Consider the following 88,743-nt stretch of genomic DNA (forward strand, 5'->3'; position numbering starts at 1 on the left):
TCCGGGCAACCGGGAGCCCGCGAGATTCGTCTTGACGGATGAGAGACGGGCGGGAGAGCCGTAGGAGACGGCGGCACAGGGGGTCTGACCTGCGCTTCCCGGCCGCTTCGGCAGTGCGCTGAGCCCCGTGTGGGTGGACAGGGTACTGCATGATCGTAAAAAGGTGGGGGCCTGATGGGAATTCTGTCCTGATTCCAGTCGTTGTTTCCTTCGGACGGGGCACCCGACACCGGAGAGCCCGTCCATAGTCCGCGCCCGATCCATCTGTAAGGGAGCACGCATGGCAACCCGTGCCGTCGCCCGTAATCAGTCCGCCGCCGCCGGTGGCGCTGATGGGGCCAACAGCGTTCGCGCCTCAGGCGGGGAGATCGCCGATCGCGACCTGGTCGGCATGTATCTCGACGAGATCGCTCGTACCCCGCTGCTGGACGCGGCGAAGGAGGTCGAGCTGTCCCAGTCCATCGAAGCGGGGGTGTATGCCCAGCAGATCCTGGACGGCGAGGTTGAGGAGGCCCCTGCCGCAGGTGCGAGCCGCGAGGAGCTGGAGGCGATAGCCACCGAAGGTGCCCGGGCCAAGGACATCTTCATCCGCTCCAACCTGCGCCTCGTCGTGGCTGTGGCGCGCCGCTATCCGCGCAGTGGGCTGCCCCTGCTCGACCTGATCCAGGAGGGCAACGCGGGCCTGGTGCGCGCGGTGGAGAAGTTCGACTACACCAAGGGGTTCAAGTTCTCGACCTATGCCACGTGGTGGATCCGTCAGGCCATCACGCGCTCGATCGCGGACCAGTCCCGTACGATCCGGCTGCCCGTCCACCTGGTCGAGGAGCTCGGTCGGATCCGCCGGGTGCAGCGGGAGTTCAACCGTGAGCACGGCCGCGAGCCGGAGCACGCCGAGATCGCCGAGGAGCTCGGCTCCACGATGGAGCGGGTCTCGGATGTGCTCGACTGGGCCCGCGACCCGGTCAGTCTGAACATGTCGGTCGACGACGAAGGGGAGACCCAGTTCGGCGATCTGCTGGAGGACACCTCGGCCGTTTCGCCCGAGCAGTCGGTGATGACGCTGCTGCGCAGCGAGGAGCTGGAGGACCTGATCGGCCGCCTCGACGACCGCACCGCCTCCATCATCAAGGCGCGGTACGGCATCGACGACGGCCGGGAGCGCACCCTGACCGAGGTCGGCAAGCAGCATGGCCTCACGCGTGAGCGCATCCGCCAGATCGAGAAGCATGCCTTGCTTGAGCTGAAGAAGATGGCCCGCCAGACCGGTTTCGACGCAGCGGCTTGAGTTCTCGGGACAGCAGACTCCAGCCGCCACCAGACCCCCTCCAACCCATGGACCGAGCCCCGGCGCCTCCCCCCTGGCGCCGGGGCTCGCTTGTGTCCGGGTGGTGCTTGCTGCCTGGGTGGTGCGGTATGGCTGGAGGTGTGGTCGGGGTGGCTGCAGGTGTGGTCGGGGTCGGCCGCGGGCCGGGGCCGGTCGGTCAGACGGCGAAGCCGCCGTCCACGGCGATCGACGCCCCGGTGATGTAGCGGCCGCTGTCGTCCGCGAGATGGGATACGGTCGCCGCGATCTCCGGGGGACGGCCGTAGCGGCCGAGTGCGGTGAAGCCGCTCTGGAGTGCGGCGCTCTCGCCGTCCGCCGGGTTCATATCGGTGTCCACCGGACCGGGGTGGACCAGGTTGGCCGTGATCCCGCGCGGGCCGAGCTCACGGGCCAGGGCCTTGGTGAGGCCGGTGAGCGCGGTCTTGCTGGTCGCGTAGAGGCTGCCGCCGGGGAAGGCGACGCGCTCGGCCATACAGCTCCCGATGTTGATGATCCGCCCGCCGTCGGTCATCTGTGCCGCGGCCGCCTGCGCCATGAGGAACGGCGCCCGGACGTTCACGGCGAGGATCCGGTCCACATCGTCCAGCGACAGCTCGGCGAGGGGGCCGAGGACACCGACGCCCGCGTTGTTGACCAGGATGTCCAGTCGGCCGAACTCGGCGGCGGCCCCGTCCACGGCGGCGCGCACCTCCTGCGCGTCGGCGCCGTCGACCCGCACCGCCCAGGCGCGACGGCCGAGCGCCTTGATCCGGTCGACGACGTCCGCCGCGCGGTCGGCCTGGCTGTGGTAGGTCAGGGCGACATCGGCGCCGTCCTCGGCGAGCCGGATCGCCACGGCCTCGCCGATGCCCCGGCTGCCACCGGTGACCAGGGCCGTCTTGCCGTCGAGTGTCATGTCTTCTCCTTGTATGCGATGAAAATTCCGCTGTGCGGTGGTCCCTCCTGGTGAGGGGGACGTGACTCGATCCTGGTCGGGCGGGTGGTGGAAGTCCGGCGGGAATCGGACGGTGCGCTGTGGCGACGCGCGGGGCGGGCATTCGGAGAAGGCGGTCCGCAGTGGGCAGCCGAGAGAGGTCGCTGAGTGATCGCGACCCGTCCATGCCCGGTCGAGTTCGTTTCGTGCCCGAGTCTGTTTACTTTCCGGCATCACCCACGTAATCTGGCCGCGAAATCACAGGTTCGGGCATGGAAGGGACGTAAACCCACATGTACGCACCGGAGCGTCAGCAGGAGATTCTCCGGCTCGCCCGTGAAAGCGGGCGGGTGGATGTCCTGTCCCTCGCCGAGGAGTTCCAGGTCACCGCCGAGACCGTGCGGCGTGATCTGCGCACCCTCGACCGGGCGGGGCTCGTCCGCCGTGTGCACGGGGGCGCCATCCCGGCCGGTCGTCTGGACTTCGAGCCCGATCTCGCCGAGCGCGAGTCCACCGCCGCCGATGAGAAGGACCGCATCGCGCGGGCCGCCATCGCCGAGCTGCCGTCCGACGGCAGCGTGATCATCGACGCGGGCTCGACGGCGGCCCGGTTCGCAGCCGCCCTCCCACTGGAGGCCAAGCTCACCGTCGTCACCCACGCCCTGCCGGTCGCCGCCCGCCTCGCCGACCACCCCGGTATCGCGCTGCACCTCGTCGGCGGACGGGTCCGCCACCGCACCCGGGCCGCCGTGGACGCATGGGCGCTGCGCGGCTACGGCGAAATCAAGGCCGACGTGGTCTTCCTCGCCACCAACGGCTTCTCGCTGGACGGCGGGCTCACCACACCCGATCTCGCGGAGGGCGCCGTCAAGGGCGCCATGATCGCGGCGGCGCGGCGGGTGGTGCTGCTCGCGGACTCCGCCAAATTCGGCCGGGAGCACTTCGCCCGGTTCGGTGGCCTGGACGATGTCGATCTGCTCATCACGGACACCGGGCTCAGCCCGCAGGACGCCCTGGCCATCGAGCGTCGGGGCACGGAAGTGGCACGCGCATGATTCTCACCGTCACCCCCAACCCCAGCCTGGACCGTACGTACGAGATCCCCGCGCTGGAGCGCGGCACCGTGCTGCGGGCCACGGCCGACCGGGTCGACCCCGGCGGCAAGGGCGTCAATGTCTCGCGCGCCGTGGCCGCCGCGGGGCATCGCACGGTGGCCGTGCTGCCGCTCGGCGGACCGGAGGGCGCGCTGCTCGCACGGCTGCTGGGAGAGCTGGGCATCGAGGCTGCGGGCGTGCCCGTGGCGGGCTCGACCCGGGTCAACATCTCGGTGGCCGAACCGGACGGCACCCTCACCAAGCTCAACGCGGGCGGGCCCGAACTGAGCGACGCCGAGGCCGAGGCGGTGCTGGAGGCCGTTCGGACGAGCGCCGAGAGCGCCGACTGGATCGCCTGCTGCGGCAGCCTGCCCCGGGGACTCGCGCCCGAGTGGTACGCCGAGCTGGTGGCGCGGGCCCACCGGGCGGGCGCCCGGATCGCTCTGGACACCTCCGGCCCCTCGCTGACCGCCGCCCTGCGCGAGCGTCCCGATGTGGTGAAGCCCAACGCCGAGGAACTCGCCCAGGCCGTGGGCCGTCCGCTGGCAACGGTGGGCGAGGCGGTCAAGGCGGCCGAGGAACTGCGGGGGCTCGGTGCCCGCGCCGTGCTGGCCAGCCTGGGCGCCGACGGTCAGCTGCTGGTCGATGAGACGGGCGCCTACTTCGGCACCGCGCGGGTCGCCGCCGTGCGCAGCAACGTCGGCGCGGGCGACGCCTCGCTCGCCGGATTCCTCGCGGCGGGCGGCGCCGGGCCCGCCGCACTCGCCTCGGCCGTCGCCCACGGGGCGGCCGCGGTGCAGCTGCCGGGCAGCGCCATGCCGACCCCGGCCGACCTCGATCCGTCCGCCGTCGTCACGACGGCGGATATCCCGCTGGACCGTGTGCTCAAGGAGCCCGCGTGACCGGCCGACCCCACTCCCACCCCCCAATCCCCACTCCGTCCGCCCGCCTCCCCCAGGGCGGCACCGCACACAAGGGAGCCGCGAGATGAGTGAGCTGATCACCGCGGATCTGGTCGACCTTGACCTGTCCGCCGACACCAAGGAAGCCGCCGCCCGGTCGCTCGCCGAACGCATGGTCGCGGCCGGCCGGGTCACCGACCTCGACGGCTTTCTCGCCGATGTGGTGGCGCGCGAGGAGCAGATGCCGACCGGCCTGGACGGCGGCATCGGCATACCCCACTGCCGCAGCGCGCATGTCACCGAGCCGACCCTGGCCTTCGGGCGCAGCGTGGCCCGGATCGACTTCGGCGCGGCGGACGGGCCGGCCGATCTGATCTTCCTGATCGCGGCCCCGGCGGGCGCGGACAGCGACCATCTGACGATCCTGTCGAGCCTGGCGCGCCAGCTGATGAACGCCGACTTCACCGATGCGCTGCGCTCGGCCGACCGGCCCGAACGGGTGGCCGCCCTGATCCGCGGCGAGGAGCAGAGCGCACCCGCCGCCGAGGGGACGGGAGCCGGGCGAACGGAGGCCGAGGAGCCCGCGGCGGCAGGTGAGCCCGCCGCAGCTGAGCCCGCCGCTACTGAACCCGCCGCTGCTCAGGCCACCGACTCGGAGCCGGTTGCCCCCTTCCGGATCGTCGCCGTCACGTCCTGCCCGACCGGTATCGCCCACACCTATATGGCCGCCGAGGCGCTGGAGAACGCCGGTCGCGAGGCCGGGGTCGAGCTGGTGGTCGAGACCCAGGGGTCGGCCGGGTTCGACAAGCTCCCCGCGGCCACCATCGCCGCCGCCGACGCGGTGGTCTTCGCACACGATGTGGAGGTCCGGGACAAGGCCCGCTTCGCGGGTAAGCCGACGGTGGACGTCGGAGTGAAGGCGGGCATCAGCCGCCCTGCCGAACTCATCGCCGAGGCGCGTGCAAAGGCCGCACGCGGCGAGATCGGCGCACCGGCCGACGGCGCGGCGGGGCGCTCCGCGCCGATGGACGAGGACGGTCCCGCCGGTGACGGCTTCGGCACCCGGCTGCGCAAGTGGCTGATGACGGGCGTCAGTTACATGGTCCCGTTCGTCGCCGCGGGTGGTCTGCTGATCGCGCTCGCCTTCGCGATCGGCGGTTACGAGATCGCGAGTGCCAAGTCCGTGGCGGACCACTTCGTCTGGGCCGAGACCAGCAGCTGGGCTGCGCTGCTCTTCCAGATCGGCAGTGCGGCGTTCACCTTCCTGGTGCCGGTCCTGGCGGGCTATATCGCCTACGGCATGGCCGACCGGCCCGGTCTGGTCCCCGGTTTCGTGGGCGGCTACATCGCGACCACCATCAAGGCCGGATTCCTCGGCGGTCTGGTCGCGGGTCTGATCGCGGGCGCGGTCGTCATGGGCATCCAGCGGTTCAAGGTCCCGGCGGCGCTGCGCGGCATCATGCCGGTGGTGGTGATCCCGCTGATCTCCTCGGCGATCGTCGGCGTCCTGATGTTCGTGGTGATCGGCAAGCCCATCGCCTCCGCGCAGGAGGCGATGACCGACTGGCTCAACGGCCTCTCCGGCGCCAACGCCATCGGTCTCGGCGTCCTCCTCGGCCTGATGATGTGCTTCGATCTCGGCGGCCCGGTCAACAAGGTGGCATACGCCTTCGCGACCGGCGGTATCGCGGTGTCGGACCCCTCCACCGGAAGCCTCAAGATCATGGCCGCGGTGATGGCCGCGGGTATGGTCCCGCCGCTGGCGCTGGCCCTCGCCACCACCGTGCGTGGACGGCTGTTCACCAAGACCGAGCGGGAGAACGGCAAGGCCGCCTGGGTGCTGGGTGCCTCCTTCATCACTGAGGGCGCCATTCCGTTCGCCGCGGCGGATCCGCTGCGGGTGATCCCCTCGTCGATGGTGGGCGGTGCCGTCACCGGTGCGCTGTCGATGGCCTTCGACTGCACGCTGCGCGCCCCGCACGGTGGCATCTTCGTGGTGCCGCTGATCGGCCAGCCGTTCCTCTACCTGCTGGCCATCGTGGCGGGCACGGTGGTCTCGGCCGGTCTGGTGGTCTTCCTCAAGGGGCTGCGGAAGACGGCGGAGGCGGAGGCCACCGGCCAGGTGGGCGGCAAGACCGCCCCGGGCGGTACCACCGAGGACGAGTCGAAGGTGGCGGTCGCGGTCTGACCGCATCTCAGCCACCCCCTGCCGGGTCCGGCGGCCCGCCCACGTCCATGGGCGGGCCGCCGGTCGCTGTGGGCGGGCCGCCGATCTCCGTGGGCGGGCCGCCGGACTCCGTGGCCAGGCCGCGCGAGGCGTAGTAGGCACCGAGCGCGGCCTCGCCACCCGACCCCATGGCGGTCGCGATCCGCTGGAAGCGAACCGACCGCAGATCACCGGCGGTGAAGACCCTGGGACGCTGGCTCCCGGGAGGGCAGTACCCGGACCGGTCGGTGGCCACGGCCCCGGCCGGGGGCGCCGGGGCGCTGCCCAGATTGAGGAAGGCGAGATCGGCCGTGAGGACCCGCCGCTCACCCTCCACCGTCCGGACCTCGGCGGTGACCGGTGCCGAGGAGGGCCCGAACTCCAGCCGCCGCACGGCTACCAGCTCCACCCGCGAGTCCCGCCGGATCTCCTCGGTCTTGTAAGCGTCCTCGGACGGATACGCCACCACAAAGCGGGTCCTCAGCTCCGGATGAGCCCGTGCCACGGTGCCCAGGGGCCGGTCCGCGCCCAGGACCAGCACCGTCCGGTCGTCGATCGCCGCCGGATCCGCCTTCCACAGCGGCGGCAGCGCCCGGCCCGCCACGCCCCCGAGCCATCCCGCGCCCTCAGGACCCAGCGGCCCGACCCCCGTGGCGACGACCACATACGGGGCGGTCAGCCGCGCTCCACGCCCCCACGCGGGCCCCACCGGCGCCGTGGGCTCGACCGCGACCTCGACGCGGTCGTCGAAGGCGTCGATCAGCGTGGCGCGGCTGCCCAGCTCCACCCGGCACAGATCACATCGCGCCAGATCGGCCTCGATCGCCGCCGCCAGATCCGGGCCGTTGGTGACTCCGAGGACATTGCTCACCACCGGGATGCGCCGCAGCGCCCCGCACACCGCGTCGCCCGACTCGATCAGCACCGAGCGCATCCCCACGCTCGCCGCCATCACGGCGGCGGCGCAGCCCGCCGGACCACCCCCGACGATCAGCAGATCGGTGTCCATATGAAGCCCCCTTCTCTCCGTCTCTCCGGCCCGTTTCTCTCCAGGCCGGACGCTTCCTTCTCTCCGGTCGGGAGGACAACGGGCCGGATCAGCGGCTGTAAAGATCCCGGTATGCGGGGAAGACACCGCCCGGGCCGTCCACGGTCTCCGCCGCGAGCACCGCCTTGACCACTGCCCGGGTCAGCACATCCGCCCCGGCAGCCAGCACTTCGTTCAGCGCGCCGCTCTCCCGGTGCACCCCGAACGCCGGATCGTCGGCGCCCTCGGGGCCGCCCTCCGGTATCAGCGGCCGCCCGCAGGTGGCCAGGGCGAAGACCGTGTCGCCGTCGGAGAGCAGATGCACCGGCCGGACGGCCCGCGCCAGACCGTCATGCGCCGTACCCGCCAGCTTGTGCGCCTGGGCCCGGGTGAGCACGGCATCGGTGGCGACCACGGCCAGCGTGGTGTTCAGCGGAGGCCGCACCGACGCGGCCTGCCGCCGCTGCGACTCGGCCCGCGCGGCGGTCAGCCGGCGCATCGCCTCCGCGTGCTCGGCCGCATCGGGCCTGCGGGGCCCGCCCTCGTCCGACGGCCCGTAGTGCTCCCCGTAGAGCACACCCGTACCGGGATCGACGACCGATCCCACGGCGTTGACCACCGCCAGCGCGGCCACCGTGACACCGGACGGCAGCACCGTGGAGGCCGAACCGGTGCCGCCCTTGAGCCCACCGGCCACCGCGCCCGTGCCCGCCCCCACATTGCCCTGCGCGACCGGCGCCCCCGTCTCCGAAGCGGCCGCCGCATCGATCGCCTCGCGCCCCAGCACGGCGTCCGGGCGGGCCCGCCAGTCGCCGCCCCGGCCCAGGTCGAAGAGGGCGGCGGCCGGGACCACCGGAACGACCTGCGCCGGATCGGGACCGACGCGGAAGCCCCGGCCGTGCTCCTCCAGCCAGGAGGCCACCCCCGAGGCGCTGTCGAGCCCGAACGCGCTGCCACCGGTCAGCACGATGGCATCGACGCGCTGGACAAGATTCCGCGAATCGAGGGCATCGGTCTCCCGGGTGCCGGGACCACCGCCGCGCACATCGACCGCGGCGACCGCACCGCCCTCGGGGGCCAGCACCACGGTCGTCCCGGTCAGCCGGCCGCCGCCGGACCGCTGGGCATGGCCCACCCGCAGTCCACGGACATCCGTGAGGCCGTCGGCCGGACCGGTGGGGGTTGATTCGGAGTTTGTCCGCTCGGCATCCATGGAAGCTATGCGTAGCACGGGAAGCCATGGCATGGTCGGGTACCGAGACGTGAACCACTCCCTCTTCCGCCCGCCCGCGATCGCCGGCGAAGGCCACAGGACAGGATGAGGACCTCTCATATAGAGGGCGTTCATCAGACGTTGATGGCGTGACAGCAGTCTGGGCTGTATGCCGTTCGCCCCCGTCCGAAAGAAGACCGCCGTGCCCCGTAGCTCTCGGACGGAGGAGCTCCCGACACTGGCCGCCGACACTCGGCGGGCCGCCCGGGTCGCCCTCCGCTGGATCAGCGAGCCGGACTGCACCGAGGAGCTCACCCATGCCGAGCTGCTCGACCAGGCGGCCCGGGCCGCCGCCGCACTCACCCGACTCGGCGTCCGCACCGGGGACCGGGTGGCGGTCCATCTGCCGCTGGTGCCCGAGTCCGTGATCGCCACGCTCGCCTGCGGCCGGCTCGACGTCGTCCGCGCCAGCCTCCCCGTGGGGCTGCGCCCCCATGAGCTGCGCGAGCGGATCAGGGAGGTCGACGCGAAGGTCGTCATCACCGCGGACGCCGGGCAGCACCGCGGCGAGCTGCAGCCGCTCAAGCGGCAGGTCGACCGGGCGCTGACCGGCTGCCCCGGGGTGCGGTCCGTGCTGGTCGTCCACCGGCTCGCCTGCCCGGTGTCCTGGACGCCCGGGCGTGACCTGTGGTGGCACGACGAGCTCGGCCGATACACCGAGCCGCTGCCCGGGCCGTACTCTTGAGGCATGAACACCGCCCCTGCCCCTGGACCGCGCGATCCGGCCGCCGCGCTGATCTTCGACGATCCACTGGCGCAGCGGTCATCGGACGATACGGACCACGGGTGGGGTGAGCGGGTTCCCGGCGGCGACAGCGCCGACGATGCCGCTGGTCTGGCCCGGTTCCTCGACGAGAAGCCGCCCCACCACCTCTGACGGGTCCCTAGGCGCTGGAGCCGCTGCCGCCACCCTCGACGACGGCGCCGCGCTGTGCCACCAGCTCGTCGCGGATCTGGCGCAACAGAAGGATTTCCTCGGCCTCCGCGACGGCCTGCTCCTGCTCCGCCTTCTCCTCCTTGGCGGCCTTGCGCGCCAGATAGCGCGACATCGGCAGCACCATCAGGAAGTACACCACCGCCGCGGTGATCAGGAAGGTCAGCACGGCCGAGAGCACGCTTCCCCAGAGGATCGGAATGCCGTGGATGACATCGCCCGCGGCGTTGGTCTCGCAGGGCGCCTCGAGGCAGGAGCGGTACTTCTCGAGATCCTTCGTGCCGAAGGCTCCGACTATGGGGTTGATGAGGCCCTTCACTATCGAGTTCACGACGGCGGTGAAGGCGGCTCCGATGACGACCGCGACGGCCAGATCGATCACATTGCCGCGCATCAGGAAGGCTTTGAACCCTTCCATGACGCTCTTCTTCTCCTCGGTTACCTTCTCCTGGCTCAACCCACTGCCTCTCTCTCGCCGCGTCGGTGCTGGAGCGGACGGTTCCGCAACCTACACCCGCAGGTGAGAGGGGCATCAGGGGAGTCGGGAGAGTCAGCAGCGGCATAGCGTCACCGTCAGTCGGGAGCCGGCCGCGGCCCCGGCCAGGGCGCCGGCGTCCGCTCGCGGCACCGTCAGCACCACCAGCGCCCCGCCGCCGTCCATCCCCCCGTCCAGCACGCCGCCGCCGTCCAGCGCGGCGTCATCGTTCCCCGCGCCTTTGCCGCTCGCATCCGCCTCCGCACCGGCCTCCGGCGCGCCGCCGTCGGCCCCACCGTCCGCCGAGCGGCCGCCCGACGCGTGGCCGCTCCGGGATCCCGGCACCTCGGCCACTCGGACCCCACGTGCGACCACCCGTGCCGTGGCACCGGACGACCCGGCCCGTGCGGCGTCCGGGAGCGGGGTGGCCAGCACATCCACCCGGTCACCGGGGTGCAGCAGCCCCACCGCCGCCGCGTCGGCGATCCGGACCGGCGCCGACACCATGGCGGGGCGCGGGCCGCCTTGCCGCTCCTCGCCCGCCGGAGCGGGCGCCCGCGAGGACTCCGCATGCGTGTGGCCCCGGCCGGGCGGTGCCGCGGCCGCGAGTGCGGCGGCCGTCAGCGCCAGCCCGGCCGCCATCGCACGGCGCCGCCGCCGCATGGCCCGCCGCAGCCGGAATCCGCCGGAGCGCTCGGTGCGCACCGGATCGAAGCGTGGCACCGCGCGGGCCGGGGGAGCGGAGCGGGGTAACGCGAGGGTGGGGGACGGATGGGACATGGCACATCACCGCCTGCCGTGAGGGACCGAGTGCTTCTGGCCCCCTCACCATGCCCGCCCCCGCCCGATCCCGCTCGGGCCTGTGGACGGCCACCGGGCTGTGGACAACTCGGTCACCCGGGCGAGCGACAGCGACCCCGAGGTGGCCGCCGCGGCAGTGTCGTCCGGCTGCCCCGCACCGCCCCTACGGAAGCTCGATCCCCAGATCCCAGCCGTCGTGGGCATGGGCGCACAGGCAGTCCCGCGCGGAGCTTTCCGGCAGCTTGCCTACCGCGTCGAAGAGCACCTCACGCAGTCGGCCCACGTTCTCCCCGAAGACCTTCAGCACCTCGGTGTGGGTGACGCCCTCACCGGTCTCCACCCCCGCGTCCAGATCGGTGACCAGCGTCAACGACGTGTAGCAGAGCCCCAGTTCACGGGCGAGCACCGCCTCCGGGTGGCCCGTCATGCCGACCACCGACCAGCCCTGCGCCGCATGCCAGCGCGATTCGGCCCGGGTGGAGAAGCGCGGCCCCTCGATCACGCACATCGTCCCGCCGTCCACCGGCTCCCAGCCGCGTCCGCGTGCCGCGTCCACGGCGGCGTTCCGCCCCACCGGGCAGTACGGGTCGGCGAAGGTGGTGTGCACGACGTTCGGAATCCGGCCGTCCGGCAACGGCTCGCCGTCGAAGTAGGTCTGCGTACGCGCCTTCGTGCGGTCCACCAGCTGGTCGGGGACGAGCAGCGTTCCAGGTCCGTACTCCGGCTGCAGCCCGCCCACCGCACACGGGCCGAAGACCTGCCGAACCCCGAGCGAGCGCAGGGCCCAGAGGTTGGCGCGGTAGTTGATGCGGTGCGGCGGCAGATGGTGCTTGCGGCCGTGCCGCGGGAGGAAGGCGACCCGTCGCCCCTCGATGTCGCCGAGAACGAGCGAGTCGCTCGGCGCCCCATAGGGAGTCTCCACAGTGATCTCGGTCACGTCGTCGAGGAACGTGTAGAACCCCGATCCCCCGATGACCCCTATGTCTGCTTGCCTGCTGGTCTCGACCATGCGATCACCCTAGCCACCCGCATCCGCACGAACGACACCCCGCCTCCTCCCAGGTGGAGGTGGCGGGGTGCCGATGAAGCCGAAGAGGGGGTGGCCCGGTCAGGCGGCCGAACTCGACGACGAAGAGGAGGAGGACGCCGAGGACGACGAGGAAGACGCCGACGACGAAGACGTCGAGGAGGAGGACGAGGAGGAAGAGTCCGAGGACGAGGACGAAGACGAGGAAGACGACGAGTCGGAGCTCTCGCTCTTCGCCGCCGGCTTGCTGGAACCGCCGCTCGTGCTGCTCGAAGAGGAGCGGCTGTCGTTCCGGTAGAACCCGGAGCCCTTGAACACGATGCCGACCGCGGAGAACACCTTCTTCAGGCGTCCCTTGCAGTTGGGGCACTCGGTGAGCGCGTCGTCGGTGAACTTCTGCACCGCCTCGAGGCCCTCGCCGCACTCGGTGCACTGGTACTGGTAGGTCGGCACGTTCTTCCTCCTGGCACTCTCACTCAATGAGTGCTAACGACGCTCCATAGTGCAGTATTCCTGCGCGTCAGTCCACTGGGACGGGATATACGGTGATCGAACCCACCGTCCGAGGCCCACTCCCGGCTCCCGATCGGGGGCCTTCGCGGGCCCCGGCTCCCGCCCCCTCAGCCCGCTCCTGTGCCCAGCCAGCCCGCCAGCTTGCCGCCCCGGCCCACCGCCCGCAGCCGCCGCTCCGCCGCGTCGCGCACCGGGTCCGTGGCCACCACCAGCAGCTCGTCGCCGCGCCGCAGCATCGTCGAGGGCAGCGGTACGAAGCTGGTCCCGCCCCGGACCACCAAGGTGACGGCGGCCCCCGTGGGCAGCCGCAGCTCGCCGACCTCGACACCGTGCATCTTGGACGCCTGGGGGATCGACACCGACAGCAGATGGCCGCGCAGTCGCTCCAGGGGCGCCGACTCGATGCCCAGGTCGGCCGGCTCGGGTTCCTCGAGCCGCAGCCGGGTGGCGAGCCAGGGCAGCGTCGGCCCCTGGACCAGGGTGTAGACGATCACGAGCACGAAGACGATGTTGAAGATCCGGTTGCTGCCGGGCACATCGCTGACCACTGGGATGGTCGCCAGGACGATCGGTACCGCCCCGCGCAGCCCGGCCCAGGACAGCAGTGCTTTCTCCCGCCAGAGCAGCCGGAACGGCGCCGTGCTGACCAGGACCGACACCGGCCGGGCCACCACGGTCAGCACCAGCCCGACCGCGAGGGCGGGCAGGATGTCATCGCCCAGCTCATGTGGGGTGACCAGCAGTCCCAGCAGGACGAACATCCCGATCTGGGCGAGCCAGCCCAGCCCCTCGGCGAAGCCGCGCGTCGCCGGCCAGTGCGGCAGCCGTGCGTTGCCCAGGACGAGCGCGGCGAGGTAGACGGCGAGGAAGCCGGACCCGTGCGCCAGCGCACCGCCCGCGTAGGCGGTCACCGCGATGGCGATCACCGCGATCGGGTACAGACCCGAGGCGGGCAGCGCCACATGCCGCAGGCCGTACGCGCCCAGCCAGCCGATCGCGAGGCCGATCACCGCGCCGATCGCCAGCTCCAGGGCGATCGTGCCGATCAGGGTGTACCAGGGCTCCATGGGGCCCTGGGTGGAGAAGGCGACCACCAGGATCACCACGGGGGCGTCGTTGAAACCCGACTCGGCCTCCAGGACGCCCGTGAGCCGCTTGGGCAGCGGCACCGTGCGCAGCACCGAGAAGACCGCCGCCGCGTCCGTGGACGACACCACCGCGCCGATGATCAGCGCTTGCCGCCAGTCCAGTCCCACCACATAGTGCCCTGCGGTCGCGGTGAGCCCCACGCTCACCGCGACACCCAGGGTGGACAGGACGGCGGCCGCCGGCAGCGCGGGTTTGATCTCGCCCCACTTCGTGCCCAGACCGCCTTCGGCCAGGATGACGACCAGCGCGGCGTAGCCGAGGACCTGCGTCAGCTCGGCGTCGTTGAAGGTGACGCCGATCCCGTCCGTGCCGATGGCGACGCCGATCCCGAGATAGATCAGCAGCGTGGGCAGCCCGCTGTGCGAGGAGATCCTTACGGCCACCACCGCGAAGAGCAGGACGAGCGAGCAGATCAACAGCAGTTCATTGAGGTGGTGAACAGTCAGGGGCCGACCCTTTCTCACGGGAGCGGAGGGAACGCTGCGAACAGGTCCCCACCGACCGGAACTTCATTGCCTTACCTAACATTTTACGGGATCTTGACGCGAGCCTCCCACGAGGAGCCTTCGCCGAGGTGTACGAGCCCGGCCGGTGGCCGGTGCAATGCGTCAGTCATGACTCCGCGTAGGGGCGGCGACAGCGCTGCGCCTATGGTTGCTCCAGCACTCCAGGTTCACCCTGCCCCTCGAAGGACAGCGATGCCCGCCAACACAACCGGCTCTTCTCCCAAAAAGAAGAAGAGCCGACGTCTCCGCCTGATCGTGATCGCAGTCGTGCTGCTGCTCGTCGGGGGCGTCGGCTACGGCGCGTACTGGAGCATCAGTACAGTTCGTGCCTCATTCCCGGAGACCACGGGATCGCTGCAGCTGAAGGGGTTGTCCGGCCCCGTTCAGGTCAAACGTGACGGCTATGGGATACCTCAGATCTACGCCGGCACCTCCGAGGATCTCTTCCGGGCCCAGGGGTTCGTCCAGGCCCAGGACCGCTTCTGGGAGATGGACGTCCGCCGTCATATGACGGCCGGGCGGCTCTCGGAGATGTTCGGTTCCGGCCAGGTGGAGACCGACGCGTTCCTGCGCACCATGGGGTGGCACCGGGTGGCCAAGCAGGAGTACGACACCAAGGTGTCGCCCGCCACCAAGAAGTATCTGCGGGCCTACTCCGACGGCGTCAACGCCTACCTCAAGGACCACCAGGGCGATGCGCTGTCCGTCGAGTACGCGGCCCTGGACTTCAAGAACGACAGCTACAAGCCCGAGAAGTGGACTCCGGTCGACTCGTTGGCCTGGCTCAAGGCGATGGCCTGGGACCTGCGCGGCAATATGCAGGACGAGGTGGACCGCGCCCTGGCCTCCAGCAGGCTCAGCGCCAAGCAGATAGATGAGCTCTACCCGTCCTACCCGTACAGCCGGAACAAGCCGATCGTCCAGGGCGGCGGCGTCAACGAGCTGACGGACGAGTTCGACCCCAAGGCCACCCCGGCGGGCTCCGCGAGCGGTACGGGCGGCACGGCGGACGGAGGGGCCGCCGGAGCCGCCCAGGGGCTGCAGAGCCAGCTCTCCTCGCTCTCCAAGACCCTGGACGACGTCCCGGCGCTGCTCGGCCCGAACGGGACCGGTATCGGCTCCAACTCGTGGGTCGTCTCCGGCAAGTACACGACCACCGGCAAGCCGTTGCTCGCCAACGACCCGCACCTGGCGCCCCAGCTGCCGTCCGTCTGGTACCAGATGGGGCTGCACTGCAAGCAGGTCACCAGCGCCTGTCCGTACGACGCGGCGGGCTTCACCTTCGCCGGTCTGCCCGGCGTGGTCATAGGCCACAACCAGGACATCAGCTGGGGCATGACCAATCTGGGTGCCGACGTCAGCGACCTGTACCTGGAGAAGGTCACCGACAACGGCTATCTCTACGACGGCAAACAGCTCCCGTTCACCACCCGCGAGGAGACCATCAAGGTCGCGGGCGGCAAGAGCCGGACGATCACCGTCCGCACCACCAACAACGGCCCGATCGTCTCCGACCGCGATGACGAGCTCACCTCCGTCGGCAAGAACGCCCCGGTGGGCAGCGGCGCCGATGACGTGGCCCCCGACCGCGGCGACGGCTACGCGGTGGCGCTGAAGTGGACCGCGCTCACCCCGTCCAACACGATGGACGCGGTCTTCAAGCTGAACACCGCCAAGAACTTCAGCGATTTCCGTAAGGCGGCCCGCGACTTCGCGGTCCCCTCCCAGAACCTCATCTACGCCGACACCAAGGGCAACATCGGCTATCAGGCGCCCGGCCAGATCCCGGTGCGCTCCAGGGGCGACGGCCGCTATCCGGCGCCCGGCTGGGACTCGCGCTACAAGTGGAGCAAGTACATCCCGCAGTCGGCGCTGCCCTGGGAGCTCAACCCCGATCGCGGCTATATCGTCACCGCAAACCAGGCCGTCGTGGACAAGAAGGACTACCCGTACCTGCTGACCGACGACTGGGGGTACGGCGCGCGAAGCCAGCGCATCACCGACCTCATCGAGTCGAAGACCAAGGACGGCGGGAAGATCTCCACGGACGACATGCAGTCCCTGCAGATGGACAACAGCAGCGAGATCGCCAAGGTGCTGACGCCCTATCTGCTGAAGATCGACGTCAAGGACGACTACGTACGGCAGGCGCAGAAGCTGCTGGAGAGCTGGGACTACACCCAGGACTCGGACTCGGCGGCCGCCGCTTACTTCAACGCCGTCTGGCGCAACACCCTCAAGCTGGCCTTCGGCGACAAGCTCCCCAAGGAGCTGCGGGTCAAGGGGGAGTGCCTGCGGGTGCGCCCGGCCGACGACTCGGGTCCGCTGGAGGATCTGAACGGCAACGCCCGGCTGGTGCGTGAATGCGGTAAGCGCGATGCCGACATGGCCCAGCCGGACGGCGGCGACCGCTGGTACGAGGTCGTGCGCGACATCATCAAGGATCCGAAGAACAACTGGTGGAAGACGGCGGGCACCCGCAACAAGCCCGGCGCCACCAACCGTGACGAGCTGCTCGGGCAGGCCATGCGGGCCGCGCGCTCCGAGCTCACCGCCAAGCTGGGCAAGGACATCAACAGCTGGAGCTGGGGCCGGCTGCACCGGCTGACGCTGAAGAACCAGACCCTGGGCACCGATGGCCCCGGCGTGGTGCAGTGGCTCCTCAACCGCGGCCCCTGGAACCTCTCCGGCGGCGAGGCGGCGGTCAACGCCACGGGCTGGAACGCGGCGGGCGGCTACGACGTGACCTGGGTCCCGTCGATGCGGATGGTCGTCAACCTCGACAACCTCGACAAATCGCGCTGGATCAACCTCACCGGCGCCTCCGGCCACGCCTACAACGCGCACTACACGGACCAGACCGAGAAGTGGGCGAAGGGCGAGCTGCTGCCCTGGGCGTTCAACAAGAGCGCCGTGGACAAGTCGACGGAGGACGAGCTGGCGCTCACCCCGTAGTGACCCCGGGGCCCCGCACAGGGCTCCGAAGGCCCGGTGGCCGTCTGAGGGGCGTTTGCGCCCCCGGCCGGTCCCGGGCCCGCCGACCCTCGCGGCCTCGCCGGGAGGCGCCTCCGGGCGCCTTCAGCGGGGCCGCGGCGTGAAGCGGTGGAGGCCCGACGGGGTCACCGCCGCGTGCACCGGGCGGTCGTGGCCCTCCTCGGGTACCTCGTCCAGCAGTTCGCCGTCGTACAGCAGCACCACCAGCGCCGGATCGGCCCCCGCGCCCGCCAGCCGGGCCAGCACCCGGTCGTACGAGCCGCCGCCGCGGCCCAGCCGCGTTCCGCGCCGGTCCACCGCGAGCCCGGGCAGCAGCACCACGTCCGCCCGGGTCACCGCCTCGGGGCCGAGCCGCGGCCCCTCGGGCTCCAGCAGGCCGCGCCGGGCGGGCGCGAGCCGCTCAGGCCCCTCGTCCTCGCCCCAGTCGAGATCGTCGTCCTCGAGCAGCACCGGAAGCAGCACCCGCACCCCGCGGGCGCGCAGGGCCTCCCTCAGGGGGTGCGTACCGGGCTCGCTCCCCACGGACACATAGGCCGCCACCGTGGCCGCCCCGGCGATCTCGGGAAGCTCCAGGGCACGACACGCCAGAGCGGCGCCGGCCTTCTCGATGTCATCCGCCGTCAACCTGGACCTCATCGCCAGGTGACGCGTCCGCAACGCACGCTTACTACCGTCAAAGTTGATCACTGGGCGCGCAATCTTCCTGTCTCATGCCATATTCACCGAATACTCATCATTCGTCCCAAAGGGACCGGATAGGGTTCGGAACATGACTCAATCGCGTACTCGGATCAGCAAGGCTGTCATCCCTGCCGCGGGGCTCGGAACCCGCTTTCTTCCGGCCACCAAGGCCACCCCCAAGGAGATGCTGCCGGTCGTCGACAAGCCGGCGATCCAGTACGTCGTCGAGGAAGCCGTCACCGCCGGACTGTCCGACGTCCTCATGGTCACCGGTCGTAACAAGCGCCCCCTGGAAGACCACTTCGACCGCAACTACGAGCTCGAAGAGACACTGACCCGCAAGGGCGACGAGACCCGACTCGCCCGCGTCCAGGAGTCCAGCGACCTTGCGACCATGCACTACGTCCGCCAGGGAGACCCCAAGGGTCTCGGCCACGCCGTGCTCTGTGCCGCCCCGCACGTAGGTGACCAGCCTTTTGCCGTCCTCCTCGGCGACGACCTCATCGATGCCCGCGACCCGCTCCTGGCCCACATGGTCGACATCCAGGAGCGGCACGGCGGCAGCGTCATCGCCCTGATGGAGGTGGACCCGGCACAGATCCACCTCTACGGCTGCGCGGCGGTCAAGCCAACCGTGGACGACGACGTCGTCCAGGTCACCGGCCTGGTCGAGAAGCCCGACCCCGCGGACGCGCCCAGCAACTACGCCGTCATCGGCCGCTATGTGCTCGACCCGGCCGTCTTCGGGGTGCTGCGCAGGACCGAGCCGGGGCGCGGTGGCGAGATCCAGCTCACCGACGCCCTGCAGGCGCTAGCCTCCAGTCCGGACCTCGGCGGCCCGGTGCATGGCGTCGTCTTCAAGGGACGCCGCTACGACACAGGCGACCGTGGCGACTATCTGCGTGCCATTGTCAGACTCGCGTGCGAACGTGAAGACCTGGGCCCGGAGTTCCGGGAATGGCTTCGCAGTTACGTCACCGAGGAGATGTAGCACCTTGAGCAGCACCGCAGAACGGGCCGCCGATCACGGCCCGGACCAGGACCGGGTCTGGACGGTGGCCGAGCACCTCGACGACATCCTCGGGCACGTCCACCCGCTGGAGCCCATCGAGCTGCAGTTGCTCGAAGCCCAGGGCTGCGTCCTGGTGGAGGACGTCACCGTCCCCGGCGCGCTTCCGCCGTTCGACAACAGCTCCATGGACGGCTATGCCGTCCGTACGGCTGACGTCGCGGCCGCCACCAAGGACCATCCCGCGGTGCTGACCGTCGTCGGCGACATCGCAGCGGGCAGCGGTGACCTGCCCGCCGTGGGCCCCGGCGAGGCGGCCCGGATCATGACCGGCGCCCCGACTCCGCCCGGCGGCCAAGCCGTCGTCCCCGTCGAGTGGACCGACGGCGGCCTCGACAGCGGGCCGGTCACCCATATGCCCGCCCGCGGCACGGACCCCCACGGCGGAAGCGGCAGGGTGCGCGTCTTCCGCCCGGTGCAGGAGGGCCAGCACGTGCGCCCCCGGGGCAGCGACGCGGACGCGGGCGAGCTCGCGCTGCGCGCCGGCACGCTCCTGGGCGCCCCGCAGATCGGGCTGCTGGCCGCGCTCGGCCGCGCCACCGTGAAGGTGCGGCCCCGGCCGCGGGTGGTCGTGCTCTCCACCGGCAGCGAGCTGGTCCAGCCCGGTGAGGACGTGGGCCCCGGCCGGATCCACGACTCCAACAGCTTCCAGCTCACCGCCGCCGCCCGGGAGGCCGGCGCGATCGCCTACCGGGTGGGCGCGGTGGCCGACGACGCCGCGACGCTGCGTGCCGCCGTCGAGGACCAGCTCGTCCGCGCCGATGTCGTCGTGACCAGCGGCGGGGTCAGCGTCGGCGCGTACGACGTGGTCAAGGAGGCGATGCACGAGGTGCACTTCCGCAAGCTGGCCATGCAGCCCGGCAAGCCCCAGGGCTTCGGCCGCGTCGGCCCGGAGGACACCCCGCTGATCGCCCTGCCCGGCAACCCGGTGAGTTCGTACGTCTCCTTCGAGCTGTTCGTGCGCCCCGTCATCCGCACCATGCTCGGCGGCACCGACATCCACCGCACCATCGAGCGGGCGGTCTGCCCCGAGGGCGTCGCCTCCTCACCCAGGGACAGACGCCAGTTCCTGCGCGGCTGGTACGAGCCCGCCACGATCGACGGCCCGGCCACCGTCAGCCCGGTGGGCGGCGCCGGATCGCACCTGATCAAGGCCATGGCACACGCCAACGCGCTGATCGTCGTCCCCGAGGACGTCACCGAGGTCGCCCCCGGCGCCGAAGTGGACGTCGTCCTGCTGGCCTAGCCGCCATCAGCGGCGGGTACGGTGTCGTCCCACACAGGAGCCACCTGGCCCGGACCGGGAGAACGATGAGCAGCGCCCAGGACCATCTCACCCACCTCGACCCGTCGGGCGCCGCCCGCATGGTCGACGTCTCGGCCAAGGACGTCACCGCGCGCACCGCCCGGGCGAGCGGCCGCGTACGCGTCGCGCCGCGCGTCGTGGAACTGCTGCGCGGCGAGGGCCTCCCCAAGGGCGACGCCCTCGCCACCGCCCGGATCGCGGGCATCATGGGCGCCAAGCGGACCCCTGACCTGATCCCGCTGTGTCATCCGCTCGCGGTGTCGGGCGTCACGGTGGACCTCACGGTCGCCGACGACGCCGTCGAGATCACCGCCACCGTGAAGACCACGGACCGCACGGGCGTGGAGATGGAGGCCCTGACGGCGGTCTCGGTCGCCGCCCTGACGGTGATCGACATGGTCAAGGCCGTCGACAAGGGCGCCGTCATCACCGACGTCCGGGTGGAGGAGAAGACGGGCGGTAAGTCCGGCGACTGGAGCCGGGCATGAGCGGGTCAGCGGCGCCACACCGCCGCGCCCTGGTCGTCACCGCCTCCAACCGCGCCGCCGCCGGGGTCTACGCCGACACCGGGGGCCCGCTGATCGCCGAGGGCCTGGCGGACCTCGGCTTCGCCGTGGACGGCCCGCGCGTGGTGCCCGACGGCGATCCGGTGGAGGCCGCCCTGCGGGACGCCGTGGCCGCCTCGTACGACGTCGTGGTGACCACCGGCGGCACCGGTCTCACCCCCACCGACCGCACCCCCGAGGCCACCCGCGCCGTCCTGGACTACGAGATCCCCGGCATCGCGGAGGCCATCCGCGCCGAGGGGCTCGCCAAGGTGCCCACTGCCGCGCTCTCCAGAGGGCTCGCCGGGGTCGCCGGCACCACCCTGGTCGTCAATCTGCCCGGCTCCACCGGAGGGGTGCGTGACGGCCTTAAGGTGCTCGGCCGCCTCCTGGCCCACGCGGTCGACCAGATCCACGGCGGGGACCACCGCAGACCCGCCGACCCCGCTGCTCCCGCCGATTCCGCGGGGCCGGACGGGAGCGCGAGCTGAACGCCCCCTGGCCGGTCGTACTGGCGGACGGCGACACCGTCCTCCGCCCCATAAAGCTGCGCGACCAGCGCGCCTGGCGCGAGGTCAATCAGCGCAACCGGGAGTGGCTGCGGCGCTGGGAGGCGACCATCCCGCCGCCCCCGCCCGGCGGCCCCGTCACCCACCGGCCCACCTACCGGCAGATGGTCCGCCATCTGCGGGCGGAGGCACACGCCGGGCGGATGCTGCCGTTCATCATCGAGTACCAGGGGCGGCTGGCCGGGCAGTTGACGGTCGCCGGAATCACCTGGGGGTCGATGTGCTCGGGCCATGTCGGCTATTGGATCGACCAGGCGGTGGCCGGGCGCGGAGTGATGCCGACCGCAGTTGCGCTCGCCGTCGACCATTGCTTCCGCGACGTCGGACTGCACCGCGTCGAGGTGTGCATCCGGCCCGAGAACCTGCCCAGCCGCCGGGTGGTGGAGAAACTCGGATTCCGCCAGGAGGGACTGCGGCCGCGCTATCTCCACATCGACGGCGCATGGCGGGATCATCTGGTCTACGCCCTCACGGTGGAGGAACTGTCCGAGGGACTGCTGAGCCGGTGGCACCGGACCCGACCAGGCGCGTCGCAGAAATAAAATACCTGTTCGAATAACGGGAGAACATTTCCAGCCTGGTCATCCCATCAATCACAAAAAACTTTCGAGATATCAGCCAGATCGTGCGACACACCGCGCCAATTGGCAGATGGCCTCATGCGGACCCCTCTACCGTGTGAGCGTGAGCAGCAGTGGCCTCATCTACGCAGTCATCGTCGGGGCCTGGGCCGCCTATTTGGTGCCGATGTGGCTTCGTAGGCAGGACGAGCTCAATGAGGCCCGTCCGACGGAACGCTTCAGCACCGCCATCCGGCTGCTGTCCGGACGGGCGGGCATGGAGCGTCGTTACGCCAAGAGCCGAGCGGACCTCGAGCGCCCCGGGGACCCGGCGGACGACCCCGCGGAGCGCACCGCCGAGGGCGCGGACGCCCCCGCCACGGGAGGCGCCCCCGCCGGGCCGGGGCGCTACGCGGCCGACCCGGACGCGGTGACCGACGCGGTCGACGTCCGGGCCTTCGCCGACCCCGTAACCCTGCGCGCCCCCGCTCCCGCGGCCGCCGAAGCCCCCGCCGAGGCCGCGCCGGCACCGGCGGCCGGGGGAGCGAGTGGCGCACGCGGCGCAGGCGGCGTGGGAGGCGCGGGCGGCGTGGGAGGCGCGGGCGGCAGCGGAGGCTGGAGCGCGCTGGACCGTGGACGGCGCGCGCGAGTGCTCGCGCGCCGCCGCCGCACCACCGTGATGCTCTTCCTCACCTTCACCCTCGGCGCGATCGTCGCCGCCGTCGGTGGCCTGGCCTTCCTGTGGGCCCCGGGCATCCCGGCCATACTGCTCAGCGCCTATATCGGCTACCTCCGCGCCCAGGAGCGCCGCCGCTTCGCGTTCACCATGGACCAGCGCCACGCCGAGCAGGCCGCACAGCGGCTACGGGAGCGCCGCCCCCGGGCCCATCCGCCCGCCGAGGGCCGGACCGCCGATGACGGCCCCGCAGGCCCGCCCGCCCCCGCCGAGACCGAGCCCGCCCCCGCGCCGGTGCCCTCCCGGCACGCGGCCGGGCGCCGCGCGCTGGTCGAGCAGACCGATCACGCCGAGTGGGTGGACCAGGAGCGCGAGCGCGAGCGGGGCCCGGCCGCCGGGGCGGGCTGGGAGCCGGTGCCCGTCCCGCTGCCCACCTACGTCACCGCCCCCGTCGCCCCGCGCGCCACCGGCAGCGTCGACCTGGCCGCCCCCGACGCCTGGAGCTCCGCGCGCTCCAGCACCGTCGACCCCACCGCCGCCCAGAGCCCCGCCCCGGCCCCGGACCCGGCCGCCACCCCGCCCCGCGGCGCCCGCGAACGCGGCCGCACTCCCCTCTTCGACCAGTACGCCGACGAGGACCGGCCGCGTGCTGCCAACGAGTGACGGGCCCTTCACTGACCAGCGAGGAACGGATTACCAAGCACCCCGGAGGGGATGCTAGAGTTTCACTCGTTGCAAGGGCCTGTGGCGCAGACTGGTAGCGCACCTCGTTCGCATCGAGGGGGTCAGGGGTTCAAATCCCCTCAGGTCCACAGCAGCTCAAAGCCCCCGCCGGGGATATTCGGCGGGGGCTTTTTGGTGTCGTACGGCGGCGGGTGGTGACGTGGTTCTCGGTTCCCCGGCTCTGCCTTTCGGCGATGCGGGGAGTGGTGTCAGACGGATCGGTTTTCCGCGCTGACCATCCAGGCGTGCTTCTCCAGGCAGTCGATGATCCCGTGCAGCAGGTCGGCCGTGGGGGGGTCCTCGTTGTCGATCTGGTCGTGGTGGGTGCGCAGGGTGTCGACGGTGGTGCGCAGGCGTGTGGTGACGAGGTCGACAACGGCGCTCACATTCACCTCTCCCGCCGGGAAGGCGGGGAGTGTGGTGGTCGCCGCGACGGTGTCGGAGCGGCCGTCGGGCACGGTCGCGAGAGCGCGCATGCGCTCGGCGATGGTGTCGGCCGACTCCCGGGCGTCGTCGACGATCTGATCCAGCTGCAGATGCAGGTCCCGGAAGTTGTGGCCGACCAGGTTCCAGTGGGCCTGCTTCCCCTGAAGATGCAGTTCGACGAGATCCACCACGATCTGCTGCAACGCCTGAGCGAACTGCGGCGAGGCCGTGAACGCGGCGGCGTCGGTCTCCGAGCGTCGGGAACCCCCGGCAGAAGCGGGCATGGAGTGTCTCCTTCGCAAGCGTCACGGCACGGCAGACCCCTGGAACCGAAGGCCCGACTTCCTATGCGATCCAGCCTATGGAGGTCTGTCTCCGCCGCCACTGCGACTGATCCAGTCGGGTGGACACCCGAGATCAGCGATGTCATGGAATCGTGCTGACCGCGTTCGTGTTTGGTGCGGGCCGGGGGACAGGTGATGGCGCAGGCCAGGGGCGCGGGCATAGTAGGTGCCCTGTCCAGTGGCTTCGTGGCGTGAAAACGCCGTAGGGCAGAACGCACCACAGCACAGCACAACAACTGCACCACAACAGGGGGATAAGGCTCCATGCCACTCATACGCCGTTCCACCGTGGCGGCCGCGGCCATGACCGCGCTGCTGGTGGTCTCCGCTTCCGCCTGCGGGCCCGGTGACGACGAGGCGGCTTCCACGTCGAACTCCTCGGCCGCGTCCGCCGGGCAGCAGGCCAAGGACGGGATCCAGCTGCCGGAAGGCGTCCCGACGAGTCTGGACGACCTGAAGAAGTGGAAGGAGGGCGGCTGGAAGGACTGGGACAAGTGGGCCCGCAAGGCATCGGAATTCGCCAATCCGATCATCAAGAACTTCTGGCAGCCGTCCAGGATGGCCAAGGCGAAGGACTCGTCGAAGACCGTCTCCACGCAGAGCGCCGGCCAGAATCAGGCGGCCACCGACCCCGAGCCGCCCGCCGTGCCGGCCAAGCAGGTCTCACGGCCGTACCACCAGAACATGGCGCCGGTCGGGAAGGTGTTCTTCGACAGCCCCGAGGGGCCGATGGTGTGCTCGGGCACGGTCGTCGACGACCCGGCGCATCCGGGGAAGTCCAACCTGGTGTGGACCGCGGGCCACTGTGTGCACTCCGGCGAGCAGGGCGGCTGGATGCGCAACATCGTCTTCGTGCCCTCGTACAACGACAACGGACTGGGGGCCGAGCAGACCCAGACGGCGGCCCAGAACGAGGTCAGCCCCTACGGCGTGTGGTGGGCGGACTGGTCGCAGACCTCGTCCGAGTGGATCGCGAACGGCGGTAAGACGGGCGGTGTGGGGTCGGCGTACGACTTCGCGGTGCTGCATGTGAAGCCCGAGGGCGGCGGTGGCAAGTCGCTGCAGGAGACGGTCGGGGCCTCGGTGCCGGTGTGGTTCGGGGCGCCGTCGGCGGACCGGGTGAGCTCGATCGGCGCGTACGGCTATCCGCAGGCCCCGCCCTACGACGGGGCGAAGATGTTCAACTGCACCAGCAGGCCGGGCCGGCTGTCGTTCTCGCCCACCTCGCCGACGATGTACCGGATCGGCTGCTCGATGACCGGCGGTACCTCGGGCGGCGGCTGGTTCGTCAACAACGACGGCAAGACGGTGCTGGTGTCCAACAGTTCGATCGGCTCTTACGGACACACCTGGCTCGCCGGTCCGCATCTGGGGGCCGAGGCGAAGGGCGTGTTCGAGGCCATCAGCAAGAAGTACGCCGGTCAGGGCTGACCGGCCGGCGGCCGCACGGCAGACGCAAGGGGCCCGCTCCGGATCCGGAGCGGGCCCCTCGTCATGGCCTTACGGACGGCTTTGCGGATGGCTCTACGGATGGGCTTACGGAGGGCTCCACGGGGGCGTCCGTAAGGAGCTTGGCGTAGCAGCGGCTGCTCTCCTCGAAGCGGTAGAGACCGAACTTCGTCACCGGTGCGTAGCCGGAGGAGGTGTACAGCTCTATGGCCTCGGGCTGCTCGGTGCCGGTCTCCAGGACCATCCGCACCCGCCCCGCCTCCCGCGCGCTGTCCTCCAGCGCGGCGAGGATCCGCCGGGCCAGCCCGCGCCCGCGCGCCGCGCGCACCACGAACATCCGCTTGATCTCGGCGTCCCCGTCCTCGTAGCCCTCGTCGCTCCGGTCCTGGCTGCGCCAGCCGCCGGTCGCGACCGGGGTGCCGTCCGGGTCGTAGGCCATGAGGTAGAGGCCGTGTGGCGGGTCGAAATGGGCCGCGTCCATGGGCGTCAGATCGCCCTCGCCGTAGCGCACGGCGTATTCCGCCTGCACTTCCTCGTCGAGTTTGCGGGCGTCGGGGTGGTCGTAGCGGATCGGTTGAATATTCATGCGTCGAATCGTACTTCTATGCAGTGGATGGGGGCGTGGTTTTTGTCGCGTATCGTGCCGGAGGTGCTCACCGTGACGACCGTGAATGTAAACGGGCTGCGCGCCGCCGCCAAGAAGGGCTTCGGCCCTTGGCTGGACGCTACCGCGGCCGATGTGGTGTGCCTCCAGGAGGTACGCGCCGAACCCAAGGAGCTGCCGGAGGCGGTCCGCGAGCCCGACGGCTGGCATGTGGTGCACGCCCCCGCGGCGGCCAAGGGCCGGGCCGGGGTGTCGGTGTACGCCCGGCGCGAGCTGGAGGGCGTCCGGGTCGGCTTCGGGTCGTCCGAGTTCGACGGCAGCGGCCGCTATGTGGAGGTCGACCTGCCCGGCGTGACCGTCGGCAGCCTGTACCTCCCCTCGGGTGAGGTCGGCACGGACCGCCAGGACGAGAAGGAGCGCTTCATGGCGGAGTTCCTTCCGTATCTGAAGGAGCTGCGCGAACGGGCGGCGGCCGATGGGCGCGAGGCGCTGGTGGCCGGCGACTGGAACATCGCCCACCAGGAGGCCGACCTCAAGAACTGGAAGGCCAATCAGAAGAAGTCCGGGTTCCTGCCGGAGGAGCGCGCCTGGCTGACCAGCGTCTTCGAGGAGGCGGGGTACGTGGACGTGGTGCGCGCCCTGCATCCGGACGTCGCCGGTCCGTACTCATGGTGGTCCTACCGCGGCCGGGCCTTCGACAACGACGCGGGCTGGCGCATCGACTACCAGATCGCGACCCCCGGGCTTGCCGGGCGCGCGGTCAAGGCGGTCGTGGAGCGGGCGCCCGCCTACGACCAGCGGTGGAGCGACCACGCCCCGGTGACGGTGGCCTACGGCTCGGCTCACTGATTTCCGGAGGGGCCGCCGGGTGGCGTCTCGTCCATCTCCGCCCGCATGCGGCGGTTCATGGCCATCGTCAGCTCGGCGTCCACCACGCTCGTGGCCAGCGGCCGCAGCCGCTCCACGGTCTCGCCGACGTCCTCGCCGCGCTCCAGGGCGTCCGCCGCCGCATGGGTGCGCAGCAGTGTGACGAAGGTCTCGGCGATCGCGTCCACATGCTCACGCACCTCGCGCGCCGCGGCGAGCACCGCGGCCAGCGGGACGCCCTGTTCGACCAGGGTGTGTGAGACGTCCAGCAGGCGCCGGCTGAGGTGGACGATCTCGTCGCCGTCGACGGCCAGATAGCCGAGGTCGAGCGAGGTGGTGAGGTTCTCCGCGGTGACCTCGCCGTGGAAGTAGTCCGCGAGCGCCTCGGGGGTGAGCCGGACCGGGGTCTCCGAGGGCCAGGAGGCGACCGCGCCGGGCAGCCCGAGCAGCTCGCCGACGTCCCGGCGGCCGCTTTCGAAGGCGGCGATCAACTCGGCGATTCCGCCAAGGGTGTGGCCGCGCTCCAGCAGCCCCGCGATCGTCCGCAGCCGGGCCAGATGGTGGTCGTTGTACCAGGCGATCCGGCCGTCGCGGCGCGGCGGCGGGATCAGCTTGCGCTCCCGGTAGAAGCGCAGGGTGCGCACGGTGATCCCGGCCTTCTCGGCCAGTTCCGGCATGCGGTACTCGCGTACCTCGTCCGCTTCGCTCGTCGCCACAACTGAAGCCTATGCCGCGGCCGATCGGGTGCGACCGGCGGTAACTTCGTTGTCCACAGCCCCTACCGCTCGGTAGATCTCTGTCCTACGCTCCCATCGTGCCAGTGATTGCTGGCACGGTCGTATTCGCGTTCGTGGGAGGCGGCGGCATGGCTGGGCTGACGCATGAGCATGTGCGGGTGGCGGTGATCGGGGCCGGATTCGGCGGTCTGGGAGCGGCGGTGCGGCTGCGCCGCGCGGGCATCACGGACTTCGTGGTCCTGGAGCGGGCGGAGGCGGTCGGCGGGGCCTGGCGGGACAACACCTATCCGGGGTGTGCCTGCGATGTCCCGTCTCATCTTTATTCGTTCTCCTTCGCGCCCAACCCCGACTGGCCCCGGAACTTCTCCGGCCAGCCGCATATCCGCGCGTATCTGGAGCGGGTCGCCGACACCTTCGGGCTGCGGCCGCACCTGCGCTTCGGCGCCGAAGTGCGGTCCCTGCGCTGGGACTCCGCGGCGGTGCACTGGGAGGTGGAGACGGCGCGGGGCTCGCTGACCGCCGATGTCGTGGTCAGCGCCACCGGTCCGCTCGCCGACCCCCGGATCCCGGACATTCCCGGGCTCGACGGCTTCCCCGGCGCCGTCTTCCACTCCGCGCGCTGGGACCACACCGCCGATCTGCGCGGCAAGCGCGTGGCGATGATCGGCACCGGCGCCTCGGCCATACAGATCGTCCCCGCCATCCAGCACGAGGTCGGCCGGCTCACCCTCTTCCAGCGCACCCCGCCCTGGGTGCTGCCGCGGATGGACCGCCGGATCAGCGGCCTCGAGCGATGGCTGCACAAGAGGATCCCGGCCACCCGGGCGCTGCGCCGCGGGGTGCTGTGGGGCATCCGGGAGCTGCAGGTCGGCGCCTTCACCAAGCGGCCGGGCGAGATGCGGTTCGTCGAGCGGCTGGCCGGTGCGCATATGCGACGGGCCATCAAGGACCCCGCGCGGCGGGCGGCGTTGACGCCGGACTACCGCATCGGCTGTAAGCGCATCCTGCTCTCCAACGACTACTATCCGGCGCTCGCCCAGCCGCATGTGGACGTGGTCCCGGCCGGGCTGAAGGAGGTGCGCGGCGCCACCCTCGTCGGTGCCGACGGCACCGAGACCGAGGCCGACGCGATCATCTTCGGCACCGGCTTCCATGTGACCGACGTCCCCATAGCGCAGCGGGTGACCGGGGCGCGCGGGACGACGCTCGCGGAGGAGTGGAAGGGCGGGATGGAGGCGCTGCGCGGCACCAGCCCTGCGGGCTTCCCCAACTTCCTGACCATCATCGGGCCCAACACCGGCCTCGGGAACAGCTCGATGATCCTGGTCATAGAGGCGCAGCTGGCCTATATGGCCGACTATCTGCGCCAGTTGGACACCCTGGGCGGCAAGGTCGCGCTGGACGCCCGGCCGTCCGCGGTGCGCGCCTACACGGACATGATCCAGGAACGGATGCGGCGCACGGTGTGGAACACCGGCGGTTGCGACAGCTGGTACCTCGACAACGGCCGCAACACCACCCTGTGGCCCGGGACCACCAGCGAGCTGCGGAAGGTCACCCGGCGCGTGGACCTCAACGAGTACACGGTGCTGCGGCCGCACACCGGGCCCGCCAAGGCCACGGTGTCCACGGCGGGTGCGGGGAGGGGATCGCGGTGAGGCGGCTTCCTTCCCCGCCCGTCGGGCCGTACGCCCCGCCCGTTCCGGAGCGCGAACTGACGGTCGTCTCGGCCGACGGGAGCCGGCTCCACACGGAGCTGCACGGCCCCGAGGACGCCCCGGCGGTCCTGCTCGCGCATGGCTGGGTCTGCTCCACGGCCTTCTGGGCGCCGGTGGTGCGCGCCCTCGCGGCCGACCACCGGGTGATCGTCTACGACCAGCGCGGCCATGGCCGCAGCCCGGCCCCGGGGCCCGGCGGCTACAGCACCCACGCCCTGGCCGACGACCTGGTGGCGGTGCTGGAAGCAGCCCTTCCGCCCGGTCGGCGGGCCGTGCTGGCGGGCCACTCCATGGGCGGGATGACGCTGATGGCCGCGGCCGACCGCCCCGTGCTGCGTGAGCGCGCGGCCGCCGCGGTGCTGTGCAGCACGGGCGCCTCACGGCTGGTGGACCGGTCGCGGGTGGTGCCGCTGCGCTCCCCGCGGGCACGGGCGCGGGTGCACCGCGTGCTCCTCGGCTCACGCGCCCCCCTGGGCCCGGTCACCCCGTTCGCCAAGCGGCTGGTGCGCTACGCCACGATGGGCCCCGGCGCCGCCCCGGCCGCGGTGGACGCGTGCGCGCGGATCCTGCACGCCTGCCCCCGCGCCGTACGCGCCGGATGGGGCCGGGTCCTGCTCGACCTCGAACTGGAGGCGAGCATCGGCGAACTGACCATGCCCACGGCCGTCATCGTCGGCACCGCCGACCGGCTCACCCCGACCGAGCACGCCGCCGCCCTGGCCGCCGCGCTGCCGCACTGCACCGGCCTCATCGAGCTTCCGGGGCTCGGCCATATGACCCCGGTGGAGGACCCCGAGGCGGTCACCGGAGTGATCCGAGGCCTGGTCGAGGAGTTCGGGACGTCCCGCCCCACAGCAACCGCCGAAGCGAAGGAGCAGACGACATGAGTGCGCGCAGGAGCCTTGAGGGCCAGGTCGCGGTGGTGACGGGCGCGGCGAGGGGGGTCGGCGAGCTGCTCGCGCGCAAGCTCTCCGCACGCGGCGCGAAGGTCGCGCTGGTGGGCCTGGAGCCCGAGGAGCTGAAGCGGGTCTCGAAGCGGCTGCCGACCGACTCCGCCCACTGGCACGCCGATGTCACCGACGCCGAGGCGATGGCGCGGGTGGCGGGGGAGGTCGTGGAGCGGTTCGGCGCGGTGGACATCGTCTGTGCCAACGCGGGGGTGGCCCAGGCCGGTCCGTTCCTCGACTCCGACGAGACGGCCTGGCGGCGGGTGATCGAGGTCAATCTGCTGGGCAGCGTCACCACGGCCCGCGCCTTCCTGCCCGCGCTGACCGCCAGCCGCGGCTATCTGCTGCAGATCGCCTCGCTCGCCGCGCTCGCGCCCGCGCCCATGATGACGGCGTACTGCGCGTCCAAGTCCGGGGTCGAGGCGTTCGCCCACAGTCTGCGGGCCGAGGTGGGCCACCGTGGGGTGCGCGTCGGCGTGGGCTATCTGAGCTGGACGGACACCGATATGGTGCGCGGCGCCGACCAGGACGAGGTGATGCGCGAGCTGCGGCAGCGGCTGCCCTGGCCCGCGGGCCGCACCTATCCGCTGGGCCCGGCGGTGGACCGGCTGGTGGCAGGCATCGAGCGTCGGTCGGCGCATGTGTACGCGCAGTGGTGGCTGCGCGGTATGCAGTCGGTGCGCGGCTATCTGCCCGCCTTCATCCACGCCGTGGGGCGGCGCGAGATGCGCCGCGCCGAACCACGGCTGGCGGCGACCCGGGAGGGGCGGGGCGGTCTGGTCGGCGAGGGCGGCGCCGCGGACGAGAAGGCGCGCACGGCGGGCACACAGCGTCACCAGTAACGCTCCGTCAACCGTGCTGACCTGCGCTTTCTTCGACTCTCCCGATCCGGAATGCGGAGAAAGTCAGCACATGTAACTCTTGTCGGGCCCGACGCCATTCACCCGATGAGGAGTGACACATGGGCCCCAAGGACCAGCCGAACGACAAGGGCCAGCAGGCCAAGCGGAAGCCGCAGGGCGGGCGGAGCCAGGAGCCGCGGCGCGGCCAGCAGCCCGGCGAGCGGATGCAGCCCGGCGACCGCATGCAGTCCGGCGAGCGGATGCAGTCCGGTGAGCGGATGGAGGAGCGCTCCCGCCGGGAGCCGGGGCAGGAGCAGCGCCGTGGCCGGCAGGACCGGCCGGAGGCCCGCGGGCAGTCCCAGCGGATGAGCAGTGAGCGCCGTCAGCCGGGCATGGGCGACGAGACGATGGACCAGGAGCCCTTCGAAGAGATGTGACGCGCCAGAGCGGGAGGGGCGCATCCCCATGGGTGACCATGGGAATGCGCCCCTGCGTCTGCCTGTGCCCGGCGCCGCTCCTGCCCCGGCCTCCCGGCGGGAGCGCTCACTTCCCCTTGCGCGGCGGCTTACTTCCCTTGCGCGAGGACTTCTTTCCCTTGCGCGGCGGCGCACTTCCCCCGCGCGGCGGCAGTTGAGGACGCCGCAGATCGGGCACGTCCGAGTAGTCCGGCGGGGTCGCGGCCGGATGCCGCTCCAGCAGATCGAGCGCCGTACGGACGGCGACCCCCAGCTGCGGAGCGCGGCCCTCCGCCCAGTCCACGGGGGAGCGCGGCGCCTCGATGTCCGGCTCCACACCGTGGTTCTCCACGCCCCAGCCGTAGGCGTCGAACCACGCGGCGTTCATCGGCACCGTGATCGAGGTTCCGTCGCCGAGGCGGTGACGGCCGGTCATCCCGACCACCCCGCCCCAGGTGCGCAGACCCACCACCGGTCCGATGCCCTGGATCCTGAAGGCCGCGGTGATCATGTCGCCGTCGGAGGAGGTCGCCTCGTCGGCGACCGCGACGATCGGCCCGCGCGGCGCGTTGCTGGAGTACGACACGGGCTGGGCGTTGCGGGTGAGGTCCCAGCCCATGACCTTGCGGGTGAGCTTCTCCACCACCAGCTCGCTGATATTGCCGCCCGCGTTGCCCCGGACGTCCACGATCAGCGCGGGCAGCGACATCTCGCGGCGCAGATCGCGGTTGAACTGCGCCCACCCGGAGCCGCCCATGTCGGGGATATGGAGATAGCCACACCGCCCACCGCTCAACTCCCGCACCACGGCCCGGCGCTGGGCCACCCAGTCCTGGTAGCGCAGCGGCCGGTCGTCGATCAGCGGGCAGACCGCGACCCGGCGGGCCGGCCCCTCGCCGTCCGGCGGCTCGAAGGTCAGCTCCACCGTCGTGCCGCCCCCGGCCGTCAGCAGCGGGAAGGGGCCCGCCACCGGGTCCACCGGGCGCCCGTCGACATGAGTGAGGACGGCGCCGTCCCGGATGCCCAGACCGGCCAGCGGCGAGCGGGCCCGGGAGTCGGAGGACTCACCGGGCAGGATGCGGGCCACCGCCCACCGGCCGTCCTTGGTGCGGGTGAGGTTGGCGCCGAGCAGTCCGATGGGGCGCTGGTAGTGGGGCGGGCCCTCGTTGCGGCGTGCGGCGGCGACGTAGGCGTGCGAGGTGCCCAGCTCGCCGAGGGTCTCGCGGAGCAGATCGGCGAACTCGTCGGGCGAGGCGACCCGTTCGACCAGCGGACGGTACTGGTCGAGCACCCCGTCCCAGTCGACCCCGCACATCCCCGGGTCCCAGAAGTAGTGCCGGGTGATCCGCCCGGCCTCGTCGTACGCCTGCCGCCACTCGGCCGCCGGATCGACGGTGTGCTGGATCCGCCGCATGTCGAGATGGACCGTGGAGTCACTGTCGCCGGTCTCGGTGGCGGGCATCGCGCGCAGATCGCCGTCGTCGTAGGCCACCAGCCGGGTGCCGTCGCCGCTGACCGCGAACCAGTCCAGCTCACTGGTGAGTTCGGTCCGCTTGGCCTTCGCCAGGTCGAAGTGTTCCAGGGTGGGGCGGCTCGAGGTCTCGGCCGGGTTGGCGAACGTCTCGCCGAGCGCCCCCGAGATCGGCCAGCGCAGCCACACCAGCCCGCCGCCGCTGACCGGGTGCAGCGAGGAGTACTTGGACGCGGACACCGGGAAGACCGTGACCCGGCTGGCCAGCCCCTCCACCTCGACCGTCACCGTGCCGTCGCCGTCGTCCCCGCTGTCGTCCGGATCCAGTCCGCCCGCCGCCGGGCGCCCCTCGGGGGAGAGCGCGAAGGGCGAGGGGGTGGCGGAGGACAGCGGTACGAGATAGGGGCGGCAGCCCAGCGGGAAGGAGAGGTCGCCGGTGTGCACGTCGTAGACCGGGTCGAAGCCGCGCCAGGAGAGGAAGGCGAGGTAGCGGCCGTCGCTGGTGAAGACCGGCTCCTCGTCCTCGAACCGCCCATTGGTCACGTCCACTATTGTCCGGTCGGCCAGCCGCGCGATCTTGATCGAGCGCAGGGTGCGGCCTATCCCGGGGTGGGACCAGGCGAGCCATGCCGAGTCGGGGGAGAAGGCCAGGTCGCCCACCGGGCCGTTGTCCGACCGGATCAGCTCGGTGACCTCGCCGTCCCCGTCGGGGGAGGTGTCCACCAGCAGCAGTCGCCCGTCGCCCGCGGCAACCGCGAGCAGGTCGCCGTCCGGCGAGGACTCCAGCTCATGCACCCGGCCCAGCAGCCCGGCGGCCAGCCGGCGCGGCTCACCGGGGCCGCTGGCCCGGGGCAGCTGCGCGATCTCGATGGCGTCCTCGCCCTCCGCGTCCGTGAGGAACGCGACCCGGCCGGTCGAGCCCAGCATCACGGGCAGCCGCACCCGGACGCCCGGGGTGTCGGCGAGGGTGCGGGCGGGGCCGTCGCGGTGGGTGAGCCAGTACAGGCTGCCGCGGACGCACACCGCGCTGGCCCGGCCCGTGGTGTCCACCGACAGCGAGTCGATGTGCGAGGCGGCCGGCACCTGGTAGGGCCGCCGCCCGGTCCGCGCCCCGCCCAGCCGGACGTCCAGCTTGCGCGGCACACCGTCCGGGCCCAGGTCGTCCACCAGCCACAGCTCGCCCGCGCACTGGTAGACGACGCGGGAGCCGTCGGTGGAGGCGTGGCGCGCGTAGAAGTCGGCGTGGTCGGTGTGGCGGCGCAGATCGGTGCCGTCTGGCAGACAGGAGTAGAGATTGCCGATGCCCTCGTGGTCGGAGAGGAAGGCGATCCGGCCGGCGACGAACATCGCCGCGTCCAGATGGCCGTTCAGCTCCTCCGCGAGCCGGGTGCCGTGCAGCCACAGCCGCCCCGTCGCACCGCCCCGGTAGCGCTTCCAGGTGGCGGGCTCATGCGGCGGCTTGCCGGTCAGCAGCAGGGTGCGGCGCTCGCCGTCGAGGTCGGCCACCGCGATGTCGGCCACCGGGCCCCAGGGCAGCCGTCCGCCGGGGCTGCCGTCGGTGGGCAGCGTGTAGGCCCAGGAGAAGTGGGAGAACGGCTGCTCATGGGAGGAGACCGCGAGGATCTGGGAGACGCCGTCCTGGTCCGGCGGGGTCCAGCCGCAGACCTGGGCGTCCGTACTGCCCCAGTAGGTCAGCCGGCGGGCCGGGCCGCCGGCCGCGGGCACGAGATAGATCTCCGGGTCGAGGCTGCGCCAGGTGGTGAACGCGATCTGGGAGCCGTCGGGGGAGAAGCGGGCGGGCCCCACCCGCGTACGGTCCACGGTCAGCCGCCAGGCCCGCCCGGGGGGCTCGCCGGGGGCGGTCAGCGGGGCGACCCACAGGTCGTCCTCGGCCGCGAAGCACAGCAAGTCGCCGTGCAGATGGGGAAATCGCAGGTACGCCAGGTCGTCGTCGCTTCCGTAAGGCTCCACCCCACCCATGTTTTCGAGCTACGCCATTTGGAGCAACTCGGTTCTGTGACCTAGACCACGAACGAAACGGTGCTGTTTCGATAGTGGCGCGCTTATGCTGGAGGAGTACGAAACCGTTTCGTTCGGAGGGAGGCGACACGCCATGCGGGCCATGGACCAGGCAACGGAGGACCGGGACACCGCCCGGGTGCGTCGCAGCCGACTCTCCCCCGAGCGCGAGCGGGAGTTGTACGAGGCGGTGGTGGAGCTGCTCGGCGAGGTCGGGTACGACGGTCTGACGATGGACGCCGTCGCGGCCCGTACGCACTCCAGCAAGGCCACGCTCTACCGCCAGTGGAAAGGCAAGCCGCAGCTGGTCGCGACCGCGCTGCGGCACACCAAGCCCGTTCTGCTCGAGGGTGTCGACACCGGAACGCTCCGCGGGGACCTGCGGGAGATCGTGCGGTGCTCGGAGAGCGCCCGGGAGCGGGACGCCGCGCTGATGAGGGGACTCGCCCACGCAAGCCACGACAATCCGGACCTTCATGAGGCCCTGCGAGAGTTGTTGATCTATCCCGAGATCGACGCGCTCAACGCGCTGCTGAGGCGCGCCGTCGACCGCGGCGAAATCGCCCCGGACCGGCCCGCCTTGAACTTCGTCGTGCACATGGTGTGCGGCGCGTTCATCGCCCGACCGCTCGTCGACGGTCAGCAACCGGACCAGACGTATCTCCTGGACTACATCGACGCCGTGATCCTCCCCGCGCTCGGCGCCGCGTAGCCCTTCCCGCGCTTTCTCTCTCCCCCTCCCCGCACAACCACATAAGGCCCCGACCGGCGCGCCGCTCTCGTCGCCGGCTCGGTTACCCATCCCTGCCCAGTGCCATCCAACCGACGGGAGCACCTCTTCTCGTGGCCACCTTCCTTTATAAACTCGGCCGGTTCGCCTTCCGGCGACGCGGCTTCGTCGCCCTGATATGGGTGGCGCTGCTCGCGGTCGCGGGCGTCGGCGCCGCCACCGCCTCACAGCCCGCCAACGACAGCTTCTCCATTCCCGGCACCGAGGCCCAGAAGGCATTCGACCTGCTGGAACAGCGGTTTCCCGGAGGTAACGCGGACGGCGCCACCGCCCGTGTGGTCTTCCGCGCCCCGAGCGGCGAGAAGATGACCGACCCGGACAACAAGGCGGTGGTCACCAAGACCGTCGCCGACCTCAAGGCGAGCTCGCCTCAGGTCGCCTCGGTCGCCGACCCCTACCAGGCCCGGGCCGTCAGCAAGGACGGCTCCACGGCCTACATCCTGACCAGCTACAAGGTCAACTCCATGGAGCTGAAGGACCCCGCCAAGGACGGTCTGAAGGAGGTGGGGGAGAAGGCCGAGAAGTCGGGCCTGAAGGTGCAGATCGGCGGTGACGCGCTCCAGGAGATGCCGGAGACCGGATCGACCGAGATCATCGGCATCGCGATCTCCGCGGTCGTCCTCGCCATCACCTTCGGCTCGCTGGTGGCTGCCGGACTGCCGCTGATGACCGCGCTCATCGGCGTCGGCATCGGCATCTCGTCGATCACCGCGCTCGCCACCACGCTGGGGCTGTCCACCACCACCTCGACACTGGCGATGATGATCGGCCTCGCGGTCGGCATCGACTACGCGCTGTTCATCGTCTCCCGCTACCGCGCGGAGCTGGCCGAGGGGCGGGACCGGGAGGAAGCCGCCGGACGTGCCGTGGGCACCGCGGGCTCCGCGGTCGTTTTCGCCGGCCTTACGGTGGTCATCGCGCTGGTCGGCCTCGCCGTCGTCAACATCCCGATGCTGACCAAGATGGGCTTCGCCGCGGCCGGTACGGTCGTCATCGCCGTTCTCATCGCGATCAGCCTCATCCCGGCGGTGCTGGGCTTCGCGGGCAAGCGGGTGTTCGGGCGCAAGGCGCGCCGGCGGCTGGAGGAGCGCCTTGCGGCGGGTCCGGACGCCTCCGCCGAGGAGAAGCCCAACATGGGCACCCGCTGGGCGCGCTTCGTGCTGCGCCGCCCGCTGATGGTGCTCCTGGTGGCCGTGCTCGGCCTCGGTGCGGCCGCCGTGCCCGCCGTCAGCCTGGAGCTCGGCCTGCCGGACGACGGCTCGCAGCCGGTCAGCAGCCAGAAGCGCCAGGCGTACGACGCGATCTCCGATGGCTTCGGCCCCGGCTACAACGGTCCGCTGATGGTGGTCGTCGACGCCAAGGGCAGCGATGACGCCAAGGGCGCGGCCGAGCGGGTCCGTAAGACCATCACCGGCCTGGACGGCGTGGCCGGGGTCAGCCCGGCCACGTTCAACAAGGCCGGTGACACCGCGACGCTCACCGTCATCTCCAAGTACAAGCCGAGCAGCATCGACACCGAGAACCTGGTCGGCGACATCCGGGACGAGGCGAGCGGCTTCAAGGCCGACACGGGCGCCGAGGTGCTGGTGACCGGCCAGACGGGGATGAACATCGACATCTCGCAGAAGCTCAACGACGCGCTGGTGCCCTATCTGGTGCTCGTCGTCGGACTGGCCTTCCTGCTGCTGATGGTCGTCTTCCGGTCCGTCCTGGTGCCGCTCAAGGCTGCGCTCGGCTTCCTGCTCTCCGTCGTCGCGGCGCTCGGCGCGGTGGTCGCGGTCTTCCAGTGGGGCTGGCTGGGGGATCTGTTCGGCGTCGAGGAGACCGGTCCGATCATGAGCATGATGCCGATCTTCATGATCGGTGTGGTGTTCGGTCTGGCGATGGACTACGAGGTCTTCCTGGTGACCCGGATGCGGGAGGCGTACGTCCACGGCGAGCGCCCCGGCCAGGCCGTCGTCACCGGCTTCCGGCACGGCGCCCGGGTGGTCACCGCGGCCGCGGTCATCATGATCAGTGTCTTCGCCGGGTTCATCGGCTCGTCCGAGTCGATGATCAAGATGATCGGCTTCGGTCTCGCCACCGCCGTCCTCTTCGACGCCTTCGTGGTCCGGATGGCCATCGTCCCGGCGGTCCTGGCGCTGCTCGGCAAGGCGGCCTGGTGGCTCCCGCGCTGGCTGGACCGGGCGCTGCCCAACGTGGATGTGGAGGGCGAGGGCCTGCGCAAGCAACTCGAGGCGACCCCCGCGGCCCAGCAGCACGACTCCGACCCGGACGCCGAGCTGACCCGCGTGTGATCTGCGTCTGAACCGCGTCTGACACCGGCGTTGCGTTCCGGCCCGACGGCGGCCTTCCGATCCCGGAAGGCCGCCGTCGGCATGTGGACCGGCGCGCTTCCGCTTGATTCCGCGATGACCGCGCTCTTGCGAACGACTTGCAGGTACGGGCTACCATCGGGCCGATAGCAGCAGCTCAGGAGCAGCTCAGGAGCGGAGTCCCGCCATGCATGTGCCCGACGGATTCATCGACGCGCCGGTGTCGGCGGTGACCGGTGTGGTCGCCGCCGGGGCCGTCGCGGTCAGTTTGCGCGGTGCCCGGCGGGAGCTCGACGAGCGGACCGCGCCGCTGGCCGGGCTGGTGGCGGCGTTCATCTTCGCCGTGCAGATGCTGAACTTCCCCGTCGCCGCCGGGACCAGCGGGCATCTGCTGGGCGGGGCGCTGGCCGCGATACTCGTGGGGCCGTATACGGGGGTGTTGTGCGTCTCCGTGGTGCTGCTGATGCAGGGCGTCCTGTTCGCGGACGGCGGCCTTACGGCGCTCGGCGTCAACATCACGGACATGGCTCTGGTCACCACGGTCGTGGCGTACGCGATCTTCCGCGCGATCGTGAAGCTGGCCCCGCGTCGCCGCCGTACGGTCACCGTCGCGTCCTTTGTGGCGGCCCTGGTCTCCGTACCGGCCGCGGCGGTGGCCTTCACGGCGATCTACGCGCTCGGCGGCACGGCCGATGTGGCGATCGGCAAGGTCTTCGCGGCGATGGTCGGGGTGCATGTGCTGATCGGCATCGGCGAGGCGGCGATCACCGCGCTGACGGTCGGTGCCGTCGTGGCCGTACGGCCGGATCTGGTCTACGGGGCGCGGGGCGTGACCGCGCGTCCGCTGGAGATCCGCAACAGCCCGCTGGCTCCGGCCGCTCCGGGAGCGGTGGCCCGGGCCGGGGCGCCGGCGGCCGAGCCCTCGACGGCGGCCTCCGAGGCCCCCAAGACCCCCGAGCCCGCCGCGACCCGTGAGCCCGCCGCCGTGCCGCAGCGGTCGGCGCGGCGCGTGTGGCTGGCCGGGCTCGCGGCCGCGCTGCTGTGCGCCGGGGTCGTGAGCTTCTACGCCTCCGCCAGCCCCGACGGGCTGGAGAAGGTCGCCCATGACAAGGGGATCGACGCGAAGGAAGAGGACCACGCGGCCAAGGACTCCCCGCTCGCCGACTACGGCGTCAAGGACATCTCCGACGCCCGGCTCTCCGGCGGGCTCGCCGGGGTGATCGGGGTGGGCGCCACGCTCGCCGTCGGGTCCGGCGTCTTCATCGTCGTACGGCGGCGCCGGGCGACGGCCGAGAGCGAGCGGGGCTGACGATGGGCGCGGGATACGCGCACAAGCTCTACCGGGAGGGCCGGTCGGCCGTCCACGCCCTCCCCCCGCACTGCAAGATCGCAGCTGTCTTCTGCTTCGTCCTGGTCGTCGTCTCCACGCCCCGCGAGGCCGTCTGGGCCTTCGGGGCGTACGCACTGCTGCTGGCCGGGGTGGCGGCGGCGGCCCGGATACCGGCCGGGTATCTGCTGCGGCGGCTGCTGATCGAGATCCCGTTCGTGGCCTTCGCCGTGCTGATGCCGTTCATCGCGGAGGGCCCGCGGGTGGAGGTGCTGGGGATGTCGCTCAGCGAGTCCGGGCTGTGGAGTGCCTGGAACATCCTCGCCAAGGGCACCCTCGGCGTCGCCGCCTCCGTCCTCCTGGCCTCCACGACCGAGCTGCGCGCCCTGCTGCTGGGGCTGCAGCGGCTGCGGATGCCCTCGCTGCTGGTGCAGATCGCCTCGTTCATGATCCGCTACGGGGACGTCATCTCCGATGAGATGCGCCGGATGCGGATCGCCCGCCAGTCACGCGGTTTCGAGGCGCGCGGGGTGCGTCACTGGGGGGTGCTCGCCTCGTCGGCCGGGGCGCTGTTCATCCGCTCGTACGAACGGGGCGAACGGGTCCACCTGGCGATGGTCAGCCGGGGCTATACGGGCACCATGCCGGTGATCGACGATGTGACGGCGTCCCGCGCCCAGTGGATGCACGCCGCCGCCCTCCCGCTGACCGCGCTGGCGGTCTGCCTGACCGGATGGATGCTCCCATGACCGACCCCGCCACCACCCCGCCGTCCCTCCAGGTGGCCGGTCTGGCCTATGCGTACCCCGACGGCCATCAGGCCCTCTTCGGCGTCGATCTGACCGTGGCCCGCGGCGAGCGCGTCGCACTGCTCGGCCCCAACGGCGCGGGCAAGACCACGCTCGTGCTGCACCTCAACGGCATCCTTACGGCGGGCGCCGGGACGGTCACGGTCGCGGGGCTGCCCGTGGCGAAGGCGCATCTGGCCGAGATCCGCCGCCGGGTGGGCATCGTCTTCCAGGACCCGGACGACCAGCTCTTCATGCCGACCGTGCGCGAGGACGTGGCCTTCGGCCCGGCCGCGGCCGGGCTGCGCGGCCCGGAGCTGGAGGAGCGGGTGCGCCGCGCCCTGGAGCGGGTCGGGATGGCGGAGTTCGCCGACCGGCCGCCCCACCACCTCTCCTTCGGACAGCGCCGGCGGGTGGCCGTGGCGACCGTGCTGGCCATGGAGCCGGAGATCCTGGTCCTGGACGAGCCCTCGTCCAACCTCGACCCGGCCTCGCGCCGCGAACTCGCCGACATCCTGCGGTCCCTGGAGGTGACCGTGCTGATGGTCACCCACGATCTGCCGTACGCGCTGGAGCTGTGCCCGCGCTCGGTGGTGCTCAGCGGCGGGGTGATCGCGGCGGACGGCGGGACGCAGGAGCTGCTGTGCGACGAGGAGCTGATGCGCGAGCACCGACTGGAGCTCCCCTTCGGCTTCGACCCGCGCTCGGTGACGGTGCCGGTGAGGTGACGCCGGTCACCCGGGCCCCCCGGAGGCCGCCATCGGCATCGGCTCCGTACGGTACGGCCGCCCGGCCTTGATCCGCTCCACCGCCGCCAGCAGATCCGCCTGCCGCACCCGCGGCCGCCCCGTGCGCAGCACCTCCGCCGCCGCGTCGATCACCGCGCGGCGGATGTCGCGCCCGGTCACCTCGTCGACCCGGGCCAGCCCCTCCGGCGAGACGTCCTCGGCGAGGGGCAGCGCGTCGGGCAGATGGTGCCGCCAGATCCCGGCGCGCGCCGCCTCGTCCGGCGCCGGGAAGCGCACATGCCACACCCGGCTGTCGAAGGCCGTGTCGTAGCAGGCCACCAGGTTGGTGGCCAGGACGACCAGCCCCTCGTGGTGGTCCAGGGCGGTGAGCATCTCGCTGCGCATGGCGTTCACCGCATGCTCCGCGCCCTGGCTGATGGTCTCGAACCGCGCGGACATGAGCGCGTCCGCCTCGTCCAGGAAGAGCACCGCGCCCTGTTCACGCGCGGCGCGGAAGAGCGCCGCCAGGTTCTTCGGGCCCTCCCCGTGGTATTTGCTCTCCAACTGCGAAGCGCGGGCCGCGATCAGCGGACGGCCCAGCCGGTCGGCGAGGGCGTGGGCGGCCAGCGTCTTCCCCGTGCCGGGCGCGCCCTCCAGGTTCACCGCCGAGCCGGGATGCGGCTGTATCTCGCGCAGCCCCCAGTCGTCGAAGAGCACCCGGCGCTGCTCCACGGTGTGCACGGCGCGCAGCAGCTGGTCCAGCGTCCGCTCCGGGAGTACCAGGCGGTCGAAGGTGTACAGCGGCGGCGTCGCGGTGAACTGCCGCGCCCGCTCCGCGATCGACGGCTCGTCCGACTCCGGCCCGGCCCCCGATCGCGCCTCGGCCCCCGATCCAGCTCCTGACCCCGACCCCGACCCCGATTCCCCCTCCCTGCCCGGCGGTTGGTTGGTGACCGTAAGGGTGAGCGGCCGCGGTCCGTTGCGGCCGCTGAACTCCTTCGCGGCCTCGATCAGCCGGGTCCGCAGCAGCGCCGCCTCCACATCGTCGGCGCCGCCCGGAATACCGGTGACGGCGAACGCGATACGCGAAGCCCTTGCCAGGTTCCTCACTGGATCTCCCCCTCGATCCCCGGACCGATCCCCGGACCGAACCCCGAACCCCGCCCCCCCCGGACCCTCAGCCCCAGACCGCCACCCGGTGGTGTGCGTGGGCGCTGCGCACCCGTTTCTCCGCCTGCTTCGCCTCGATCCGGCGGCCCTCGACGAACTGCTCCCGCGAGGTGTCGAACAGCCCCTGGATATAGCTGACCTCGCCGTCGCGGATGGACTCGGCGACGGTGACCGCCCGCAAATCGGGATCGGAGTGCAGCCGCTCGCCCTGGGACCGGAACCAGTCCGCCAGGAACTCGATGGTCACGCACCCGACATGGACCACCGCGACCGCGCCGATCCCGCCGAGCGCGAGCAGGACCATGCCCAAAAGGCTCAGCATGACGGCGTCTCCTCCCCGAAGATGATGAGGTCCTTGTCGCCGAAGGCCGCGCGCAGCTCGCCGTCCAGGCGCCGGGCCCGGCAGACCCACACCGGGGCGGGCGGCGTCCCGGTGTCGCGCAGCGGTACGCCCTCCTGGTCCAGGAAGAAGGTCTGCACGAGGAACACCGGCCCTTCGCGCTGCCGCAGCACGGCCCCCGCTGCCGCTTCCGGTGCCCGCGCGCGGTTGCGGACCAGGAAGGCGACCACATCGCGGTAGGTGAGCTGGGCCCGCAGTGGTACGCGCCGGGTGCTCCGCCCGCTTCCGGCCGCGCGGCTCCGGCCGCCGGACTCCAGCGGGGCGCTCACCTCGCGGAGCGTCACGTCGAAGGTGCCGAGGCAACGGCCGTCGGCTCCCGTATCACCCAAGGCGCGCTGGTCGGGCATGCTTGTCCCCCGTCCTTCGAAAGGGCGGGCCCCCGGTTCCCCCGCGAGGGCCCGATGACCATACTCCCCACCACACCTGTCGCTTCGCGTCCCCCGATGCGGTGGGAAATCCGGGAGGGCGCTGTCGGCGCCCGCGACGACAGAAACCGACATCAGCGCGGTCCACGCGGTCCACGCGGACATCAGCGCTCGGCCCCGCCCCGGCGCGGCGGATGCGCCCCCAGGGCGGTCAGCCGGCGCAGCAGCAGATCCGGTTTGGTGTGCCGGGAGCACACATACATCGCGAACATCATGCGGACGTCGGCCGGTTTGGAGATGATCCCGCAGGCGGTCATGGCCCGGTCGATCTGCGTACGGACCGTCGAGACCTTCACATCGAGCTGGACGGCCGTCTCCTCGTACGAGTAGCCGTCCGCGTACCACTCCAGCGCCCGGATCTGGCCCTCGCTCAGCCCCGCCGCCCAAGAGGAGAACACCACGGGCTCATGGGCGGGCGCCTGCTGCGCCGACGAGGCCATATAGAGCGCGTCCAGCAGGGTCAGCTGGCCGAGCCCGGCCCGCGCGCACCGCCTCCGGAAGTCCCGCAGATCCTCCCCGTAGCGCTTCTCGCTGACCTCCAGCTCCTCCAGGATCCAGGCCACCCGGCCGCCGCGGGCCGTGCGCCCCAGCAGATCGGCGAAGTACGGTGGCACGCTGAGGCCGCATTCGCGCACCGCCGTCTCCAGGGCGGAGGCCAGATGCGGTTTGAGCCAGTGCGGATGGTGGCGGGCGTCCCATACGGCGTTGGCCAGGACCGCCGCGCCGACCGTCTTGCCGAAGACCGCCTTCGCCCCGCACACCCAGGGGGCCACCCGCTGGCGCCACTGCTCCGCCGCCGTGCACACCACCACATCCGAGCGCCGCACCAGATCGGCGAACTGCTCGGCGGTGCCGACGCCCATCATGTCGGCCACGCACACGTCGTACTCCGCACCGCTCACCTCGAGCTGCTCCACGGAGTCCACCTCGCTGACCACCGTCAGCCGCGGATCGGCGTTCAGCGCCGCCACCAGGCCCCGTCTGGTCATCTCATGGTCCTCGACCACCGCCACCTGCAGCGGCTGCTCGGGTCCTTGCTCGGCCGACTCGTCTCTCATCCGACGCCCCCTTGACTCGGCTCGGTCGTGCTCTCTCGTTGGATCGGCAGGGTGAGCGTCACCTGGGTGAACCCGGCGACCGACCGAACCCGCAGCGCCCCGCCCCGCTCGCGCAGCAACCGGTCGTGGAGCGCCAGCGAGCGCATGGCGCCGACGCCGCGCGCCAGCACCTCGGGCGGGAAGCCCACGCCCTCGTCGGTGACCACCAGCTCCACCAGCCCGGAGCCGTCGGCGTCCTCGACGAGGTCCACATGCAGCACCGCGTCATGCACCCCGGCGCTGCGCGGCACATTGATCAGTGCGGCGCGCAGCGCGGCCTCCAGCAGCTCCACCTGGGACGGCAGCACCCGGGCCGCGGCGCCGACCACGCGCTCGGTCACGATGGGCTCCACGGTGAGGGTGTCGTTGGTCGCCAGGGCGACCTGCCGGTGGACCATGCCGATCAGTGGCACCGACTCGCTGAACCGCCCGGTGCCGATGAAGGTGGCCAGCCGCTCCCGCGCCACCACCGCCGATTTGCGCAGCGAGTCGATCTGCTCGGGGTCCGAGGCGTCGATCCGCTGGAAGGCGTTGAGGGTGTGGCCGAGGTGGTTGTGGAGCTCGATGGCCAGCAGCTTCCGCTGTTCCTGCTCGTGCAGCTGAAGGCTCATATCGCCCAGGTCGGCGGCGAGTTGCAGCAGGAACTTGGCGCCGCGGCGGATGAGATACGCCAGCGCCCCGTAGCCGGTGAGCCCGATGAGCACATCGGAGTGGGCCAGCGCTTGCGGGCCGCCGTCGCCCAGGGCGATGACCGCGGCGTAGGAGGCGGCGATCGCGCAGGTGGCGACGATCAGCACGCGCCGCGGCTGGCCGAGCGCCGAGCCGATGCCGGCGGCGGAGATCTGCTCGGTGGTCAGCACCAGCAGCGGGGCCATGTCCTGCGACCGGTGCGGGCCCAGGACCAGCGCACAGGCCCACAGGAACGCCACGGCCGAGCACAGCTCCACACCGGCCGTCAGACCGTCGTACGTGGTCGGCGGCGTGGTTTGGGGCGTGACCTGCGGTGTGTCCTGCGGATCGGGCCGACCGCCCGCGCCCTCGCCGCGCTCGGTGTCGTGCGCGATCACCCGCCGGTGGTTACGGGTGATGTGCCCGACGAACCACAGGGATTCGGTCACCACCGCGATCAGCAGCAGCAACGCCCTGCCGCGGTGCGCCAGATGGCCGGCGATCCCGGGCACCGTCACCGCGAGCTGGATGCCGTGCATCAGCCGGAAGATCAGCAGGATGCGCAGCATCTGCCATTCCATGTCCCGGCGGGCCAGCCGGTGCCGGTCGGCCGGTGGTTCGGCGGCCGGGTGATGTCCATCGGCGGGGCGCGGTGCCCGCCCGCGCCCCTGGTGTCGTTCCTCGCGCGGCGACAACCACGCCCATAAACGCGGCCGCAGCCGCCCCCGTAACCGAGCCACGTGCCCCCCGATTTCCCTGCCATCAGTGTGGAGGGGCCGGGGGACGCCGCAATAGGGACCCTTGGCCCTGGCGGAGCCGCGTGCGCGGGTACGGGAGGGCGCTCGGAGGCATACCGGGGGCTCGTGGCGCCACGTCTTCCGCGCCGTCCCGCCGCACCTGCGGCGCCTCGGGCGGTTACGCCTCCCGCGCCGCCAGGCTGGTCCGCACCGCGCGCACCAGTGCCTGCGCACGCGGATCCGCGGTGACACCGCGCCGCATACCGTTGGTGACGTAGGCAAAGCCGATGCGCGCCTCCGGGTCGGCGAAGGCGAGCGAGCCGCCGCGCCCCGGGTGGCCGAAGGAGCCCGGCCCCAGCAGCGGGCAGGCCGGGCCGTGCAGCATGTAGCCGAGGCCGTATCGGGTGCCGACGACCAGGACCCGGTCCGGCCCCGCGGACTCCTCCGTACGGGCCATCGTGAGCGTCGCCGGGGCGAACAGCCTGCCCCCCGAGCGGGCCGTACGGGCCGAGGGCAGCGGGCCGATCAGCGCCGCGTAGAAGCGGGCCAGCGCCTCGGCGGTGGCCACCCCGCCCGAGGCGGGCAGCTCGGCGGCGAGATAGGCGGGGTCGTTCTCGTCCGGCACCGGGGTGATCGCGGCGAACGCCCGCCGGGTCAGCGACTCGGGGTCCCGATACGCCTCGGCGACCGACCGCTTGGGACGCAGCCGCGGCCCGTGGGCGGCGGGCGCGGCGAGGGCCTCCACCGCCGCGATCCGGCCGACCCGGCCCCGCTGCTCCTCGGGCAGCCCGAGCCACAGGTCGAGCCCCAGCGGGCGGGCGATCTCCTCGGCGATCCAGCGTCCGATGGTCCGCCCGGTGACCCTGCGCACCAGCTCGCCCAGCAGCCAGCTGTACGTCTGGGCGTGGTAGCCGTGGGCCGTGCCGGGTTCCCATACGGGGCGCTGGGCGGCGACGGCCCGCGGCCCGGATATGCCGTCGACGGCCTCGGCGGGGGTCAGCGGGGTGTCGAGCACGGGCACGCCGGTGCGGTGCGCGAGCAGATGCCGCACCAGCGCCCGCTCCTTGCCGGCCGCCTTGAACTCGGGCCAGTAGGTGCTGACCCGGCCGTCCAGGTCGAGCTGGCCGCGCTGATGCAGCAGCAGCGGCACGGCGGCGGCAACGCCCTTGGTGACCGACCGGACGACCTGGGCGGTGTCCTGGGTCCAGGGCTCCCGGCCGCCGCCGGAAGCCTCGGGGCTGTTCTCGCCGTCGTTGTCGGGGGCCTTCGTGCCGCCCCACAGGTCGACGACCTTCTCGCCCTCCCGGTAGAGCACCATGGCCGCGCCGCGCTCGCCGTGCCGGGTGAAGTTCGCCGCGAAGGCGTCTCGGACCGGTTCGAAACCGTCGGCCACCGTGCCCTGGACGTCCACCACTGATCCGACTCCCGCCATGCCGACCCGCGCGTGTGTGCTGTGTTTCTCCTTATGGTGCAACGTCCCATGGGTGAGGATCATGCCGGGGCCGGGCAGGATCACCGGCGGACGCGCCACCGTGGGGCGGCGGCGGTCCGAGAGCCGACGAGAAGGGGCACACGGTGCGGAGATTCGAGGGCTACGCGGTCATGCTCACCGGCGCGGGACGCGGGATCGGGGAGGTCACCGCCCGCCGCTTCGCCGACGAGGGCGCCCGGGTGCTGATCACCGACCTGGACGGCGAACGGGCCGCGAAGGCCGCCGCGTCCATACGGGCCGACGGTGGCGAGGCCGAGTCGCTGGGCTGCGATGTGGCCCGGCGGGAGGACGCCGAGGCAGCCGTGACGCACGCCGTAAGGAGCTTCGGAAGGCTGGACGTCCTGGTCAACAGCGCCCACTCATGCCACGTCGACACGCCGCTGTTCGAGGACCAGCTCGACGACGAGTGGCAGCAGGACATCGATGTCACACTCGGCGGTGCCTTCCGCTGCTCCCGCGCCGCGCTGCCGCATCTGGCCGCCGCGGACGGCCGGGGCGCGATCGTCAACGTCGGCTCGGTCAACGGCCTCCAGGACTTCGGCAACCACGCCTACAGCGCCGCCAAGGCGGGCCTGGGCAGCCTCACCCGCACTCTGGCCGCCCACGCCGCCCGGCGGGGCGTCCGCGTCAACCTCGTGGCCCCCGGTACGATCCGCACCCCCGGCTGGGACGGCCAGGAGGACACCCTGCGCCGCGCCGCCGAGGTCTATCCCCTCGGCCGGGTCGGCGAGCCCGCCGACATCGCCGCCGCCATCACCTTCCTCGCCTCCTCCGACGCCGCCTGGATCACCGGGACCACCCTCCCCGTGGACGGCGGCATCATGACCACGAACGTGGCGGTGCGCAGGGCCTTCGGTCACTCGGAGACGCCCAGCGAGACATAGTCGTAACGGCCCTCCCAGGGCTCGCTCGTATAGACGTTGGTCAGCCGGGAGCCGCGCCAGATCACGCTCTTCTGGAACAGAATGGGCAGATACGCGGCGGAGTCGGAGATCCTCCGATTGATCTGTGCGTAGTCGCTCCCGGCCTTCACCGGATCCTGTTCGGCGATCGCCGTGTCGAAGAGGTCGTCGACCGTGGGGTCATCCAGCTCCGCGACATTGAAATTGCCGGCGGGCAGGATGAAACGGCTGTCGGCGAGCGGCTGCAGAAAGCTCTGGCCGGTCGGGAAGTCGGCGAGCCATCGGTACAGGACGATGCCGTATCCCTTTTTCTTCACCACCTCGGGCGCGCCCATCGTCTCGCTGAAACGGCTGCCGTCGACCTGGGCGACCTCGGTGGTGATGCCGACTTTCCGCAGCGATGCCTGGAGCGACATGGCGACATTCACGTCAGTGGGGCGATTGTTGCGCACCGCGATGGTGGTACTGAATCCGTTGGGCTCTCCGCACGCTTTCAGTTCGGCCTCGGCCTTGTCGGTGTCCGGCTTGCCCTTGTTGTCGAGCGTCTCGTACGGATCGTAGGAGGAGTCGGAGCCCGCGATGGTGGGCGGGAGCATATGCGGTGCGATATCGCCGGTCTGTGGACCGCCCGCGGCGGTCCGCATGTTCTCCCTGTCCGCCGCGTAGAGGACCGCCTTACGGCAGTGGACGTTGTTCAGCGGTTTGACGGAGCGGGGGAGGGCCGCGAACAGGAGCATCCCGTTGGACGGGCTGTCCAGCCGGGCACTGAGGTCGGAACTCCTCGTGGCCTGGGCGAGGGAGGCCTCGGTGAGTCCGGAGGATTGCAGGTCCAGGTCATAGTCGCCCGAGAACAGAGCTTTCGCGTTCGTCTGCTCGTCGCTGCTGATATTTACCGTGATCCGGTTGGGAAGGGCGGTGCGGATCGGGTCGGACGACCGCTTCCACTCGGTGTTACGGACCAGTTCCAGCGATGTGCCCGGCTCGTAGGAGTCGAATCTGTACGGCCCCGAGGAGAACGGGCTGTCCTGGTACTTGTCCTTGGTGTCCTTCGTCTTCTTCACCGGTGATGCCGACGGTGTCGCCAGCATGCGCTCGAAGTCGCCGTTGGCCTTTGGCAGTTTGAAGACGATGGTTCTGTCGTCCGGAGTCCGGATGGCCTTCAGGCCGAGCTTGTCCTTGGACGTGTCCTTGTAGGGCCCCTTGTAGGTGTGGCCGGGATCGAGCGCCTGCTGGATAAAGGTCGGGCCACCGGAGATGGTGTCCTGCGCCCAGATCCGCTCGATGCCGTATTTGATGTCCTGGGACGTGATCGCGGTGCCGTCCTCCCAGGTGATCCCGGCGCGCAGGGTGTAGGTGTACGTCTTGCCGCCGTCCGTCACCGCGGCCTTCCGCTCGGCGAGATCCGGAACCAGTTCGGTGCCGTCCTTACCGGGCTTGGGGGCGTAGGTGACCAGTTGGCGGGCGTAGAAGCGGGAGAAGTTCCAGACGAAGTTGTAATAGCTGCGCTGAGGGTCCCATGAATCCGCGTCGTCCTTGCTGATGAACTTCAGCGTCCCGCCCGGCTTCGTCGAGGCGTTGACGACGCCCCCCTTGGCCGCGGCGTTGTTCCCTGAGGTGGGGCCCGGCTTCGGGGTGCTGGACGACTTCGGGGTGTCGCGCCCGGTGTCGTCCTTGGAAGAGCCCTTCATCCAGGACATCGCCAGAGGGATGCCCGCGGCCACCAGGGCCACGAAGAGCGCTCCCGCCAGCCCGTAGGTGACGGCCCGGCGGCGGCCCGGAGAGGCCCCGCCGGGGGCGCGGAGCGGGGCGGGCGACGGCAGGGCCATCGGCGACCAGGTGGGCATCGGCGGCACCCCGGGCAGCGCTACGGGCTCGGGGGCCGAGGCGGCCGGCTCGTGGTCCGCGGGCGCGGGTCCCGGAACGTACGGCGGCGTGGGCGTGCCCATGAACGTGGGCGGCGTCGGCTCGTGGTCGTACGGCGGGGGCGGCGGGCCGAAGCCGGGCGGTGCCCAGGCGGCATTGCGGGCCAGGGCGAGTCCGCCCGCCGTATTGCGGTCGCGCTTCTGCGGCAGCGGCCGCCCCTTGGCCCGCAGCGCCCCGTACACCTGCGCGTAGACCGTGTCCAGGTCCAGCAACTCCGGCCCGCCCGGCACCCCTTCGCGCAGCAGCCGCAGCAGCTCTCCGGTGAAGGCCGTATGGTGCTCGCCGGGCGGGGCGAGCGCGAAGCTGGTGTCGGGGACGGAGGCCAGCAGATAGGTGCCCTCGATCTCCACCTGGTCGATGACCGCCTCGGCGTCCGCCGCCCCCATGAAGCCGAGCACGCGTCCGCTGAAGCAGCAGTCGAGCAGCATCACCTGGCGCCCGGCCCGCCCGTCCAGCACGACATCGCGCAGCGTGCCGTACGGCAGTCCGGTGTAGGAGCGGTGCTGTATGGACCCGGCCAGCCCCAGGAAGAGCTCGCCGCGGCGCGGTTCCACGAGACCGTGTCCGGCGAAGTACACCAGCAGGGTGTCCGTGGCCTCCTCGGCCGCGGTCCGGACGGCCTCGAGGACCTCGACCGCGGTGGCGGGGTCCTCGATGACCGTGCAGTGCTCGGGTGCCAGCCCCCAGGAACCCGGGGCGCACAGGGCCGCGGCCAGCGCGCTCAGGTTGTTGGACACCGCCGGGATGGGCTCCAAGTGGGCATAGCGGCTGGTGCCGATGAGCACCGCGCGGGTGGCGGACGGGTTGGGCAGAACGGTCACGGCTACCGCCCTTCTCCACTGCCCTGACGGTCCGGTTCCGGTTCGGGGGCGGCCGGGCGCTCCAGCGCGTCGATCAGACGCCGCAGTTCCTCGTCGTCGCCACCGTCGAGGTCGACCGTAAGGTCACCACGGCGCACGGTGATCCGCCGGGCGTGCGGACGTGTCTGCCGCCAAGTGGACAGCGCGAGCGCGAAGGAGGCCGCGCTCCAGGCGTTCTCGGTGACCAGCTGCAGCACATCGGTGAGCACGCCCATCTGGCCCGGCGACGGCTCGGCGTGGACCAGCTCCACATGGGCGCCGCGGCGCGCGGCCGGATCCCGTCTCAGCCAGTCGAGGAGCGATCGCAGCTCCGCCTCCCCACCGCTCACCGCTACGTCGATCCGCACCAAGCCCCCCTTGTGACGACGGTCCCTCCGATTCTGTCCTACCCAGGGGCGCCCGCGCAGGACCAACGAAGAGCAAGGTCAGCGGAGTTCGGCGCCAACCCGGCCAGAAGTCAACGGAGTACGGCCTCAGCTCGCGTGCGGCATCAGAACTGGGCTACGCCGTCTCGTATGCCAGCCCGCCCCGCTCATGGCTGCCGCGCCGGTGGTGTGGCCAGCGCCCGGCGCCACTGCTCGGTGACCGACCGCCGCAGGCGTTCGGTGTCGACGGCGCCGGGGTCGAGAAGTCGTTGCAGTCCGATCCCTCGGAGCTGTCCGACGATCGCTACCGCGACCTCCTCGGGCGCGAGGTCGTGGCGGATGGTGCCTTCGGCGATTCCGGCCGTCACCTCGTCGCGCAGATCGGCCCTGAACGCCTCGTCCCGCTCGCGGAAGATCGGTGCCAGTTCGGGCATGGTGGGCGCTTCGGCCCACAGCAGCAGGAACGCACGATGGGCGGCGCCCTCCCGGCCGAGTTCGCCGATGTAGCCGTCGATCAGCCGCAGGAGGCGGTCCAGTCCTGGGGGCAGATCGGCAAGGCCCGGCACGAATCCGGCTTGTGTGCTGCGGGCCAGGAGCTCGAGGAGGGCCTGCTTCGAACCGAAGTGGTGGGTGACGATTCCGCGGCTGTACCCGGCTCGCTCACCCACCCGCGCCAGCGTCAGCGAGCGCACTCCCTGCTCGACGACCAGCTCGGCGGCGGCCGTCAGCAATGCGGCTTCGGCCTGGTCGCGACGCTGCTTCTGGGTGCGGCGGGGGGTCGTCATGACGAGAGTCCTCACTAACTTGCGTGTCGTCCAACAAGTTTATACGGTGCCACTCATCCTGATGGGAGGTTTCGATGATCGACATGGATGAACGCGCCCTCGATGTGTTGCTGGCCGAAGACCCCGGCGGCCCCGTGGTGATGCTGAATCTGCTGCGGTTCCGCCCGGACGGCGGTCGCGAGAGCTACCAGCGCTATGCGGAGGCGCTGGGCCCGGAGATCAACGCGCGGTACGGAGTGCGGGTGGAGTACCTGGGGGACGGCGGTCGCGCCTTGATCGCCGAAGACGGGCAGGCGTGGGACGCGGTGCTCCTGGTGCGCTATCCCAGCCGGCAGGCGTTCGCCGACATGATCCGTGACCCTGACTATCAGGCGGCGTCCCACTTCCGCAGCGAGGCGCTGGTGGAATCGGTCTTGCAGCCGACCGTGCCGGTCCAAGGCGGTATGGCCTGATGCCCGCCGTCTTCGTACACGGCAATCCCGAGACGGCGGCCGTCTGGGATGCCCTGCTCGCCGAACTGAAGGCCGCCGGTGCCGCCCCGGCCGACCTCATCTGTCTGTCCCCGCCCGGGTTCGGCGCGCCGCTGCCGCCCGGGTTCGGGGCGACCGTCGGGGAGTATCGCGACTGGCTGATCGAGGAGCTGACACGCTTCGCCGAGCCCGTGGACCTGGTGGGCCACGACTGGGGCGGCGGACACGTCCTCAACGCGGTGATGAGCCGCCCGGACCTCGTACGCAGTTGGGCCAGCGACACGATCGCGGCCTTCGAACCCGACTACGTCTGGCATGAGCTCGCCCAGCGATGGCAGACACCGGGAATCGGCGAGGCCGATGTGGCCGCACGCTTCGGCGCGCCCGTCGAGCAGCGGATCGCGACGCTCGTCGCGCGGGGGATGGGCGAGGCGGCGGCCGAGTGGGTCGCGCAGGGGCAGAACGAGGCGATGGGCCGGGCCGTGATCGCGCTCTATACCTCCGCCATGCCACCGGTGATGGCCGAGCTCGGCCGGGACCTGGAAAACGCGGCGCGGCGGCCGGGGCTCGTGCTGCTCGCCACCGAGGACCACGCGGTCGGAACCGCCGAGCAGCGGCGCCGCGCCGCGCGCCGCGCCGGTGCCCGGGTGGAGGTCCTCGACGGGCTGGGCCACTGGTGGATGACGCACGACCCCGGCCGTGGTGCGGAGGTGCTCACCCGTTTCTGGGCGTCGCTGGACCACGGGTAGTCACACACGCGTGGATGCCGCACAGGCGAGGGTGCCGTCCGGGATGGGGATGGCACCCTTGTCCATCCCCTCGTGGCGTGAGTCGCTGAGTGTCCGCCGACCGGACGTGCGCTGTCCCGCTGCCGTGATCCGGACCGCCGAACCGCTCCTTGAAGAACAGCGTCCCGATCGCCGCGTCCACGGTGATCGACGTCAAGAGCGGGGCAGGCGTAGCAGGCTCGGCCTCGTCCTGGGAGATGCCTGGTGACGGGGGCGGGGCAAGGGGGTGGTACGGACTTCGTCGGCCACCACCGGCCAGCCCGCGTGAATCAGCCCCGTCCGTGCGCGTTCCCGCGCGGACGGGGCTGATTCATGACTGCGTCGCGGACATGCCGGACGCCTCACGCCGGGCCAGTGGTTGTCGCCTCGGGCTCAGCGACGAACTACGCGCTCGGGCTTCTCGGGGCTAGCACGTGTGCATAGTCCGCAACGCCGCGCTCCTGTGGTCGGCGCATTCGTCCCACTGATCGTCGTGGTCGCTGTGGTCGTCGTAGTCGTCGTAGTCGTCGTGTTTGCCGTGTTCGTCGTGTCCGCTGTGGTCGTCGCACTCGTCGTTGCCGCCGTGGCCGTCGTTGCCGCCGTGGCCGCCGGGAGCGCCGGGAGCGCCGGGAGCGCCGGGAGGTCCGGGAGGCCCGGGAGGCCCGGGAGGCCCGGCGGGTCCTGCGGGTCCGGCAGCGCCGGTGGGTCCAGGTTGGCCTGCGGGTCCTGCGGGTCCGGCAGCACCGGGTTGGCCATTGGGTCCGGGTGCGCCGGGTGCGCCGGGTGCTCCGTCTGCCCCAGGTGCGCCGGGTGCGCCGGGTGCTCCAGGTGCTCCAGGTGCCCCCGGTGCGCCGGGTGCTCCAGGTGCCCCCGGTGTGCCGGGAGGTCCAGGCGGCCCAGGAGGCCCAGGGGGGCCAACGGTGCAGGCGGCCCTCGAAATGAAGTTGGTGTCGAGCGTGACCGCGCCATTACGCGCCAGGGCCCGGCCGTTGATGACCGCACCGGTCTGTACCGTGATGGACGTCAACGCCAAGATGTTGCCCTGGAAAAGGGAGTTGACTTTGACTGTGGCGGAGCTTCCCACCTGCCAGAACACGTTGCACGCCTGTGCTCCGTTGATGAGCCTGACGGTGCTTCCCACCTCCGCGGACAGGGCTGAACCCACCTGGATGATGAAGACGGCGTTGGGGTCGCCCTGGGCGTCCAGAGTGACGGTCCCCGTGATTCCCAGAGTCGACGTGGACGTGTAGACGCCGGGAGTCAGCGTCGACCCGCCGATGTCGCCTGCGACGGCGACCCCAGGGCCCCGGCTGGCCGCGTCGTTGTAAGCGATGGTGAGGTCGGATTGCGCCTGAGCGGCAGCGGCGTCGGCTACGTGCACCGCCCCGTTGACGATTCCGGGCGGAAAGCCCGTCACCGACGAGCCGGGGCTCAGCCCCAAATCGCCGTTGATGACGCTGGGGCCCGTATTGGTGACCGTTGAACCGGCCAGGACCGCGTAATTGGTGGCGGTTCCCAGTCCCACCGGAGCTTCTGCGGCGTGCGCGGAACCCGAGACCATCGTGAGCGTCGCCGCCAGCAACGCCACTCCGGGGATGAAGGCGAGAGCTCGCTTGAGCCGATTGCGCCTGCGCCTTCTATCGGGTGGCGCTGACGGGATGACATCCACTGCCATGGCAGAAAACCTCTCTTTTCGGCGTTGAGCCCCGTCACCCCGGCAGGGGTTTTTGGCTCCCGTGATGGCTGCTGGTCAGGCCACAAGCCGCGGTAGGAGGAATGGCAGGGTGAATGTTTTCCGGAGGCGGGTGGTGGCCTTTCAGTCTTCACCAAAGCATCGCCAATATCACCATAAGAATCAAAGCTTAATAAAGGCCTAAAAGAGTGATTTCCTCTTGCGGTGGTTGGTTTTTCATCTGATTGCTCGGAGTGTCGCGCATTGCTCCATGCATTCCAACGGCTATGAGAGCCCGGTCCTTGCGTCGGCCGAGGTGGCTCAACCGGCGTGCGGCATCAAGCCGAATGCCCGCCACCATCAGGCCCGCCGCCGCGATCCTGGGACCGCCGAACCGCTCCTTGAAGAAGAGCGCACGATCGCCGCGCCAGCGAATGTCCCGTCAAGTCCTGTAGCCGGTAATGAGGTCGCCGGTCAGGGCGCTGTAGGTGGGTACACGCTCCTCGTTAGGTGTCGCTGGGCCGGCCTCGCGGCGTTGGATGGCTGATCGTCACGCTCGGGCCTCGTCGGGGACACACATGCGTGCCACGCGCGGCAGTGCTGTCATCTCCACCTCAGGGACCGGCATCGGGCCGATGGCGAGGAGTCCGGTATCGAGATGTCCGGTATCGAGATCAACCGGCGTGCAGCATCAGCCCGATGCCCGCCACCATCAGGCCAGCCGCCGCGATCCTCGGACCGCCGAACCGCTCCTTGAAGAACAGCGCCCCGATCGCCGCGCCCACGATGATCGACGACTCGCGCAGCGCCGCGATCGGGGCGAGTTCGGCCTGGGTCTGGGCCCACAGGACCAGGCCGTAGGCGGAGACCGACAGCAGTCCGCCGAGCAGCCCGCGCGCCGCGACGGGGCGCAGTTGGTGAAGGAGCGCACCGCGGCGGATGGCCAGGGCGCAGGCGGGGATGGCGAAGCCCTCCAGGATCATCAGCCAGGCGATGTAGCCGGGCGCGCTGCCGGAGGCGCGTACCCCCAGACCGTCCACGACGGTGTACGCGGCGATGGACAGACCGGTGGCGATGGCGGCCGTAAGGGCGAGCCACTGCGGTGCGGCCCCGCCGCTCCCTCCGGGGTCCTCGTGGTCGGTGTGTCGGGAGCCCCTGACGCCCCACAGTGCCACGCCCACCAGCCCGGCCGAGGCCAGTGCGATCCCCGCCGCCTGCCAGCGGTCCGGCCGCTCGCCGACGAAGACCGCGGCGGCCACGGTCACCACCAGCGGGGCGGTGCCACGCGCGATGGGATACATCTGGCCGAAGTCGCCCAGGTGGAACGAGCGCATGAGCAGCAGCTGATAGACCACATGGATGGCCGCGGAGGCCAGCAGATACGGCCAGGCGTCCGAGGCGGGCAGCGGGGCGAAGGGCAGCAGCGCCAGCCCGCACAGCGCCCCGCCGCCGCCCACCAGCGTGAAGGCGAGCAGCTGGTCTCGGATGCCGTGCGCGATCGCATTCCATGACGCGTGGGTGACGGCCGCGATGAGCACCGCGGCCGCGACGAGCGGGGTCACGCGGACCGCTCGCGCACATCCACCAGGGTGCCGTCGGCGTGCGCGATCAGGGTCTTGGGGTCGAGCGGGAAGACGGTGTGGGGGTTGCCCGCCGCGGCCCATACGGTCTCGTGGTCCAGCAGCCGGCGGTCGGCGAGGACGCGGGTGCGGGTGCGGTGGCCGAAGGGCGGCACCCCGCCGATGGCGTAGCCGGTGGTCTCACGTACCAGCGCCGCGTTCGCCCGGCGGACGCTCCCGGCGCCCAGCTCGTGCCGTACGAGCTCGACGTCGACCCGTGACGCCCCGTCCATCAGCACCACCACCGGCTGTCCGTCCGCCTCGAAGACCAGCGACTTGACGATCTGGCTCAGCTCACAGCCGATGGCCGCGGCGGCCTCGGCGGCGGTGCGGGTGGCGTCGGGGAAGCGGCGCACCTCGACGTCCAGGCCGAGCTCGCGCAGGGCGTCGGCGAAGCGCGGGTGGGCGGCGGCGTCAGGGGTGGGTGTGGGATCGACCATGGGGCGACGCTATCGACGGGCCCGCCGCCCACGCCAGGGCATTTCCCCGAGGTCGCACCGGCCGGCGGGCGGAACGCGAAGGAGCCGGGCGGGCGCTTGAGCGCTCGCCCGGCTCCTTCGCCGTCATGCCGGCGGAACCAGAAGGAACGGAACCAGAGGGACCTACCGGCTCAGCCGCCCGCGCGCAGCAGCGCCGCCACTATCGGGCCCGCCGTGTCGCCACCGTGGCCGCCCTCGGGGACCACACCGGCGGCCGCGATGTCGTCGCGGTACGCGCTGAACCAGCCGTTGGGCTTCTCCTGGTTGTCCACCTCGGCCGAACCGGTCTTGGCGCCGAAGTCGCCGCTCATCCCGGCCATCGCCTCGGCGGCGGTACCCGAGGTGGCCGTCAGCCGCATCAGCTTGCGCAGCTGGTCATGGGTGCTCGACTTCATGGTCTTGCTCGCCTTGGCCAGCGTTCGGTCGTCCAGCGACGGCGAGACCAGGTACGGCTGGCGGAAGGTGCCGGTGGAGGCCGTGGCCGCGACCGACGCCATGTTGAGCGGGTTCATCCGCACCCCGCCCTGGCCGATCAGCGAGGCGGCCTTGGAGGCCGCCGACTGCACCGGCACCGCGCCATCGAAGGAGGGCACGCCGGTCTGCCAGTTGAGCCCGATGCCGAAGACGTTCCGGGCCTCGTTGGTCAGGTCGTCGTTCTTCAGCTTCCCCGCCTGGCTGATGAAGGCCGTGTTGCAGGAGCGGGCGAAGCTCTGCTCGAAGGTGCCGTTCTTGATCTCGAACTTCTTGTCGTTCTGGAACTTCCAGCCCCCGTACGAGAAGTACTTGGGGCACGGGTGGGCCTTGCCGTACGCCGCCAGACCCTTGTCGATCAGCGTCGCCGAGGTGATGATCTTCATCGTCGAGCCGGGTGCGTACGAGCCCTGCAGGGCGGTGTTGAAGCCGCTCGCGGGGGAGTTGGCCACCGCGAGGATCTCACCGGTGCTGGGCTTGACCGCCACCACCGACGCCTTGGTGCGCTTGCTCACCTGCTGCTCGGCGGTGCTCTGGAGCGATGCGTCGATCGTCGTGCGGAGCGTGCCAGGGGTGCCCTTGGAGAGCACCTTCAGCGTCTTGTCGGGGGACTTGGAGCCCTTGGCGCGCTCGATCCAGGTCTCCACGCCCGCCTTGCCGCCCGCCTTCTTGCCGTACCGCTCGCGCAGCGCGGCCAGGACGTTCTTGAGGGTCGGGTGCTCGGCGGCGGTCAGCTCCTTGCCGTCGCGGTCCACCGCCTTGATCGGCGGCGCCTCGGACGCGCCGGTCTTCAGGGTGTCGCCCTCGGCGAGGTCGGGCTGCACCACCGAGGGCTTCCAGGCGACGACCGGCTTACCGGTCTTGGTGTCGCGCGTGACGGTCAGCGAGGATTCATACGTCCAGGGGGCGCTCTGACCGCCGGAGGAGATCTGGGCGTTGACCGAGAACGGCACCTTCGCACCACTCGCCTGCCCAGGCTCCAGCGCCACCTTGGCCACATGGGCCTTCTTGCGGTAGTCGCCCAGCGCCGTGGTGGCCGCGCCGGTGTCGTCCGTAAGGGCGGCGGCCTTCGCCGTCTCGCCCGCCGACCAGGCCGCCAGGAACGCGCGGGCGGTGGTCTTGATCTCGGCCGCGCTGGGCGGGCCGGTCTTCACGTTCTTCAGGGACGGCTTGTCGTCACCCGAGCCGGCGCTCGCACCGTCCTTCGCACTGGATGAATCGTCCTGGCCGCTGCCGCAACCGGCAACACCGACCATGGCGGCGAACACCGCACCGACGATCGCGGCTCTCGCGCCACTCCGCATTACAGAACCCCCACAGTGTTCTCGATTCCCTCCATCAGTCGATGGAGGCCGCGGTGCCCGGCACTCTACCGGCACCAAGAGAAGCCCCCGCGCCCTCACCGTAGGGGGCGCGGGGGGCCGGGGCCGGATCCGGACGGCGGGCCGGGGATCAGATCCAGGTATCCAGCCACATCCGGGCGCGCCAGGCGTCCATGGGGATCGTCTGGCCGGTGTAGAGCGGGAAGAAGTAGATGAAGTTCCAGATGATCAGCAGGACGAGCGCGCCCGAGCCGACGGCGCCGATCACCCGGCGGGTCTCGCTCGCCCCCGGCGGCCCCAGCAGCGCGCCGATCATCATCGCCACCGCCAGACACAGGAAGGGCACGAAGACGACGGCGTAGAAGGAGAAGATCGTCCGGTCCTGGTAGAGGAACCACGGCAGATAGCCCGCCGCGATCCCGCACAGGATCGCGCCCGCCCGCCAGTCGCGCCGCAGCGCCCACCGGAACAGCAGGTACAGCAGCGCGAAACAGGCCGTCCACCACAGCAGCGGGGTGCCGAGCGCCAGCACCTCACGGGCGCACTTCTCGGCGGCGTCCGTGGGGCAGCCCTCCTGGCCGGCCCGCGGGGACTCGTAGAAGTACGAGACCGGCCGGGACTGCACCATCCAACTCCACGGATTGGACTGGTAGACATGCGGCGAGTCCAGGTTGACGTGGAACTGGTAGACCTCGGACTCGTAGTGCCACAGGCTGCGCAGCGGGTTGAGCAGCCAGTCGAAGGCGCCGCCGGTGCCATAGCCACCGCCGTCCGGCTTCCGCGATTCGGCCCAGTGGCGGAAGTAGCCGCTGTGATGCCAGCCGCGCCCCCGGTCGAAAGTGCCGCTCGAGGCGAACCAGCCCGACCAGGAGGCGATGTACGTGACGATCGCCACAGGCACCAGCGAGACGAACGCCCAGCCCAGATCGCGCCGCAGCACCGCCCGGTAGGGGCGGAGCGCGCCCGCCGTACGGCGGCTGCCCACGTCCCACAGGACGGTCATCAGGCCGAAGGCCGCCAGTACATAGAGTCCGTTCCACTTGGTGCCGACGGCCAGGCCCAGCAGCACCCCGGCCGCGATCCGCCACGGCCGCGCGCCCAGCTTCAGGCCCCGGGCGACCGCCGGATCCGTTCGCGGCGTGCCGTCCTCACCGGCCGGCAGCGCCGCCGCCAGCCTGGCGCGCGCCTGGTCCCGGTCGACGAGCAGGCAGCCGAAGGCGGCCAGCACGAAGAACATCACGACCAGGTCGAGCAGGGCCGTGCGGCTCATCACGTAGTGCAGCCCGTCCACGGCCATCAGCGCGCCCGCCAGACAGCCGAGGAACGTCGACCGGAACAGCCGCCGCCCGATCCGGCACAGCATCAGCACCGAGACCGTGCCGAGCAGCGCGACCATGAAGCGCCAGCCGAACGGATGCAGCCCGAAGAGCTGCTCGCCGAGGCCGATCACCCACTTGCCCACCGGCGGATGCACCACATACGAGGCCGCGTCGCTGAGCGGGATGTGCTGCGGGTTCTCCAGGATCCGGTCGTTGGCAGCCTTCGGCCAGGTGCCCTCGTAGCCGTACTCCCAGATCGACCAGGCGTCCTTGGCGTAGTACGTCTCGTCGAATATGACGTTGTCCGGGCTGCCCAGCCGCCAGAAGCGGGTCAGCCCGGCGCACAGCGCGACCAGCAGCGGCCCGCCCCATCCGCTCCAGCGGGCGATTCTGGCCGCCGCCGAGGGGGTCGCGCCGAAGACCTCCCAGAGCCGGGTGCCCGGCTCCGCGTACGGCGGGACCAGCCGCTCCCGTACGCCGGGCCGGGGCTGGCCCGCGTATCCGAAGCGGCGCAGCCGGCGCTGCCAGGCCGGCTGCTGCTGGCCGGTGGCTTTGCCCGGCTGGGCGTGGGTCGCGGTGTCACTGCTCACCGGGCCATCGTAGGGAAGGGGTCTGTGAGTGTGGTGGGGAAAGGCGGCGAACCGGGGATTCGTTCCCGGGGCGGCGGGCGCGCGGGGCCTGCCGCGGCCGGCTGCGAGGATGGTGGGCGTGACTGGAACGCTCGTACTGGCAGGGACCCCCATCGGCGACACGGCGGACGCGCCCCCGCGGCTGGCCGCCGAACTCGCGGCCGCCGACGTGATCGCCGCCGAGGACACCCGGCGGCTGCGCCGCCTCACCCAGGCCCTGGACGTGCGCCCGGCCGCCCGGGTGGTGTCCTATTTCGAGGGCAACGAGTCGGCCCGCACGCCCGAGCTGGTCGAGTCGCTGGCCGAGGGCGCCCGGGTGCTGCTGGTCACCGACGCGGGCATGCCGTCGGTCTCCGACCCCGGCTACCGCCTGGTGGCAGCCGCCGTGGAGCGCGGGATCACCGTCACCGCCGTGCCCGGCCCGTCCGCGGTGCTCACCGCCCTGGCCGTGTCCGGGCTGCCGGTGGACCGCTTCTGCTTCGAGGGGTTCCCGCCGCGCAAGGCGGGGGAGCGGCTGACCCGGCTGCGCGAGGTCGCCGACGAACGCCGCACCCTGGTCTGGTTCGAGGCCCCGCACCGGCTGGACGACACCCTGGCGGCCATGGCCGAGGTGTTCGGCCCGGACCGCCGCGCCGCGGTGTGCCGGGAGCTGACCAAGACGTACGAGGAGGTGCGGCGCGGTCCGCTGGCGGAGCTGGCCGCCTGGGCGGCGGAGGGCGTGCGCGGCGAGATCACCATCGTGGTCGAGGGCGCCCCCGCGCCCGGTCCCGAGGAGGCGGGCCCCGCCGAACTGGCCCGCCGGGTCGCGGTGCGCGAGGAGGCCGGTGAGCGCCGTAAGGAGGCCATCGCGGCGGTCGCGCAGGAGGCCGGGCTGCCCAAACGGCAGGTGTTCGACGCCGTGGTGGCGGCGAAGAACGCGACGGGAAGCGCGCCACGAGAAGGTAAAGCACCGTAGCGAAAGGCAAAGCTCAGGTTAGTAGCCGGGCAGCTGCGTGCCGGTTTTGGGAAGGCCGGTGCCAAATCTCGCTCAAAGAGAGGGAAGAGCCGATGCGGTAGCGCCGGGAAAGGCGTCCACTGGGTGTGGAAGACCTGGGGCCATCCCATCCCGGAAGACTTGTCCTGTGTGACAAGAGGAGCTGCCATGAGCGATATAGCGGGAACCTCGAGCGGTGCTCATCCGATAGCCGCCCACACCCCCTCCGCCGGGCCCGGCGAGGTGGCCCACGAGGCGTACGCCTTCGCCTGCATGAAGTGCGGGCACGGCTGGGAGCGGTCGTACGACATCGAACACCACGTGGACGGCGAGGGCCGGGCCTTCGTCGTCTACTTCACCGGCGGCCTGCGCGTTCCGTCCCCGCTGACGAGCCCCGACTGCGTCAACTGCGGTGCGCATCTGGTGCGGATCATGCGCTCGGGTCAGGTCTCCTCGGTCCTGGAGAGTGCGCGGCGCGGGAGGCCGCACACCGCCCGCGGCCCGGAGGCGGGCACCGGCGCGCCGGACGGGACGGACGGGGCGCAGGCCGGGACGGACACCGGGACGGATCACGCGCCGGAAAACGAGGGCCCCGCGCGACGCCGTGCGCACCATTGGCATCTGGCGAATCTGCTGCATCCCTTTCAGCACCACCGCGACTGAGTACGTTCCGGTTCATATGAGCTGTTTCACCTGAGCGGGTTCACCTGAGCCGGTTCACCTGAGCCGGGCGCGGGTCAACTGAGCGGCCGGACGCGATTCACCGCACATTCACCGGGATTCATAGAATCGCGACCATGGCGAAAACAACACCGACCCCCGGCGGCAGTGGCAAGGCGAGCGGCGCGCAAAAGGAAAAGGACGCGCCCCCGCCGCCGCCGGAGCCCCTGCGGGTCCCGGTCGCCGATTCCCACACCCACCTGGACATGCAGCCGGGCACGGTCGAGGAGGCACTGGCCAAGGCCGCCTCGGTCGGCGTGACGACCGTCGTCCAGGTGGGATGCGATCTGGCCGGGTCCCGGTGGGCGGCCGAGACCGCGGCGGCGCACGAGAGCGTCTGGGCCACCGTGGCCCTGCACCCCAACGAGGCGCCCCGCATCGTCCTCGGCGACCCCGACGGCTGGTCCCGGCAGGGGGCGCGGCAGCCAGGCGGCGACGCCGCCCTGGACGCGGCCCTCGACCAGATAGCGGCCCTCGCCGCCCTGCCCCAGGTGCGGGGCGTGGGCGAGACCGGCCTGGACTACTTCCGCACCGGCCCGGAGGGCATGGCCGCCCAGGAGCGCTCGTTCCGCCGCCATGTCGCCATCGCCAAGGAGCACGGCAAGGCGCTGGTCATCCACGACCGCGAGGCCCACGACGATGTGCTGCGCGTGCTCGCCGAGGAGGGCGCGCCCGACACCGTCGTCTTCCACTGCTACTCCGGCGACGCGGCCATGGCGAAGATCTGCGCCGAGCGCGGCTACTACATGTCGTTCGCGGGCAACATCACCTTCAAGAACGCCCAGCCGCTGCGTGACGCCCTCGCCGTCGCCCCGCTCGACCTCGTCCTCGTCGAGACCGACGCGCCGTTCCTGACCCCCGTCCCCTACCGCGGACGGCCTAACGCTCCGTATCTGATTCCGCTCACCCTGCGGGCCATGGCCGAGGTCAAGGGCGTCCCGGAGGACACCCTGGCGACCGCCGTAGCGGCCAATACGGCGCGCGTCTTCGGCTATTGAGAGGGCGGTGGCGCCTCGTGAGGGGCGGTGGCGATCCGACGTGAGTGATCACACTGCGTGATGATTGCGCTTTGGAGAGTCACCTCCACTCCGCTACAGTCCCGGACTCAACGCCCTGACCAGTGGACTTGTGGAGTGTTACCGGAGTGTTCTTGTGAGCCGTAGGGGCAGCCACCGTGTCTCGGGCGGCCGTGCCGCCGCCCGCCGAGCCGCCCGCCGCGGCGCCACCGGCCGGACCGACCCGATGCGCCGGCTGCTGCCGCAGGCGATGGTGGTCGCCGCGCTGGCGGGCGGCACCTCCGCCTTCGTCGCCCAGGACAAGGCCGTACGGCTCAGCGTCGACGGCGACGCGCGCACCCTGCACACCTACGCCGACGACGTGGGCGAGCTGCTGGCGGACGAGGACGTCCACGTCGGTGAGCACGACATCGTCGCCCCCGCGCCCGGGGAGCGGCTCGCCAACGGCGACGAGATCGCCGTCCGCTACGGCCGCCCGGTCACCCTCACCCTCGACGGGGAGCGCCGCCGGGTGTGGACCACCGCCCACACGGTTGACGGCGCACTGCGCCAACTGGGCGTACGTGCCGAGGGTGCGTATCTCTCCGCCTCCCGCTCCGCCGCCATCACCAGCCGCGGCCTGCTCCTGCACGTCCGCACCGAGCGCACCGTCACCTTCCTCGCCGACGGGCGCGAACACACCATCCGCACCAACGCGGCCACCGTCGGCGAGGCCCTCGCCGCCGCCGGGCTCACCCTGCGCGGCCAGGACACCACCTCCGTCCCCCAGGACAGCTTCCCGCGCGACGGCCAGACGGTGACGGTGATGCGGATCACCGGCGGCAAGGAGGTCCGCGACGAGCCGGTGCCCTTCACCACCGTCCGCCGCGCCGACCCCACCCTCCCCAAGGGCACCGAGCTCGTGGAGCGGCCCGGCGAACCGGGCACCCTGCGCACCAGCTACCGGGTGCGCAGCGTCAACGGCGTACGGCAGCGGCCGCGGAAGCTCCGCAGCGAGATCGTCAAGCCGCCGGTGGCCCGGATCGTGCGGGTCGGCACCATGACCGTCCCTGCCCGGGTCGGCGGCCCGGCGGACGGGCTCAACTGGCGGGCGATGGCGCGCTGCGAATCGGGCGGCCGCCCGGACGCGGTCGACGGCTCCGGCCGCTACGGCGGCCTCTACCAGCTCGACCAGGGCACCTGGCACGACCTCGGCGGCCACGGCCGCCCCCAGGACGCGCCCCCGGCCGAACAGACCTACCGCGCCAAGAAGCTCTACCAGCAGCGCGGCACCGGCCCCTGGCCGACATGCGGCCGCAAGCTCCAGCAGTGACCCCCTAAACTTTGCCGGTGAGCTCCACCGATCCCGACGTCCTGCTCGGCCCCGCCGACATCCGCGCACTCGCGGCGCGGCTCGGCGTACGCCCGACCAAGCAGCGCGGCCAGAACTTCGTCATCGACGCCAACACGGTCCGCCGGATCGTCCGGACCGCCGGGGTGCGCCCCGAGGACGTGGTCGTCGAGGTCGGCCCCGGGCTCGGCTCGCTGACCCTCGCGCTGCTGGAGGCCGCCGACCGGGTCACCGCCGTCGAGATCGACGACGTCCTCGCCGCCGCCCTCCCCGCGACCGTCGAGGCCCGGCTGCCGCACCGCGCCGACCGCTTCGCGCTGGTGCACCACGACGCCCTGCGGCTGACCGAACTGCCGGGGCCCGCCCCGACCGCCCTGGTCGCCAACCTGCCCTACAACGTCGCCGTGCCCGTGCTGCTCCATATGCTCGGGCGCTTCCCGACCATCGAGCGGACCCTGGTCATGGTCCAGTCCGAGGTCGCCGACCGGCTCGCCGCCCCACCCGGCTCCAAGGTCTACGGCGTCCCCTCCGTGAAGGCCGCCTGGTACGCCCACGTCAAGCGCGCGGGCGCGATCGGCCGCAACGTCTTCTGGCCCGCCCCCAACGTCGACTCCGGCCTGGTCTCGCTGATACGCCGGGACGAGCCCCTGCGCACCACCGCGACCCGGGACGAGGTCTTCGCGGTCGTGGACGCGGCGTTCGCCCAGCGACGCAAGACCCTCAGGGCGGCGCTCGCGGGCTGGGCCGGCTCTGCGGGGGCCGCGGAGGAGGCCCTGAAGGCCGCCGGGGTCTCCCCGCAGGCGCGCGGCGAATCGCTGACGGTGGAGGACTTCGCCGCAATCGCCGAACACGGCCCCACGGCCTGACCCCACGCCCCGCGCCTGCGGCGGGCTCGTTCCCCACCCCGCCCCTTCCCGAACCGGGGGCAAGCCCCCGCCCCCCGTTCCCGGGGCATCGCGCCCGCACCCCCGCTCGGGGCTCCGCCCCCGCCCCCCGTTCCCGGGGCATCGGGCCCGCACCCCCGCCGGGGCTCCGCCCCCGCCCCCCCCCGGTTCCCGGGGCTCCGCCCCCGCCCCCCGTTCCCGGGGCACCGCGCCCGCACCCCCGCTCGGGGAGCTCTGCCGGCCTCCGACGGGGCTCTGCCCTAGGCCCTGCTCGTGCGGGCTCTGCCCCCGCACCCCTGCCGGGGCTCTGCTCCCGTACCTTCGCCGGGGCTTTGCCGCCGAGCCTTCGCCGGGCTCTATTCCCGAACCCCCGCCGGGGGTCTGCCTCCGCACCCTCGTCGCGGCTCCGCCCCAGGCTCCGTTTCGGGGGCAAAGCCCCCTGAGCGGTGCTCGACGGGGTCTGGGGGCGCAGATGCCTCACCCTCAGCCCTCCGGCGTTTGAGCCGGCCTTGGGGCGGAGGTGCCCAGCACCTGGCCTCTCCGGTGATGCGGAGCGGGGCCTTGGGGCGGAGCCCCAGCACCCAGCCCCTCCGGCGTTTGAGGAGCGGGGTCCGGGGCGGAGCCTCGGCGGGGGGGCGGGGGCGGAGCCCCCGGGGACGGGGTCCGGGGCGGAGTCCCGCCACGCGGCGGGGCCGCACATCGATGCCGCGGGGAGGGGTGGGGTGGGAAACGAGCCCGCCGTAGGCCCACCCGCCGCAGGCCCACCTCCGCAGGCGGGACAATGGCCGGACCGGAACGCCGAACCGCCACCAAGGAGCCCCGTGACCCGCCCCGTGACCGCCCGTGTGCCCGCCAAGGTCAACGTCCAGCTCGCGGTGGGCGGGCTGCGCCCCGACGGGTTCCACGACCTGGCCAACGTCTTCCTCGCCGTCGGGCTCCACGACGAGGTCACCGCCACCCCAGCCGACACCCTCCGCATCACCGTCGAGGGCGCGGACGCCGGCCAGGTGCCGCTGGATCACACCAACCTGGCCGCCCGCGCCGCCGTCGCCCTCGCCGAACGGCACGGCATCGCGCCCGGCGTCCACCTCCACATCGCCAAGGACATCCCCGTCGCGGGCGGCATGGCGGGCGGCAGTGCCGACGCCGCCGGGGCGCTGCTGGCCTGCGACGCGCTGTGGGGCACCAAGGCGACTCGCGAGGAACTCCTGACGATCTGCGCCGACTTGGGCAGCGACATCCCCTTCAGTCTCGTCGGCGGCGCCGCCCTCGGCCGGGGCCGGGGCGAGCTGCTGACCCCGCTGGAGACCGGCGGCACCTTCCACTGGGTCTTCGCCGTGGCCGACGGCGGACTGTCCACCCCCGCCGTCTACCGCGAATGCGACCGGCTGCGCGAGGCGTCCGGCGCGGGCGCGGGCGCGGCCGACGTCCCGGACCCCGAGCCCTCCCAGGCACTGCTGGACGCGCTGCGCACCGGCGACGCCACCGCGCTGGCCGCCGCCGTATCCAACGATCTGCAGCCCGCCGCGCTCTCGCTGCGCCCCGCGCTCGCCGCCACCCTGCGCGCCGGTGCGGACGCGGGCGCGCTCGCCTCCCTCGTCTCCGGCTCCGGCCCGACCTGCGCCTTCCTGGCCAAGAACACCGAGGCCGCGCAGGCGGTGGCGGGCGCGCTGGCCGCCTCGGGCACCTGCCGCACGGTCCGGATCACCTCCGGCCCGGTCCCCGGGGCACGGCTCGTGGACGCCTGAGCGAGGCGCCCCGCACGGCGACTACCCTGGGGAGCCGATCGATCCGCGTAATGGAGTGTGATGGCGACCAACCTGGTCAACGTTGAATCCGTCGGCAAGGTGTACGGCACGCGTGCGCTGCTGGACGGCGTCTCCCTCGGGGTGAACGAGGGCGACCGCATCGGCGTCGTCGGCCGCAACGGCGACGGCAAGACCACGCTCATCCGGATCCTCGCCAAGCTGGAGCCCGCCGACGACGGCCGCGTCACCCACTCCGGGGATCTGCGGCTCGGCGTGCTCACCCAGCACGACTCCCTCGACCCCGAGGCCACCGTCCGCCATGAGGTGATCGGCGATCTCGCCGACCACGAGTGGGCGGGTAACGCCAAGATCCGGGATGTGCTCACCGGGCTGTTCGGCGGGCTCGACCTGCCCGGCTTCCCGCAGGGGCTCGATACGGTCATCGGCCCGCTCTCCGGCGGTGAGCGCCGCCGTATCGCGCTCGCCCAGCTGCTGATCGCCGAGCAGGACCTGATCGTCCTCGACGAGCCCACCAACCACCTCGACGTCGAGGGCATCTCCTGGCTGGCCGGGCATCTGCGCGCCCGCCGCTCGGCCCTGGTGGTGGTCACCCACGACCGCTGGTTCCTCGACCAGGTCTGCACCCGGATGTGGGACGTCCAGCGCGGCGCCGTCCACGAGTACGAGGGCGGCTACAGCGACTACGTCTTCGCCCGCGCCGAGCGCGAGCGCATCGCCGCCAGCGAGGAGACCAAGCGGCAGAACCTGATGCGCAAGGAGCTCGCCTGGCTGCGCCGCGGCGCCCCCGCCCGCACCAGCAAGCCCCGCTTCCGCATCGAGGCCGCCAACGCGCTGATCGCCGATGTGCCGGCGCCGCGCGACAGCGCCGAACTGATGCGGTTCGCGAACTCCCGGCTCGGCAAGACCGTCTTCGACCTGGAGGACGTGACCGTCACCGCCGGGCCCAAGGTGCTGCTCAAGCATCTGACCTGGCAGCTGGGGCCCGGCGACCGGATCGGCCTGGTGGGGGTGAACGGCGCGGGCAAGACCTCGCTGCTGCGCGCCCTGTCCGAGGCCGCCCGCAGCGAGGGCGAACAGCAGCCCGCCGGGGGCCGGGTCACGGTCGGCAAGACCGTGAGGCTTGCGTATCTGTCCCAGGAGGTCGCCGAACTCGACCGGAACCTGCGGGTCCTGGAGGCCGTCGAGCAGGTGCGGCAGCGCGTGGACCTCGGCAAGGGCCGGGAGATGACCGCCTCCCAGCTGTGCGAGAAGTTCGGCTTCACCAAGGAGAAGCAGTGGACCCCGGTCGGCGATCTCTCCGGCGGTGAGCGGCGCCGGCTGCAGATCCTGCGGCTGCTGATGGACGAGCCCAATGTGCTCTTCCTGGACGAGCCCACCAACGACCTGGACATCGAGACCCTGACCCAGCTGGAGGACGTGCTCGACAGCTGGCCCGGCTCGCTCGTGGTCATCAGCCACGACCGCTACTTCATCGAGCGCACCACCGACCGGGTGCTCGCGCTGCTGGGCGACGCCACCTTGCGGATGCTGCCGCGCGGCGTGGACGAGTACCTGGAGCGGCGGCAGCGCGCCCTGGCCACGGCCGCCCCGGCCGCCGCGCCCGCCAAGCAGAAGCCGGACGAACAGGTCGCGCGGCAGCGGTCGGCGGCCGAGCAGCGCGCCACCAAGAAGGAACTCCAGAAGATCGAACGGCGGCTGGACCGGATCAGTGAGCAGGAGTCCGACCTGCATACGCGGATCGCCGAGCACGCCACGGACTTCGCCAAGGTCGCCGAGCTCGACACCCAACTGCGCGAGCTGACGGGGGAGCGGGACGACCTGGAGACCCGGTGGCTGGAGCTGGCCGACGACGCCTGAGCGGCGGAGGGGGCAAGGGGCGGGGCACCTCCGATGTGACTGGCCTGAAAGCATCGTGTGAAGAGGCTGTGCGGCCCTGGCGCGCGCCCTGGCAACGGTCGCGTCACAGGCCGGTCTCAGCTGGTCGATGACCTGGAAACTGGTCCCTATTGGGCCCCTTACGGGTGATACAAAGAACTCCCGCCTGCCTTCCGCTCAATGGCGGGGTTCCACGTCCGATTCGCTCCTTCCCGGAGGGCTTTGACCACCGGGATCGCGGGGGAGGCCGGTCGGTCGATGGGTCCCGCACCTGAAGGATTTCGCATGTCACAGCCGCCTCCGCCGCCCAACCAGCCGCCGCAGGGCGGCTTCGGGGCACCGCAGGATCCTGGTTACGGCTATCCGCAGCAGCCGCCCACGCCGCCTCCGGGCCAGCAGGGTTACGGCTATCCGCAGGCGCCCGGTCAGCCACCGCAGACCCCGCCGCCGCCCCCGGCGGCACCGCCCGCCCCGCCGCAGACGCCCCCGCAGGGCGCCGGCGGCTACGGCTACCCGGAGCAGCCGGGCGCCGGCCAGCAGCCTTACGGTCAGCCCCAGTACGGCCAGCAGCCTTACGGCCAGTCGCAATTCGGCCAGCAGCCTTACGGTCAGCAGTACGGCCAGCCGCCGCAGCCCCAGTTCCCCGGCAGCCCCGGCCCGGGCGGCCCCGGCGGCTCCGGCCAGTCCAAGCAGCGCATGGCGATCATCGTCAGCGCCGTGGTCGCGGTCGCGCTGATCATCGGCGGCGGCATCTGGTTCGCCACCAAGGACGACGGCGGCGGCAACGAGGCCAAGGGCAAGGACACACAGTCCAGCCAGGGATCTTCTTCAAGCGGTTCCACGGGTGGCGGGGACAAGCCCGCCAAGACCGTAGATGCCAAACTGCTCAACAAGGTTCCCATGCCCAAGGTCTCCGACCAGATCACCGTCGAGGGCATGTGGGTCACCGACGACACCTTCGTGAAGGCCGACGTCTACAAGATCGTCGGCTATCCGCTGAGCGGCGGCACCGCGAAGTGGACGATCCCGCTGGACGGCGCGGTCTGCTGGTCCTCGGACCACCTCACCAAGGACGGGCTGACCACGGTCCTCTACCAGGAGGCCAAGCCATCGGCCAAGGACAAGTACCCCGGCTGCACCGAGATCGGGCTGCTGGACCTCAAGAACGGCAAGATGCTCTGGCACCGGAACGTCAAGGAGGGTGACGAGAAGGTCCGCTTCGACGAGGTCACCCTCGGCGGCGGCACCGTGGCCGCGGGCGGCACCAGCGGCGGCGCCGCCTGGTCCACCTCGGGCCAGGCGTTGTGGAAGCCGAAGTCCGGCGAGCAGTGCTCGGACGACGGCTACGCGGGCGGCGAGGACAAGCTGGTCGCGGTGCGCCGCTGCGGTGACTACGACAACCCGCAGATCCAGGTCCAGACGCTGAACCCGAAGACGGGCGCGGTGAAGTCGGCCTACAAGGTCTCGCAGGGCATCGACTACGTCCACGTCGCCTCCACCGACCCGCTGGTGATCGGCCTCGACGCCGGTGACTCGACCGGCTCGGCGGTCTCTGACTTCCTGTCCGTCGACGACAGCGCCAAGACCGGCAAGGTGCGCGGCAAGATCGGCACCGAGAACGGCAAGTACGACGCCAAGTGCGAGTCGACCAACGTCGAGGGCTGCCGGAAGTTCGCCGTCTCCAAGTCGGCCAACACCCTCTTCCTCGGTTCCGAGGACCGCACCGACTCCTCCGCCGCGACGGCCAACGAGGTCGTGGCGTTCAGCCTGGCCAACGGCAAGCCGATCGGGAAGACGGACGGGGTCAAGGGCGCCGCGCTCACCCCGCTCGGGCTCGACGAGAACGGCTCCGTCCTCGCCTACCAGGAGAGCACCTGGGAGGCCGGCGGCGCGGTCTGGCAGATCGACCCCAAGTCGTACGCCAAGACCAAGCTGCTGCAGAACCCCGTCGCCTCCCATGAGATGGAGTCGAAGTTCAGCCCCAGCTACTCGGAGATCATCTACTCCGGGAAGCACCTCTTCATGAGCGACGTGTACGCCACCAAGCCCTCGGGCACCTACGACAAGGACGACCCGCTGGCGATCATCTTCGGCGCGAGCTGACCCCTTCGGCATCCGCCCAGCTCCCGGCGGCCCCGCCCGTACCCACCGTACGGGCGGGGCCGCCGCTTTTCGCCCCGGCGGAGCGCCGGGGCACGCGCCCGCGCGGAACCCGGCCGCATCGGTCCGATTCAGACGTCAACCGGACCTCAAGTAGGCACTAATGGCCGGGATTTCGGCATTCCGGGGGGCTTCTGCCCGGTAAGGGGCGCGCAACGTCGAACAAGCGTGTAGCTTTCCCCCCTGAGCGAATGGGGGGAGCTCATGGGCGTGCGACTCATGGTGGTCGATGATCACCGTCTGCTCGCGGAGGCGCTCGCCTCGGCGCTGAAGCTGCGCGGGCACCGGGTGCTCGCCGCGGCGGCACCGAGCGCGGGCGCGGCGGACCTGGTGGTGAGCCGGGCACCGGAAGTGTGCCTGCTGGGCACGGCATCACCAGCCGAACCAGGGGTGTTCGACCCGGTGGTGCAGATCAAGAAGGAGCGGCCGCAGGTCGCGGTCGTGGTGCTCGGCCCGGTGCCGAGCCCACGCGGCATAGCCGCCGCCTTCGCCGCCGGCGCGTCCGGCTATGTGCGCCACGACGAGCGGATCGAGGGCGTCGAACGCGCCATGATGAAGGCGCGCGCGGGCGAGGCCGCCGTGGCGCCCCAGCTGCTCCAGGGGGCGTTCGCGGAGCTGCTCAACCCCGCGGCCCAGCCCGACGACGAGGGGGCCCGGCTGCTGCGCATGCTGACCCCGCGCGAGGTGGAGGTGCTGGTGCGGGTCGCCGAGGGCGAGGACACCCGGCTGATCGCGGCGGGCATGGGGATCGCCCCCAGCACGGCCCGCACCCATGTGCAGCGGGTGCTGATGAAGCTCGGGGTGGGCTCACGGCTGGAGGCGGCGGCCCTGGCGGCGCGCACCGGGCTGCTGGACCGCGCGGCGTCCCGCCGGATCGGGGCGCCCGCGCCCCAGCCGCCTTCGCCGCAGCCGCCCTCGCCCGAGCCGCCCGCGTCGGCGCCGTAGTCCGCGTCGGCGCGGCGGCAGCCCCGCGGGCCGGCTCGCGGCGGCCGGGGCCCCCGCGCCCTGGCGCGCGGCGGCCCGCGCCGCTCAGCCCTCTCCGGCCTCGGGCCCTCCGGTTCCGGGTCCTCCGGTTCCGGGTCCTCCGGCCCCCGCCCCGCCCTCCGGCCCGGACTCCGGCTTGGGCGCGGCCCCCGGGGCGGACAGCGGCCTGAGCTTCATCCAGAGCAGGAAGAGCAGGCCGACCGCGAGCATGCACCATCCGGTCCAGAGGTTGATGTTGATGCCCGATGCCTTCTTCACATCCGCGTCCGAGGCGGTGAACCCGGCGATGAGGACGATGATCCCGTAGATCACGAACAGCCCGCCGATGATCCGCCGCACATCGAACAGCCGCGCCGCGGTCGCCGACTTCTGCTCCAGCTCATCGACCTCGGACCGGTATACGTACTCCTCACTCATGGCGTGGGCTCCTTATCCGCCGGAGGGTCACAGGGAGAACGGGATGTAGCACAGGGCCGCGAGGATCAGCGCGCCCCAGCCCAGCACGGCCGGGCGGCGGTACCACACCTCGTCGCCCGGCGCCGGCGGCTCGGCCACGCCGGGCGCGGTGGTGCCGTAGACCAGACCGGCCAGCGACTCCACCGGCTTGGGCTTGGTGAACGGGGTCACCGCGACCATCACCACGCCGCCGACCACGAACGCCACGATGGCGGAGACGAAGTTGGCGCCCTGGTCGCTGGGGATGGAGATGACGCCGTCCCGGTAGAGCCAGAAGTAGTTGATCATCGCGGCCACGGTGCCGCAGAGCAGCCCCCAGAACCCGGCCTGGGAGGTGGCCCGCTTCCAGAACATCCCGATGATGAAGACGCAGAACAGCGGCACGTTGAAGAACGAGAACAGCGTCTGGAGGTAGTTCATGATGTTGCTGAACGAGGAGGCGATGAAGGCCGTCCCCATGCCGGCCAGCACGCCGATCGCCGTCACCACCCGCCCCGTCAGCAGGTAGTACCCGTCCGGCCGGTTCTTCCTGATGTACGCCCGCCAGATGTCGTGGGTGAAGACTGTGTTGAAGGACGACACATTGGCCGCCATGCCCGCCATGAAGGCGGCCAGCAGCCCGGTCACCGCGAGCCCCAGCACCCCGTTCGGCAGCAGCTCGCTCATCAGCAGCGGAATCGCGTCGTTGTACTGCAGAGCGCTCTTCTTCGAGCCGATCTGCGGGTCCATGGACAGCGCGATCAGCCCCGGGACCACCACGATCAGTGGGATGAACATCTTCGGGAACGCGGCGATCAGCGGGGTGCGCTGGGCGGCCGAGAGGTTCTTGGCCGACAGGGCGCGCTGTACCTCGGCGAAGTTGGTCGTCCAGTAGCCGAAGCTCAGGCAGAAGCCGAGGCCCAGCACGATGGTCAGCCAGTTGGCCCCCAGCGGGTTGGGGGAGCCGATGCCGGTGCCGCCCCAGGCGGAGACGAAATTGGGGCCGTGGGAGTCCACCAGCGATTCCTTGAGCCCGCCGAAGCCGCCGATCCGCCTCAGGCCGATCACGGTGAGCGGGATGAGGGCGGCCAGGATCACGAAGAACTGCAGCACCTCGTTGTAGATCGCCGAGGAGAGCCCGCCGAGGGTGATGTACGCGAGCACGAAGAGCCCCGCGACCACGATGGCCACCCACTGCGGCCAGCCCAGCAGCGCCTCCACCACGATCGCCATCGCGTAGAGGTTCACGCCCGCGATCAGTACGGACGCGATCGAGAAGATGATCGAGCTGAGCAGATGCGAGGACGGTCCGTAGCGGTGCAGCAGGAACTCGGGGACGGACCGTACCTTGGAACCGTAGTAGAACGGCATCATCACCAGGCCGAGGAAGACCATGGCCGGAATCGCCCCGACCCAGTACCAGTGCACGGTGTACACCCCGTACTGCGCGCCGTTGGCGGCCATCCCCAGGATCTCCAGGGCGCCCAGGTTCGCGGCGACGAAGGCCAGACCGGTGACCCACGCGGGCAGCGACCGGCCGGAGAGAAAGAAGTCGAGGCTGGTCTTGACGCTCGCTCTGGCGGCGAATCCCACGCCGAGGACGACGACGAAGTAGAGGATCAGGATCGTGTAATCGAGTGCGTTGGTGGGAAGCCGGAGCCCTTCGGCCAGATAGCGCATGGTCTCGCCTCATCGCCTGAACGGAATGCACCAGAAACGTTCAGTGAACGTATCCGAATTCTTGTGGTTTGTCCGAGCGCCTTCACCGTGCATTGACGCCACTGTTGGCTTGTGGTTCATTATGTTGAGTTGTGTTGGGTGCACCTGACAGGAGCTGGCGGAGTGAAGAAGACGGCGACGCGGCTCGCGGATGGACGCGAGCTGATCTATTACGACGCGCGCGACGACGCGGTGCGCGACGCCGTCGACCAGCGGCCGCTCGACCCCATCGCGACGCGCTCGGAGATCCGGCACGACCGCCTCCTCGGCGACCGGGTGGCGATCGCCTCCCACCGCCAGGCCCGCACCTACCACCCGCCGGCCGACGAATGCCCGCTGTGCCCCTCCCGCGAGGGGCGGCACAGCGAGATCCCCGCCCCCGGCTACGACGTCGCGGTCTTCGAGAACCGCTTCCCGTCGCTGGCCGGGGACTCGGGCCGGTGCGAGGTCGTGTGCTTCACCTCCGACCACGACGCCTCCTTCGCCGACCTCGACGCCGCACAGGCCGCTCTGGTGCTCGACGCCTGGACCGACCGCACCGCCGAGCTGGCCCAACACCCCGCCGTCGAGCAGGTCTTCTGCTTCGAGAACCGCGGTAAGGAGATCGGCGTCACCCTCGGCCATCCGCACGGCCAGATCTACGGGTATCCCTTTGTGACCCCTCGTACACAGCTGATGCTCCGTTCGCTCGCCGAGCACCGTGTGGCCACCGGTCGGAATCTGTTCGATGATGTGGTCGCCGATGAGCTGGCCGACGGGCGCCGGGTGGTGCTCGACGGGGAGCACTGGGTCGCGTTCGTCCCCTACGCCGCCCACTGGCCGTATGAGGTGCACCTCTACCCGAAGCGGCGGGTCCCGGACCTGCCGGCGCTGGACGAGGCCGCGCGCACAGAGTTTCCACAGATGTATCTGGAACTCTTGAAGCGCTTCGACCGGATTTTCGGGGAGGGTGAGCCGCCCACGCCCTACATCTCCGCCTGGCACCAGGCGCCGTACCGCATGACCGACCGCGGCGAATTCGCACTTCACCTCGAGCTTTTCACCATCCGCCGCACTTCCGGCAAGCTGAAGTTTCTCGCGGGTTCCGAATCCGGCATGAATGTGTTCATCAACGATGTGCCGCCGGAGGCCGCGGCCGAGCGACTGCGAGAGGTAGCGAGCAAGTGAGCAATGCGCAGCAGAAGAAGTACCTGGTCACCGGCGGCGCCGGCTATGTCGGCAGCGTGGTCGCGGCGCATCTGCTCGAAGCCGGCCACCGGGTGACGGTGCTGGACGACCTGTCCACAGGGCACCGGGAGGGGGTCCCCGAGGGCGCGGATTTCATCGAGGGCCGCATCCAGGACGCCGGCAAGTGGCTCGACCCCACCTTCGACGGCGTGCTGCACTTCGCGGCGTTCTCCCAGGTCGGCGAGTCCGTCGTCAACCCCGAGAAGTACTGGGTCAACAATGTGGGCGGCACCACCGAGCTGCTCGCCGCGATGCGCGACGCCGGGGTGCGCACCCTCGTCTTCTCCTCCACCGCCGCCACCTACGGCGAGCCCGACCAGGTCCCGATCACCGAGGACCTGCCGACCGCGCCCACCAACCCCTACGGCGCCAGCAAGCTGGCCGTCGACCACATGATCAGCGGCGAATGCGCCGCCCACGGGCTGGCCGCGGTCTCCCTGCGCTACTTCAACGTCGCCGGCGCCTACGGGTCCTACGGCGAGCGCCATGACCCCGAGTCCCACCTCATCCCCCTGGTGCTCCAGGTCGCCCAGGGCCGGCGCGAGGCGATCTCGGTCTTCGGCGAGGACTATCCCACCCCCGACGGCACCTGCGTCCGCGACTACATCCACGTCGCCGACCTCGCCGACGCCCATCTGCTCGCCCTCGGCGCCGCGACCTCCGGCGAGCACCTGATCTGCAACCTCGGCAACGGCAACGGCTTCTCCGTCCGCGAGGTCATCGAGACGGTGCGCCAGGTCACCGGCCACCCCATCCCGGAGATCGCCGCCCCGCGCCGCGGCGGCGACCCGGCGGTCCTGGTGGCCTCGGCCGAGCGCGCCAAGGAGCGCCTGGGCTGGCGCCCGACCCGCGCCGACCTGGCCGGAATCGTCGCGGACGCATGGGAGTTCGCGCAGCGGAGGGAGAGTCAGTGACGGACGAGCACGGCCCCGGGCGGGCCACGGCGGGGTTCCACGAGGTCTACGGCACCGACCCGGGCGGCGTCTGGGCGGCGCCGGGCCGGGTCAATCTGATCGGCGAGCACACCGACTACAACGACGGCTTCGTCATGCCGCTCGCCCTGCCCCACACCTGCCTGGCCGCCGCCACCCCGCGCACCGACGGGGTGCTGCGGCTCCACTCGGGCGACGCCCCGGGCGGCATCGTCGAGCTGCGGGTCGAGGAGCTGGCACCGGTCGCGGGCGGGGCCGGCGGCGGTGACCGCGGCGGCTGGGCGGCCTATCCGGCCGGAGTGGTCTGGGCGCTGCGCGATGCGGGGCTGCTGACGGGCCCGGCCGGCGGTGCGGACCTGCACTTCGAGTCCACCGTGCCCACCGGCGCCGGACTCTCGTCGTCCGCCGCGCTGGAGGTGGTCACGGCCACCGCGCTCAACGACCTGTACGGACTGGGGATCACCCCGCGGCGCATCGCCCAGCTGTGCCAGCGCGCGGAGAACGTCTTCGTGGGCGTGCCCTGCGGGATCATGGACCAGATGGCGTCCGCGTGCTGCACCGAGGGGCACGCCCTGTTCCTGGACGCCCGTGATCTCACCCAGCGCCAGGTGCCGTTCGACCTGGCGGCCGAGGGGCTGCGGCTGCTGGTGGTGGACACCCGCGTCAAGCACGAGCTGGGCGACGGCGCCTACGCGAACCGGCGGGCGGCCTGCGAGACGGCCGCCGAGGCGCTCGGGGTGCCGGCACTGCGCGATGTGCCCTTCGACGGGCTGGACGCGACACTCGCCCAGCTGGAGCGGCTGGGCTACGACGCGACCACCCGGCGGCGGGTGCGCCATGTGGTGACCGAGGATCGCAGGGTGGAGGAGGTCATCGAGCTGCTCGACACGGGGGACACGCGGTCCATCGGACCGGTGCTGACCGCCGGGCACGCCTCCTGCCGCGACGACTTCGAGATCTCCTGCGCCGAGCTCGACCTCGTCGTGGAGTCGGCGAACGCGGCGGGTGCGCTGGGGGCGCGGATGACCGGCGGCGGCTTCGGCGGCTCGGCCATCGTGCTGGTGGCGGAGGCGGATGCGGAGGCAGTGGGCAAGGCGGTGACCGAGGCGTTCTGCGCGGCCGGCCACGGGGCTCCGCGGATCTTCCCGGCGGTGCCCAGCGCGGGGGCGCGACGGCTGTAGCCGGACGGGGGAGCGACGGCTGTAGCCGGACGGGGGAGCGACGGCTGTAGCCGGCCGTCGCCACCGGCCCCTTGATCGCTTCTCGGAGCGTCCTCGGTAAATCTTCGCGGCTCGTGGATCACTCAGTCCCCAAGAGCGAACAAGAAACACACAGTGAACAGCCGAGAACAGTCAGTTTCGCTAATCCGCTTCCTATATGAGACCACAGCCTTACTCTGAGTACAGCGTCGGTGGGGGCCGACGCCTATCAGGGGGCGAGACAGTCAGGTACGACGCCCGGGGTGGGGTAGCAATCACAGCACGGCGGCGGCCGTGCGGGTTGCGGCGACCTTGCGCCGGGCGCCGTACCCGCACTGTTTCTCGGTGTATCCGGAATCTTCATCCGGCGACTGGGGGGTTGTCCGTGGCACGTATTCGGGTTCTCGTGGTTGACGACCATCGTATTTTCGCCGAGTCACTGGCCGCCGCCCTCGCGGCGGAACAGGACGTGGACGTGGCGGCGGCCGGCAGCGGCCCGGCGGCGCTGCGCTGTCTGGAGCGCGCCGCGGCGGAGGGGCGCCGCTTCGACATTCTGCTGGTCGACGCCGATCTGGGCACGGCCGCCGACGGCGCGGGCCCACCGCTCCCGGTGCCTGCCGAGGTGGCCTACGGCGGGGCGAACGGCACGCCGCACAACGGCATCCACGGCGGGCCGCACAGCGGCCCCGCCCGGGTGGTGAACGGCCGGGCGGCCGACGGCATATGGCTCGTCGGCGCGGTCCGCTCGACCCAGCCGGGGGTGCGCACCGTGGTGCTGGCCGAGCGCGACGATCCGCGCCGCGCGGCGGTGGCGCTGCAGGCCGGGGCGTCCGGCTGGGTCGCCAAGGACTGCTCACTGGTCCGGCTGCTCGCGGTCATCCGGGGGGTGCTCCGGGAGGAGACCCATCTGCCGCCCGCTCTGCTCACCGGCGTCCTGCGGGAGTTGACGGCCGCCCGTAAGCACCGCACCGAAAGCGAGCGCCTGGTCGAGTCGCTGACGCCGCGTGAGCGGGAGGTGCTGCGCTGCATGGTGGCCGGGCTCGGCCGTAAGGCCGTCGCCGAGCGGCTCTTCCTCTCGCCGCACACCGTCCGCACCCATATGCAGAATGTGCTGGGCAAGCTGGGCGTGCACTCCACGCTGGCGGCCGTGGCGCTGGCCCGGCGCGCCGGCGTGGGCCCGGTCGACCTAGCCGGGGAGATTGTCGAACGGGGCGGTCAACTGGCGTAGCAGCGCGGCCAGTTCGGCCCGCTGGGCCTGAGAGAGCTCGGCCAGAATGGCGTGCTCATGGTCCAGCAGCCCGGCCAGTGCCTGATCGGCGCGGTCACGCCCCTCGGCGGTCAGCCGGACCAGCACACCGCGCCGGTCACTCGGGTCGGGCCCCCGCTCGACCAGCCCCTTCTTGGCGAGCCGGTCGATGCGGTTGGTCATGGTGCCCGAGGTGACCAGGGTCTGGGTCAGAAGCTGCCCGGGGGAGAGCTGATACGGGGGCCCGGCCCGCCGCAGCGAGGTCAGGACGTCGAACTCCCAGGGCTCCAGATTGTGCTCGGCGAAGGCGATCCGCCGCGCCCGGTCCAGATGGCGGGCGAGCCGACTGACCCGGCTGAGCACTTCCAGCGGTTCCACATCGAGGTCGGGGCGTTCCCGCCGCCACGCCGCGACCAGCCGATCGACCTCGTCCTCCATGGCGATCAGTGTAGTGGGTCTGTCGACATGAAGTCTCTTGACATCAAGAGATATCGTGGGCAACGGTAAGACACCGGGACGCGCAGCGGTCACGGCGGCGCGCCCCGTACCGACCGTACCCACAGGGGGACCGACCATGACCACCGCGCCCAACTGGGATCCCCGGCAGTATCTGCGCCACGCCGGCCACCGCACCCGCCCCTTCCTGGACCTGCTGGCCCGCGTCCCCGAGCTGCCCGCCGACCCCGGCCGCCCGCCCCGCATCGCCGATCTGGGCTGCGGCCCCGGCAATGTCACCGTCCTGCTCTTCGACCGCTGGCCCGACGCCCATGTCACCGGCCTGGACAACTCCGCCGAGATGCTCGCCGAGGCCCAGCCCCTCGCGGGCCCCACCACCGGCGGCGGCCGCCTCGACCTGCGCCGTACCGATGTGCGGGACTGGGCACCGGACGAGCCCTACGACCTGATCGTCTCCAGCGCCGCCCTCCAGTGGATCCCCGGCCATCCCGACTCCTTCGGCACCTGGCTGGCCGGACTGCGCCCCGGCGGCACCTTCGCCTTCCAGGTCCCCGGCAACTTCACCGCCCCCAGCCACACCCTGCTGCGCGACCTGTGCGACGCCCCCGAGTGGCGCGACCGCCTCGCCGACCGCCTCCGCGACCCCGCCTCCGTCCTGGAGCCGACCGAGTACCTGGAGCGCCTGGCCGCCCTCGGCTGCGAGGTCGACGCCTGGGAGACCACCTATGTGCAGGTCCTGACCGGCCCCGACCCGGTCCTCGACTGGGTCAAGGGCACCGCCCTGCGCCCGGTCCTGACCGCCCTCGCCGACGACCCGCCCGCCCGCGACCGCTTCCTCGCCGCCTACGCCGCCCTCCTCCGCGGCGCCTACCCCTCCGGCCCCCACGGCACGGCCTTCCCGTTCCGCCGCGTCTTCGTCGTGGCCCGCACGGCCCAGCGGTGATCGCGGCCCTCGACCACGTCCAGCTCGCCGCCCCGCCCGGCAGCGAGCCCGCGCTGCGCGCCTACTACGGCGAGGCACTCGGCATGACCGAGATCCCCAAACCGGCCGCCCTGGCGGCGGGCGGCGGCCTGTGGTTCGGATGCGGCCCGGTCCAGCTGCACCTGGGCATCGAGCCGGGCTTCCGCCCCTCCCGCAAGGCCCACCCGGGTCTGCGGGTCGTCGGCATAGAAGCCTTCGCCGCCCGCCTCGCCGGGCAGGGCGCCGAGGTCGTTTGGGACGCGAAGTTGCCAGGGCACCGCCGCTTCTATTCCGAGGACCCGGTCGGCAACCGGCTGGAGTTCCTGGAGCCGATCGGGTGATATCACTCGATCGGATGATCGGCCCGGGGTTCGCCGTAATGAGGCTTCATGGACGCGGAGCGTCACGGTGTCGCTTGGACCAACCCCGACGCCAAGAAGGCCGACTACGCCGACGAGCATCGCGTCCCGTACGGCACCGACGCCGCCCTTCCCGACGGCCCCGCGAAGGGCTTCGTCATCGGGGACGCGATCGTCAGGCCGTGACGGGCAGGCGCGTGTGGTGCGGGCCGACTCCTGGACACGGTCGAGCAGTCGGTGGCGGCCGGCCGCGTGGGCGAAGTCCGGGGTGAGCCAGGTGCCCGTGGTGAGGTCCTCCAGCAACTGGGCGGAGGCGTACGCCACGTTGTACGCGGTCTCGGCCGAGCGTCCGGCGAACCGCGGGAGCAGCTCGTACGAGGCGGGGACGGTCAGCTCGGGCAGCTCGGTGTCGGATCCGCGGGCGCCGTGGAGGGTGATCCGGTCCATCCACAGGGCGGCGGAGTCGGCCTTGACCACCAGATCGCCCTCGGTGCCGTTGATCTCCCAGTGGAAGTCGGTGGCGCGGGAGGTGCCGCCCCGGAAGTGGACGGCGGCGACCGTGCCCGACTCCTGCGTCCCGGTGACCGTGATCTGGTCCTCGGCCGTCATGGTCGCGGTCCGCCCGGTCGGCTCGTGGGTCACCTGGGGCCGGAGGCTCGCCGTCGTGGCGGAGACGTCGGTGAACTCGCCGAGCACCATGGTCAGCGCGTCGACGGTGTGGCCGAACGGGATGGACAGCAGCGTCGCGCCATTGGCCCGGTCCAGCAGATAGTCGCCGCCGTCGCGGAACGTCGGGCCCCAGCCCCGGCCCGAGCCCACCACGGTGGTGGACAGCACCCGGCCCACATAGCCTTCGGCCACCAGATCCCGCAGATAGCGCAGCGGCGGGGCGGAGCGGGCCTGAAGACCCACCGCCGTGCGCACCCCCCTGGCCTCGGCGAGCGCCGCCAGTTCCTCGGCCTGGGCCAGGTCGGTGCCCAGCGGCCACTCGCTCAGCACCGGCTTCCCCGCCTCCAGGGCCGGAACGATCAGCTCATGGTGGTGGGGCACCTTGACCGTCACCACCACCAGGTCGACCTCCTCGCTCCGGGCGAGTTCCGCGGCGCTGCCGAAGGTCAGCGAGACGCCGAACTTCGCGCCCGCCGCGCGGGCTGACTCCTCGCTGCTCGCGCTGAGCGCCCGCGGCTCATAGCCGTCCAGGGCGGCCAGCGCGGGAACGCGGGCGCGGGCGGCCTACCCGCCGCTCGCGCTGAGGCCGACGATGCCGACGCGGACGGGGGTGCGGGGACCGGAAGCCGATGAGGACATGACGGAGCTCCTTCAGAGAACCACGCGGAACGCGCGGGAAGGACACCCAACTTAGCCAAGTGTTCGTTGTGCGTCGAACACTTGGTGGCTCGTCCTCGGCCGGAACCTTGATGGCCCGTCCTCGGCCGGAACGACGAACGAGACCCCCTCGATTCCGTCGCGGTCACATACCGGGCACGCCTTGCCGCAGCGCTCCCCAGAAGCGATCCGACATGAGACCGTGGACGCGCCGAACAACAAAACCGTGGCCACGTTCTCGGGGGAGAGCCATGAGCAGCGCGTCGGGCGGGGCGGATCCGGGCACAGGCGGGGGCAGCGAGGAGCAGAGGCAGCGCGGCATCTGGATACTGGTGGCCGCCGCCCTCGCGTTCGCCGTGCTCGTGCTGCCGCAGGTGGTCGAGGGGGACGACAAGACCTCCTTCGCGGGCGGCGCGCTCCCGACCGGCGGAGCCCCACGCCTGCCGACGAGCCCCGGCGGGCTCCCCAGCGGAGGCCCCACGGGCCTCCCCAGCGCCTCGCTGCCCGGGTACGGCTCCGGAGGCAGCGGGGGAGGGGGACGGCCTGCCGAGACCCAGGCGCCCGCCACGCCCACCGTGGCGCCGGATCCCACCGAGGAGGCGTACCGGGCGGTGAGCCCCGGGGACTGCCTCGCCGTGTACGACGCCGGGGACGGGCAGTACAACACCAGGATGCCCACCCCGGTCGCCTGCAGCGCCGGAAAGGCGTTCATGTGGGTGAGCGCGGTGCGGAGCAGCGGCGGGGCCTGCCCGCAGGGGGCGGGCCAGAACTACATGTCGTACACCTCGCGCGGGCGGACCACCGCCCTGTGCCTGACCCGCAAGTTCACGGTGGGGTACTGCCTGCTGGCCCAGCAGACGGGCAGCGGGCAGCAGGCGCGGATGAACGCCGGGCTGATGACCGTGGTGGACTGCGACGCGAAGCGGGTCCCGGCCCGGTACAACCGGATTCTGCACATCACCGGCGTCTACAAGGCCCCGGCCAACGCCTCCGCGGCGAACTGCGCGCGGGCCCAGGGCGACCGTACGTACTACTGGTCGTGGCTGGTGAACGACGGCCGGACGCTGCTGTGCACCATGGTGTACCAGGGCTGACCGCTCAGCGGGTCGCCACGTTCACCACGCCCCCGCTCAGCGCCAGCACCAGAATGACGCCGGCCCCCGGGGCGGCCAGATACGGCAGGAGGGCCAGCGTGGCCAGCAGGCAGTACGCGGCGGCCACCCAGGACAGCAACTGCTGGGCCTCCTGTGGCCCGTAGCGGTTGAGCCGCACCACGAGAGCCATGAACACCGCCGCCCACAGGGCGGCCCGCGGCTCACCGAAGGAGACATTGTCGTACAGGTCCACGGCGGGCTGGTACCAGTCCGTGTCGGCCAGCGAGCCCGCGAACTCGATCATGCCCTTCAGGTAGCCGTGCGACGCCATCGACGTCGCGTCCTTCAGGTCCGCGCGCACCCACTCCGTGATGGCCAGCATCATCAGACCAAGCGCATGACAGACCCCTGGCCCCACGGCCACCGTCTTCCGACGCGCCTCGGACCGCTCCCCCGTGCTCATGCCCGGATCCCCCTCCCCCTGAGCCCCCATCATCCCCGCAGGGGGGACGCGCGGACCAGTACCAGGAGGTCACGCCTTGCGGCGGCTCACGCCTTGCGGTGGCCTATCAGCCGCGGCTTCGGCTCCAGACCGTCCAGACCGTGCCAGGCCAGGTTCACCAGGTGCGCCGCCACCTCGGCCTTCTTCGGCTTGCGGACGTCCAGCCACCACTGGCCCGTCAGCGCCACCATGCCCACCAGCGCCTGCGCGTACAGCGGGGCCAGTTTGGCGTCGAAGCCGCGGGCCTTGAACTCCAGGCCCAGGATGTCCTCCACCTGGGTGGCGATATCGCTGATCAGCGAGGCGAAGGTGCCCGTCGACTGGGCGACGGGGGAGTCACGGACCAGGATCCGGAACCCGTCCGTGTACTCCTCGATGTAGTCCAGCAGGGCGAAGGTGGCCTGCTCACACAGCTCCCGAGGATGGCCCGCGGTCAGCGATGTGGTCACCATGTCCAGCATCCGCCGCATCTCACGGTCCACCACGACCGCGTACAGCCCCTCCTTGCCGCCGAAGTGCTCGTACACCACCGGCTTGGAGACACCCGCTTTCGCCGCGATCTCCTCCACCGACGTGCCCTCGAAGCCACGCTCGGCGAAGAGCGTGCGACCGATGTCCAGCAGCTGCTCCCGGCGCTCCTTGCCGGTCATCCGGACCCGGCGGGGTCGCCGGGGCCCGGATCCGGAAGGCCGGCCGGTCCGGCCCCGCCGGTCCTTTTCACCGCTGGTATTACTGTCGGTCGCCACGCCCTCCATCATGCCGCTCCGACGGACTCCTCCTGACGGCGGGCGTCGATACGGGCCTGGCTCGGCCACCGGACGTCATACGCCCAGCCCGCCTTCTCGAACCAGCGGATGATCCGGGCGCTGGAGTCCAGCTGCCCCTTCATCACCCCGTGCCGGGCACAGGTCGGATCCGCGTGGTGCAGGTTGTGCCAGGACTCGCCGCACGAGAGCACCGCCAGCCACCACACATTGCCGGAGCGGTCCCGCGACTTGAACGGGCGCTTGCCCACCGCATGGCAGATCGAGTTGATCGACCAGGTCACATGGTGCAGCAAGGCCACCCGGACGAGGGACCCCCAGAAGAAGGCGGTCACCGCGCCCTGCCAGGACCAGGTCGCCAGCCCGCCGATCAGCGGCGGCAGCATCAGGGAGACCAGCGTCCACACCACGAACTGCCGGGAGACCGCCCGGACGGCGCCATCCCTGATCAGATCCGGTGCGTACTTGTGCTGGGACGTCTGCTCCTCATCGAACATCCATCCGATATGTGCCCACCACAACCCCTTCATCAGGGCCGGAACGGTCTCGCCGTACCGCCACGGGGAGTGCGGGTCGCCGTCCGCGTCGGAGAACTTGTGGTGCTTACGGTGATCGGCCACCCAGCGGACCAGCGGCCCCTCCACGGCCAGCGACCCCGCGATCGCCAGCGCGATCCGCAGCGGCCGCTTCGCCTTGAACGAGCCATGAGTGAAGTAGCGGTGGAAGCCGATCGTGATGCCGTGGCAGCCGATGTAGTACATCGACACCAACAGCGCCAGATCCAGCCAGCTGACCCCCCAGCCCCAGGCCAGGGGAACCGCCGCGACCAGCGCGACGAAGGGGACGGTGATGAACAGGAGAAGGGTGATCTGTTCGATGGAACGCTTGCTGTCCCCGCCGAGCGTGGCGGAGGGGAGCGGGGCCTCCTGGGCCTTCGGCGTGTCGTTGACCACGTCGGGGCTTGCAGTCATGGGATCCCTCGTGGGGCTCGGGGCATGGCTACGGATGCGTAACCTACGGCGTCGTAAGTATGGCAGGGCCGGGAAGCGGGGCAATAGGGCTCTGGTCTCACCCAGGGCCGTGCCGCCTATCCTGGGAACGTCGGACAGCGCGGTCCGCACATGGCCGAAAGCACCGGGTCAGCAGCCCGCGGCGCCCGCCGCACAAGCCCTGATGCCGCGCTTCGAACCCCGTTCACTGCAAGGAGCCCGCACCTGTGAGCAGTGCCGACCACACCAACGCCGCTCTGCGTGCCGACATCCGCCGTCTGGGGGACCTGCTCGGCGAGACCCTCGTCCGCCAGGAGGGACCCGACCTCCTCGAACTCGTCGAGCGCGTCCGCGCCCTCACCCGCAGTGACGGCGAGGCCGCCGCCGACCTGCTCGGCTCCACCGACCTGCAGACCGCCGCCAAGCTGGTCCGCGCCTTCTCCACCTACTTCCACCTGGCCAACGTCACCGAACAGGTACACCGCGGCCGCGAGCTGCGCGCCCGCCGCGCCGCCGAGGGCGGCATCCTCGCCCGCACCGCCGACCAGCTCAAGGACGCCGACCCCGAGCACCTCCGGCAGACCGTCGCCCACCTGGGCGTCCGACCCGTCTTCACCGCCCACCCCACCGAGGCCGCCCGCCGCACCGTCCTCACCAAGCTCCGCCGCATCGCCGAACTGCTCGACACCCTCGCCGTCGGCGGCGACGCCCGCCGCGCCGACCTGCGGCTCGCCGAGAACATCGACCTGCTCTGGCAGACCGACGAGCTGCGCGTCGCCCGCCCCGAGCCCGCCGACGAGGCCCGCAACGCCATCTACTACCTCGACGAACTGCACGCCGGCGCCGTCGGCGACGTCCTCGAGGACCTCACCGCCGAACTCGAACGCGTCGGCGTCGAGCTGCCCGCCACCACCCGCCCCCTCACCTTCGGCACCTGGATCGGCGGCGACCGCGACGGCAACCCCAACGTCACCCCCGAGGTGACCCGCGACGTCCTGATCCTCCAGCACGAACACGGCATCACCGACGCCCTGGAGATCATCGACGACCTGCGCGCCGCCCTCTCCAGCTCCATCCGCAACACCGGCGCCTCCGAGGAACTCCTCGCCTCCCTCCAGCGCGACCTCGAACTGCTGCCCGAGATCAGCCCGCGCTACAAGCGGCTCAACGCCGAAGAGCCCTACCGGCTCAAGGCCACCTGCATGCGGCAGAAGATCGTCAACACCCGCGAACGGCTCGCCGGCGACACCCCCCACCAGCCCGGCCGCGACTACCTCGGCTCCGGCGAACTCCTCGCCGACCTCCACCTCATCCAGAACTCCCTGCGCGCCCACCGCGGCCACCTCATCGCCGGCGGCCGGCTCGAACGCGCCATCCGCACCCTCGCCGCCTTCGGCCTCCAGCTCGCCACCATGGACGTCCGCGAACACGCCGACGCCCACCACCACGCCCTCGGCCAGCTCTTCGACCGACTCGGCGAGGAATCCTGGCGCTACGCCGACATGCCCCGCGACTACCGCCGCAAGCTGCTCGCCAAGGAACTGCGCTCCCGGCGCCCCCTCGCCCCCAGCCCGGCCCCCCTCGACGCCGCCGGCGCCAAGACCCTCGGCGTCTTCCGCACCATCCGCGACTCCTTCGAGCGCTTCGGCCCCGAAATCGTCGAGTCCTACATCATCTCCATGTGCCAGGGCTCCGACGACGTCTTCGCCGCCGCCGTCCTCGCCCGCGAGGCCGGACTCATCGACCTCCACGCCGGCTGGGCCAAGATCGGCATCGTCCCGCTGCTGGAGACCACCGAAGAACTCAAGATCGCCGACAAGCTCCTCGACGAAATGCTCGCCGACCCCTCCTACCGACGGCTCGTCGCCCTCCGCGGCGACGTCCAGGAGGTCATGCTCGGCTACTCCGACTCGTCCAAGTTCGGCGGCATCACCACCTCCCAGTGGGAGATCCACCGCGCCCAGCGGCTGCTGCGCGACGTCGCCCACCGGCACGGCGTACGGCTGCGGCTCTTCCACGGCCGCGGCGGCACCGTCGGCCGCGGCGGCGGCCCCACCCACGACGCGATCCTCGCCCAGCCGTGGGGCACCCTCGAAGGCGAGATCAAGGTCACCGAACAGGGCGAGGTCATCTCCGACAAGTACCTCGTGCCCTCGCTCGCCCGCGAAAACCTCGAACTCACCGTCGCCGCCACACTGCAGGCATCCGCCCTGCACACCGCGCCCCGCCAGTCCGACGAGGCACTCGCCCGCTGGGACGCGGCCATGGAAACCGTCTCCGACGCCGCCCACGGCGCCTACCGCGCACTCGTCGACGACCCCGACCTGCCCGCGTACTTCTTCGCCTCCACCCCCGTCGACCAACTCGCCGACCTCCACCTCGGCTCCCGGCCCTCCCGCCGCCCCGACTCCGGCGCCGGCCTCGACGGACTGCGGGCCATTCCCTGGGTGTTCGGCTGGACCCAGTCCCGGCAGATCGTCCCCGGCTGGTTCGGCGTCGGCTCCGGCCTCAAGGCCGCCCGCGAAGCCGGACTCGACGGCGTCCTCGACGAAATGCACCAGCACTGGCACTTCTTCCGCAACTTCCTGTCCAACGTCGAAATGACGTTGGCCAAGACCGATCTGCGGATCGCCCGCCACTACGTCGACACGCTGGTCCCCGAGGACCTCAAGCACGTCTTCGACGTCATCCAGGAAGAGCACGAACTGACGGTACGAGAGGTGCTGCGCATCACCGGGGAGCGCGAACTCCTCGACTCCAACCCGGTGCTGAAGCAGACCTTCCACGTCCGGGACGCCTACCTCGACCCGATCTCGTACCTCCAGGTGACCCTGCTCCACCGCCAGCGCACCGCGCGCGAACGAGGTGAAGAGCCCGACCCGCTGCTCGGCCGCGCCCTCCTCCTCACGGTCAACGGCGTCGCGGCAGGCCTCCGCAACACGGGCTGACCAGAGCGTAGGCCCAACACCGGGCGGGGGCCCCCCCCCCCCGCGGGGGGGGGGGCCCCCCGCCGGGGGGGGGGGGGGGGGGGGGGGGGGGGGGGGGGGGGGGGGGGGGCGGGGGCGCGGGGCGGGCGGGCCCGCCGCCCCCCCCCCCCCCCCCCCCCGGGAAGCTCACCCCCCACCATGCACCGGGCGGGCCCGCTCCCCCGTGGGG

78 protein-coding genes, 1 tRNA gene and 2 pseudogenes are annotated in these 88,743 nt (G+C 71.5%); 46 read left to right on the plus strand and 35 right to left on the minus strand.

From position 1 onward, the window contains the following. Positions 1-280: 280 nt before the first annotated feature. Complete coding sequence (locus ACFYOY_RS24150) at positions 281-1,285, plus strand: RNA polymerase sigma factor RpoD/SigA (protein ID WP_059148800.1); 1,005 nt, start codon at positions 281-283, stop codon at positions 1,283-1,285. Between the two features lie 196 nt (positions 1,286-1,481). On the opposite strand, the gene ACFYOY_RS24155 is transcribed toward ACFYOY_RS24150, so the two are convergent. Beyond that, the gene (locus ACFYOY_RS24155) at positions 1,482-2,219 is read right to left on the minus strand and encodes a 3-oxoacyl-ACP reductase family protein (RefSeq protein ID WP_388589498.1); all 738 of its coding nucleotides are present in this window, start codon (positions 2,217-2,219) and stop codon (positions 1,482-1,484) included. Between the two features lie 311 nt (positions 2,220-2,530). Between ACFYOY_RS24155 and ACFYOY_RS24160 the strand changes: the two genes are divergently transcribed. From ACFYOY_RS24160 to ACFYOY_RS24170, 3 genes are all read left to right on the plus strand, one after another. Then, on the plus strand, positions 2,531-3,292 hold the full coding sequence (locus tag ACFYOY_RS24160) for a DeoR/GlpR family DNA-binding transcription regulator (protein ID WP_059148798.1): 762 nt from the start codon (positions 2,531-2,533) through the stop codon (positions 3,290-3,292). Further along, complete coding sequence (gene pfkB / locus ACFYOY_RS24165; RefSeq protein WP_351886629.1) at positions 3,289-4,233, plus strand: 1-phosphofructokinase; 945 nt, start codon at positions 3,289-3,291, stop codon at positions 4,231-4,233. The genes ACFYOY_RS24160 and pfkB overlap by 4 nt, the downstream gene beginning before the upstream one ends. Positions 4,234-4,318: 85 nt before the next feature. Further along, the gene (locus tag ACFYOY_RS24170) at positions 4,319-6,421 is read left to right on the plus strand and encodes a fructose-specific PTS transporter subunit EIIC (protein ID WP_351886632.1); all 2,103 of its coding nucleotides are present in this window, start codon (positions 4,319-4,321) and stop codon (positions 6,419-6,421) included. Positions 6,422-6,428: 7 nt separating this feature from the next. On the opposite strand, the gene ACFYOY_RS24175 is transcribed toward ACFYOY_RS24170, so the two are convergent. Beyond that, positions 6,429-7,448 (minus strand): FAD-dependent oxidoreductase, encoded by a 1,020-nt coding sequence (locus ACFYOY_RS24175; protein WP_388589502.1) that lies wholly within the window; start codon positions 7,446-7,448, stop codon positions 6,429-6,431. Positions 7,449-7,536: 88 nt separating this feature from the next. After that, positions 7,537-8,679 (minus strand): P1 family peptidase, encoded by a 1,143-nt coding sequence (locus tag ACFYOY_RS24180; RefSeq protein ID WP_351886638.1) that lies wholly within the window; start codon positions 8,677-8,679, stop codon positions 7,537-7,539. Positions 8,680-8,881: 202 nt separating this feature from the next. On the opposite strand from ACFYOY_RS24180, the gene ACFYOY_RS24185 reads away from it, so the two are divergent. Together ACFYOY_RS24185 and ACFYOY_RS24190 are read left to right on the plus strand one after the other, a co-directional pair. After that, positions 8,882-9,424 carry an AMP-binding protein gene (locus ACFYOY_RS24185; RefSeq protein WP_388589506.1) on the plus strand — a complete coding sequence of 181 codons (543 nt, stop codon included), beginning with the start codon at positions 8,882-8,884 and terminating at the stop codon, positions 9,422-9,424. A 3-nt stretch (positions 9,425-9,427) separates the two neighbouring features. Further along, positions 9,428-9,616 carry a hypothetical protein gene (locus tag ACFYOY_RS24190; protein ID WP_014054365.1) on the plus strand — a complete coding sequence of 63 codons (189 nt, stop codon included), beginning with the start codon at positions 9,428-9,430 and terminating at the stop codon, positions 9,614-9,616. Between the two features lie 7 nt (positions 9,617-9,623). On the opposite strand, the gene mscL is transcribed toward ACFYOY_RS24190, so the two are convergent. The 5 genes from mscL to ACFYOY_RS24215 all read right to left on the minus strand — a co-directional run bounded on the left by mscL (position 9,624) and on the right by ACFYOY_RS24215 (position 14,102). Beyond that, a complete protein-coding gene (gene mscL / locus ACFYOY_RS24195; protein WP_388589588.1) occupies positions 9,624-10,091 on the minus strand; it encodes a large conductance mechanosensitive channel protein MscL in 468 nt (155 codons plus the stop codon). Between the two features lie 132 nt (positions 10,092-10,223). Then, complete coding sequence (locus tag ACFYOY_RS24200) at positions 10,224-10,928, minus strand: RcpC/CpaB family pilus assembly protein (RefSeq protein ID WP_388589509.1); 705 nt, start codon at positions 10,926-10,928, stop codon at positions 10,224-10,226. Positions 10,929-11,112: 184 nt separating this feature from the next. Next, positions 11,113-11,958 (minus strand): S-methyl-5'-thioadenosine phosphorylase, encoded by an 846-nt coding sequence (locus ACFYOY_RS24205; protein ID WP_351886648.1) that lies wholly within the window; start codon positions 11,956-11,958, stop codon positions 11,113-11,115. Positions 11,959-12,057: 99 nt separating this feature from the next. Continuing rightward, positions 12,058-12,429: an FmdB family zinc ribbon protein gene (locus ACFYOY_RS24210; RefSeq protein WP_351886651.1), complete on the minus strand. Its 372-nt coding sequence runs from the start codon at positions 12,427-12,429 to the stop codon at positions 12,058-12,060. Positions 12,430-12,596: 167 nt separating this feature from the next. After that, entirely contained in the window at positions 12,597-14,102 is a 1,506-nt protein-coding gene (locus ACFYOY_RS24215; RefSeq protein WP_351886654.1) for a potassium/proton antiporter, read from the minus strand. A 234-nt stretch (positions 14,103-14,336) separates the two neighbouring features. On the opposite strand from ACFYOY_RS24215, the gene ACFYOY_RS24220 reads away from it, so the two are divergent. Further along, entirely contained in the window at positions 14,337-17,099 is a 2,763-nt protein-coding gene (locus ACFYOY_RS24220; RefSeq protein ID WP_351886657.1) for a penicillin acylase family protein, read from the plus strand. Between the two features lie 123 nt (positions 17,100-17,222). Here the strand turns inward: ACFYOY_RS24220 and ACFYOY_RS24225 are convergent, their stop codons facing one another. Next, positions 17,223-17,822: a 5-formyltetrahydrofolate cyclo-ligase gene (locus tag ACFYOY_RS24225; protein ID WP_388589591.1), complete on the minus strand. Its 600-nt coding sequence runs from the start codon at positions 17,820-17,822 to the stop codon at positions 17,223-17,225. Positions 17,823-17,907: 85 nt separating this feature from the next. Here ACFYOY_RS24225 and galU point away from each other — a divergent pair, with 85 nt between their 5' ends. From galU to ACFYOY_RS24260, 7 genes are all read left to right on the plus strand, one after another. Then, the gene (galU, locus tag ACFYOY_RS24230) at positions 17,908-18,810 is read left to right on the plus strand and encodes a UTP--glucose-1-phosphate uridylyltransferase GalU (RefSeq protein ID WP_351886660.1); all 903 of its coding nucleotides are present in this window, start codon (positions 17,908-17,910) and stop codon (positions 18,808-18,810) included. Between the two features lie 4 nt (positions 18,811-18,814). Next, entirely contained in the window at positions 18,815-20,134 is a 1,320-nt protein-coding gene (glp, locus tag ACFYOY_RS24235) for a gephyrin-like molybdotransferase Glp (protein WP_388589514.1), read from the plus strand. Positions 20,135-20,199: 65 nt separating this feature from the next. Then, positions 20,200-20,682, plus strand: coding sequence for a cyclic pyranopterin monophosphate synthase MoaC (moaC, locus tag ACFYOY_RS24240; RefSeq protein WP_351886666.1), 483 nt, complete (start codon positions 20,200-20,202; stop codon positions 20,680-20,682). Next, positions 20,679-21,230 (plus strand): MogA/MoaB family molybdenum cofactor biosynthesis protein, encoded by a 552-nt coding sequence (locus ACFYOY_RS24245; protein WP_351886668.1) that lies wholly within the window; start codon positions 20,679-20,681, stop codon positions 21,228-21,230. The genes moaC and ACFYOY_RS24245 overlap by 4 nt, the downstream gene beginning before the upstream one ends. Beyond that, positions 21,227-21,850 (plus strand): GNAT family N-acetyltransferase, encoded by a 624-nt coding sequence (locus ACFYOY_RS24250; RefSeq protein WP_388589593.1) that lies wholly within the window; start codon positions 21,227-21,229, stop codon positions 21,848-21,850. The genes ACFYOY_RS24245 and ACFYOY_RS24250 overlap by 4 nt, the downstream gene beginning before the upstream one ends. Positions 21,851-21,959: 109 nt before the next feature. Beyond that, on the plus strand, positions 21,960-23,207 hold the full coding sequence (glpR, locus tag ACFYOY_RS24255) for a gephyrin-like molybdotransferase receptor GlpR (RefSeq protein WP_351886670.1): 1,248 nt from the start codon (positions 21,960-21,962) through the stop codon (positions 23,205-23,207). A 75-nt stretch (positions 23,208-23,282) separates the two neighbouring features. Continuing rightward, a tRNA-Ala gene (locus ACFYOY_RS24260) sits at positions 23,283-23,356 on the plus strand. Positions 23,357-23,476: 120 nt separating this feature from the next. Here ACFYOY_RS24260 and ACFYOY_RS24265 read toward each other — a convergent pair. Further along, a complete protein-coding gene (locus ACFYOY_RS24265; protein ID WP_351886673.1) occupies positions 23,477-23,977 on the minus strand; it encodes a DNA starvation/stationary phase protection protein in 501 nt (166 codons plus the stop codon). Between the two features lie 324 nt (positions 23,978-24,301). Between ACFYOY_RS24265 and ACFYOY_RS24270 the strand changes: the two genes are divergently transcribed. Next, a complete protein-coding gene (locus tag ACFYOY_RS24270) occupies positions 24,302-25,468 on the plus strand; it encodes a trypsin-like serine peptidase (RefSeq protein WP_388589519.1) in 1,167 nt (388 codons plus the stop codon). 61 nt (positions 25,469-25,529) lie between these two features. On the opposite strand, the gene ACFYOY_RS24275 is transcribed toward ACFYOY_RS24270, so the two are convergent. Beyond that, complete coding sequence (locus tag ACFYOY_RS24275; RefSeq protein ID WP_351886678.1) at positions 25,530-26,072, minus strand: GNAT family N-acetyltransferase; 543 nt, start codon at positions 26,070-26,072, stop codon at positions 25,530-25,532. Between the two features lie 63 nt (positions 26,073-26,135). Here ACFYOY_RS24275 and ACFYOY_RS24280 point away from each other — a divergent pair, with 63 nt between their 5' ends. After that, a complete protein-coding gene (locus ACFYOY_RS24280; protein WP_351887259.1) occupies positions 26,136-26,939 on the plus strand; it encodes an exodeoxyribonuclease III in 804 nt (267 codons plus the stop codon). Here ACFYOY_RS24280 and ACFYOY_RS24285 read toward each other — a convergent pair. Further along, on the minus strand, positions 26,933-27,634 hold the full coding sequence (locus ACFYOY_RS24285) for a MerR family transcriptional regulator (RefSeq protein ID WP_351887262.1): 702 nt from the start codon (positions 27,632-27,634) through the stop codon (positions 26,933-26,935). The two genes, ACFYOY_RS24280 and ACFYOY_RS24285, sit on opposite strands and share 7 nt — an antisense overlap. A gap of 188 nt (positions 27,635-27,822) precedes the next feature. Here ACFYOY_RS24285 and ACFYOY_RS24290 point away from each other — a divergent pair, with 188 nt between their 5' ends. From ACFYOY_RS24290 to ACFYOY_RS24305, 4 genes are all read left to right on the plus strand, one after another. Then, the gene (locus tag ACFYOY_RS24290; RefSeq protein WP_388589596.1) at positions 27,823-29,352 is read left to right on the plus strand and encodes a flavin-containing monooxygenase; all 1,530 of its coding nucleotides are present in this window, start codon (positions 27,823-27,825) and stop codon (positions 29,350-29,352) included. After that, positions 29,349-30,299, plus strand: coding sequence for an alpha/beta fold hydrolase (locus tag ACFYOY_RS24295; RefSeq protein ID WP_388589522.1), 951 nt, complete (start codon positions 29,349-29,351; stop codon positions 30,297-30,299). The genes ACFYOY_RS24290 and ACFYOY_RS24295 overlap by 4 nt, the downstream gene beginning before the upstream one ends. Then, positions 30,296-31,201 (plus strand): SDR family oxidoreductase, encoded by a 906-nt coding sequence (locus tag ACFYOY_RS24300; protein WP_351886684.1) that lies wholly within the window; start codon positions 30,296-30,298, stop codon positions 31,199-31,201. The genes ACFYOY_RS24295 and ACFYOY_RS24300 overlap by 4 nt, the downstream gene beginning before the upstream one ends. 119 nt (positions 31,202-31,320) lie before the next feature. Further along, complete coding sequence (locus tag ACFYOY_RS24305) at positions 31,321-31,638, plus strand: hypothetical protein (RefSeq protein WP_388589525.1); 318 nt, start codon at positions 31,321-31,323, stop codon at positions 31,636-31,638. A 106-nt stretch (positions 31,639-31,744) separates the two neighbouring features. On the opposite strand, the gene ACFYOY_RS24310 is transcribed toward ACFYOY_RS24305, so the two are convergent. After that, positions 31,745-35,107 carry a S41 family peptidase gene (locus ACFYOY_RS24310; RefSeq protein ID WP_351886690.1) on the minus strand — a complete coding sequence of 1,121 codons (3,363 nt, stop codon included), beginning with the start codon at positions 35,105-35,107 and terminating at the stop codon, positions 31,745-31,747. A 133-nt stretch (positions 35,108-35,240) separates the two neighbouring features. Between ACFYOY_RS24310 and ACFYOY_RS24315 the strand changes: the two genes are divergently transcribed. From ACFYOY_RS24315 to ACFYOY_RS24335, 5 genes are all read left to right on the plus strand, one after another. Further along, positions 35,241-35,858 (plus strand): TetR/AcrR family transcriptional regulator, encoded by a 618-nt coding sequence (locus ACFYOY_RS24315; RefSeq protein WP_351886693.1) that lies wholly within the window; start codon positions 35,241-35,243, stop codon positions 35,856-35,858. Between the two features lie 131 nt (positions 35,859-35,989). Next, positions 35,990-38,233: an MMPL family transporter gene (locus ACFYOY_RS24320; RefSeq protein ID WP_388589529.1), complete on the plus strand. Its 2,244-nt coding sequence runs from the start codon at positions 35,990-35,992 to the stop codon at positions 38,231-38,233. 205 nt (positions 38,234-38,438) lie between these two features. Beyond that, entirely contained in the window at positions 38,439-39,560 is a 1,122-nt protein-coding gene (locus tag ACFYOY_RS24325) for an energy-coupling factor ABC transporter permease (RefSeq protein WP_351886699.1), read from the plus strand. Positions 39,561-39,562: 2 nt separating this feature from the next. Then, on the plus strand, positions 39,563-40,327 hold the full coding sequence (cbiQ, locus tag ACFYOY_RS24330; RefSeq protein WP_351886702.1) for a cobalt ECF transporter T component CbiQ: 765 nt from the start codon (positions 39,563-39,565) through the stop codon (positions 40,325-40,327). Beyond that, on the plus strand, positions 40,324-41,094 hold the full coding sequence (locus tag ACFYOY_RS24335; protein WP_161560269.1) for an energy-coupling factor ABC transporter ATP-binding protein: 771 nt from the start codon (positions 40,324-40,326) through the stop codon (positions 41,092-41,094). Before cbiQ ends, ACFYOY_RS24335 begins: the two co-directional genes overlap by 4 nt. Before the next feature lie 6 nt (positions 41,095-41,100). On the opposite strand, the gene ACFYOY_RS24340 is transcribed toward ACFYOY_RS24335, so the two are convergent. The 6 genes from ACFYOY_RS24340 to ACFYOY_RS24365 all read right to left on the minus strand — a co-directional run bounded on the left by ACFYOY_RS24340 (position 41,101) and on the right by ACFYOY_RS24365 (position 47,006). Beyond that, a complete protein-coding gene (locus ACFYOY_RS24340; RefSeq protein ID WP_351886705.1) occupies positions 41,101-42,204 on the minus strand; it encodes an ATP-binding protein in 1,104 nt (367 codons plus the stop codon). A gap of 67 nt (positions 42,205-42,271) precedes the next feature. Further along, positions 42,272-42,586 (minus strand): hypothetical protein, encoded by a 315-nt coding sequence (locus ACFYOY_RS24345; RefSeq protein WP_208515972.1) that lies wholly within the window; start codon positions 42,584-42,586, stop codon positions 42,272-42,274. Continuing rightward, entirely contained in the window at positions 42,580-43,011 is a 432-nt protein-coding gene (locus ACFYOY_RS24350; RefSeq protein ID WP_351886709.1) for a hypothetical protein, read from the minus strand. The genes ACFYOY_RS24345 and ACFYOY_RS24350 overlap by 7 nt, the downstream gene beginning before the upstream one ends. A 182-nt stretch (positions 43,012-43,193) precedes the next feature. Next, positions 43,194-44,147: a sigma factor-like helix-turn-helix DNA-binding protein gene (locus ACFYOY_RS24355; protein WP_351886712.1), complete on the minus strand. Its 954-nt coding sequence runs from the start codon at positions 44,145-44,147 to the stop codon at positions 43,194-43,196. Continuing rightward, entirely contained in the window at positions 44,144-45,424 is a 1,281-nt protein-coding gene (locus ACFYOY_RS24360) for a hypothetical protein (protein ID WP_388589535.1), read from the minus strand. Before ACFYOY_RS24360 ends, ACFYOY_RS24355 begins: the two co-directional genes overlap by 4 nt. A gap of 346 nt (positions 45,425-45,770) precedes the next feature. Next, complete coding sequence (locus ACFYOY_RS24365; RefSeq protein WP_388589537.1) at positions 45,771-47,006, minus strand: serine hydrolase domain-containing protein; 1,236 nt, start codon at positions 47,004-47,006, stop codon at positions 45,771-45,773. Positions 47,007-47,167: 161 nt separating this feature from the next. Here ACFYOY_RS24365 and ACFYOY_RS24370 point away from each other — a divergent pair, with 161 nt between their 5' ends. Continuing rightward, complete coding sequence (locus tag ACFYOY_RS24370) at positions 47,168-47,968, plus strand: SDR family NAD(P)-dependent oxidoreductase (protein ID WP_351886718.1); 801 nt, start codon at positions 47,168-47,170, stop codon at positions 47,966-47,968. Here ACFYOY_RS24370 and ACFYOY_RS24375 read toward each other — a convergent pair. The 3 genes from ACFYOY_RS24375 to ACFYOY_RS24385 form a co-directional block, all read right to left on the minus strand. Next, positions 47,941-50,730: an ABC transporter substrate-binding protein gene (locus ACFYOY_RS24375; RefSeq protein ID WP_351886721.1), complete on the minus strand. Its 2,790-nt coding sequence runs from the start codon at positions 50,728-50,730 to the stop codon at positions 47,941-47,943. The two genes, ACFYOY_RS24370 and ACFYOY_RS24375, sit on opposite strands and share 28 nt — an antisense overlap. Before the next feature lie 2 nt (positions 50,731-50,732). Continuing rightward, positions 50,733-51,116 (minus strand): hypothetical protein, encoded by a 384-nt coding sequence (locus tag ACFYOY_RS24380; RefSeq protein ID WP_351886724.1) that lies wholly within the window; start codon positions 51,114-51,116, stop codon positions 50,733-50,735. Between the two features lie 185 nt (positions 51,117-51,301). Further along, positions 51,302-51,919, minus strand: a complete 618-nt coding sequence (locus ACFYOY_RS24385; RefSeq protein ID WP_351886727.1) for a TetR/AcrR family transcriptional regulator — start codon at positions 51,917-51,919, stop codon at positions 51,302-51,304. 74 nt (positions 51,920-51,993) lie between these two features. Between ACFYOY_RS24385 and ACFYOY_RS24390 the strand changes: the two genes are divergently transcribed. Together ACFYOY_RS24390 and ACFYOY_RS24395 are read left to right on the plus strand one after the other, a co-directional pair. Continuing rightward, positions 51,994-52,371, plus strand: coding sequence for a DUF1330 domain-containing protein (locus ACFYOY_RS24390; protein WP_351886730.1), 378 nt, complete (start codon positions 51,994-51,996; stop codon positions 52,369-52,371). Beyond that, on the plus strand, positions 52,371-53,138 hold the full coding sequence (locus ACFYOY_RS24395; protein ID WP_351886733.1) for an alpha/beta fold hydrolase: 768 nt from the start codon (positions 52,371-52,373) through the stop codon (positions 53,136-53,138). The genes ACFYOY_RS24390 and ACFYOY_RS24395 overlap by 1 nt, the downstream gene beginning before the upstream one ends. Positions 53,139-53,583: 445 nt before the next feature. On the opposite strand, the gene ACFYOY_RS24400 is transcribed toward ACFYOY_RS24395, so the two are convergent. The 6 genes and pseudogenes from ACFYOY_RS24400 to ACFYOY_RS24425 form a co-directional block, all read right to left on the minus strand. Next, the gene (locus ACFYOY_RS24400) at positions 53,584-54,831 is read right to left on the minus strand and encodes an ice-binding family protein (protein ID WP_388589544.1); all 1,248 of its coding nucleotides are present in this window, start codon (positions 54,829-54,831) and stop codon (positions 53,584-53,586) included. 318 nt (positions 54,832-55,149) lie between these two features. Further along, positions 55,150-55,243, minus strand: a pseudogene (locus ACFYOY_RS24405) (EamA family transporter); the annotation flags it as partial. A gap of 259 nt (positions 55,244-55,502) precedes the next feature. After that, positions 55,503-56,390 carry a DMT family transporter gene (locus tag ACFYOY_RS24410; RefSeq protein WP_351886739.1) on the minus strand — a complete coding sequence of 296 codons (888 nt, stop codon included), beginning with the start codon at positions 56,388-56,390 and terminating at the stop codon, positions 55,503-55,505. After that, positions 56,387-56,887 carry a YbaK/EbsC family protein gene (locus ACFYOY_RS24415; RefSeq protein ID WP_351886742.1) on the minus strand — a complete coding sequence of 167 codons (501 nt, stop codon included), beginning with the start codon at positions 56,885-56,887 and terminating at the stop codon, positions 56,387-56,389. The genes ACFYOY_RS24410 and ACFYOY_RS24415 overlap by 4 nt, the downstream gene beginning before the upstream one ends. Positions 56,888-57,057: 170 nt before the next feature. Next, a complete protein-coding gene (locus ACFYOY_RS24420) occupies positions 57,058-58,701 on the minus strand; it encodes a penicillin-binding transpeptidase domain-containing protein (protein WP_351886745.1) in 1,644 nt (547 codons plus the stop codon). Between the two features lie 148 nt (positions 58,702-58,849). Continuing rightward, on the minus strand, positions 58,850-60,628 hold the full coding sequence (locus ACFYOY_RS24425) for a phospholipid carrier-dependent glycosyltransferase (protein ID WP_351886748.1): 1,779 nt from the start codon (positions 60,626-60,628) through the stop codon (positions 58,850-58,852). Positions 60,629-60,746: 118 nt separating this feature from the next. Between ACFYOY_RS24425 and rsmI the strand changes: the two genes are divergently transcribed. The 9 genes from rsmI (at position 60,747) to ACFYOY_RS24470 (ending at position 72,339) form a co-directional block, all read left to right on the plus strand. Continuing rightward, positions 60,747-61,622 (plus strand): 16S rRNA (cytidine(1402)-2'-O)-methyltransferase, encoded by an 876-nt coding sequence (gene rsmI / locus ACFYOY_RS24430; RefSeq protein WP_137967114.1) that lies wholly within the window; start codon positions 60,747-60,749, stop codon positions 61,620-61,622. 186 nt (positions 61,623-61,808) lie between these two features. Continuing rightward, a complete protein-coding gene (locus tag ACFYOY_RS24435) occupies positions 61,809-62,303 on the plus strand; it encodes a hypothetical protein (protein ID WP_351886751.1) in 495 nt (164 codons plus the stop codon). A 134-nt stretch (positions 62,304-62,437) separates the two neighbouring features. After that, complete coding sequence (locus ACFYOY_RS24440; RefSeq protein ID WP_351886754.1) at positions 62,438-63,358, plus strand: TatD family hydrolase; 921 nt, start codon at positions 62,438-62,440, stop codon at positions 63,356-63,358. A gap of 130 nt (positions 63,359-63,488) precedes the next feature. Then, positions 63,489-64,688, plus strand: a complete 1,200-nt coding sequence (locus ACFYOY_RS24445) for a ubiquitin-like domain-containing protein (RefSeq protein ID WP_388589550.1) — start codon at positions 63,489-63,491, stop codon at positions 64,686-64,688. Positions 64,689-64,705: 17 nt separating this feature from the next. After that, entirely contained in the window at positions 64,706-65,572 is an 867-nt protein-coding gene (gene rsmA / locus ACFYOY_RS24450; RefSeq protein WP_351886760.1) for a 16S rRNA (adenine(1518)-N(6)/adenine(1519)-N(6))-dimethyltransferase RsmA, read from the plus strand. An 839-nt stretch (positions 65,573-66,411) separates the two neighbouring features. After that, positions 66,412-67,338, plus strand: a complete 927-nt coding sequence (locus ACFYOY_RS24455; protein WP_388589554.1) for a 4-(cytidine 5'-diphospho)-2-C-methyl-D-erythritol kinase — start codon at positions 66,412-66,414, stop codon at positions 67,336-67,338. A 60-nt stretch (positions 67,339-67,398) separates the two neighbouring features. Then, positions 67,399-69,216 (plus strand): ABC-F family ATP-binding cassette domain-containing protein, encoded by a 1,818-nt coding sequence (locus tag ACFYOY_RS24460; RefSeq protein WP_388589557.1) that lies wholly within the window; start codon positions 67,399-67,401, stop codon positions 69,214-69,216. Positions 69,217-69,519: 303 nt separating this feature from the next. Next, positions 69,520-71,337 carry a hypothetical protein gene (locus ACFYOY_RS24465; RefSeq protein WP_351886769.1) on the plus strand — a complete coding sequence of 606 codons (1,818 nt, stop codon included), beginning with the start codon at positions 69,520-69,522 and terminating at the stop codon, positions 71,335-71,337. A 261-nt stretch (positions 71,338-71,598) separates the two neighbouring features. After that, positions 71,599-72,339, plus strand: a complete 741-nt coding sequence (locus tag ACFYOY_RS24470; protein ID WP_351886771.1) for a LuxR C-terminal-related transcriptional regulator — start codon at positions 71,599-71,601, stop codon at positions 72,337-72,339. An 84-nt stretch (positions 72,340-72,423) separates the two neighbouring features. Here ACFYOY_RS24470 and ACFYOY_RS24475 read toward each other — a convergent pair whose 3' ends face one another. Then, complete coding sequence (locus ACFYOY_RS24475; protein WP_351886774.1) at positions 72,424-72,795, minus strand: hypothetical protein; 372 nt, start codon at positions 72,793-72,795, stop codon at positions 72,424-72,426. 27 nt (positions 72,796-72,822) lie between these two features. Beyond that, positions 72,823-74,493, minus strand: coding sequence for a sodium:solute symporter family protein (locus tag ACFYOY_RS24480; RefSeq protein WP_351886777.1), 1,671 nt, complete (start codon positions 74,491-74,493; stop codon positions 72,823-72,825). Positions 74,494-74,655: 162 nt separating this feature from the next. Between ACFYOY_RS24480 and galT the strand changes: the two genes are divergently transcribed. The 4 genes from galT to ACFYOY_RS24500 all read left to right on the plus strand — a co-directional run bounded on the left by galT (position 74,656) and on the right by ACFYOY_RS24500 (position 79,118). After that, positions 74,656-75,699 (plus strand): galactose-1-phosphate uridylyltransferase, encoded by a 1,044-nt coding sequence (gene galT, locus ACFYOY_RS24485; RefSeq protein ID WP_351886780.1) that lies wholly within the window; start codon positions 74,656-74,658, stop codon positions 75,697-75,699. Next, complete coding sequence (gene galE / locus ACFYOY_RS24490) at positions 75,696-76,673, plus strand: UDP-glucose 4-epimerase GalE (protein ID WP_351886783.1); 978 nt, start codon at positions 75,696-75,698, stop codon at positions 76,671-76,673. Before galT ends, galE begins: the two co-directional genes overlap by 4 nt. After that, positions 76,640-77,872 carry a galactokinase gene (gene galK, locus ACFYOY_RS24495; protein ID WP_351886785.1) on the plus strand — a complete coding sequence of 411 codons (1,233 nt, stop codon included), beginning with the start codon at positions 76,640-76,642 and terminating at the stop codon, positions 77,870-77,872. Before galE ends, galK begins: the two co-directional genes overlap by 34 nt. 403 nt (positions 77,873-78,275) lie before the next feature. Further along, positions 78,276-79,118 (plus strand): response regulator transcription factor, encoded by an 843-nt coding sequence (locus ACFYOY_RS24500; protein ID WP_351886788.1) that lies wholly within the window; start codon positions 78,276-78,278, stop codon positions 79,116-79,118. Here the strand turns inward: ACFYOY_RS24500 and ACFYOY_RS24505 are convergent. After that, entirely contained in the window at positions 79,077-79,574 is a 498-nt protein-coding gene (locus ACFYOY_RS24505; RefSeq protein ID WP_014054422.1) for a MarR family winged helix-turn-helix transcriptional regulator, read from the minus strand. The genes ACFYOY_RS24500 and ACFYOY_RS24505 overlap by 42 nt on opposite strands. Before the next feature lie 136 nt (positions 79,575-79,710). Here ACFYOY_RS24505 and ACFYOY_RS24510 point away from each other — a divergent pair, with 136 nt between their 5' ends. The 3 genes from ACFYOY_RS24510 to ACFYOY_RS24520 are packed head-to-tail and all read left to right on the plus strand — an operon-like array spanning position 79,711 to position 81,098. Continuing rightward, the gene (locus tag ACFYOY_RS24510) at positions 79,711-80,535 is read left to right on the plus strand and encodes a trans-aconitate 2-methyltransferase (protein ID WP_388589564.1); all 825 of its coding nucleotides are present in this window, start codon (positions 79,711-79,713) and stop codon (positions 80,533-80,535) included. Further along, positions 80,532-80,894, plus strand: coding sequence for a glyoxalase (locus tag ACFYOY_RS24515; RefSeq protein ID WP_388589567.1), 363 nt, complete (start codon positions 80,532-80,534; stop codon positions 80,892-80,894). The genes ACFYOY_RS24510 and ACFYOY_RS24515 overlap by 4 nt, the downstream gene beginning before the upstream one ends. A gap of 48 nt (positions 80,895-80,942) precedes the next feature. After that, entirely contained in the window at positions 80,943-81,098 is a 156-nt protein-coding gene (locus ACFYOY_RS24520) for a hypothetical protein (RefSeq protein WP_351886797.1), read from the plus strand. A gap of 69 nt (positions 81,099-81,167) precedes the next feature. Here ACFYOY_RS24520 and ACFYOY_RS24525 read toward each other — a convergent pair. After that, positions 81,168-82,121: pseudogene (locus ACFYOY_RS24525) on the minus strand (Gfo/Idh/MocA family protein); the annotation flags it as partial. 368 nt (positions 82,122-82,489) lie between these two features. Between ACFYOY_RS24525 and ACFYOY_RS24530 the strand changes: the two are divergent. Continuing rightward, positions 82,490-83,332 carry a hypothetical protein gene (locus ACFYOY_RS24530; protein ID WP_351886800.1) on the plus strand — a complete coding sequence of 281 codons (843 nt, stop codon included), beginning with the start codon at positions 82,490-82,492 and terminating at the stop codon, positions 83,330-83,332. A gap of 4 nt (positions 83,333-83,336) precedes the next feature. On the opposite strand, the gene ACFYOY_RS24535 is transcribed toward ACFYOY_RS24530, so the two are convergent. From ACFYOY_RS24535 to ACFYOY_RS24545, 3 genes are all read right to left on the minus strand, one after another. Beyond that, complete coding sequence (locus tag ACFYOY_RS24535) at positions 83,337-83,717, minus strand: hypothetical protein (protein WP_351886803.1); 381 nt, start codon at positions 83,715-83,717, stop codon at positions 83,337-83,339. 164 nt (positions 83,718-83,881) lie between these two features. Continuing rightward, the gene (locus ACFYOY_RS24540; RefSeq protein WP_351886805.1) at positions 83,882-84,592 is read right to left on the minus strand and encodes a TetR/AcrR family transcriptional regulator; all 711 of its coding nucleotides are present in this window, start codon (positions 84,590-84,592) and stop codon (positions 83,882-83,884) included. Beyond that, positions 84,589-85,569: a fatty acid desaturase gene (locus tag ACFYOY_RS24545; RefSeq protein WP_351886808.1), complete on the minus strand. Its 981-nt coding sequence runs from the start codon at positions 85,567-85,569 to the stop codon at positions 84,589-84,591. The genes ACFYOY_RS24540 and ACFYOY_RS24545 overlap by 4 nt, the downstream gene beginning before the upstream one ends. A 245-nt stretch (positions 85,570-85,814) precedes the next feature. Between ACFYOY_RS24545 and ppc the strand changes: the two genes are divergently transcribed. Further along, complete coding sequence (gene ppc, locus ACFYOY_RS24550) at positions 85,815-88,535, plus strand: phosphoenolpyruvate carboxylase (RefSeq protein WP_351886811.1); 2,721 nt, start codon at positions 85,815-85,817, stop codon at positions 88,533-88,535. Positions 88,536-88,743 lie beyond the last annotated feature (208 nt).

This window comes from Streptomyces sp. NPDC007875, assembly GCF_042868035.1.
GTDB lineage: Bacteria > Actinomycetota > Actinomycetes > Streptomycetales > Streptomycetaceae > Streptomyces > Streptomyces antimycoticus.

Bases quoted from the DNA above. Each gene is read 5' to 3' on its own strand.
- ACFYOY_RS24150 (WP_059148800.1), top strand. From the start codon at position 281: ATGGCAACCCGTGCCGTCGCCCGTAATCAGTCCGCCGCCGCCGGTGGC.
- ACFYOY_RS24155 (WP_388589498.1), bottom strand. From the start codon at position 2,219: ATGACACTCGACGGCAAGACGGCCCTGGTCACCGGTGGCAGCCGGGGC.
- ACFYOY_RS24160 (WP_059148798.1), top strand. From the start codon at position 2,531: ATGTACGCACCGGAGCGTCAGCAGGAGATTCTCCGGCTCGCCCGTGAA.
- pfkB (WP_351886629.1), top strand. From the start codon at position 3,289: ATGATTCTCACCGTCACCCCCAACCCCAGCCTGGACCGTACGTACGAG.
- ACFYOY_RS24170 (WP_351886632.1), top strand. From the start codon at position 4,319: ATGAGTGAGCTGATCACCGCGGATCTGGTCGACCTTGACCTGTCCGCC.
- ACFYOY_RS24175 (WP_388589502.1), bottom strand. From the start codon at position 7,448: ATGGACACCGATCTGCTGATCGTCGGGGGTGGTCCGGCGGGCTGCGCC.
- ACFYOY_RS24180 (WP_351886638.1), bottom strand. From the start codon at position 8,679: ATGGATGCCGAGCGGACAAACTCCGAATCAACCCCCACCGGTCCGGCC.
- ACFYOY_RS24190 (WP_014054365.1), top strand. From the start codon at position 9,428: ATGAACACCGCCCCTGCCCCTGGACCGCGCGATCCGGCCGCCGCGCTG.
- mscL (WP_388589588.1), bottom strand. From the start codon at position 10,091: ATGGAAGGGTTCAAAGCCTTCCTGATGCGCGGCAATGTGATCGATCTG.
- ACFYOY_RS24200 (WP_388589509.1), bottom strand. From the start codon at position 10,928: ATGTCCCATCCGTCCCCCACCCTCGCGTTACCCCGCTCCGCTCCCCCG.
- ACFYOY_RS24205 (WP_351886648.1), bottom strand. From the start codon at position 11,958: ATGGTCGAGACCAGCAGGCAAGCAGACATAGGGGTCATCGGGGGATCG.
- ACFYOY_RS24220 (WP_351886657.1), top strand. From the start codon at position 14,337: ATGCCCGCCAACACAACCGGCTCTTCTCCCAAAAAGAAGAAGAGCCGA.
- galU (WP_351886660.1), top strand. From the start codon at position 17,908: ATGACTCAATCGCGTACTCGGATCAGCAAGGCTGTCATCCCTGCCGCG.
- moaC (WP_351886666.1), top strand. From the start codon at position 20,200: ATGAGCAGCGCCCAGGACCATCTCACCCACCTCGACCCGTCGGGCGCC.
- ACFYOY_RS24245 (WP_351886668.1), top strand. From the start codon at position 20,679: ATGAGCGGGTCAGCGGCGCCACACCGCCGCGCCCTGGTCGTCACCGCC.
- glpR (WP_351886670.1), top strand. From the start codon at position 21,960: ATGGCCTCATGCGGACCCCTCTACCGTGTGAGCGTGAGCAGCAGTGGC.
- ACFYOY_RS24265 (WP_351886673.1), bottom strand. From the start codon at position 23,977: ATGCCCGCTTCTGCCGGGGGTTCCCGACGCTCGGAGACCGACGCCGCC.
- ACFYOY_RS24270 (WP_388589519.1), top strand. From the start codon at position 24,302: ATGCCACTCATACGCCGTTCCACCGTGGCGGCCGCGGCCATGACCGCG.
- ACFYOY_RS24275 (WP_351886678.1), bottom strand. From the start codon at position 26,072: ATGAATATTCAACCGATCCGCTACGACCACCCCGACGCCCGCAAACTC.
- ACFYOY_RS24285 (WP_351887262.1), bottom strand. From the start codon at position 27,634: ATGCCGGAACTGGCCGAGAAGGCCGGGATCACCGTGCGCACCCTGCGC.
- ACFYOY_RS24290 (WP_388589596.1), top strand. From the start codon at position 27,823: ATGGCTGGGCTGACGCATGAGCATGTGCGGGTGGCGGTGATCGGGGCC.
- ACFYOY_RS24300 (WP_351886684.1), top strand. From the start codon at position 30,296: ATGAGTGCGCGCAGGAGCCTTGAGGGCCAGGTCGCGGTGGTGACGGGC.
- ACFYOY_RS24305 (WP_388589525.1), top strand. From the start codon at position 31,321: ATGGGCCCCAAGGACCAGCCGAACGACAAGGGCCAGCAGGCCAAGCGG.
- ACFYOY_RS24310 (WP_351886690.1), bottom strand. From the start codon at position 35,107: ATGGGTGGGGTGGAGCCTTACGGAAGCGACGACGACCTGGCGTACCTG.
- ACFYOY_RS24315 (WP_351886693.1), top strand. From the start codon at position 35,241: ATGCGGGCCATGGACCAGGCAACGGAGGACCGGGACACCGCCCGGGTG.
- ACFYOY_RS24325 (WP_351886699.1), top strand. From the start codon at position 38,439: ATGCATGTGCCCGACGGATTCATCGACGCGCCGGTGTCGGCGGTGACC.
- cbiQ (WP_351886702.1), top strand. From the start codon at position 39,563: ATGGGCGCGGGATACGCGCACAAGCTCTACCGGGAGGGCCGGTCGGCC.
- ACFYOY_RS24335 (WP_161560269.1), top strand. From the start codon at position 40,324: ATGACCGACCCCGCCACCACCCCGCCGTCCCTCCAGGTGGCCGGTCTG.
- ACFYOY_RS24345 (WP_208515972.1), bottom strand. From the start codon at position 42,586: ATGCTGAGCCTTTTGGGCATGGTCCTGCTCGCGCTCGGCGGGATCGGC.
- ACFYOY_RS24350 (WP_351886709.1), bottom strand. From the start codon at position 43,011: ATGCCCGACCAGCGCGCCTTGGGTGATACGGGAGCCGACGGCCGTTGC.
- ACFYOY_RS24355 (WP_351886712.1), bottom strand. From the start codon at position 44,147: ATGAGAGACGAGTCGGCCGAGCAAGGACCCGAGCAGCCGCTGCAGGTG.
- ACFYOY_RS24360 (WP_388589535.1), bottom strand. From the start codon at position 45,424: ATGCTGCGCATCCTGCTGATCTTCCGGCTGATGCACGGCATCCAGCTC.
- ACFYOY_RS24385 (WP_351886727.1), bottom strand. From the start codon at position 51,919: ATGACGACCCCCCGCCGCACCCAGAAGCAGCGTCGCGACCAGGCCGAA.
- ACFYOY_RS24390 (WP_351886730.1), top strand. From the start codon at position 51,994: ATGATCGACATGGATGAACGCGCCCTCGATGTGTTGCTGGCCGAAGAC.
- ACFYOY_RS24395 (WP_351886733.1), top strand. From the start codon at position 52,371: ATGCCCGCCGTCTTCGTACACGGCAATCCCGAGACGGCGGCCGTCTGG.
- ACFYOY_RS24400 (WP_388589544.1), bottom strand. From the start codon at position 54,831: ATGGCAGTGGATGTCATCCCGTCAGCGCCACCCGATAGAAGGCGCAGG.
- ACFYOY_RS24415 (WP_351886742.1), bottom strand. From the start codon at position 56,887: ATGGTCGATCCCACACCCACCCCTGACGCCGCCGCCCACCCGCGCTTC.
- ACFYOY_RS24420 (WP_351886745.1), bottom strand. From the start codon at position 58,701: ATGCGGAGTGGCGCGAGAGCCGCGATCGTCGGTGCGGTGTTCGCCGCC.
- ACFYOY_RS24435 (WP_351886751.1), top strand. From the start codon at position 61,809: ATGAGCGATATAGCGGGAACCTCGAGCGGTGCTCATCCGATAGCCGCC.
- ACFYOY_RS24440 (WP_351886754.1), top strand. From the start codon at position 62,438: ATGGCGAAAACAACACCGACCCCCGGCGGCAGTGGCAAGGCGAGCGGC.
- ACFYOY_RS24460 (WP_388589557.1), top strand. From the start codon at position 67,399: ATGGCGACCAACCTGGTCAACGTTGAATCCGTCGGCAAGGTGTACGGC.
- ACFYOY_RS24465 (WP_351886769.1), top strand. From the start codon at position 69,520: ATGTCACAGCCGCCTCCGCCGCCCAACCAGCCGCCGCAGGGCGGCTTC.
- ACFYOY_RS24470 (WP_351886771.1), top strand. From the start codon at position 71,599: ATGGGCGTGCGACTCATGGTGGTCGATGATCACCGTCTGCTCGCGGAG.
- ACFYOY_RS24475 (WP_351886774.1), bottom strand. From the start codon at position 72,795: ATGAGTGAGGAGTACGTATACCGGTCCGAGGTCGATGAGCTGGAGCAG.
- ACFYOY_RS24480 (WP_351886777.1), bottom strand. From the start codon at position 74,493: ATGCGCTATCTGGCCGAAGGGCTCCGGCTTCCCACCAACGCACTCGAT.
- galK (WP_351886785.1), top strand. From the start codon at position 76,640: ATGGGAGTTCGCGCAGCGGAGGGAGAGTCAGTGACGGACGAGCACGGC.
- ACFYOY_RS24505 (WP_014054422.1), bottom strand. From the start codon at position 79,574: ATGGAGGACGAGGTCGATCGGCTGGTCGCGGCGTGGCGGCGGGAACGC.
- ACFYOY_RS24510 (WP_388589564.1), top strand. From the start codon at position 79,711: ATGACCACCGCGCCCAACTGGGATCCCCGGCAGTATCTGCGCCACGCC.
- ACFYOY_RS24520 (WP_351886797.1), top strand. From the start codon at position 80,943: ATGGACGCGGAGCGTCACGGTGTCGCTTGGACCAACCCCGACGCCAAG.
- ACFYOY_RS24530 (WP_351886800.1), top strand. From the start codon at position 82,490: ATGAGCAGCGCGTCGGGCGGGGCGGATCCGGGCACAGGCGGGGGCAGC.
- ACFYOY_RS24535 (WP_351886803.1), bottom strand. From the start codon at position 83,717: ATGATGCTGGCCATCACGGAGTGGGTGCGCGCGGACCTGAAGGACGCG.
- ACFYOY_RS24540 (WP_351886805.1), bottom strand. From the start codon at position 84,592: ATGATGGAGGGCGTGGCGACCGACAGTAATACCAGCGGTGAAAAGGAC.
- ACFYOY_RS24545 (WP_351886808.1), bottom strand. From the start codon at position 85,569: ATGACTGCAAGCCCCGACGTGGTCAACGACACGCCGAAGGCCCAGGAG.